At 64.8% G+C, this 99,867-nt stretch carries 94 protein-coding genes and 1 CRISPR repeat array; of the genes, 42 read left to right on the top strand and 52 right to left on the bottom strand.

The window, feature by feature from the left end; all coding sequences use genetic code 11:
- Positions 1–168: 168 nt before the first annotated feature.
- The 4 genes from A39O_RS0105725 to A39O_RS0105710 form a co-directional block, all read right to left on the bottom strand.
- Positions 169–498 carry a lysozyme inhibitor LprI family protein gene (locus A39O_RS0105725; RefSeq protein ID WP_020503742.1) on the bottom strand — a complete coding sequence of 110 codons (330 nt, stop codon included), beginning with the start codon at positions 496–498 and terminating at the stop codon, positions 169–171.
- Positions 499–582: 84 nt separating this feature from the next.
- Positions 583–1,314, bottom strand: a complete 732-nt coding sequence (locus A39O_RS0105720; protein WP_020503741.1) for an LrgB family protein — start codon at positions 1,312–1,314, stop codon at positions 583–585.
- A complete protein-coding gene (locus A39O_RS0105715) occupies positions 1,307–1,678 on the bottom strand; it encodes a CidA/LrgA family protein (protein WP_020503740.1) in 372 nt (123 codons plus the stop codon). Before A39O_RS0105715 ends, A39O_RS0105720 begins: the two co-directional genes overlap by 8 nt.
- 156 nt (positions 1,679–1,834) lie before the next feature.
- Positions 1,835–2,071, bottom strand: a complete 237-nt coding sequence (locus A39O_RS0105710; RefSeq protein ID WP_020503739.1) for a hypothetical protein — start codon at positions 2,069–2,071, stop codon at positions 1,835–1,837.
- Positions 2,072–2,431: 360 nt separating this feature from the next.
- Here A39O_RS0105710 and A39O_RS0105705 point away from each other — a divergent pair, with 360 nt between their 5' ends.
- Entirely contained in the window at positions 2,432–2,659 is a 228-nt protein-coding gene (locus A39O_RS0105705; protein WP_020503738.1) for a hypothetical protein, read from the top strand.
- Between the two features lie 87 nt (positions 2,660–2,746).
- Here the strand turns inward: A39O_RS0105705 and A39O_RS36255 are convergent, their stop codons facing one another.
- The 6 genes from A39O_RS36255 to dapC form a co-directional block, all read right to left on the bottom strand.
- The gene (locus A39O_RS36255; RefSeq protein ID WP_051088767.1) at positions 2,747–3,712 is read right to left on the bottom strand and encodes a glucosamine inositolphosphorylceramide transferase family protein; all 966 of its coding nucleotides are present in this window, start codon (positions 3,710–3,712) and stop codon (positions 2,747–2,749) included.
- A 380-nt stretch (positions 3,713–4,092) separates the two neighbouring features.
- Entirely contained in the window at positions 4,093–5,169 is a 1,077-nt protein-coding gene (locus A39O_RS0105695) for a hypothetical protein (protein WP_020503736.1), read from the bottom strand.
- 135 nt (positions 5,170–5,304) lie between these two features.
- The gene (gene dapE / locus A39O_RS0105690; protein WP_020503735.1) at positions 5,305–6,438 is read right to left on the bottom strand and encodes a succinyl-diaminopimelate desuccinylase; all 1,134 of its coding nucleotides are present in this window, start codon (positions 6,436–6,438) and stop codon (positions 5,305–5,307) included.
- Positions 6,438–6,782 (bottom strand): ArsC family reductase, encoded by a 345-nt coding sequence (locus A39O_RS0105685; RefSeq protein WP_020503734.1) that lies wholly within the window; start codon positions 6,780–6,782, stop codon positions 6,438–6,440. The genes dapE and A39O_RS0105685 overlap by 1 nt, the downstream gene beginning before the upstream one ends.
- Before the next feature lie 18 nt (positions 6,783–6,800).
- Positions 6,801–7,622 (bottom strand): 2,3,4,5-tetrahydropyridine-2,6-dicarboxylate N-succinyltransferase, encoded by an 822-nt coding sequence (dapD, locus tag A39O_RS0105680; protein ID WP_020503733.1) that lies wholly within the window; start codon positions 7,620–7,622, stop codon positions 6,801–6,803.
- A gap of 264 nt (positions 7,623–7,886) precedes the next feature.
- A complete protein-coding gene (dapC, locus tag A39O_RS0105675; protein ID WP_020503732.1) occupies positions 7,887–9,083 on the bottom strand; it encodes a succinyldiaminopimelate transaminase in 1,197 nt (398 codons plus the stop codon).
- A 209-nt stretch (positions 9,084–9,292) separates the two neighbouring features.
- On the opposite strand from dapC, the gene A39O_RS0105670 reads away from it, so the two are divergent.
- A complete protein-coding gene (locus A39O_RS0105670; protein ID WP_020503731.1) occupies positions 9,293–9,706 on the top strand; it encodes a VOC family protein in 414 nt (137 codons plus the stop codon).
- Here A39O_RS0105670 and A39O_RS40430 read toward each other — a convergent pair.
- The 4 genes from A39O_RS40430 to map form a co-directional block, all read right to left on the bottom strand.
- The gene (locus A39O_RS40430) at positions 9,703–9,849 is read right to left on the bottom strand and encodes a hypothetical protein (protein WP_020503730.1); all 147 of its coding nucleotides are present in this window, start codon (positions 9,847–9,849) and stop codon (positions 9,703–9,705) included. The genes A39O_RS0105670 and A39O_RS40430 overlap by 4 nt on opposite strands.
- 489 nt (positions 9,850–10,338) lie before the next feature.
- A complete protein-coding gene (locus A39O_RS0105660; RefSeq protein WP_020503729.1) occupies positions 10,339–11,013 on the bottom strand; it encodes a hypothetical protein in 675 nt (224 codons plus the stop codon).
- Positions 11,000–13,669: a [protein-PII] uridylyltransferase gene (gene glnD, locus A39O_RS0105655; RefSeq protein ID WP_020503728.1), complete on the bottom strand. Its 2,670-nt coding sequence runs from the start codon at positions 13,667–13,669 to the stop codon at positions 11,000–11,002. Before glnD ends, A39O_RS0105660 begins: the two co-directional genes overlap by 14 nt.
- Entirely contained in the window at positions 13,666–14,448 is a 783-nt protein-coding gene (gene map, locus A39O_RS0105650; RefSeq protein ID WP_020503727.1) for a type I methionyl aminopeptidase, read from the bottom strand. Before map ends, glnD begins: the two co-directional genes overlap by 4 nt.
- Before the next feature lie 405 nt (positions 14,449–14,853).
- On the opposite strand from map, the gene rpsB reads away from it, so the two are divergent.
- From rpsB to A39O_RS0105560, 18 genes are all read left to right on the top strand, one after another.
- Entirely contained in the window at positions 14,854–15,579 is a 726-nt protein-coding gene (rpsB, locus tag A39O_RS0105645) for a 30S ribosomal protein S2 (RefSeq protein WP_020503726.1), read from the top strand.
- A gap of 177 nt (positions 15,580–15,756) precedes the next feature.
- Positions 15,757–16,641 carry a translation elongation factor Ts gene (gene tsf, locus A39O_RS0105640; protein WP_026199195.1) on the top strand — a complete coding sequence of 295 codons (885 nt, stop codon included), beginning with the start codon at positions 15,757–15,759 and terminating at the stop codon, positions 16,639–16,641.
- A gap of 42 nt (positions 16,642–16,683) precedes the next feature.
- Positions 16,684–17,418, top strand: a complete 735-nt coding sequence (pyrH, locus tag A39O_RS0105635) for a UMP kinase (protein WP_026199194.1) — start codon at positions 16,684–16,686, stop codon at positions 17,416–17,418.
- 2 nt (positions 17,419–17,420) lie between these two features.
- Positions 17,421–17,978 carry a ribosome recycling factor gene (gene frr / locus A39O_RS0105630; RefSeq protein WP_020503723.1) on the top strand — a complete coding sequence of 186 codons (558 nt, stop codon included), beginning with the start codon at positions 17,421–17,423 and terminating at the stop codon, positions 17,976–17,978.
- Positions 17,979–18,010: 32 nt separating this feature from the next.
- Complete coding sequence (gene uppS / locus A39O_RS0105625) at positions 18,011–18,799, top strand: polyprenyl diphosphate synthase (RefSeq protein ID WP_040527206.1); 789 nt, start codon at positions 18,011–18,013, stop codon at positions 18,797–18,799.
- Positions 18,786–19,637, top strand: coding sequence for a phosphatidate cytidylyltransferase (locus A39O_RS0105620; protein ID WP_020503721.1), 852 nt, complete (start codon positions 18,786–18,788; stop codon positions 19,635–19,637). The genes uppS and A39O_RS0105620 overlap by 14 nt, the downstream gene beginning before the upstream one ends.
- On the top strand, positions 19,634–20,821 hold the full coding sequence (ispC, locus tag A39O_RS0105615) for a 1-deoxy-D-xylulose-5-phosphate reductoisomerase (RefSeq protein ID WP_020503720.1): 1,188 nt from the start codon (positions 19,634–19,636) through the stop codon (positions 20,819–20,821). Before A39O_RS0105620 ends, ispC begins: the two co-directional genes overlap by 4 nt.
- A gap of 16 nt (positions 20,822–20,837) precedes the next feature.
- Positions 20,838–22,178: an RIP metalloprotease RseP gene (gene rseP, locus A39O_RS0105610; protein ID WP_026199193.1), complete on the top strand. Its 1,341-nt coding sequence runs from the start codon at positions 20,838–20,840 to the stop codon at positions 22,176–22,178.
- Between the two features lie 140 nt (positions 22,179–22,318).
- Entirely contained in the window at positions 22,319–24,598 is a 2,280-nt protein-coding gene (bamA, locus tag A39O_RS0105605) for an outer membrane protein assembly factor BamA (RefSeq protein ID WP_051088766.1), read from the top strand.
- Positions 24,599–24,638: 40 nt separating this feature from the next.
- Positions 24,639–25,127 carry an OmpH family outer membrane protein gene (locus tag A39O_RS0105600; RefSeq protein WP_020503717.1) on the top strand — a complete coding sequence of 163 codons (489 nt, stop codon included), beginning with the start codon at positions 24,639–24,641 and terminating at the stop codon, positions 25,125–25,127.
- A gap of 37 nt (positions 25,128–25,164) precedes the next feature.
- A complete protein-coding gene (gene lpxD / locus A39O_RS0105595) occupies positions 25,165–26,220 on the top strand; it encodes a UDP-3-O-(3-hydroxymyristoyl)glucosamine N-acyltransferase (RefSeq protein ID WP_026199191.1) in 1,056 nt (351 codons plus the stop codon).
- The gene (gene fabZ, locus A39O_RS0105590) at positions 26,220–26,747 is read left to right on the top strand and encodes a 3-hydroxyacyl-ACP dehydratase FabZ (RefSeq protein ID WP_020503715.1); all 528 of its coding nucleotides are present in this window, start codon (positions 26,220–26,222) and stop codon (positions 26,745–26,747) included. Before lpxD ends, fabZ begins: the two co-directional genes overlap by 1 nt.
- Positions 26,744–27,514, top strand: a complete 771-nt coding sequence (gene lpxA / locus A39O_RS0105585; RefSeq protein ID WP_026199190.1) for an acyl-ACP--UDP-N-acetylglucosamine O-acyltransferase — start codon at positions 26,744–26,746, stop codon at positions 27,512–27,514. Before fabZ ends, lpxA begins: the two co-directional genes overlap by 4 nt.
- The gene (gene lpxB, locus A39O_RS0105580; protein WP_020503713.1) at positions 27,514–28,680 is read left to right on the top strand and encodes a lipid-A-disaccharide synthase; all 1,167 of its coding nucleotides are present in this window, start codon (positions 27,514–27,516) and stop codon (positions 28,678–28,680) included. The genes lpxA and lpxB overlap by 1 nt, the downstream gene beginning before the upstream one ends.
- A gap of 202 nt (positions 28,681–28,882) precedes the next feature.
- Positions 28,883–29,701: an exodeoxyribonuclease III gene (xthA, locus tag A39O_RS0105575; protein WP_020503712.1), complete on the top strand. Its 819-nt coding sequence runs from the start codon at positions 28,883–28,885 to the stop codon at positions 29,699–29,701.
- A gap of 41 nt (positions 29,702–29,742) precedes the next feature.
- Positions 29,743–31,962, top strand: a complete 2,220-nt coding sequence (locus tag A39O_RS0105570; protein ID WP_020503711.1) for a nitric oxide reductase activation protein NorD — start codon at positions 29,743–29,745, stop codon at positions 31,960–31,962.
- A gap of 2 nt (positions 31,963–31,964) precedes the next feature.
- Complete coding sequence (gene murI, locus A39O_RS0105565) at positions 31,965–32,774, top strand: glutamate racemase (RefSeq protein ID WP_020503710.1); 810 nt, start codon at positions 31,965–31,967, stop codon at positions 32,772–32,774.
- A 195-nt stretch (positions 32,775–32,969) separates the two neighbouring features.
- The gene (locus A39O_RS0105560; RefSeq protein ID WP_020503709.1) at positions 32,970–33,665 is read left to right on the top strand and encodes a hypothetical protein; all 696 of its coding nucleotides are present in this window, start codon (positions 32,970–32,972) and stop codon (positions 33,663–33,665) included.
- A gap of 304 nt (positions 33,666–33,969) precedes the next feature.
- Here the strand turns inward: A39O_RS0105560 and A39O_RS40425 are convergent, their stop codons facing one another.
- Positions 33,970–34,263, bottom strand: a complete 294-nt coding sequence (locus tag A39O_RS40425) for a hypothetical protein (RefSeq protein WP_157639683.1) — start codon at positions 34,261–34,263, stop codon at positions 33,970–33,972.
- A complete protein-coding gene (locus A39O_RS40420) occupies positions 34,260–34,823 on the bottom strand; it encodes a hypothetical protein (protein WP_157639681.1) in 564 nt (187 codons plus the stop codon). Before A39O_RS40420 ends, A39O_RS40425 begins: the two co-directional genes overlap by 4 nt.
- 87 nt (positions 34,824–34,910) lie before the next feature.
- On the opposite strand from A39O_RS40420, the gene A39O_RS0105550 reads away from it, so the two are divergent.
- Entirely contained in the window at positions 34,911–35,909 is a 999-nt protein-coding gene (locus A39O_RS0105550; protein ID WP_020503707.1) for an SRPBCC family protein, read from the top strand.
- 161 nt (positions 35,910–36,070) lie between these two features.
- On the opposite strand, the gene A39O_RS42560 is transcribed toward A39O_RS0105550, so the two are convergent.
- The 8 genes from A39O_RS42560 to A39O_RS0105515 all read right to left on the bottom strand — a co-directional run bounded on the left by A39O_RS42560 (position 36,071) and on the right by A39O_RS0105515 (position 43,182).
- A complete protein-coding gene (locus tag A39O_RS42560; protein ID WP_020503706.1) occupies positions 36,071–36,352 on the bottom strand; it encodes a hypothetical protein in 282 nt (93 codons plus the stop codon).
- On the bottom strand, positions 36,349–36,582 hold the full coding sequence (locus A39O_RS42555; RefSeq protein WP_020503705.1) for a hypothetical protein: 234 nt from the start codon (positions 36,580–36,582) through the stop codon (positions 36,349–36,351). The genes A39O_RS42560 and A39O_RS42555 overlap by 4 nt, the downstream gene beginning before the upstream one ends.
- Positions 36,583–36,773: 191 nt before the next feature.
- On the bottom strand, positions 36,774–38,495 hold the full coding sequence (gene cydC, locus A39O_RS0105540) for a thiol reductant ABC exporter subunit CydC (RefSeq protein ID WP_020503704.1): 1,722 nt from the start codon (positions 38,493–38,495) through the stop codon (positions 36,774–36,776).
- The gene (gene cydD / locus A39O_RS0105535) at positions 38,492–40,297 is read right to left on the bottom strand and encodes a thiol reductant ABC exporter subunit CydD (protein ID WP_020503703.1); all 1,806 of its coding nucleotides are present in this window, start codon (positions 40,295–40,297) and stop codon (positions 38,492–38,494) included. Before cydD ends, cydC begins: the two co-directional genes overlap by 4 nt.
- 683 nt (positions 40,298–40,980) lie before the next feature.
- Complete coding sequence (locus A39O_RS0105530) at positions 40,981–41,508, bottom strand: lipocalin family protein (protein WP_020503702.1); 528 nt, start codon at positions 41,506–41,508, stop codon at positions 40,981–40,983.
- Positions 41,509–41,529: 21 nt separating this feature from the next.
- Complete coding sequence (locus tag A39O_RS0105525; RefSeq protein WP_020503701.1) at positions 41,530–42,207, bottom strand: DUF6134 family protein; 678 nt, start codon at positions 42,205–42,207, stop codon at positions 41,530–41,532.
- Complete coding sequence (locus A39O_RS32130; RefSeq protein WP_020503700.1) at positions 42,204–43,010, bottom strand: DUF1295 domain-containing protein; 807 nt, start codon at positions 43,008–43,010, stop codon at positions 42,204–42,206. Before A39O_RS32130 ends, A39O_RS0105525 begins: the two co-directional genes overlap by 4 nt.
- Complete coding sequence (locus tag A39O_RS0105515) at positions 43,003–43,182, bottom strand: hypothetical protein (protein WP_020503699.1); 180 nt, start codon at positions 43,180–43,182, stop codon at positions 43,003–43,005. Before A39O_RS0105515 ends, A39O_RS32130 begins: the two co-directional genes overlap by 8 nt.
- Before the next feature lie 459 nt (positions 43,183–43,641).
- Here A39O_RS0105515 and A39O_RS0105510 point away from each other — a divergent pair, with 459 nt between their 5' ends.
- The gene (locus A39O_RS0105510; RefSeq protein WP_020503698.1) at positions 43,642–44,319 is read left to right on the top strand and encodes an OmpA family protein; all 678 of its coding nucleotides are present in this window, start codon (positions 43,642–43,644) and stop codon (positions 44,317–44,319) included.
- Between the two features lie 101 nt (positions 44,320–44,420).
- On the opposite strand, the gene A39O_RS0105505 is transcribed toward A39O_RS0105510, so the two are convergent.
- The 10 genes from A39O_RS0105505 to A39O_RS0105460 all read right to left on the bottom strand — a co-directional run bounded on the left by A39O_RS0105505 (position 44,421) and on the right by A39O_RS0105460 (position 57,279).
- Positions 44,421–45,155 carry an FKBP-type peptidyl-prolyl cis-trans isomerase gene (locus A39O_RS0105505; protein ID WP_020503697.1) on the bottom strand — a complete coding sequence of 245 codons (735 nt, stop codon included), beginning with the start codon at positions 45,153–45,155 and terminating at the stop codon, positions 44,421–44,423.
- 142 nt (positions 45,156–45,297) lie between these two features.
- Entirely contained in the window at positions 45,298–47,019 is a 1,722-nt protein-coding gene (locus tag A39O_RS0105500; RefSeq protein ID WP_020503696.1) for an LruC domain-containing protein, read from the bottom strand.
- A gap of 9 nt (positions 47,020–47,028) precedes the next feature.
- On the bottom strand, positions 47,029–48,750 hold the full coding sequence (locus A39O_RS0105495) for an LruC domain-containing protein (RefSeq protein ID WP_020503695.1): 1,722 nt from the start codon (positions 48,748–48,750) through the stop codon (positions 47,029–47,031).
- Positions 48,751–48,844: 94 nt separating this feature from the next.
- Positions 48,845–49,246 carry a hypothetical protein gene (locus A39O_RS0105490; RefSeq protein WP_020503694.1) on the bottom strand — a complete coding sequence of 134 codons (402 nt, stop codon included), beginning with the start codon at positions 49,244–49,246 and terminating at the stop codon, positions 48,845–48,847.
- A 290-nt stretch (positions 49,247–49,536) separates the two neighbouring features.
- Positions 49,537–50,805 carry a hypothetical protein gene (locus tag A39O_RS0105485; protein ID WP_020503693.1) on the bottom strand — a complete coding sequence of 423 codons (1,269 nt, stop codon included), beginning with the start codon at positions 50,803–50,805 and terminating at the stop codon, positions 49,537–49,539.
- On the bottom strand, positions 50,802–52,100 hold the full coding sequence (locus A39O_RS0105480; RefSeq protein ID WP_157639679.1) for a hypothetical protein: 1,299 nt from the start codon (positions 52,098–52,100) through the stop codon (positions 50,802–50,804). Before A39O_RS0105480 ends, A39O_RS0105485 begins: the two co-directional genes overlap by 4 nt.
- Positions 52,097–55,459, bottom strand: a complete 3,363-nt coding sequence (locus A39O_RS0105475; RefSeq protein ID WP_020503691.1) for a TolB-like translocation protein — start codon at positions 55,457–55,459, stop codon at positions 52,097–52,099. Before A39O_RS0105475 ends, A39O_RS0105480 begins: the two co-directional genes overlap by 4 nt.
- A 297-nt stretch (positions 55,460–55,756) precedes the next feature.
- Positions 55,757–56,176: a SufE family protein gene (locus A39O_RS0105470; protein ID WP_020503690.1), complete on the bottom strand. Its 420-nt coding sequence runs from the start codon at positions 56,174–56,176 to the stop codon at positions 55,757–55,759.
- A 41-nt stretch (positions 56,177–56,217) separates the two neighbouring features.
- Positions 56,218–56,544, bottom strand: coding sequence for a HesB/IscA family protein (locus A39O_RS0105465; RefSeq protein ID WP_026199187.1), 327 nt, complete (start codon positions 56,542–56,544; stop codon positions 56,218–56,220).
- A 72-nt stretch (positions 56,545–56,616) separates the two neighbouring features.
- Positions 56,617–57,279 carry an LON peptidase substrate-binding domain-containing protein gene (locus tag A39O_RS0105460; protein ID WP_020503688.1) on the bottom strand — a complete coding sequence of 221 codons (663 nt, stop codon included), beginning with the start codon at positions 57,277–57,279 and terminating at the stop codon, positions 56,617–56,619.
- Between the two features lie 287 nt (positions 57,280–57,566).
- Between A39O_RS0105460 and A39O_RS0105455 the strand changes: the two genes are divergently transcribed.
- From A39O_RS0105455 to ppc, 5 genes are all read left to right on the top strand, one after another.
- Positions 57,567–59,576, top strand: a complete 2,010-nt coding sequence (locus A39O_RS0105455; protein ID WP_020503687.1) for a coiled-coil domain-containing protein — start codon at positions 57,567–57,569, stop codon at positions 59,574–59,576.
- A 20-nt stretch (positions 59,577–59,596) separates the two neighbouring features.
- Entirely contained in the window at positions 59,597–60,016 is a 420-nt protein-coding gene (locus A39O_RS0105450; RefSeq protein WP_020503686.1) for a phosphate-starvation-inducible PsiE family protein, read from the top strand.
- Complete coding sequence (locus tag A39O_RS41600) at positions 60,013–60,168, top strand: DUF5993 family protein (RefSeq protein ID WP_169338407.1); 156 nt, start codon at positions 60,013–60,015, stop codon at positions 60,166–60,168. Before A39O_RS0105450 ends, A39O_RS41600 begins: the two co-directional genes overlap by 4 nt.
- A gap of 30 nt (positions 60,169–60,198) precedes the next feature.
- Positions 60,199–60,756, top strand: a complete 558-nt coding sequence (locus tag A39O_RS0105440) for a disulfide bond formation protein B (protein ID WP_211211540.1) — start codon at positions 60,199–60,201, stop codon at positions 60,754–60,756.
- 103 nt (positions 60,757–60,859) lie between these two features.
- Complete coding sequence (gene ppc / locus A39O_RS0105435) at positions 60,860–63,652, top strand: phosphoenolpyruvate carboxylase (RefSeq protein WP_020503683.1); 2,793 nt, start codon at positions 60,860–60,862, stop codon at positions 63,650–63,652.
- A gap of 499 nt (positions 63,653–64,151) precedes the next feature.
- On the opposite strand, the gene A39O_RS40415 is transcribed toward ppc, so the two are convergent.
- Together A39O_RS40415 and A39O_RS40410 are read right to left on the bottom strand one after the other, a co-directional pair.
- Positions 64,152–64,310, bottom strand: coding sequence for a hypothetical protein (locus A39O_RS40415; RefSeq protein ID WP_020503682.1), 159 nt, complete (start codon positions 64,308–64,310; stop codon positions 64,152–64,154).
- 181 nt (positions 64,311–64,491) lie between these two features.
- On the bottom strand, positions 64,492–64,659 hold the full coding sequence (locus tag A39O_RS40410; protein WP_020503681.1) for a hypothetical protein: 168 nt from the start codon (positions 64,657–64,659) through the stop codon (positions 64,492–64,494).
- A 201-nt stretch (positions 64,660–64,860) separates the two neighbouring features.
- Here A39O_RS40410 and A39O_RS0105420 point away from each other — a divergent pair, with 201 nt between their 5' ends.
- From A39O_RS0105420 to A39O_RS0105410, 3 genes are read left to right on the top strand one after another with little or no spacing between them, the layout of a single operon-like run.
- Positions 64,861–65,925, top strand: a complete 1,065-nt coding sequence (locus tag A39O_RS0105420; protein WP_020503680.1) for a glycosyltransferase family 4 protein — start codon at positions 64,861–64,863, stop codon at positions 65,923–65,925.
- Positions 65,922–66,680, top strand: coding sequence for a polysaccharide deacetylase family protein (locus A39O_RS0105415; protein ID WP_020503679.1), 759 nt, complete (start codon positions 65,922–65,924; stop codon positions 66,678–66,680). The genes A39O_RS0105420 and A39O_RS0105415 overlap by 4 nt, the downstream gene beginning before the upstream one ends.
- Positions 66,681–66,697: 17 nt before the next feature.
- Positions 66,698–68,500 carry an AAA family ATPase gene (locus A39O_RS0105410; RefSeq protein ID WP_020503678.1) on the top strand — a complete coding sequence of 601 codons (1,803 nt, stop codon included), beginning with the start codon at positions 66,698–66,700 and terminating at the stop codon, positions 68,498–68,500.
- Between the two features lie 102 nt (positions 68,501–68,602).
- Here the strand turns inward: A39O_RS0105410 and A39O_RS0105405 are convergent, their stop codons facing one another.
- The 9 genes from A39O_RS0105405 to A39O_RS0105360 form a co-directional block, all read right to left on the bottom strand.
- The gene (locus tag A39O_RS0105405) at positions 68,603–69,718 is read right to left on the bottom strand and encodes a glycosyltransferase family 4 protein (RefSeq protein WP_020503677.1); all 1,116 of its coding nucleotides are present in this window, start codon (positions 69,716–69,718) and stop codon (positions 68,603–68,605) included.
- On the bottom strand, positions 69,715–70,818 hold the full coding sequence (locus tag A39O_RS0105400; protein WP_020503676.1) for a glycosyltransferase family 9 protein: 1,104 nt from the start codon (positions 70,816–70,818) through the stop codon (positions 69,715–69,717). The genes A39O_RS0105405 and A39O_RS0105400 overlap by 4 nt, the downstream gene beginning before the upstream one ends.
- The gene (locus tag A39O_RS32125) at positions 70,815–71,078 is read right to left on the bottom strand and encodes a DUF433 domain-containing protein (protein ID WP_051088768.1); all 264 of its coding nucleotides are present in this window, start codon (positions 71,076–71,078) and stop codon (positions 70,815–70,817) included. The genes A39O_RS0105400 and A39O_RS32125 overlap by 4 nt, the downstream gene beginning before the upstream one ends.
- A gap of 202 nt (positions 71,079–71,280) precedes the next feature.
- On the bottom strand, positions 71,281–71,853 hold the full coding sequence (locus A39O_RS0105390; protein WP_245561781.1) for an HdeD family acid-resistance protein: 573 nt from the start codon (positions 71,851–71,853) through the stop codon (positions 71,281–71,283).
- A gap of 196 nt (positions 71,854–72,049) precedes the next feature.
- Entirely contained in the window at positions 72,050–73,438 is a 1,389-nt protein-coding gene (locus tag A39O_RS0105385) for a bifunctional enoyl-CoA hydratase/phosphate acetyltransferase (RefSeq protein WP_020503673.1), read from the bottom strand.
- Positions 73,439–73,571: 133 nt separating this feature from the next.
- Positions 73,572–75,416 carry a H(+)/Cl(-) exchange transporter ClcA gene (gene clcA / locus A39O_RS32120; protein ID WP_020503672.1) on the bottom strand — a complete coding sequence of 615 codons (1,845 nt, stop codon included), beginning with the start codon at positions 75,414–75,416 and terminating at the stop codon, positions 73,572–73,574.
- 13 nt (positions 75,417–75,429) lie between these two features.
- On the bottom strand, positions 75,430–76,317 hold the full coding sequence (locus A39O_RS0105375) for an Rpn family recombination-promoting nuclease/putative transposase (RefSeq protein WP_020503671.1): 888 nt from the start codon (positions 76,315–76,317) through the stop codon (positions 75,430–75,432).
- A gap of 804 nt (positions 76,318–77,121) precedes the next feature.
- On the bottom strand, positions 77,122–78,177 hold the full coding sequence (locus A39O_RS0105365; protein WP_020503669.1) for a DUF2333 family protein: 1,056 nt from the start codon (positions 78,175–78,177) through the stop codon (positions 77,122–77,124).
- Between the two features lie 200 nt (positions 78,178–78,377).
- Positions 78,378–81,527, bottom strand: a complete 3,150-nt coding sequence (locus A39O_RS0105360) for a mechanosensitive ion channel domain-containing protein (protein ID WP_020503668.1) — start codon at positions 81,525–81,527, stop codon at positions 78,378–78,380.
- 139 nt (positions 81,528–81,666) lie between these two features.
- On the opposite strand from A39O_RS0105360, the gene A39O_RS0105355 reads away from it, so the two are divergent.
- Positions 81,667–83,565: a sensor domain-containing protein gene (locus A39O_RS0105355; protein ID WP_020503667.1), complete on the top strand. Its 1,899-nt coding sequence runs from the start codon at positions 81,667–81,669 to the stop codon at positions 83,563–83,565.
- A gap of 74 nt (positions 83,566–83,639) precedes the next feature.
- Here the strand turns inward: A39O_RS0105355 and A39O_RS0105350 are convergent, their stop codons facing one another.
- A complete protein-coding gene (locus A39O_RS0105350; RefSeq protein ID WP_020503666.1) occupies positions 83,640–85,076 on the bottom strand; it encodes a Mur ligase family protein in 1,437 nt (478 codons plus the stop codon).
- Between the two features lie 60 nt (positions 85,077–85,136).
- Between A39O_RS0105350 and A39O_RS43465 the strand changes: the two genes are divergently transcribed.
- The 3 genes from A39O_RS43465 to A39O_RS40400 are packed head-to-tail and all read left to right on the top strand — an operon-like array spanning position 85,137 to position 85,842.
- Positions 85,137–85,346: a type I-E CRISPR-associated protein Cas6/Cse3/CasE gene (locus A39O_RS43465; RefSeq protein ID WP_407635626.1), complete on the top strand. Its 210-nt coding sequence runs from the start codon at positions 85,137–85,139 to the stop codon at positions 85,344–85,346.
- A gap of 39 nt (positions 85,347–85,385) precedes the next feature.
- Positions 85,386–85,709, top strand: coding sequence for a type II toxin-antitoxin system prevent-host-death family antitoxin (locus A39O_RS0105345; RefSeq protein WP_020503665.1), 324 nt, complete (start codon positions 85,386–85,388; stop codon positions 85,707–85,709).
- The gene (locus A39O_RS40400) at positions 85,702–85,842 is read left to right on the top strand and encodes a hypothetical protein (RefSeq protein ID WP_020503664.1); all 141 of its coding nucleotides are present in this window, start codon (positions 85,702–85,704) and stop codon (positions 85,840–85,842) included. The genes A39O_RS0105345 and A39O_RS40400 overlap by 8 nt, the downstream gene beginning before the upstream one ends.
- Before the next feature lie 171 nt (positions 85,843–86,013).
- Here A39O_RS40400 and A39O_RS36240 read toward each other — a convergent pair whose 3' ends face one another.
- The 6 genes from A39O_RS36240 to A39O_RS0105315 form a co-directional block, all read right to left on the bottom strand.
- Positions 86,014–86,403, bottom strand: coding sequence for an HNH endonuclease (locus tag A39O_RS36240; RefSeq protein WP_020503663.1), 390 nt, complete (start codon positions 86,401–86,403; stop codon positions 86,014–86,016).
- Between the two features lie 15 nt (positions 86,404–86,418).
- Positions 86,419–86,865 carry a hypothetical protein gene (locus A39O_RS36235; protein ID WP_020503662.1) on the bottom strand — a complete coding sequence of 149 codons (447 nt, stop codon included), beginning with the start codon at positions 86,863–86,865 and terminating at the stop codon, positions 86,419–86,421.
- The gene (locus A39O_RS41595; protein WP_020503661.1) at positions 86,862–87,137 is read right to left on the bottom strand and encodes a hypothetical protein; all 276 of its coding nucleotides are present in this window, start codon (positions 87,135–87,137) and stop codon (positions 86,862–86,864) included. The genes A39O_RS36235 and A39O_RS41595 overlap by 4 nt, the downstream gene beginning before the upstream one ends.
- A gap of 51 nt (positions 87,138–87,188) precedes the next feature.
- A complete protein-coding gene (locus A39O_RS0105325) occupies positions 87,189–87,371 on the bottom strand; it encodes a hypothetical protein (protein ID WP_211211539.1) in 183 nt (60 codons plus the stop codon).
- Between the two features lie 110 nt (positions 87,372–87,481).
- Positions 87,482–88,162 (bottom strand): hypothetical protein, encoded by a 681-nt coding sequence (locus A39O_RS0105320; protein WP_040527215.1) that lies wholly within the window; start codon positions 88,160–88,162, stop codon positions 87,482–87,484.
- A gap of 22 nt (positions 88,163–88,184) precedes the next feature.
- A complete protein-coding gene (locus A39O_RS0105315) occupies positions 88,185–89,771 on the bottom strand; it encodes a hypothetical protein (RefSeq protein ID WP_020503658.1) in 1,587 nt (528 codons plus the stop codon).
- 581 nt (positions 89,772–90,352) lie between these two features.
- Between A39O_RS0105315 and cas3 the strand changes: the two genes are divergently transcribed.
- From cas3 to cas2e, 8 genes are all read left to right on the top strand, one after another.
- Positions 90,353–92,968 carry a CRISPR-associated helicase/endonuclease Cas3 gene (cas3, locus tag A39O_RS0105310; protein ID WP_020503657.1) on the top strand — a complete coding sequence of 872 codons (2,616 nt, stop codon included), beginning with the start codon at positions 90,353–90,355 and terminating at the stop codon, positions 92,966–92,968.
- A gap of 507 nt (positions 92,969–93,475) precedes the next feature.
- Entirely contained in the window at positions 93,476–94,993 is a 1,518-nt protein-coding gene (casA, locus tag A39O_RS0105305) for a type I-E CRISPR-associated protein Cse1/CasA (RefSeq protein WP_020503656.1), read from the top strand.
- Positions 94,990–95,436 carry a hypothetical protein gene (locus A39O_RS0105300; RefSeq protein WP_020503655.1) on the top strand — a complete coding sequence of 149 codons (447 nt, stop codon included), beginning with the start codon at positions 94,990–94,992 and terminating at the stop codon, positions 95,434–95,436. Before casA ends, A39O_RS0105300 begins: the two co-directional genes overlap by 4 nt.
- The gene (cas7e, locus tag A39O_RS0105295; RefSeq protein WP_020503654.1) at positions 95,433–96,695 is read left to right on the top strand and encodes a type I-E CRISPR-associated protein Cas7/Cse4/CasC; all 1,263 of its coding nucleotides are present in this window, start codon (positions 95,433–95,435) and stop codon (positions 96,693–96,695) included. Before A39O_RS0105300 ends, cas7e begins: the two co-directional genes overlap by 4 nt.
- Before the next feature lie 10 nt (positions 96,696–96,705).
- Positions 96,706–97,398 carry a type I-E CRISPR-associated protein Cas5/CasD gene (gene cas5e, locus A39O_RS0105290; protein ID WP_020503653.1) on the top strand — a complete coding sequence of 231 codons (693 nt, stop codon included), beginning with the start codon at positions 96,706–96,708 and terminating at the stop codon, positions 97,396–97,398.
- The gene (gene cas6e / locus A39O_RS0105285; protein WP_020503652.1) at positions 97,395–98,021 is read left to right on the top strand and encodes a type I-E CRISPR-associated protein Cas6/Cse3/CasE; all 627 of its coding nucleotides are present in this window, start codon (positions 97,395–97,397) and stop codon (positions 98,019–98,021) included. The genes cas5e and cas6e overlap by 4 nt, the downstream gene beginning before the upstream one ends.
- A 40-nt stretch (positions 98,022–98,061) precedes the next feature.
- Positions 98,062–98,973 (top strand): type I-E CRISPR-associated endonuclease Cas1e, encoded by a 912-nt coding sequence (gene cas1e, locus A39O_RS0105280; protein WP_020503651.1) that lies wholly within the window; start codon positions 98,062–98,064, stop codon positions 98,971–98,973.
- The gene (cas2e, locus tag A39O_RS0105275; RefSeq protein ID WP_020503650.1) at positions 98,954–99,259 is read left to right on the top strand and encodes a type I-E CRISPR-associated endoribonuclease Cas2e; all 306 of its coding nucleotides are present in this window, start codon (positions 98,954–98,956) and stop codon (positions 99,257–99,259) included. The genes cas1e and cas2e overlap by 20 nt, the downstream gene beginning before the upstream one ends.
- An 85-nt stretch (positions 99,260–99,344) precedes the next feature.
- Positions 99,345–99,862: direct repeats of the CRISPR family, unit length 29 nt; unit sequence GTGTTCCCCGCGCCCGCGGGGATGAACCG.
- Positions 99,863–99,867: the final 5 nt, after the last annotated feature.

Here is a 99,867-nt window from a genome sequence, read left to right as displayed (position 1 = left end):
CCGCTGTAGGGTGGATAAGGCGCGCCGCTCGGTGTCAGGGGCCCGGCACGGCGGTCGCGCGCGCCGCATCCACCAGGGATCGCGCGATGCCGCCCAAATTTGGAATTACTGCCCCTACCCCGAGGCCATGTCTGGATATCAGGTGCGAAGGCGATAGTGAACGGTTCCTCAGCGGTCCTTCAGTTCGCGGATGCGTTCCTCATAGGATGCCTTGACGCACCCCCGCTGGTCACTCGACTTCCAGCAATCGTTGCGGCCCTTGATCCAGCCGCGCTGCTCGGCCTTGAGCAATTTCTGCTCGTTGGCCGGGGTGTGTTTCAGGACGACGCTGTAGAGGTTGGCCAGGCTGTGGTCCAGGGCGGCCAGTTCGGCGTCTTTGCAGATCAGCCCCTCGACTTCGTGGGATGCCTTGCTGCATGGGAAGCTCGGATTGGCGGCCCAGGCGGGCAGGGCGAGCAATCCGGTAAGGGCGGGCACTGCGAACAGGGACAGGCGCATGGTGCGATTCTCCTTGGATCTGGATGGTCCCACTGGACCGGTTCTGCTGAGTGTTCGATCTTAGGCGATTTCTGTCAAATCACTTTAATCCACGACCCCGATCCACCGCAGCAACGGCGGCAGCAACAGCGCGGTGACAAAGGCCGACAGTGCCATCGCCAGACCGGCGAAGGCGCCCATGACCGGGCTGACCTGAAAGGCGCGGGCGGTGCCGATGCCGTGGGACGTCAGACCCAGGGCGAAGCCCTTGACCGCGTCATCGCGCAGCCGCAGCAGCCGCAAGAGCCCGGTGCCGAGTACGGCGCCGACGATGCCGGTGCTGATGACCAGCACGGCCGTGAGTGACGGCAGTCCGCCGAGCTTTTCGCTGATGCCCATCGCCACCGGCGCCGTGACTGACTTGGGGGCCAGTGAGATCAGCGTCTTGGTATCCGCGCCGAAGAGCCTGCCGAGTGCGACCGCGCTCAATCCGGCGGTGGTCACCCCGGCCAGCAGGGCCGCCAGGATGGGCAGGGCCAGGGTCTTGAGCCGCTCGCGCTGGCGATAGAGCGGGATGGCGAGTGCCACGGTCGCCGGTCCGAGCAGAAAGTGCACGAACTGGGCACCGTCGAAATAGGTCTGGTAAGGCGTCCCGGTGAGTTGGAGTAGCGCTATCAGCAGGCCGATGGCGATGGCCACCGGGTTGAGCAGGGCATTGTCCCGGCCCAGCCGGTAGATCTTGAGTGCGATCAGGTAGCAGACCAGGGTGGCGGTCAGCCACAGCAGCGGCGAGGCGGCCAGGTAGACCCAGATCTGGGTCAAGGGGGCGTCATTCATGGCGGCCGCCGCGGCGCCAGGCCAGCAGACGCTGCACGCCCGCCATGGTGAGCGCGGTCACCGCGAGCGTGATGAGTGTGCCGAGGACCAGGGCGGCGGCGATGGCCGGCCATTGGTCGCGCACCCGTTCCCAGTGAACCAGGACCCCGACCCCGGCCGGAACGAACAACAGCGAGAGGTGGCCGAGCAGGGTGTCCGCGGTCTGTGCGACGCGCTCGGAAACACCGCCGCGCAGCCCCAGCCAGGCGAGCAGCAGCAACATGCCCAGCACGGGTCCCGGGACGGGCAGTCCGGAGACCAATACCAGCACTTCTCCGGCGAGTTGGCAGGACAGAATCAGGGTCAGGGCCTCAAGCAACTGCATGTCTCCAAGCGGGTAGGTGGTGGTTGCCCGTGGGCGCGGCCTCCGGTCGTGACGCGGTCTGGCGGTAAAGCCAACACCCAATTGTACCGCGGAACCGCGTCGCGGCCGCACGATGGCAGGGCGGGGCGGTTGTGGATGGGATACATCGGCATTGGCTCAAACGAGGCCCCAACCCTGCGCGTCGAGGATGTCCAGGATGTCTTGGCCGGTCGCGCTGCACCGCCACTGCGCCAGGGCGCCAAGGTCCTCCTCCTCCAAGCGGTCTCGGCAGCGATCAAAGAGCGCGGTGTAGACGCCCCCCGCACGCTCCGGCAATTGGTGCAAGGCCAATTGCCCACGCAGGCGCAGCCGGGTCTCCCAGGACGCCAGCGGGTCGGTGCGCAACGCCCGCATCAGTCACACGGTCGCGGATTCGACTTGGAGCGGAAAACAGCGATAGACTAGAGACGTCATCTCTAAAGTCATGACTTCATTCGGAACAAGTGAAGCACTCGCCGCGAGTCTGAAGCTAATCGATGACGCCAGGCCCAAGCCCGGTCTTTCGGCGCCCGCGGACTCCTGGGTTTTTTCCCTCGTACCCAAGCTCGGCTTAGGCGCGCGGTCGCGAAAGCGCTGCTTTCGGAACCAATGACACAAAGCGGAGCTTTGCGTACCGCCTTCCCATGCGGAGCTTAGGAACGAGTGAAGATGTCTATCGGTGGATAAGCGCGGCGCATCGACGAAACCACTCTCTTTGATTTAACGAGGTGCCACATGCAGATTGAGGTCAAAGTCTCGCTCGACGGCGTAGTGACTGCAAAATTGCCGGACCGCTACCGCGACAGGCAGGTGCGCGTGATCGTCGAGGACGAGGATGAGCGCCTGTCCCCCCAGTGGGCGCGACTCGCTGAGATCCTCGACCGGGCCGAGACCCTGACGATCACGCGCCGCAGTCATCGGGAGATACTGGAGGAGGTGCGGGGATTCCGGGAGTCCGTATGAAGCGCCGGCCGCGCGGGCGCGAACGGATACTTTGCCCCAAGCCCGCCGATGCCGGAACCACTAGGGCTCTGCGATGAAGGCTCCGCATCAGGAAGGCCGGGGCGCACGCTCAGTGTCCTCGGCCTGCTTCGTCGGCGTCCCCGGCGCCGGCCGCGGGATCAGGCGTTGCGCGTCCATGACCATCAGCCCCTGATGCCAGTCAAGGTGATGCAGGGCGCGCCAGCCGCCGGCCGCCGCACCCGTGGCGTGCCAGACCGGCCGCTCGCGGAAGCGCTCGGGCGTCAGTTCCAACACCTCGTTGAGGCCGAGTCCGTAACCATAGCGCGGAACCGAGTGCTGCACCGGGCGCAGCAGACGGCCCTGGTCATCGACGAAGACCCGTCCACCGGGCCGTGCGCCCGCGTAGTCGAGCACCAGCGGGTTGCCTGGATGGGCTGTCCAGCGGTCGCTGATGGGTGAATCGGCATGAAAGGCAAAGAGCGCGTTGTTGAGCCGCGCCTTACCCTGGCGGGCCGAGCAGAAGAGCCACCACCGGCCCTGATGTTCGAACAGGGTGGCATCGGCCGCCTGAATGTCCGCGAGCAGGGTGCCCACCCTGGTCCAGCCGAACGGGAAGCGGTCGCAGCGGTAGAGATCGACGCGGCGCGAGGCGGCGCTCTCGGGGACCAGATAGAGATTACCCGCGAAGCGGAACAGGAAGGGATAGGAGAGATGGCGTTCCTCATCGATCACCGGGACGGCCGGACCCAGGGGTTCGAGGTCCGCGCCGATCTCCAGGGCGCTGATGCGTCCTCTAGCCGTGTGCAGTGGGTACTCTTCCAGGTAGATGAAGCGCCGTCCGCCCTCGGACCAGGCGAACGGGTCGGCCCAGAAGCGATCGGCTGGCGGATAGAGCGGCTTGAGCCCCGCCGGGTCCGGGGCGCTCCAGTGCGACCGCTCGCGTTCCCCGAGCAGCAGGAACCACTGGGGCCAATGGGTGCGCTCGACGCGGGCGTCACGGCGCTTCTGTAGGCCGCGCGCGAGGGTCTGATAGATGCTCTTGAACGGGGTCAACGTGTCACCTATATCCAGAAATTGCTCGTGCCAAGGTGGCAAGGAACCGTTCATACTGGAGGTCGAAGCTTTACCGTGAAAGTCGCGCAACGACCCTGTGGGAGCGGCGTCCCGCCGCGACGGGGCCGGGCGCGTAACCCTACCGTTCGAGGTCACCGCGGCACCGTATCGCGGCGGGACGCCGCTCCCACGGGGGACATCCATCTTCCGGGGTGGCTGATCTTCTTTCCATGGCCGTTAGCCGGACGAGGGCCGCCCAGACGCGGAGTCGACCGGCTAAAGCCTCGACCTCCGGTTTTCTTGCGGCCGGAATGATGATGAAGGCCCGCGCGAAGATCATCAACCGAACTCGATTACGAATACGACAACGCGTTTCAGGCTCATCCACCATCCCCATCCCCCTGGGTGACATAGATCCCCGCGGCAGCGGCCGGCAGCGCCCGGACCATGAGCGGTTGCGGCCGGTCGGATTTGGTGAGCCGCGGAACAAACCCCATGGATTGAAAGAGCGCCGCGGTCCCGTCGCCGCAGGCAAAGACCTCGACCCGTTCCGCCCGCCAGGTGCGCAGCGCGCACAGCGCGCCGGCCGTCAATGCGTCGATCGCCTCGCGATCTCCCGGTGCGGTCAGCAAGTCGACGATCTTGGCCCAGCGCCGCTGCCCCTTGGTGTAGGTGAGCAGTACGGCATAGCCGCGCAGTCGGGCGCCATCGCCGGTGGTCAGGACTTGGTAATGGTCGCTCTCGGGATGCCGACGGTAACGCCAGTTGAGGGTTTGGGCGTCGCGCCGACAGATGGCCGGGTAGAGCGGGTGCACGGTATCCCAGAGGTGATCGAAACGCGCGTCGAAGGCGCCCGTCAGCACCTCGACCGGGAGTCGGGGTTTGGCACCGCGCGGCAGGGCCAGGTCAGCCAGGCTGCCGATCAGGCCGCCCAGGCGCTGTCCGAGTGCCCGCCCCAGGGTGTGTTTGAGCGACACCCGACGGTGCAAGGACCCGCTCGCGCCCATGGCCGTGAATCCAATCCGCTCCAGGATGACCATCATGGGGTCTGAGATATGCTTGGCGAGTTGGATCTGACCCGCTGCGGCCTGGTCCAGGAGTGCTGCCGCGATGCCGCCTGAGAGGTCGGGGGCGTCGGCCGGGGCGCTGCGTCGGTGCTCCTTGAGTGCCTGGCGCATCAAGCCCCAGTGGACCAGGACGTCGAAGCACCAGTGCGCGCTCACCGGTGCGCCGCCGAGATGGAGTCCGGCGGGGGTGGTACTCAGATTGCCGATGATCCGACCCCGCCAGTCGGCGACCATCCCCCGGTAACCCGGTGTCGGCAGCCGCGGGTCCTGATGCCATTGCCAGTCCCACAGGCGCTCGGCACGCTGCGCCTGCGCGTGGCCGAAGACCTCGGCGATCCGCTCGACGATCTGCGGGCGGTCGGCGTCGGTACCCGGCCGGATGGCGATCATTGGGGAAGGTTCTTCATGGTTCACCGGGCCTTGGTCATGGCTCCGGCCGGCTGGAGTCCCAGGCTTCAGCCTGGGATCGGCAGGCCAAGGCTGACGCCTTGGACTGCAACGGCGCATTGCCGGCCGAAACGATGATCACGGCCGCCCGAGCAGTCGTTCGAGAATGCGCTGGTAAATGACTGACAGTTGGTCCAGGTCGGCGACGCTGACGCATTCGTCCACCTGGTGGATGGTGGCATTGCGCGGGCCGAACTCCACGACCTGGGCGCCGGTGGGGGCGATGAAACGCCCGTCGGAGGTGCCGCCGGTGGTGGATGGCTGCGTCGCGATCCCGGTCACCGCGGTGATTGCCGCGGCGGTGGCGGCGACCAGTTCTCCGGCCGGGGTGAGGAAGGGGTTGCCCGAGAGGCGCCAGGTCAGATCATAGTGGAAGCCGCCGGCGTCGAGCAGGCGGCGCACCCGGGTTTCGATCCGCTCGGCCGTCAATTCGGTGGAGAAGCGCAGGTTGAACTGGGCGGTGAGTCGGCCGGGGATCACGTTGTCGGCCCCGGTGCCCATGTTCAGATTGGCGATCTGGAAGCTGGTCGGCGGAAAGTGCGCGTTGCCCTGGTCCCAGACCTCGGCGCACAGGGCGGCGAGGGCGCCGACACAGGCGTGGAAGGGGTTGTTGGCGCGCTGCGGATAGGCCACATGGCCCTGCTTGCCGTGCACCGTCAAGAGCCCGGTCAGGCTGCCGCGACGCCCGACCTTGAGACAGTCGCCGAGTTGCTCCAGGCTGGAGGGCTCGCCCACCAGACAATAGTCGATCTGCTCGCCGCGTGCCGCGAGGGTTTCCACGACCTTGACGGTCCCCTCGGTGGCGATGCCCTCCTCGTCGCTGGTGATCAGGAAGGCGATGGAGCCAAGATGGTGCGGGTGGGCGGCGACGAAATGCTCGGCGGCGGTGACCATGGCGGCCAGTGAGCCCTTCATGTCGGCGGCCCCCCGGCCGTAGAGCATCCCCTCGCGGATCTGCGGATCGAAGGGGTCGCTGGCCCAGTCGGCCAGCGGTCCGGGCGGGACCACGTCGGTGTGGCCGGCGAAGCAGAACAGCGGACCGGACTGGCCGCGGCGCGCCCACAGATTGGTCACCTCGCCGAACGGCATGGGCTCGATCCGGAAACCGACCGCGGCCAGGCGTTCGGCCATCAGATCCTGGCAACCCGCGTCGACGGGGGTTACCGATGGCCGGCGGATCAGTGCGCGGGCCAGGTCGAGGGTGTCGGACATCAGCCCAGCAGCTCCGTATAGGTGGACTCGGAAAACCCCAGCGCGCGGGTCTCCCCGGTATCGAGCAGGGGTCGGCGAATGCTGGACGGGTGCTCCAGCATGATGTGGATCGCGGATTCCTGGTCGATCCCCTCTCGCGCCGCGTCCGGCAGCGTGCGCCAGGTCGTGCCGCGGCGATTGAGCAGGGCGTCCCAGCCCAATTCATCCACCCAGGCACGCAATTGCGTCTCGGTCAGTCCATCCTTGCGATAGTCATGAAAGCGGTAGTCGACGCCGTGCAGCGCCAGCCAGCGGCGCGCCCGCTTGATGGTATCGCAGTTGGTGATGCCGTAGAGGGTGATCATTGACTGACCGCTGGCCGCTCAGATGTCCCGCAACAACTCATTGATCCCCACTTTGCTCCGCGTCTGCTCATCCACCTGCTTGATGATCACGGCGCAGTAGAGGCTGTGCGTGCCGTCCTTGGCCGGCAGGTTGCCGGGGACGACCACGGATCCCGGGGGGATGCGTCCGTAGAGGATTTCACCGGTCTCGCGGTTGTAGATCTTGGTGCTCTGGCCGATATAGACCCCCATCGAGATCACCGCGCCGGTGCCGACGATGACGCCCTCGACGATCTCCGAGCGGGCACCGATAAAGCAGTTGTCCTCGATGATGGTCGGTGCCGCCTGGACCGGCTCCAGCACGCCGCCGATCCCCACGCCGCCCGAAAGATGTACGTTCTTGCCGATCTGGGCGCAGGAGCCGACCGTGGCCCAGGTGTCCACCATGGTGCCGCTGTCCACATAGGCGCCGATGTTGACATAGGAAGGCATGAGCACACAGGAGGGGGCGATGTAGGCGCCGCGGCGGGCGGTGGCCGGCGGCACCACGCGTACGCCGGTCTCGCGGAACTCGCGTGAGTTCATGTCGGCATACTTGGACGCCACCTTGTCGTAATAGTTGGTGAAGCCGCCCTTGATGAACCAGTTGTCCTCGATGCGAAAGGACAGGAGCACGGCCTTCTTGATCCACTCGTTGACCACCCAGCCCCCGTCGCGCGGTTCGGCGACCCGCAGTTCGCCGCGGTCCAGGTGCCCGATGACCTCCAGCACGGCGTCGCGGACATGGGTCTCGACGTTGCGGGGGGTAATCTCGGCGCGGCGCTCAAAGGCCTCGACGATGATGGATTGGGTGTCGCTCATAGTGGCTCCGGCAGATCCAATGTAGTTAGGAAAAAGGTTAGGGCGTCATCTTACAGGATCATTTCAGCTTCCAGCGGTCAGCTGCCGGCTTTGACCAGCAATTCCAAATTTTGGCGGCATCGCGCGGGATCTAGGTGGATGCGGCGCGCTCGACCGCGGTGCCGGGTCCCTGACACCAGGCGGCGCGCCTTATCCACCCTACGGCGCAGCCGCTTTTGTAGGGTGGATAAGCGCAGCGCATCCACCATCAGCCTCGCAGCCGGCTCACAGCCCCTCGACGAAGCGGCGGATCCGCCAGGCGGCCTCCACGCACTCATCCAGGGGCGGAACCAGGGCGATGCGTACCCGGTTGGCTCCCGGGTCCTGCCCATTATGTGGGCGGGACAGGAAACTCCCCGGCAGCAGGGTGACGTTTTGCTCCGCGAACAACCGGCGCACGAAGTCGGTGTCCGGGATCGGCGTCCGCGGCCACAGATAAAAGCCGGCGGCCGGGGCCTCGACCGGCAGGACCGGCGCCAGCAGCTCGACGACCGCGGCGAACTTCTCGCGATACAGCGCGCGGTTGGCGCGCACATGGGCCTCGTCCGACCAGGCGGCGAGACTCGCATGTTGGGTCGGCAGCGGCATGGCGCAGCCGTGGTAGGTCCGGTAGGCGTAGAACTGCTCGATCAGTCGCGCATCCCCGGCGACGAATCCGGAGCGCAGCCCCGGCGCGTTGGAGCGCTTCGACAGACTGTGAAAGCAGATGCAGCCGGTGAATTGCGTATTGCCCAGCGCCGCCGCGGCCTGCAACAGGCCCGGTGGGGGGGTCGACTCGTCCAGATAGAGTTCCGCATAACACTCGTCCGAGGCGATCACGAAATCATGGGCCTGGGCCAGTTCGATCAGGCGGCTTAAGCTGTCCAGATCGAGCACGGCACCGCTCGGGTTGGCCGGGGAGCACAGATAGAGCAACCGGCAGCGGTCCCAGGTGGCGGCATCGACCGACGCGAAGTCCGGGAAGAACCCGTTCTCGGGCAGACAGGGCAGGAAGTGCGGTTGCGCCCCCGCGAGCAGGGCCGCGCCCTCGTAGATCTGATAGAAGGGGTTGGGCATCAGCACCAAGGGCGCGCGGCTGGGGTCGACCACGGCCTGGGCGATGGCGAACAGGGCCTCGCGGGTGCCGTTGACCGGCAGAATCTGGCGCTCCGGGTCCAGCGACCCCGCGGGGAGCGCGAAGCGTCCGGTGAGCCAGTCGGCGATGGCTTGACGCAGGGCCGGCAGGCCGCGCGTGCTCGGGTAGACGGCCAGGCCGTGCAGATGGGCGATCAGCGCTTCGGTGATCAGCGAGGGGGTCGGGTGACGCGGCTCGCCGATGTAGAGCGCGATCGGCTCCAACGTGCGCGGCGGTTCGCAGCCGGCCTTGAGCGCGGCCAGTTTCTCGAACGGGTAAGGCTGGAGCTGGGCGATGCCGGGGTTCATTGGGCCGGCACCGGCAGCGTGTCGCCAGGGATGGCGCATGGCCGCGTCTGGGGGTCGCGCCAAACCGTGATAACGCCGAAAGCAGCAGGATTTTTCAACTTGGGTACCGGTCCGCATGACGCAGCGGCGCGGAACGCGGCAACTGCGGTGCAACGAAAAGGCGCTAGTATAGGCCAAGCCTGATACCGGCTCTATGCCGCGGAGGACCGATGCCGCTGATCTTCGATCTGCACCATGCCAGTCTGCTGGTGGCCGACACCGCCCGCTCGTTGGCCTTCTACCGTGACCTGCTGGGTCTCAGCGTCGACCCGACGCGGCCGGATTTGGGCTTCCCTGGGGTCTGGCTCCAGGTCGGCAGGTGCCAGATCCATCTGCTCGAATTGCCCAATCCCGATCCGGTCGCGGGGCGGCCCGCCCATGGCGGGCGCGATCGTCATGTCGCTCTGATGGTTGCGGACCTGGAGCCCTTGCTGGCCCGGCTCGCGGCCGCCGGGGTCCCATCGACCATGAGCCGCTCCGGTCGGCGGGCGCTGTTTTGCCGCGATCCGGACGGCAATGCGTTGGAGTTCATGGAAGTGCGCGACGGCCCGGAGTGCCGCTCCGCGGGGGCCGACAGGGGCTAGAAGCCGACCTTCGGGAGCTGTTCCCCGGTGGCCGCGTCCCGGATATAGACGTTGCGTTTGTTGTCAACAGCACGTTCGCCGAGCACGGCGATCTCGGCGGCCCCGTTGCCGTTGAGGTCCGGCAACACATCGGCGCCTTTCATCTCAACGGAAGAAAGAGAAGAAATCCTCTCACAAAGACACAAAGATATAGGAGCCTTTCATGGCTTCTTATCGCTCTTTTCTTCTTCGTGTCTTTGTGTCTTTGTGTCTTTGTGAGAGCATCTTCTTTTTCGGTGAGAGCGCGTAGGTTGCCGTGAAAGTCCGGCGGGCGGTGGCATAACCACACCCCTCGCCGTCTCAAAGAGACACGATACGGATACGAAGCCTGCTGAGCATCCGGCGGTCGGCCAAGCACCACCCCCGTGGGTGCCTATAGCGTCGTGCCTTCGGCTCGGCACCGCTAAGGATAGCCGAACTTTCATGGGCAGGGGTGAGCGAGCCGATCATGACCGTTGGGGTGAGCGAGCGCGCACCCCAATGCTCCCCCTGGTGGAGAAATGCCGGCAGAACCCCGTAACCCCTTGAAAGCATGTTCATGAAAGGAACCGTTCGCCAATAAGTGAAACAAGTCCATTGTCACTAGGCGAGGTTTAGTAGCCGCGGAAATACCAGAGGTTGTTCCAGTCTTGGGGCGTGTAGCTCCGGGTGTGGGGGGGCGGCGGTGCCTCCAGGTCCGCGGCACCGGGGACCAAGGCCGGTGCCCCGCGGTTGAGGTCGGCCGCCCGGAACGGGTCGCCGAGGGGCGCCGTGTCCGCGGCAGCGGATCCGCGTGGCGCGGTATTGGGTGTCACTTCACTCCAAGGCTCCACCCAAGGGTCGGCAAGGGTTGGGCCCATCCCTCGAAAGTAGCCCCGGTCCTGCTCGAGGCGCTGTTTGCGCGCCTCGCGGCGCCGTTGGACGTTGTCTTCCCAGGCCTCGTGTTGGGCCGCGCCCCAGGGATCATTCGCCCGACGCCGGGCCTCGAAGGACTCGCGGTTGGCTTGGCGCCGCGCCTCGGCGGCTTGACGTTGCGTGCGCACCTCGTCGAGCCAGGGGGTCGGCGGTTCGCCGACGGCTGCTTGTGCGATGGTGATCGGCAAGGCGGGGGCCGGCAGCCGTGCATGCGCGCTTGGGTCGGCGGTGGGGATGGTGCCGGCCTGGGTGAGCGGCATTGCCAGCAGCATCAGGATGGTCAGCGCGGTTCGGCAGTGCGCCTGCCGATCCTCGCCGCGGTGGGCGCGTCGTACGGAGCGGGGCGGCAGTTGGCGGGGTTCAAGGTTTGGCATGACCTTCGAGCCGATTGTGGATTTCACGACGCAGGCAGGCGAGTGCCGTGGTGCAGGTAATGGGGGCGTCGTCCGCGGTGGTAATGAAGAACACGTCGTCCACCTCGGCGCCGACGGTGGCGATCTTGGCGTTGTGCAACCGCACACCGCAGCTCTGGAATACCTCACCCACCTCGGCCAGGAGACCCGGTCGATCCAGTGTGGCGAGACGCATCACGGTGCGGTGATTGGCCTCATCCGCGGAGAAGGTGACCCGCGTCTCGATCGGGAAATGGCGATGGCGGCGCGGCAGGCTGCGCGCCACCTGGATGCCGCCGCGGGCGTGGGCGCGCAGGTCCGTGTCCAGCGCGGCACGGATCTCCTCCATCCGTAGCGAGTCATTGACCGGATGGCCGTCCAGATCCAGCACCTGATAGGTGTTGACCGCCATCTGGTCATCGGTGGTCATGACGCGCGCGTCCATGATGCTCAGGCCCATCTGATCGAGCAGCGCGGTGGTGCGGGCGAACAGGTTGGCGCGATCCGGGGTGTAGATGAAGATTTCGGTGCCGCCGCGGGCGGTGACCGGGCGGATGACGACCAGCGGCAGTTCGCTTGGGTCGGTGTCCAGGATCTGGCGGGTCTGCCAGGCGATCTCATCCGGTGAGTTGTGCAGGAAGAAGTCCAGGCTGAACTTGATCCAGAGCGCGGTACAGGCGTTCGGGTTGCCGCCGTAGCGTTGGACCAACCGCTTGGCCTCGTTCTGTTTTTGCTCGATCAGTTGGTCTTGGGCTTGCGGGTGCTCCAGACCGCGCAGCAGGGCGCGCCGGGTGGCGTGATAGAGTTCTCGCAACAGGGCGTCCATCCAGCCGTTCCAACGTGCCGGGTCGGTGGCGCGGGCGTCCGCGACCGTCAGCAGGTAGAGGTAATCCAGACGGGTGGTTTCCCCGACCAGTTCGGCGAAGGTCTGCACCACGTCGGGGTCGCTGATATCTTTGCGCTGCGCGGTCATGGACATCAGCAGGTGTTTCTCGACCAGCCAGGCCACCAGCCGGCTGTCGAATTCGGACAATCCGTGCAACCGGCAGAAATCCTTGGCGTCGCGGGCGCCCAACAGGGAGTGATCGCCGCCGCGGCCTTTCGCGATGTCGTGAAAGAGGCCGGCGAGGTACAGGATTTCCATCTTGGGGATGCGCAGCGTCACCGCGCTGCACAGAGGGAATTCCTCGTCGTGCTTGGCGATGGTGAAGCGGCGCAGGTTACGCAGGACAGTGAGCGTATGCTCATCGACCGTGTACACATGAAAGAGGTCGTACTGCATGCGCCCGACGATGTTGGCGAAGGCCGGAATGTAGGCGGCCAGGACGCCGTAGCGGTTCATCCGCCGCAGGGCGTGGGTGAGGCCGCGGGGCTCGCGCAGGATCTCCATGAACAGGCTGCGCGCCCGCAAATCCGCGCGGAAGCTGTCATCGATGCGGTGACGGTTCTCGCGGATGGCGCGGATGGTGCTGGCACGCACGCCTTGAAGCTCCGGGCGGGTCTGGAGGATGTGAAACACCTCCAGGAGCGCGACCGGGTAGCGTTGAAAGACGGTGGGTGAACTGACTTCCAGAAAGCCGCTGCGGGACTGAAACCGCTTGTTGATCGGCACCGGGGGGCCGATGTCGTCGTGCAGCAGAATGGCCTCACGGAACAGTTGCAGGAGCATCTCGTTCAGGCGGTTGAGATCCTGCACCGTCCGGTAGTATTGCTGCATGAACTGCTCGACGCCGAGGTTGTGCGCGCCGTCGGAGAAGCCGAATTGTTGCGCCAGGGTCCGCTGGTAGTCGAACAGGAGTCGGTCCTCGCGGCGTCCGGTGAGCCGGTGCAGTGCGAAACGGATACGCCACAGGTGATTCTGCCCTTCGATCAGGGCCAGATACTCGGGCTCGGTGAGGAAGCCTTGGGTGACCAGTTCGTGCAGGGTGGAGGCGGCGAAGTGCCGCTTGGCGACCCAGCCGATCATCTGGATGTCGCGCAGCCCGCCGGGATTCTCCTTGATATTGGGTTCGAGGTTGTAGGCGGTATCGCCGTACTTGTGCCAGCGCGCCTGCTGCTCGGCGGTCTTGGCGGTGAAGAACGCCTGGCTGGTCCACAGCCGGTCCGGGCCGGTGGCCGCGCGCATCCGCTGGAACAGGCCCTCGTCACCGACCAGCAGACGGGCCTCCAGCAGGTTGGTGATCACGGTGACATCGCTTTGGGCTTCGCTCTCGCATTCGGCCACGCTGCGTACGCTGTGGCCGACCTCGAGGCCGATGTCCCACAAGAAGGTCACCAACTGCTCCAAGGCGTCGAACAGCGCGGCCTCGGTCTGCGGTTCCACCAGGATGAGGATGTCGAGGTCCGAGGCCGGGTGCAGTTCTTGCCGCCCGTAGCCGCCGACCGCGGCCAAGGCGACCCCGGCGCTGTCGCCGACGTGATGATGCCAGACCTCGCGCAGCACCCCGTCGGTGAGTTGGCTCAGGGCCAGGACCAGGTTGGTGACCGGGACGCCCCGATCAAATTGTTGAAACAGGATGTCCCGACCGGCGCGCAACCGTTGACGATAGACGGGGATCAGATCCCGCGTCGTGGCGGGGGCCGCGCACGCGTCGGCGGGCGACACCGCAAGCGCCTGGGCTCGCTCGGCCGCGCTCATGGAAGGGCGACCGCGTCGCGTTCTTCCGCCCGCAGGGTCAGCACCTCGCATCCCTCCTCGGTGACCAGCAGCGTGTGTTCCCATTGTGCCGACAGGCTGCGGTCCTTGGTCACCACGGTCCAGCCGTCCGGGAGCAACTTGATGAAGCGTTTGCCGGCGTTCACCATGGGTTCGATGGTGAAGCACATCCCGGGGCGCAGCACCAGTCCTTCGCCGGGTTTCCCGTAGTGCAGGACCTGGGGATCCTCGTGGAACTCGCGTCCGATCCCGTGTCCGCAATATTCGCGGACCACCGCGTAGCCCTGGGACTCGACGAACTGCTGGACGGCGTAGCCGATATCGCCGAGCGTGGCGCCGGGTCGCACCGCGCTGATCCCGCGGAAGAGCGCCTGCCGGGTCACGGTGACCAGGCGCCTGGCCAACACCGAGGGCTCGCCGACGAAGAACATCATGCTGGTATCCCCGTGATACCCGTCCTTGATCACGGTGATGTCAATGTTGACGATGTCGCCTTTCTTCAGGCGCTTGTTGCTCGGGATGCCGTGGCAGACCTGGTGATTGACCGAGGTGCAGATCGACTTGGGGAATCCCCGATAGTTGAGGGGTGCGGGGATGGTGCCCTGAACCCGAACCATGTAGTCGTGGCAGGTCCGATCCAACTCCTCCGTGGTGATGCCGGGTTGCACTATATCAGCTATCATATCAAGGACATCGGCAGCGAGTCGCCCGGCGACACGCATGCGCTCGATAGCCTCGGGAGTCTTGATCTGCACACTCATTGGGCGGTTGGATGCGTCCACACGAAACCTGAATTCTTTTGAAAAAACCGAAGGTCAGCCGTTGCTGAGATTGCCGAGGCTTAACCCCTATGGTATAAAACGCGGCGCGCTGCCGCAAACGACCGTGCACCTGTTCTGAAAATTGAGGACAGACCTGCCCTTACCAAGCGAAAAATTCTGATTTTTCGCTTTATTTTTAGGGCAGATGGTTTTTCATGAGAGACCCGTGTTCCGGGCCTGATCATTAACAGTTCGGCCGATTTCGGTCAGCCGGATCTTTGTCCGCACACGCGTCGTCACATGCTGCCGGGTGCCCCGTCCAGGCGTTGACTGGGGGGTTGCCGCATGGGACGCGTGGAGGCTCAACCCACTACACCTGAGGAATCGACCGTGAGCGACGTATCCATGCGCCAGATGTTGGAGGCCGGTGTCCATTTCGGCCACCAGACCCGCTACTGGAACCCCAAGATGGGCGCCTTCATCTTTGGTCACCGTAATAAGATTCATATCATCAACCTGGAAAAGACGGTGCCGCTCTTCCAGGATGCGATGAACTTCGTCGGGACACTTGCGTCCAACGGCGGCAAGATTTTGTTTGTCGGGACCAAGCGGGCCGCGCGGGACGCCATCCGTGAGGAGGCTCTGCGTTGTAACATGCCGTTTGTCAACCATCGCTGGCTTGGCGGAATGCTCACCAACTTCAAGACCATCCGCCAGTCGATCAAGCGGCTGAAGGATCTGGAGGTGATGTTCGAGACCGGTGGCAGCGAGCGATTCAACAAGAAAGAGGCGCTGGACCTGGCCCGTGAACGCGACAAGCTCGAGCAGAGCCTGGGCGGGATCAAGGACATGGATGGATTGCCCGATGCGATGTTCGTGATCGATGTGGGCCACGAGAAAAATGCCGTGACCGAGGCCAACAAGCTCGGTATTCCGGTGATCGGCGTGGTCGACACCAACAACGACCCCAGCCGGGTGGACTACGTGATCCCCGGCAACGATGACGCCATTCGGGCCGTGCGGTTGTATATCGCCGGCGCCGCCGATGCGGTCCTCGACGGGCGCGACACCGCGGCCGGCATGGTCTCGGGCCGCGAGTCCGAGTTTGTCGACACCGCGCCTCGGGATTAGGGCTGTCCGGTAAGTCATCGAGTGGGGCGCCGGATTCTGCCGCGCCCCGCTAAATCACGCGCGGCCCGCGGCGGCTCCCCCTGGAGGGCTTCCCCGCAAGGGCATTCATTTCCGTGTGCTGCCCGCAATCGAACGCATCGATGGCCGGGTGCTACAGTCGTATCGAGGGTATTTGGCATGGCGATCTCAGCGGCAACTGTGAAAGAACTCCGTGAGCGCACCGGCGCGGGGATGATGGAATGTAAGAATGCCTTGGTGGAGGCCGGTGGGGATATCGAGGCCGCCATTGAGGCCATGCGTAAGTCCGGCCAGGCCAAGGCCGCCAAGAAATCCGGGCGCATCGCCGCCGAAGGCGCGGTGGTGATCGAGATCGCCGCGGACGGTCGGCAGGGCGTCCTCGTCGAGATCAACTGCGAGACCGATTTCGTGGCCAAGGACGCCAGTTTTGGCCATTTTGCCGCGGCGGTCGCCACGACTGCCCTGAACAGCGCCGCCCCGGATGCCGCGGCCCTGGCGGAGTTGCCGCTGGCGGGTGAGCCCGGGATGACGGTCAACGGCGCCCGTGAGGCGTTGATCACCAAGATCGGCGAAAATGTTCAGGTGCGTCGTCTGGTGCGGTTCGATGGGGCCGAAGGCAGGCTCTACAGTTATCGCCACGGGTTGCGCATCGGTGTGCTGGTCGAACTGGTTGGTGGTGACGAGACCCTCGGGCACGACATCGCGATGCATGTGGCGGCCAGTAACCCGCTCTGTCTGAGTGCTGACGAGGTGGCACCTGAGACACTGGAGAAAGAACGCGAAATTTTCCGTGCCCAGGCGCTGGAGAGTGGTAAACCAGCCAACATCGTCGATAAGATGATCGAGGGTCGCGTGCGCAAGTTCATGGAGGAGGTCACGTTGCTCGGCCAGCCGTTCGTCAAGGACCCGGATCTGAGTGTGGAGAAGCTCGTGAAGCAGGCCGGCGCCCGGATTCGGCGTTTCGCCCGCGTTGAGGTCGGCGAGGGCATCGAGAAGCGAACCGAGAACTTTGCCGAAGAGGTCATGGCACTTCAGAAGGACTGAGGCGATTGCTTGCTACTCGTACCGTGAAAGAGGAGAAACCTGATGACCGCTCCGCCCCATCGGCGCATCCTATTGAAGCTCAGCGGCGAGGCGCTGATGGGAAGCGGCCGTGGAAGCGGCAATGACAGCATCGACCCGGCCATTCTGGAGCGGTTCGCGTCCGACGTGAAGGACCTGGCGGCGGCCGGGGTTCAACTGGCCCTGGTGCTCGGCGGCGGGAATATTTTCCGTGGCGCCGGGCTGGCCGCCACGGGACTGAACCGTGTGACCGGGGATCAAATGGGAATGCTGGCGACCGTGATGAATGCACTGGCCATGCAGGATCAGCTCGAACGCCTCGGGGTGCGGACTCAGGTCTTGTCGGCACTCCGGATCGACCAGGTTTGCGAAGGGTATTCCCGGCAGCGCGCGATGACTGCGCTCGAACAGGGGCAGGTCGTGCTCTTCGCCGCGGGGACCGGGAATCCGTTGTTCACCACGGATTCCGCGGCCAGTTTGCGGGCTATCGAAATCGGTGCCGATCTGCTGATCAAGGCCACCAAGGTCGCCGGGGTCTATTCCGCCGACCCGGTGCTCGACCCGGATGCGACCTTTTACCCCCGGATCAGTTACGATCGTGCCCTGCGCGAGGGGTTACAGGTCATGGACACCACGGCCATCGTGTTGTGCCGGGACCATGGCATGCCGCTGCGTGTGATGAATATCAACGAACCAGGTGCCCTGCTGCGCTTGCTGCGCGGCGAAGATGTGGGCACCCTGGTGGCAAGTGGTGAATGACTATGATCAATGACATCAAGAAAGATGTGGCGCTGCGGATGAGTAAGAGCGTCGAGGCGCTTGGCCACGAGTTGGCGAAGATCCGCACCGGGCGTGCCCATCCATCGCTGCTCGATCACGTGATGGTGTCCTACTATGGCTCCGAGATGCCGATCCGGCAGGTGGCCAATGTCATCGCCGAGGATGCCCGCACCCTGGCCGTGACACCCTGGGAAAAAGGGATGGTGCAGGCGGTCGAGAAGGCCATCATGCAGTCCGATCTGGGTCTCAATCCAAATACCGCGGGGACCGTGATCCGGGTGCCGATGCCGGCCCTGACCGAGGAGCGTCGCCGCGATCTGATCAAGGTGGCGCGGCATGAGGCGGAGCAGGCGCGGGTCGCGATGCGTAACATCCGCCGTGATGCCAATGCCGAACTCAAGGACATGGTGAAAGAGAAGATGATTTCCGAGGACGACGAGCGGCGCGGCGCCGAGGTCGTCCAGAAATTGACTGATCAGTACGTTAAAGACGTGGACTTGGCCCTGGCGGCCAAGGAAGAAGACCTGATGTCGATCTGAGGACCGCTACGCGCAGCCGAAGCAAAGAAGACGTGGATACGGAATCCCCTGCAAACGGGGTACAAGCGGATCAGCGGCGCGTTCCCAAACACGTCGCCATCATCATGGACGGTAACGGACGTTGGGCCAATCAACGCAACCGTGCCCGCACCTGGGGCCACCGGGAGGGTGTGAAGAGCGTGCGCGCGGTGGTGGAAGAGAGCGTGCAGCGGGGCGTCGGGACCCTGACCCTGTTCGCCTTCAGCAGCGAAAACTGGCGCCGACCGCCCACCGAGGTCAGTCTCCTGATGGACTTGTTCCTGAGTACCCTGCGCGGCGAGGTGCGACGCCTGAACGAGAATGGCGTGCGGCTGCGTGTCATCGGGGAGCGGCGGGCCTTCAGTGAGAAACTCCAGCGGCGGATTGCCGACGTGGAAGACCTCACCGCGAACAATACCAAATTGAACCTCCTGGTGGCGGCCAACTATGGTGGTCGCTGGGATGTCACGCAGGCGGCCCGGCGCGTCGTCGCCGATGTGTTGGCGGAGCGTCTCGATCCCGCCGCGATCGATGAGCGGGCCGTCGCTGCGCGCTTGTCGTTCGCGGACCTGCCCGACCCTGATCTCTTCATTCGCACCGGTGGCGAGAAGCGGCTGAGCAATTTCATCCTGTGGCAGTCGGCCTACGCCGAGTTGTATTTCACCGACATCCTGTGGCCGGAATTCGGTGCAGCGGCCTATGGCCAGGCCCTGGACGATTTCGCGCATCGCCAGCGTCGTTTTGGTTTGACCGGAGAGCAGGTCGCGTCGCAAACCGGGGTAGCCGGCGATGCTTGGCGCTAGCCTGTTGCGCGGCGGCAGTGCGCTGCGTCAGCGAACCTGGACGGCCCTGATCCTGGGACCCGCGGTCGTGGCGGCCGTGGTGTGGCTGCCGGCGCCCGGATTCGCGGTCTTTCTTGCCCTGGTCATCCTGGTCGGCGCCTGGGAATGGAGTGGGCTCGTCGGTCTCGAAGCACCGGCGGTGCGCGGCGGGTACCTCGTCCTGGTGGGCGTCACCCTGGGTGTTCTCTGGCTCGTGCCCGACTGGCGTTCGTGGATCATCGGTCTCGGTGTCGGCTGGTGGGTGATCCAGGTCGTGGTCTTGGCGCGGGTGCGCCGGATTGATTCGCGACCGGGTCCGGATGTTGCTGCCGCGTTGGCCGGGCTGCTGGTTCTGAGTGCGCCCTGGGGGGCGCTGGTCGAATTGCGGGCCAGCGCCGCGACGGGGCCGTTACTCGTGCTGTTTCTGTTTCTGCTGGTCTGGATTGCCGACTCGGCCGCCTATTTCGTGGGCCGGCGCTGGGGGCACGCGAAGCTCGCCCCGGTGTTGAGTCCGGGCAAGACCCTGGCGGGTGTTTACGGCGCCTTGGCGAGCGCCGGCCTGGGTGGTGTCCTCTTGAGTTTCCTGTTCTCCGCCGGCATTCCAGAAACCCTGTTTTGTGTTTTTTTGTGTACGGTAACGGTCGCGATTTCCATCGTGGGTGATCTTTACGAGAGCCTGCTCAAACGCCGTCGCGGCGTGAAAGACTCAGGTCAGTTGCTCCCGGGGCACGGGGGTATGCTCGACCGCATCGATAGCTTGACCGCGGCAGCGCCCGTGTTCACGCTTGGCATCTTATACTTAGGCTGGGTGCACCCATGATTGGCGTCGCTGTTCTCGGTTCCACTGGTTCTATCGGTCTGAGTACGCTCGACGTGTTGGCGCGCCACCCGGAGCGTTTCCGGGTGGTCGCGCTGACCGCGCACCGCAATGTGGAGCGGCTGGCCGAACAATGCCGCCGCTATCGGCCGCAGGTGGCCGCCATGGCTGACCCTGACGCGGCTGCGCGTCTCGCGTCACTGCTCGGCGGTATGCCCGGTGCTCCCGAGATTCTGTCCGGAGTCGAGGGTCTGGAACAGGTTGCGGTCCTGCCGGAGGCCGGTTATGTGATGGCGGCCATCGTCGGTGCCGCCGGCCTGCGGCCGAGTCTGGCGGCGGCCCGCGCGGGTAAGCGTGTGCTGCTGGCGAACAAAGAATCCCTGGTCATGGCCGGTGCCCTGTTCATGGACGCGGTGGCCGACAGCGGGGCTGAATTGTTGCCCATCGACAGCGAACACAATGCGATCTTTCAGTGCCTGCCCGGCGGGTTTCGTGCCGGCCTGGCCAAGGTGGGCGTGGAGCAGATCCTGCTGACCGCATCGGGCGGTCCATTCCGCGATTGGCCAACGGACCGGCTGGCCACGGTGACGCCGGCGCAAGCCTGCGCTCATCCGGTCTGGAGTATGGGGCAGAAGATCTCGGTGGACTCGGCGACCTTGATGAACAAGGGGCTGGAGGTCATCGAGGCGTGCTGGCTGTTCGGGACGGGTCCGGAGCGGATCACCGTGGTCGTGCATCCGCAGAGTACGATCCACTCGCTGGTCCAGTACAAGGACGGGTCCGTTCTGGCCGAACTGGGCAACCCGGATATGCGCACGCCGATTGCCCATGCCCTGGCTTGGCCGGAGCGGTTCGACTCCGGGGTTGCTCCCCTGGATCTCGTCGCCGTCGGCCGTCTCGACTTCCAGGCTCCGGATCCGGCACGCTTCCCGTGCCTGCAGCTCGCATTCGAAGCCGCGCGGGCCGGCGGTTCCGCCCCGCTGGTGCTCAATGCGGCCAATGAGGTGGCAGTGGCGGCCTTTCTCGAAGGTCGGGTCGATTTTCCAGGGATTGCACGCGTGGTTGCGGAGACACTGCAATCGACCGCCATACAATCCGTCGAGGGGCAGGGACTCGAGGCCCTGATCGCGCTCGATCAGCAGGCACGCGCCACGGCGGAACAAATCATCGTCGACGTGCCCGGTTGAAGTGCACACTATGTCCATGCCGCTGCCACTCGACATCTTCTACTTCCTGATCGCGCTGGCGATCCTGATCAGTGTTCACGAATTTGGTCACTTCTGGGTCGCGCGCCTGGTCGGGGTCAAGGTCCTGCGCTTCTCCATCGGCTTTGGGCGCGCACTGCTGCGCTATCAGCGCAACCCGGACACGACCGAGTACGTGCTCGCCGCCATTCCACTCGGCGGCTACGTGAAGATGCTCGATGAGCGTGAGGAAGAGGTTCCGGCGCACCAGGTGGATCAGGCGTTTAATCGTCAGGTCTTGTGGAAGCGTTTCGCCGTCGTCGCGGCGGGGCCGCTGTTCAACTTTTTGTTCGCGATCCTCGCCTACTGGGCGGTGTTCATGGCTGGTGAGTCCGGCTTGCGCGCCGTCGTGGGGTCGGTCGAGCCGGATTCGATCGCGGCTCAGGCCGGTTTTCAGGAGGGTGACTCACTGGTGCGGGTGGGCGACCGTGACGCGCCGATTTGGGAGCGCGTCGTGTTCGCCCTGATGCTGGAGCAGCGCAGCGGTCAGGACCTGCGTGTGACGGTACGCGACGCCTCCGGACGGGAACAGGAGCGCTGGATCGACGCGGAGCCTTTGTCGACCCTGCCGGAGGACGCCAGCGTCCTTGAAGGGCTCGGACTGCATCCGCAGAAGCCCCGGTTCGCCGCGGTCATCGGCAAGCTGATCCGGGGTGAGCCGGCGGCGCAGGCGGGTCTGGCGGTCGGTGACCGCATCTTGAGTGCGGACGGCGAACCGATCCGGGATTGGGATCACTGGGTCGAGACGGTGCAGTCCAGTCCGGGACAGGCGTTGCGGGTTGCGGTCGAACGCGACGGCGAACCCCTCACGATCGCACTGACCCCCCGCGCGGCCGAGAAAGATGGTGTGACGGTTGGACGCATCGGTGCCGAGGTCCTGGTGGAGCGGGTTCAGGTCCGCTATGGTCCGGTCGAGGCGCTGGTTGCGGCCCTGGTCAAGACCGGCGACCTGAGCTACCTGACCGTGCGCGTGATTGGACGCATGCTGGTGGGGCAGGCTTCGCTGGAGAATCTCAGCGGGCCCATCACCATCGCCAAAGCCGCGGGTCAGACCGCGACCATCGGATTCGACTCGTTCCTGAAGTTTCTGGCAATCGTCAGCATCAGTCTTGGAGTCTTGAATTTGCTGCCGATTCCGATCCTCGACGGCGGCCATCTACTGTACTTCGCCATCGAGTGGATCAAGGGCAGCCCCCTCTCCGATGCCGCTCAGTTGCAGGGCCAGAAGCTTGGCATTGTCATGCTGGCCGCCCTGATGGGGCTGGCGTTTTATCTGGATCTCTCCCGGATCTTTGGTTAGCCGCTGATGATCCCTTATACTACGTGCCTTTAGCCGCCGCTTCGCGCGACGGTGTTCGGCTTGATCGAGGGGAAGTGCCTGTGCGCGTTCTAATTGCTGGCATCGGCGGCGGTAGGCGTCGTCCTCTCGTCGCCCTGCTGATGACATGTGCAATCCTGTTTGGCGGCCGCGTGTCCGCGGATCAGTTCCAGATTGCCGATATCCGGATCGAGGGTCTGCAGCGCATCGCCCCAGGGACGGTGTTCAACTATCTTCCGGTCCAGGTCGGTGATACCGTTGGCGACGACGTGACCGCCAATATCATCCGCGCCCTTTACCAGACCGGGTTCTTTGACGATGTGCGCGTGGAACGTGACGGCAGCGTGTTGGTGCTGACCGTTCAGGAGCGTCCGGCGATCGCTCAGATCGAGTTTGTCGGAAACAAGGATATCGATGAACCGACCCTGCGTAAGGCCATCGAGGAGATCGGCTTGAAAGAGGGTCGGGTCTTCAACCGTTCGGTGCTCGATCGCATCGAACAGGAACTGGAGCGCCAGTATTTTTCACGCGGCAAGTACGGTGTCCTGATCGTCTCCACCGTTTCCCCGCTCGAACGAAATCGCGTTGCCATCCGCATCGACGTGACCGAAGGTCTCACGGCGCGTATCAAGCAGATCAATATCATCGGGAACCAGGCGTTCGATACCAAGGAACTGCTCAAACAGTTCGATCTCGGTGCCACCGGTTGGCATTCATTCTATTCCAAGAACGATCAGTACTCGAAGCAAAAGCTCGCGGGTGATCTGGAGCGGTTGCGTTCCTATTACCTCGACCGCGGCTATATCAAGTTCGATATCAAGTCGACGCAGGTCTCGATCAGTGCCGATAAGAAAGAAATTTATGTCACGGTTGTGGTCGACGAGGGTAGCCCCTACACGGTGAGCGACATCAAGCTGGCCGGTGAGCCCGCGGTCCCCGTGGAGAAGGTGTTTCCGATGATCCAGTTGCGGCGGGGCGAGAGCTTTTCGCGCAAACTGACCACCGAGAGCGCCGAGCGCATCTCCGCTTTGTTCGGCGACGAGGGCTATGCCTTCGCCAACGTCAATCCGGTACCTGAGGTCAACGACGCCACCAAGCAGGTGGTGTTGACCTTCTTCGTGGATCCGGGTAAACGCGTCTATGTTCGCCGGGTCAATATGAAGGGCAATACCCGTACCCGTGACGAGGTGTTGCGGCGCGAACTGCGTCAACTGGAGAGTGCCTGGTTTTCCGCGGCCTTGGTCAAGGAGTCACGCGAACGCCTCAATCGGCTCGGCTATTTCGAAGATGTGACGACCGAGACGCCGCCGGTGCCCGGCACCGCGGATCAGGTCGACGTCAACTTCACGGTCCGCGAGAAGCCCGCGGGCAATCTCATGGCGGGCATCGGCTACTCGCAGTCGCAGGGCGTGCTGTTCAACGCGAGCATCAATCAGAACAACTTCCTGGGAACCGGGAAACGGGTGTCGCTGGCATTCAACACCAGTGACGCCAACACCCTGTATCAGTTCAGCTACCAGAATCCGTACTACACGATCGACGGCATCAGCCGCGGTTTCGAGTTTTCTTACCGCGAGACGAACTTCAGCAATCTGATCGGTGCTGATTACGCGACCAATGTCGGTATCGTCGGGATGAACTTCGGTTTGCCGATCTCGGCGACCAGTCGGGCCGGTATGGCGCTGCGCTACCAGTACACCGAGTTCATGGCCGGCTATTCCGTGCTGGCGCAGGATTTCGTTCTGCAGAACGGCTCTGAATTCAATGATTTCATTGTCAGCGCGAGCTATGTCAACGACACCCGCGATAAGGCCGTCTTCCCCCGAAAAGGGAGTATCCAGACCATACGCGGCGAGGTCGCGGTCCCGGGCAGCGATCTGACCTACTACCGCATCGGCTATCAAGGCAACACTTACATCCCCTTGACCTCCCGCTTCGTTCTTTCCCTGAGTGCCGATCTTGGCTACGGCGACGGCTATGGCGACCTGAATTACTTGCCGTTCTGGGAAAATTACTACGCCGGTGGTCCGCGGTCGGTGCGTGGCTATGTCGCCAACTCACTGGGGCCGCGCGAGACGCTCCTGACGGATGATCCGGTTGGTGGTAACGTCAAAATGGTTGGAAGTATCGAACTGATGGCGGCTCCGCCATTGGGCGGAGAGATCGAGAAGACGGTACGCGTGGGACTGTTTTTTGACGTGGGTAACGTCTGGGTGACTCAGGACACGCCCTTGGTCACGCCGACCGGATTCAATTTCGGTGAAGTGCGGTACTCGACCGGTATCGCTGCCAGTTGGTTGTCACCGGTCGGGGCCTTGACCCTCAGTATGGGTTGGCCGCTGAACTCGAAGCCGGAGGATGAGACACAGATCTTCCAGTTCGGCATCGGTCAGACCTTCTGAGTCGAGAGTGTCGAACGTGAAGCTCTCGCAAGTCGGAGTCATGGTCCTGACCTTGATGTCGGTGCCGTGCGTCGGTGCGGATCAATACAAGATCGGCGTGGTCGACCCGAACCGGGTGGTGGAACTCTCACCGCAATACGAGGCGGCCGGCAAGGCATTGCAGGTGGAGGTCGAAGAGCGTGAGCGCAATCTGCGTCAGCAGCAGGAGCAGATCACGATCCTGCAACGCAAGCTCGAACGCGATTCCGCGCTGATGAGCGAAAGCGAGATGCAGCGGCTGCAAAACGACATTCGCAGCCGCACGCGCAAGCTCAAGTATGCTCAGGACGAGTTTCAGGAAGACGTCGCCTTGCGTCAAAATGAGTTGCGCACCAAACTGGCGAAGCAAGTGCGTGAGGTGGTGGTAGAACTTGCCAAAGAACAAGGGATCGACCTGGTGATTACCGAGGGCCTCGTGTACTACAGCCCGCGCATGGATATCTCGGACCTGGTCATCGAGCGATTGAAACGGGATTCGAGCAACAAGTGAGCCGGAGCGAGTGGATGTCGTGACAGGAGATGTTGGCGTGACGGCAGATGGAATTCTTCTTGAAGAACTCGCGGGCCGGCTGGGTGAACCTTATCGAGGCGATCCGCGCAGGCGCGTGTCGCGTGTCGCAGATTTGGTGAACGCGGGGCCTGACTGCCTGAGTTTCCTGGGCGATCGGAAGTATCGCCGGCATCTTGCGGACACCCGCGCCGGGGTCGTGATCCTGACTGAAGCGGATGCCGATGCGGCTGCGGTGCCCGTCGTGATCAGCCGCAATCCCTATTTGAGTTTTGCGCGGGCCGCGCAGTTCCTTTTCCCGGAGCCGCAGGTCAGGGGCGGTGTTCATCCGTCCGCCGTCGTCGATGCGGCCGCCCGGATCGATGCCAGTGCCTGGATCGGGCCCACCTCGGTGATCGAAGCGGGGGCCTGGATCGGGCCGCGGGTGTTCATCGGCCCCGGCTGTATCATCGGCGAGGGTGTAGAGATCGACGCGGATAGCCGTTTGGTGGCGCGTGTGACCCTGTGTCACGGCACACGGGTCGGCAAGCGGGCCTTGTTGCATCCGGGAGCCGTGATCGGCCGGGCCGGCTTTGGCTTTGCGAAGGATGGGGAGCGGTGGGTGCGCATCCCGCAGATTGGGCGGGCGGTGCTCGGTGACGATGTCGAGATCGGCGCCAATACCACGGTGGACCGCGGCGCCATCGGTGACACCCGCATCGGTGACGGGGTCAAGTTGGATAATCATATTCAGATCGGTCATAACGTGCAGGTTGGTGAGCATACCGCCATGGCGGCGATGACCGGGATCTCAGGGTCGACCCTGATCGGACGCAACTGCACGATCGCGGGCGCCGTCGGTATGGCCGGGCATCTCGTGATCGGCGATCAGGTTCACTTTAGCGGTCAGGCGATGGTCACCCGCTCGTTTCCGGACGCGGGGTCTTACAGTAGTGGAATACCAGCCATGCCCAGCGCGGAATGGCGGCGTAACGTGGCGCGGTTTAGACACCTTGATGAGTTGTCGCGCCGACTTAAGCAACTCGAAGCGCGCGTGGCACTATTGAGTGCCGCGCTCGGGCAGGAGGAAGACTGATGCAGGCATCTGAGCCGAATCTCACGGACGCGGGGCCAGTGGTCGGGCGCGCGGAACCCGATGCGATCACCCCTGATCGGATCACGATGGATATCCATAAGGTGCTGAGCGTGTTGCCGCATCGGTATCCATTTCTGCTGGTCGATCGGGTGGTGGATTTCAAGCGTGACGACTATCTGGTCGCGCTCAAGAATGTGTCCTACAACGAACCCTATTTCGTCGGGCACTTCCCGGTGCGTCCGGTGATGCCGGGGGTGTTGATCATCGAGGCCCTGGCCCAGGCAACGGGTTTGCTGGCCATGGCCTCACGCCCGGAAGAGGTGGGCGAGAAAGCGCTGTATTATTTCGTCGGGATCGATAAGGCACGTTTCAAGCGCCCGGTCGAACCGGGTGATCAGTTGTTCCTGACCGTCAAGTTATTGGCGGTGCGTCGCGGCATCTGGAAGTTCGACGGCGAGGCGCGTGTGGATGACCGGATCGTGGCCTCGGCCGAGATCATGTGTACGGCGCGGGACTTCACCGCTTGATTCACCCGAGTGCCATCGTTGATCCCGGCGCCGTGCTGGAGCCTGGGGTGGAGGTTGGTCCGTTCACGGTGATCGGACCAGGGGTGGAGATTGGCGCCGGCACACGCATTGGACCCCATGTGGTTATTCACGGTCCTACGCGGATCGGGCGTGACAATCGGATCTTCCAGTTCGCGTCCGTCGGGGAAGACCCGCAGGACATGAAATACGGCGGAGAGGTGACCCGGCTCGAGATCGGTGATCGCAACCAGATTCGCGAGTGTGCCACCCTGCACCGCGGCACCGTTCAGGATCAGGGGGTCACCCGCATTGGGAATGACAATCTATTCATGGCCTATACCCATGTGGCCCATGATTGTCGGATCGGCGACCATGTGATCATGGCGAACGCCGCCTCCCTGGGCGGGCATGTCGAAATCCAGGATTGGGCCATTCTCGGCGGCTTTACCATCGTCCACCAGTTTTGCCGCCTTGGCGCCCATTGTTTCTGCGCCATGGGATCGGCCTTGAGCAAGGATGTGCCCCCTTATGTCACTGTCGCCGGTCAGCCCGCGGTCCCCCACGGGATCAATGCCGAGGGTTTGCGTCGCCGCGGCTTTACGCCCGAGGCGATCACCGTGATCAAACGCGCCTATCGGGCACTCTACATGGGCGGCCTCAAGCTGGATGAGGCCCTGGAGCGTCTGCGGGTCCTGGCGCAGACCAGCCCCGAGATCGCGCCCCTGGCCACCTTCGTGGCGGATAGCAGCCGCAGCATCGTGCGCTGATGACCGCCCCCGCGCTGCGCGTCGGCATCGTCGCCAACGAGGTTTCGGGGGACATCCTGGGTGCCGCCGTGATTGCCGAGCTTGCGCGGTTGGTGCCGGGGATTCGCTGTGTCGGCGTGGCCGGTCCGCGAATGCTCGACGCCGGCTGCGCGACCCTGTTCCCGATGGAGCGGTTGTCGGTCATGGGCTTGACCGAAGTGATCGGCCATTTGCGCGAACTGCTCGGACTGCGGCGTGAACTGCTGCGGTTCTTCCTCAAAGACCAGCCGGATGTCTTTATCGGCGTCGATGCGCCTGATTTCAATCTGGGTCTCGAGCGGCGTCTGCGGGCGGCCGGAATTCGCACCGTCCATGTCGTGAGTCCAACGGTTTGGGCCTGGCGTCCGGGTCGGGTGAAAGGCATTCGGCGCGCGGTGGATCTGATGCTCTGCGTCTTTCCGTTCGAGGAGTCCTTTCTGCGTGAGCATGGGGTGCCGGCCCGCTATGTCGGCCACCCGCTGGCCGATCAAATTCCCCTGGAGGTCGATCAGCGGGCCGCGCGCCGGGAGCTGGACCTGCCCGCGACCGGGCCGCTGATCGCCGTGCTGCCGGGCAGCCGGCTCGGTGAGATGGAGCGTCTGGCGGTGCCCTTTGTCGAGACCGCGCTGCGTTGTCTCGACGCCCGGCCGGATCTGCGTTTCGTGGTGCCCTTGGTCAATGCACGGCTGCGCGCGCATTTCAGCGCGGTCCTCGAACGCCTGGCCCCCGACCTGCCCGTCACTCTGGTGGATGGCCGCTCGCGCGCCGTCATTGCCGCGGCCGACTGTGTGCTCACGGCCTCCGGCACCGCGACCCTGGAGACACTGCTGCTCAAGCGCCCGATGGTGGTCGGTTATCGGGTCCATCCCTTCACCTATCATCTGGTGACGCAGTTGCGTCTGGTAAAAGTCCCCTACGCGGCCATGGCCAACCTGCTCGCGGGGCGCGAACTGGCACCCGAGTTTCTTCAGGATCGGTGCCGGGCGGACCTGATGGCGCCGGCGCTGCTGGACTTTCTGGATGACCCGGCGCGGGTCTCCGTGATCACCGCCGAGTATGCCCGCATCCACGCGGGACTGCGTCACGACGCGGCGCGCAAGGCGGCCCTGGCGGTACTCGAATTGATCGGGCGGAGCGCGGCCGGCTGAAGGTCGAAGCTTACCGTGAAAGTCGCGCAGCGACCCTGTGGGAGCGGCGTCCCGCCGCGACGGGCCGGGCGCGTCGTTGCAGGCTTAGCGGTCACCGCCGCACCGCATCGCGGCGGGACGCCGCTCCCACGGGGGACGTTTCTCTTCCGCGGTGCCTGATCCTTTCATTGCACGATTCCTTTCGCCGTCCGGAGATCCTGAAATGTTCAAGCTCTGCTCATTCAACATCAATGGGATTCGTGCCCGGCCGCATCAGTTGGAGGCGCTCAAGATGCGCCTCGACCCGGATGTGCTGGGCCTTCAGGAGTGCAAGGTGGCGGATACCGAGTTTCCACTGGAGATGGTGGAAGGGATGGGATATCGCACCCGGTTTCATGGGCAGAAGGGGCATTATGGCGTCGCTCTGCTGAGCCGGGACGAGCCGCTGGCGATCGTCAAGGGATTTCCGGGCGATGACGAGGACGCCCAACGGCGTGCGATCACCGGCCGTTACGCGTTGGCGGATGGCGGCGAAGTCGCTGTCATCAATGGGTACTTCCCGCAGGGCGAGAGTCGCGATCACCCGGTCAAATTTCCCGGCAAGGCGCGCTTCTATCACGCGTTAGCCGCGTATTTGCGCGACTGTTTTACACCGGATCAGCAGGTCGTGGTGATGGGTGATATGAATGTGGCGCCTTTGGATCTCGATATCGGCATCGGCGCGGACAATGCCAAACGCTGGCTCAGGGACGGCAAGTGCAGCTTTCTGCCCGAGGAGCGGGAATGGCTCAAGGTCCTCACCGACTGGGGTCTGCATGACGCGTTTCGGGTCATGTACCCGGCGGTCGATGATCGTTTCAGTTGGTTCGATTATCGCTCCAAAGGCTTTGAGCGGGACCCCCGGCGCGGCCTGCGCATCGACCTCATCCTGGTCACCGCCCCGCTGAAGGAGCGTCTGCTCGAGGTCGGCATCGACTATGAACTCCGGGCCATGGACCGACCCTCGGATCATTGTCCGGTGTGGGCGAGTTTCGACATCTAGACGAGCGATCAGCGCGTGGCGTGCTCTGGAGCCAGTCGAGGATGAGTGATGACAAGACCATCGGCGAAGAACTGAGTCAGGAAGAATTCCTGGCACGCGTGCGCACCGCCCGGATGAGTGACGAGGAATTGGCGCGGCGTTACGGGGTGGACGGGCGCCCGGCCGCGGATGCCCTGGCGGTGGAGGTGATCCACCAGCGCCTGGAGTCATTGGTCTATCCGGTGCTCTCCATGCGTCGCAGCGTGCTGCCGCCCGCCGAGGCCCTGGCCTGGTTCCCCGCGGCGCGGGTGGAGTTGCTGTTCGGCCAGGTGGAGCGGGTCGGTCGCACCAGCCTGGATCTGGCCTATTACCTCTGCGTCCACTCCCCCGACGTCTTGCGCGCACTGCCCGATGCGGAAATTCCCGATTGGGTGATCGAGCTGTTGGCCATTTATGATCACCAGGGCAGCCAGGGTGGTATCCGCGCCCTGCAGCGTGTGGCGGAGGATGCACTGACTCGGCGGGCCGGTCGCGACGGCCAGCGGTTCGCGGATCTGGCCCAGGTGCTGGACGCCTTCACCACCGGCTTGGCCGGCCGCCGATTGCGGCTGGCGGTCGGCGACGCGGCCTACACCGACACCGAGACGCTGTTCGTCCCGGCTGCCGTCACCCGCTTTGCGAGCCGCGCCGAGAACTTCCGGCTCTACAAGTGCCTGATCGCCTCGCTCTGGGCCCAGAACTGGTTCGGCACCTGGCGCGAACCCGCGTTGGAGCAGTTGGCGCCCTATGCCGACCGGCGGCGCGCGCTGGCCTTGTTCGCCGCGCTGGAGGGGTTGCGGCTCGACGCGCGGATCAGCGCTGAACTGCCCGGTCTGGCGCGCGACATGGACCGATTGGGCGACCGCCCGCCGCTCCCGCCCGACTGGCAGGATGCCGCCGCGCGCGTGTATGCGGCGGGGGCGGACGCGGCCCTCTCCTGGACACTGGCGGCCGAACTGTATCGGGCCGGCACGGCGCCGCTCGAACCCTTGTGCTACCAGGGCGAGCTACAGCCGGAGCGCGTCGCCGAGGTGATGGCCGCGCGCCGCGCCCGTGAACGGGAACAGTTCGCCGCCGCCCTGGCGGTCATCGCCGCTGAACCGGCGAACCGGCCGGGCGTCGCCGCGGGCGAACCGCCGCGGTTCCATCTGGAGCGGGAGCCGGCGGACGACTGGCCCGACGGGGTGGCCTTCGCGCTGGTTCTGGGGGATCAGCCGGTGCAGCCCGTCCCGGGGATGGTGCAACTGATGCAATCCGTCGTCCAGGATTTCGGGCACATCCCGGATGCCTATCTGGAGGCTGCCGGCCACGGCGTCTACCAGCGTCGGCCCGGTACCGCCCGCGACGACGGCGCACCAGCCCCCGCGGAGCGCGATACCTTCATCTATGACGAGTGGGACCACGGCCGTCAGGGCTATCGCAAGAACTGGTGTCGGTTGCGGGAGCGCGAGGTTCAGCCGCAGGCTGACGGTTTCGCGGCGGCGACCCGGCACAAGTACCGGGGCCTGCTCAAGCATCTGTATCGCACCTTCGAAGCCCTGCGCGGGGAGGAGCGGCTGCTCAAACGCGAGCCGTTCGGCGAGGATCCGGACATCGACGCACTGGTCGAGTCCTATGCGGATCAGGCCCGCGGGCTGGAGCAAACCGACCGCCTGTTTCAGCGTCGCCGCAAGCTGGACCGCAACGTGGCCGTCCTCTTCATGGTGGACATGAGCGGCTCCACCAAGGGCTGGATCAACGAGGTCTGCCGCGAGTCGCTGGTGTTGCTCTGTGAAGCCTTGGAACTGCTGGGTGACCGCTATGCCATCTACGGCTTTTCCGGTTATACCCACATGCGCTGTGAAGCGTTTCGGGTGAAAACCTTTGCCGAGCCGTACGACACCCAGGTGCAGGACCGGATCAGCGGCATCCGACCCCAGGACTACACGCGCATGGGCGTGACCATTCGTCACCTGACGCGCAAGCTGCTGGCGGTCGATGCGCGCACCCGTGTCCTGCTGACGATCTCCGACGGGCGCCCGGATGATGAGGACGGTTACCGTGGCGATTACGGGATCGCGGATACCCGTCAGGCTATCCTGGAGGCACGCAGCCAGGGTGTGCATCCGTTCTGCATCACGGTCGATGATCAGGCCCAGGACTATCTGCCCCACATGTTCGGGCCGGCCGGCTATACCCTGGTCGAACAGGTCGCCAAGCTGCCCTACCGGGTCGCCGACATCTATCGGCGGATGACCGGCTGACCATGACCTCGGATCAACCCATCGGGGTGTTCGATTCCGGCGTCGGCGGACTCACCGTCCTCAAGGAGATTCGCCGCGAACTACCCGCCGAAGATCTGCTGTATATCGCCGACTCGGGGTACGCGCCCTATGGCGACAAGCCCTTGGAGGCGATCGAGGCGCGCGCCCTGGTGCTCACCGAGTTCCTGATCGCGCGGGGTGCAAAGGCCGTCGTGGTGGCCTGCAACACCGCCACCGGCGCGGCGGCGCGGCTGCTGCGCGCCCGCTATCCGGTGCCCATCATCGCGATGGAACCGGCGGTCAAGCCGGCCTTGGGGTTGACCCGTAGTGGGGTCATCGGGGTGCTGGCGACCCGCGCGACCCTGGCGAGCCCGAGCTTCAGCCTGCTCCTGGAGCGGCTTGGCGCCGGGGCGCGGTTCCTGCTGCAACCCTGCCCCGGTCTGGTGGAGCGGGTCGAGGCGGGTGACCTGGACGGTGAGTCCACCCGCGCCCTGGTGGCGGATTACCTCAACCCGCTCCTCGCGCGGGGAGCGGACACCGTCGTCCTGGGCTGTACCCATTACCCCTATCTCACACCCGTCATCCTGGATCTTGCCGGTCCCGCGGTGGCCGTGCTGGATTCCGGCGCCGCGGTCGCCCGCCAGGTCAGGCACCGACTGGCGTCGGTCGGTTTACTGGCCGACCCGGGCCGAACCGGAACGGAGCGCTTCTGGACCAGCGGCTGTCCGGTGGCCGGCCATGGGCTGGTGACGCGACTCTGGGGCGGGCCGGTGGCCTTGGAATCGCTACCGGATGGATCATCCGTCGGGTGACCATGCGGCTCTGCACAAGCGCTCCCAAGGCATTGTTCTCGCGAAATCCGGCCGTGGCGGCGAACCGCCCAGCAATTCCAAATTTGGGCGGCCTCGCGCAGCCTCTGGTGGATGCGGCGCGCGCGACCGACGTGCCGAGTCCCTGACACCGAGCGGCGCGCCTTATCCACCCTACAACGGAGCCGGTCTCGTAGGGTGGATAAGCGCAGCGCATCCACCATCGGCCTCGCGGCCGACACGCTGTTGGCGGCGGCCACCCAAATTTGGAACTGCTGCGAACCGCCGACGACGCTTTCCAGGCTGATCGGTTATCCTGTCATCATCGCAACCAGAGAGATGGGGACCATGGGCAGACGCTTGGGCCTGACGACTGTCGCGATCCTGTTGGGTCTGGCGCTGAGCGGCCTCAGCGCCGCCGCGGACCCCTGCCTGAAGCTGGTCTTCGGGCGCTATTGTCTTGGCGGCGACGTCAATCCGCTCTTACAGACTGCACCGGCGCCCTTGACCCAGGAGGTCGCGGGCAAGAGCCTGGCGCTGGTGTTCGCCGAGGATGTCGACCAAGTCTTTGTGCTGGCCTATGGCGGGCGCATTTATAAGGTCTTGCGCTCCTATCGGGTCGCCACGCAATTGCGGTTCGAAGAAATCCAGGGCCTGTTGGTGGAGAAATACGGCCAGGCCGAGGATCAAAGCCGCTTCCCCGACTACGCCTCCACCCCCGGTCGCCGCCTGATCGCAATCCGCCGCGGCGAGGGCGGCGCGCGGCAAGTCTGGCGGCCGGCGGCGACCTGGCGCATCGAATTGACCTGGACCCGTGAACTGGGTCTGTCGCTCGCCTACATCGCCGACGCGCTCGAGGCCGAGCGCGCGGCGCAGTTGGGGCGGGGGCTTTAGGCCCAATTCGCAAGCTGGAGTGATGATCCAGGCCCTGCGCTTTGATCATCGTTCTCACCAGCGATGCGCGTTTGGAGTCCAAGGCTTCAGCCTTGGTCTGCCGATCCAAGGCTGAAGCCTTGGACTCCAGTCGGTCGGCGCCTCGGCTGGCCGGAACCATGACCAATGCGAGGGGTCAAATCCGGATCGGCGGCGGAGGCAGGACCTTATCGCACAGAAACAAATAACGTGAATGGCTGATCCGTCATGGACCGCATGAGTTGGCTGACCGAGCGTTTGATCGGAAGCAATCGCGCTTAGCCCGTTATTCCTCTTTTTCCTTTTTATTTTTCTTGGTGTCTTTTCTGCCAGTTCCGGCTGTCGCATCGGACGACTCTTCGGCGCAATATTTCTCAACGCAGGCACTGTAGGCGGGATCGGAATTCCCCTTAGAGTTAGCCAGGCACATCCAGACACACCGCTGTAATGCCATCTCATCATCGGCAACAGCAGGGGCTGCAGCAAGGGCTGAAAAGTTCACTAACCCTATTAGTATCAATGCTCTTCTCATCATTGCTCCCCAAGCAAATTGCAGTACATGCTTCTCGTCAGGCGTCATCGCGCGGATGGCTGAAGCCCTGCCGCGAGCGCTGCCTGCATGTCTTGTGGCAGGGACGCCACGCCTTTGAGCACACCGGGTCCGCCATTTCGCCACGCAACAGTGAATTTTCTTGGCGCTGCCTTGGCGGCTTCGTACTCCGAAATATCGAGAACCACTTCGGTTCCGCCTTCGACCAGTGCCGGTGAGCCTCCAATCCTGACTGTCGGGCCAAGCTCTCGTATCGCGATCAGCACGACTTTCGCCTGGTCCGTCGTCGCCTCAGCGGCCGCTGTGTGAATGGTCTCCATCGAATCTTGGTGAAGGCGCTGTATTGAAACGGACTTGAAGCATCCCGATTTCTTGAAGAACAGGTTGATTCCATCGGCTGCCGCGGCCTCTCTCGCCGGAACATCTTTCTGATCCGCTCGCCACCGTGTCGTCCAAAAGACAACAGCTTTCGCCGATTTTCCACAGACTGGCGCTTGGGGCGCAGGATTGAGCTGTACCGTGGTGGTTGAGGCACATCCGCCGAGAGCGAGAAGCATCGCGGCGCACGCGCTTTGTAGTAATCGCAGCATCGTAGTGAGTTCCTTGTCGGTCCCTATGTTGGTCGCATTCTCGTCCTGGTTCGGTCCCAGAACACCCAGCCCCTACGGAGAACGTTCATGCCAGCCTTTCTGCTCATCCTCGCCATTGTACTCGCCGCTGCGCTCCTGTACCTCAGCCGACTGCCGAGGGACTACGAGGTCCGGCGCAGCCTGTTCATGCGCACCGACCGCCGGACCGTCTTCGACCGGGTGCGAGAGTTCCCCAGTTGGAGCGACTGGAGCCCCTGGCTGCTCCACGAGCCGGAGGCCAAGCGTCACTTCAGTGCCGCGGCAGATCAGCCGGACGGCTACTACACCTGGGATGGCCGCACGATCGGCGCCGGCCGGCTGACCCATGTCCGCTTCGATGAGCCGGGACGCATCGAGCAGCGGCTGGAGATCCAGCGGCCCTTCAAGTCAGGCTCGGAGGTCTGGTGGGAATTCACCGAGGCGGACGGCGGGACCGAGGTCGCTTGGTGCCTGCGCGGCCGCATGCCCTTCCTGCTGCGCCCCATGATCCCCATGGTCCGCGAGATGATCGGGAAGGACTACGAACTTGGTCTGGCGCGGCTGCGCGGTTGCATCGATCCGGACGCTGGCGGACCCGAGTTGTGCTTCGAAGGCGAGACGACCCTGGAGCCGCACAGCGCGCTGGTCATCCCTTTCAGCGGCGGCATGGACGCGATGATACGGGCCATGGAAGACGGCTTTCCCAGGCTCGCCGCCCATCTCGCGTCGCTCGGCGTCGCGCCCAGTGGTCCGCCCTTCAGCGCCTACCACAAGGTCGACATCAAGAAAAAAACCTTCCGCTGCGACATCGTGTTACCGGCACCTGCCGGAATCGACCCCGGCCCCTTCGACCGCAAGGACTTCAGCGGCGGCCGGCACTACCGGGTGACCCTCACCGGCAGCTATGACTTCCTGGAACTCGCCTGGTATGCCGCCATCGCCCATGCCCGCATGCTCAAACTCAAACTCGACAAACACCGCCCCATGCTGGAAGTCTACGAGAACGATCCGGCCGATGTCGCCAGCCCCAGGGAGTTGCGCACGGCCCTCTATCTTCCATTGCGCTGAGGGCCTTGATCATCGTTATCTACACCCATGTGCTCAATCGGCCGGGGGTGGTGCCGGTGAAGAGTCCGGTCGACACCTGGTAGGTCGGGCGTTGTGCGTCACGCGGCCTTGGTCATCAACCCGGCGTTATCGCACAGTCGGCGATAGGCCGTGCGGCGCGTTTATCCCGCGTCGTCGGCGCCCGGCACGCCCTTCAACAGACGCCTGAGCCGTTCGATTTCGCTCCGGGCGTCTGCTTCGCGTTGCAGCGCGGCGTTTTCTCCCGCCCGCGCCTGTTCTTCCGCGGCGCGCGCCTGCTCCTTCTCCGCTTGCGCCCGGATGGCCGCCGCCTCCAGTTCATCAAGGCGGCGCTGGATGCTGGATTGTTGGCGCAGGTCATTCTGGCGCGCCTGATACGCGTGGTACTCGCGCTCTTTTTCGGAGAAGCCCTTCAGGGTACTCATGGCTTGTCGCATCTCTTTTGCATCCACTCGGGCAGGGCGTCCTCGACGAGTCGCTCGCCTTCGGTGAAGAATTTCAGCCATCGCGTCAACTCGGTGTCGACCCGCTCGGTCTGCCCCGGCCCGGCGGCGAACTTGCCAAGTTCCAGCAGCCGGATGCCGCCGTGGTCGAGCAGGGTACGCCCCTGGTCATCGCGTATCCGGAACCGGTGGGCGTAGGTGATTTCCGACAATTTGGATACCGGTCAGTGTCGGTGCGACTGAAGTCGCACCTACATCGCGATCTGCGCGGTCGCCGGTCCGCGCAGCGGACCCTTCGGCAGAACCGTGATCCGTGCGGACCAACCGCCGCATCGATCTCCGGCCGTCCGGGTTGACGACCAAGGTCCGAACTCCGAACTCCGAACTCCCAACTCCGAACTCTTCAATCCCCCCCACCCAACAACTCCGCCCCCGTCGCCCCCGCAATCACCGACGCATCCCCCCGCGCCAACACCCGCCCCTGATCCATCACCAGCACCTGATCCGCCCAGTCCAGACCCACGGGCCGGTGGGTGATGAGGATGACGGTGCGCCCGACCATCAGGCGGTCCAGTGATTCCATCAACGCTTGTTCGGTTTCGCCGTCCAGACCCTCGGTGGGTTCGTCGAGCAGGAGGACGGGGGCGTCGCGCAGCAGGGCGCGGGCGATGGCGATGCGCCTGGCCTGGCCGCCGGAGAGCCGGACGCCGGTTTCGCCCGCCCAGGTGTCGTAGCCCTCGGGCAGGGTGGTGATGAAGTCGTGGATTTGGGCGACCCGGCAGGCTTGTTCCAGGCGGGCGGGTGAGGCGTCCGGGGCGGCGATCAGCAGGTTGTCGCGGATGCTGAGATCAAACAGATGCGTGTGCTGACTGACCAGGGTGACGTAACGGCGCAGATCGTCGCCGCGGTACTGTGCCAGGTCGTGGCCGCCCAGATGGATGGTCCCGCGGTCCGGGGTCCAGAAGCGCAGCAGCAGGTTGAACAGCGTGGTCTTGCCCGAGCCACTGGCGCCGACGATGGCCACCCGTCCGCCTTGGGGGACGTCCAGGCTCAGGCCATCCAGGGCGGGGGCGGCGGCGCCGGGGTAACTGAAGCCCAGGTCTGCGATGCGGATATCGAAGCGGTCCGGGCGGGGCGAGGGTCCCGCCGGTTCTTCGACCGCCGGCCGCGCGTCGACGATGGCGAACAGACGCCGAGCGGCGGCCAGGGTGCGTCCGAGCTGCTGGAAGGCCAGCGGCAGGGGCGCGACCGCCTCGAAACTGGCCAGGGTGAAGAGCGCGAGCATGGCGAGCTGGGGCGGGGCCAGGCGGCCGTCAGCCACCAGCGGGATGGCGAGCCAGAGCAGGGTCCAGAGGCTCAAGTTGGCGCAGAGTCCGACCGCGCCCTGGTTGATGCCGGAATAGCCCGCCAGCCGGACTTGTTCAGTCGCCAGGGTCCGGCTCAGGGCGTCGATGTGCCGCGCCTGGGCCGCCGCGGCCCCGTAGACCTGGAGTTCGCCCAGGCCCTGGAGTCCGTCGATGCAGGCGGTGCGCAGTTCGGCCTCGGTTCGGGCGATGCGCTCGCCGGGGGCCTGACCCAGGGCGCGGCTCCACAGCGGCACGGCGACCCCGGCGAGCAGCAGGAAGCCCAGGCTGACGACGGCGATGCGCCAGTCATAGAGCAGCAGGAACCCGAGCAGCAGACAGGCGCCCACGGTCGCGACCAGGACCGGCACCAGCACCCGGACATAGAGTGTGTCGAGTGCGTCCACGTCGGCGCGGATGCGGCTTTGCAGGTCGCCGCTGTGGTAGCGCTGGAGCACGGCCGGCGCCAGGGGTTCGAGGTGGCTGTAGAACCAGACCCTGAGTTGGGCGAGCAGCCGCAGGGTCGCCTCATGGGTGATCAGACGCTCCGCGTAGCGCCCGACGGTGCGCAGGATGGACCCGCCGCGGATCAGGGCGGCGGGCGTGAAATAGTTCATCGCGACCCCGGCCGATCCCGCCACGGCCATGGCGGTGATGAACCACCCGGACACCGCCAGCAGCACGACGTTGGCGATCAGTGTCACCAGGGCCGCCAACGCGCCCAGCAGCATCCAGTGGCGATAGGGTTTGAACAGCCGCAGCAGACGGATCACGTCCTTCATGCGGCACCCCCGAGCCGACCCTGGCCGGCATAGGCGTGCAGCAGGCGCCGATAGGCGCCGTCCTGCGCCAGCAGGGTTGTGTGGTCTCCGGACTCCACCATCCGACCCTGATCCAGGACCAGGATGCGGTCGGCCTTGCGCACCGTATCCAGCCGATGGGCGATGGCAATCAGGGTGCGTCCGCGCGCCAGTTCATCGATGCCTTCCTGGACCAGCCGTTCGCTCTCGGGGTCCAGGTTGGCGGTGGCCTCGTCCAGGATCACCAGGGGGGCATCGCGCAGGAAGGCGCGGGCCAGCGCGATGCGCTGGATTTGGCCGCCGGAGAGTCCGGCGCCGCGTTCGCCGACCGGCGTCTCATAGCCGGCCGGCAGGGACTCGATGAAACCCGCGGCGCGGGCGAGCAGGGCGGCGGTGCGCACGGCGTCCGGGTGGGTGCGGGAATCATCCGGTGGGATGCCGAGCCGGATATTGGCGCCGATGGTTCCCTGGAAGAGCCGGGGCTGCTGCGGCACCCAGGCGAGGTGCCGGTGCCAGTCGTCCAGGTCCAGGGTGCGCAGGTCGCGGCCGTTGACGGTCAGGGTGCCGGCGGTCGGAGTCAGGAAGCCCAGCAGCAACTGCACCAGGGTGGTCTTGCCGGCACCGCTGGTGCCGACCAGGGCCAGGCGCTCGCCGGGTTGGATCTCAAGGCTCAGACCGCACAGTGCCTCACGCCCTTCGCTGTAGCTGAAATGGACGTCCGTGAAGCGGAGGGTGACCGGGCCGGGCGCGGTCCGGGGGCCGGCGGGCGCGGCCGTCGCGTCGGTCGACGCTGTTTGAGGCTCCGGGCCCAGGACCTCGATCAGCCGCTCGGCGGCGGCCGTCGCCTCCATCCGCCCGTGGTAGTGGGTGCCCAGGCTGCGCAGCGGCAGGAAGAACTCGGGTGCCAGGAGCAGGACGAAGAAGCCGGTCTGGAAATCGATTCGCGGCAGGCTGATCCAGGCCGGCAGCGGCACCTCGAAGCCGTAGAGCCGAAAACCGATCAGCACGGCGACCACCGCGATGCTGATGGTGGCGAAGAACTCCAGCACCGCCGAGGACAGGAAGGCCACGCGCAGCACCCGCATGGTGCCCACCCGATAGGCCTCGGAGACGGCCGCGAGTTCAGTGCCCTGGCGCCGGCTCGCGCCGAACAGCTTGAGTGTCGTGAGCCCCTGGATGCTGTCCAGGAAGCGCGCGCCCATGCGCGCCAGTTCCTTCCATTGACGCTGGTTCAGTCGTTCGGCATTGCGTCCGATCAGAGTCATGAAGAGCGGGATCAGGGGCGCCGTGACCAGCAACACCAGGCCGGATACCCAGTCGAGCGGCCAGACCAGCAGCAGGATGGCGAAGGGCAGGGTCATGGCCAGGGCGCGGGCCGGCAGGAAGCGCGCGTAATAGGCGTCCAGATCGTCGACCCCTTTGGTCAGGGTCTCGACCAAGGCGCCGCTGCGTTCTCCGGCCAGATAGGCGGGCCCGCGGGCTTGCAGACGGCGATAGACCCGGTCGCGCAGCGCGACCTTGATGCGGGCGCTGCCGCGGACGGCGAAACGTTCCGCTCCCCAGGCGGTGAGGGCGCGGGCGGCGAACAAGGCCAGCAGTTGCCACAGCCAGGGGCGCACCTCGGCGAGCCCGGCGTGAGCGAAGGTCACGGCGTTCAGGATCAGGGCCAACAGCCAGGCCTGGGCGATAAGGAGTGCGCCATTGAGGCCCTGGAGCACGATGGCGACGGGGAGTGCGCGTCCAGCCAGCGGAGTCTGGGCCTTGAGCCAGGCGGTAGGGGTCATGGGGTCGGTAAACTGAAAACTCGGGGTAGCGGCAGGATACCGAGCCAGGTGCGCACACCGCAATGCGATGGGTCATGTGCAAGGGCGCTTTGTTCGGGACAGCAATTCCAAATTTGGGCGACCTCGCGCGACCCCTGGTGGATGCGGCGCGCACGACCGACGTGCCGAGTCCCGAACAGCGTGCGGCGCGCCTTATCCACCCTACAAAATTGCAGGTTTTGTAGGGTGGATAAGCGCAGCGCATCCACCATCAGCCTCGCGGCCTGCACGATGTTGGGGGTGGCCACCCAAATTTGGAACTGCTGTGTTCGGGAGGCGGGTCTTGATCGTCGTTCCGGCCGCAAGACGACACCATCGTCTCGGATGTCGGTGCGACTTCAGTCGCACCTGCACTTACCGGTGTCCAAACTATCGAAAATCGCTTAGGCGATTTCCGACTCCGGTAACCGGGGCCACGCGACTGGAGGTCGACGCTTTAGCGGGTGGCGGCGCGTTCGGCTGAACGCTCGACCTCCTGTCTGTTGTGCGGATGCGGCAAGATCCCCAGGAAGGGGCGACTAAAGTCGCCCCTACATGTCGGTAGATCATTTCCCGGCAAACACCTGAAGCCTCGACCTCCAGTGTCGGAGGCCAAGGATGACCAAGGCTCAGGTGCCCGGTCGGGCTTGAAGTCCGACCCAGGGTTACCAGCGCTGCGGCACCCGCTGAACCAGCGCGGTGTCGTAGCCGACCCCTTTGAGGAACGCCATGATCTCGGTGAGCTTGGCTTCCGGGATTTCCGGCTGGCGGGCCATGACCCAGACATAGTCACGCGCGGTGCGGCCGATGACGGTGATGCTGTACTCGGGGTCCAGCCGGATCACCATGTACTCGGCCTTGAAGGGCCAGATGAACTGCATTCCCCACAGGGCGTTGCCGGTGTTCGGCACCACGAAACCGGTCGGGTGGTAGACCTTCTCCGGCCCGTCGAAGGCGCCCTTGTGGAAGCGGAAGGTGGTGGCGATGGTGCCGTCCGGGTTGAGCGCGTAGGACTCAACCGCGTTATGGGCACCTTTCTCGATGAAGGTCGGAATGTTGGCAATCACATACCAATCGCCCATGAAGCGGGGCAGATCGACTTGGGGGACAGTCTCCATCGGTTTTTCCTCGGCGCCGACGCCGGCGGTCAGTAACAGCAGGGTCAGGGCGATCAGGCGGGTGGTCAGTTTCATAAGTGTCGGTGGCTCCTTGTGCTAGATACGTTCATACCGGATGGTGCGGCCCTTGCCGGTGTCACTCTCGAGTGCGATCCAGCGACCGTCCGGGGTGTACCACAGGCTGATGTCGAGCTTTTCGGCACGCAGTCGGTAGCGCTCGGCCGCGACCTTACGGCCTTGCATCATCCGCTCTTCAGTGCCAAGCGATTCGACCCGGACGTTCACCAGTTCGCCGGTCTGCGGGTTCAGCAGCCGTGGCTGCTTGAGGAAATCGCGGTTCCAGTAGGCGAAGGTGGAGACGCATTGCGGCAGGCGCTTGCTGTCGCCGTTGACGCGCAGCGCCAGGCCGTTCGTCTCCTGTTCACCCTCGACTTTGAACGCCTTGCCGTTGTCGTCCGTGGTGGAGCGAATCTGCTCCAGGCAGCCGTCCCGCCAGGCCTCGCGGCTTTCGTGACGATAGCGGTAGGCGTTGAACACCAGCACTTTCACGTCGAAATTGGCGCGGCTCACCACCTGCTTGCCGTCCGTGTCGGGGGAGACCTGGAAGCTGTGCTCGCCGATCGGCTCCTTGTCCAGGTAGACGCGAAAGCGCATGGAATCGGTGACGGCGGCAGCCGGACCGGTCAGGGCGGCGGTTAGGGTCAGGCCCAGCAGGGCCGCGACGCGGCCCGCACGACCTGGGCGTACTGTTTGCTGATCAAGGTGTTGAGTCATTTGAGGTCTCCGGTCTGGTTGTGCAGTGTCGGCCGTCGCGGCGGGCCGGGAATGAATGCGTTGGTCTTGGCGATGTAGTCCCGGTACGCGGGTCGACGTTCGCCGATATCCTGTTCGAGCAGGGTGACGCCTGAGACGCGTAACAGCAGCCAGGTCATGAGCACGGGTGCAATGACCGACCACCAGCCACCCGCGGCCAGGGCAAACAGGTAGAAGGCCCACCAGATACACGCCTCGCCGAAATAATTCGGGTGCCGGGTGTAGCGCCACAGCCCCTGATCCATGACCTTGCCGGCGTTCTCCGGTCGGGCTTTGAAGCGGGCCAACTGTTGGTCGCCGACACTCTCGAAGAAGAAGCCGCAGAGCCACAGGAGCAGCGCCAGAGCGTCCAGGACGCCGAGCGGTGTCTGACCCAGGGCGGCGGCCAACAGCGGCAGCGAGATCACCCAGGCCAGCAGGCCTTGGAGTCCAAACACGATATAGAGGCTCTTCCACCAGAAGCCGGGATCATTGCCCGCACGCATCGCGCGATAACGGCGGTCTTCCGGTTCGCCCCAGTTGCGCCGGGTGATGAAGGCGCCGAGTCGCAGCCCCCACAGGGCGACCAGCACGAACACCAGCCAGGCGCGGTCGCCGGCGGCGGGCGCGCCCAGCACGTAGGTCAGCCCCAGCAGGATGAAAAATGCCGGCCACAGGCTGTCGGCGATGCTCGCGTTCTTCAGCGGAATACTCGCCAGCCAGCCGGCCAGGGCCAGGGCAAGCGCAACGGCCAGCCCCGTCCCGTAGATGCCCAGATCAAACATCGTCGGGCTCCTGCCGCAGGGGTGAGCTGCTCGACGCGCCGCCGCGACCGCGGTTCGCCGCGGGCCGGCGCGGGATCAGCAGCCATGGCGCCGGTTCTTTGCCGCGTGCCGGGTCGCGCCGGGTGCTACCGCTGGCGGGTTGGGGGTCCCGACTCGATCGGTGGTTGAACATGGTGACTCCTGAATCGATGATTCGTTCTGCTGAATGTCCAACTAATGTCCAATCTTTGAGAAACAAGACCCAGTGTTATTCTTGGGTAATTTTCGATCACACCCGCGGACGCCAGCAATTCCAAATTTGGGCGGCACCACGCGACCTCTGGTGGATGCGGCGCGCGCGACCGCCGTGCCGGGTCCCCGACACCGAGCGGCGCGCCTTATCCACCCTACAACGGAGCCGGTTTCGTAGGGTGGATAAGCGCAGCGCATCCACCATCGGCCTCGCTGCCGACACGCTGTTGGCGGCGGCCACCCAAATTTGGAATTGCTGCGCGGACGCCGGCCGGCCCGACGCCGGGGGCGCGCTCTGCTATCATCGCGCCCACAGCGCGCGCTGGGCGGTCCGCCGACGCGGCCGATGGTCGGCGCGCCAGTCCGGTCAACCGTCCTCAGGGTCTTGGAGTCGTACGCGATGAAACAGCGTTTTGCCAAAGGAGTCGCCACCGCGGCGACCGTCAGTGTGCTCATCACCGGTTGTGCCGCGGACGGCTCCGGGATGACTGAAACCGGAACCGGGGCGGCCATTGGCACCGCCACCGGTGCCGCGCTGGGCGCCATCATCGGTTCGCAGGGTGCCAATGCCGGTCGCGGCGCCCTGATCGGGGCGGTCGGTGGGGCTTTGCTCGGCGGTATGGCTGGGGCTTATATGGAGCAGCAGCGCAAGGACTTCCAGAAAGCGCTGGCTGCCGAGATCGCCTCCGGCGCCATCCGCGTCGAAAAACTGCCCAACGATGAGTTGTTGGTGGGGATGACCGGCGAGACCGCCTTCGAGGTGGATTCCGATCAGATTCAGCCCGCCTTCTACAGCACCATGGACCGGATCGCGGCGATCGTGAACAAGTACGGCAAGACGGAACTGGTGGTCGCGGGCCACACGGACAATACGGGGTCTATCGAGCACAACCAGTTGTTATCCGAGCGCCGTGCCGGGTCGGTGGATCGCTATCTGGAAGGCCAGGGCGTGGTCCCGGCGCGCATCTCCTCATCGGGCTACGGCAAGCTCCGGCCGATCGCCGGCAACGAGACGGAAGCCGGCCGCCGCCTGAATCGTCGGGTCGATATCACCATCGTGCCCATCACCGAGGGCTAGACCGCGTCGCCACTGAAGTTGGTGAAATCGCTAAGGCCGAACACGGTAGGGGCGGGTTTGAAACCCGCCCCTCCATCCGGTTAGCGTGTTGGACGCCGAAGTTACTTGCCTTCTTCGGGCGCTGCCGCTGCGGGTGCTTCCTCGGGCGCCGGCGCCGCCCCGACCGACAGCAATTCCACGTCGAAGATCAGGGTCTGATTCGCCATGGGGCCGCGTTCGCCGTAGGCCAGCGTCGGCGGGACGAAGAGCTTGATCTTGCCGCCCTCTTTGATGAGTTGCAGCCCCTCGGTCCAGCCCTCGACGACCTCGTTCAACTGGAAGGAGGTTGGCTCTCCGCGCGAATAAGAGCTGTCGAACTCCTTGCCGTCGACCAGGGTTCCGCGGTAGTTCACGCTCACCTGATCGGTTGGGCTCGGGGTCTTGCCCTTGCCTGCTTCAACGATCTGATACTGGAGCCCGCTGGCGGTCGTGACCACGCCGGGCTGCTTGGCGTTCTCCTCCATGAATTTCTTGCCCGCTTCGATCATCTTCTGTTCCTGTTCAGCGGCCTTTGCCTGCTGTTCAGCGACGATCTTGCGTTTGAGCTCCATCAGTGTCGTGCGCATGTCCTGGGCCGGCATCAAGGGTTCGGCGCCGGAGTTGGCGTCCTCGATGCCCTTGACGATCGCCTGCGTGCTCATCTCGACGCCCTGGCGCTTGAAGTCGCTGCCGATCTGATAGCCCAGGCTGTAATTGATGCGTGCGGTCTCATCCGAGAGGTTCAGGGCGTCGGCGGCCGACAGGATGCCAAAAGGGACGGCCAGGAGTGCAACGCCGATCAGGGGGCGGATTCTCATCTCTACAGTGCTCCAGTGATGTTGGATTCGATGACGGGCGGGGAATACTACCAAGATCGATCAGTGAAAAAAAACAGGGCCAGCTTGCGCCGGCCCTAAAGCTCTTTTCGAGCGTTCAGAGTTCAGATGGATCGCGGGGCGGTCATTTGGTCGGGAAGACGCAGTCCGCCACCGGGGTCTTGTACCAGTCGAGCGCCTTGGCGCCACTGGTGTTGACCCAATCCACAAAGCCAGGATAGCAGAAATGGACCTGCTGCTTTTCCAAAGGTTGTTGCCATTCATCCGGCAGATTGACCGCCCAGGGCAGGCCGCGGTCCTTGGTCTTGTAGTAACGCCCGGCCTTGGGGTCGCTGCCCTCGTTGCTCCAGCCAAAGAGCCAGCTCTTGTGTTTCGCCGTCGGCGGATGGTTAGGCAGATGCGTCTCACGCAGCCGGTCGCCGACGATGTAGATGAAGGGGTTGTAGGGTGCTGAGCCGAGTTCCTGACGGGTCAGTGCCTGCTTGAAGCGCGCCTTGAAGTGGATCGTCGGCCCCAGGTCGGCCGCACAGTTGCGATCGGCGTTGAACTTGGTCGTGTAGCAGGTGCGGGTGGTCGCATTCTTGCCGGCGATCTTTTTCGTGTCTTCGGTCAGGATCAGGGTCAAAGTCGTCTGACCGGGCTCGCTGACCAGCGGCACACCGGGTTGGTTATCGACCCAAACGCTGGCCGATTCGAGCGTGTCCGGCTTCAGTTGGGGGAAGTTGATCCCGAACCCCTGTGAATAGGCCGAGCCGCGCGCCTTGATCTGGAAGTGCCCCTCGATCTCCCGGATCTCGCCCGCCGCGTTTCGCCCCTCATCCAGGGTGTAGGCCAGCACCAGATCGTTCAAGTCGTAGTCACCCTCCAGCGGCCACAGGTCCTCGAACGCCAACTGGGCGCGGCCTTTGTCGTTGGGGTAGGTCACGCGGGTGGTCAGCAGTGGGTCTTCCGGATAGTCGTCCAGGGTGTCCGGAATGCCGTCTTTGTCCAGATCGCTGCCCTGGACATAATTCAACTCGATGATTTCTTCAGTCTTGATCGCGTCGATCGGGTTGGACTCGACCGCGAACATGACATCGTTGAAGTCATGGTCTCCGCCGCTGCGCCGCAGGTCTTCCATGCCCAACACCAGCCGTTGTCCCCAGGAGTCCTTGAGCAGCACCATATGCTTGCGAAGCTCCGCGGTGTCCTCCGGGTTCAGCGTGCTCAGGCTGTAGAACACGGGATAGCGTTGGGTATCCGAATTGACTCCCAAGGTGCTGTGCCAACCATTGGCGACGACGAAGAATCCGATGCGGGTGGCGGCCGGGAACTGTCCCAGATAGATGCGGTGGCCGGTTTTCATGCCCAGCTTGCTGCCGCCGGCGGTTGAGTACGAGGCGTTGGGCAGGATGATGATGTGATCGATCGCGGCCGCGCTCTGGGGTGGCTGTCCCTCCGGGTAGGTGAAATAGCCGAACACGTTCTTTGCGGCGGCACCCTCGTGCAGGAAGGTCAGCCAGACGTCCGCCGGCTTGATCAACTGCACGACTGCCGAGTCGTCATCGGCGATCAGGTTCTGCGATTGGGTGCGGATATCCTTCTGCTCCGGCAGGGTGTCGGCAATGCGCTTCATGAGCGCGGCATCGACACTGACCAGGTTTTGGTCGAGGTCGAGCGGGATCCCGGCGCTGTCATGGTTCAGCAGATAGGTCTGGCCGACGGTCTGGCCTGGTTTGACGCTGAACAGGAATTCGTACTGGTTCCCGACCATGCCATGCGCCGGCAGCGACAGTGCCGCGCAACAGAGCGCGGTGGCTGCACAGAATGGGCGGTGCCAGGGGGTGTTGGAGAGTCGTTTGATCATGAAGTTTGGTCACTTAGCCGGGAAGACACAGCCCGCCACCGGGGTTTTGTACCAGTCGTGTGCCTGGGTACCGCCGCTGTTGACCCAGTCCACAAAGCTAGGATAACAGGTGTGCACCTGCTGCTTCTCATAAGGTTGCCGCCATTCATCGGGCAGATTGACCGCCCAGGGCAAGCCACGGTCCTTGGTCTTGTAGTAACGGCCGATGGCGGGGCTGCTGCCCTCGTTGCTCCAGCCGAACAGCCAGTGCTTGTTCTTCGCGGTCGGCGGATGATTCGGCAGATGAGTCTCACGCAGGCGGTCGCCGACGATATAGATGAACGGGTTGTAAGGCGCCGATCCGAGCGCGGCGCGGGTCACGGGCGCACTGAAGCGCGCCTTGAAGTGGATGGTCGGCCCCTGGTCCTCGGTGCAGTTGCGGTCGGCATTGAACTTGGCCGTGTAGCAGGTGCGGGTGCCGGCGTTCTTGCCGGCGATCTGCTTGGTGTCGGCGGCCAGGATCAGGGTCAGGCTGGTCTGACCGGGCTCGCTGCCGAGCGGCACGCCGGGTTGGTCATCCACCCAGACGCTGGCCGATGCGAGCGCGTCCGCCGGCAATCCGGGGAAATTGATTCCGAACCCGTGTGCGTAGGCCGAGCCGCGCGCCTTGATCCGAAAGTGGCCCTCGATCTCGCCGATCGCGCCGGCCGCATTCCGCCCTTCATCCAGGGTGTAGGCCAGGACCAGGTCGTTCAGGTCGTAGTCACCTTCCACCGGCCACAGGTCCTCGAAGGACAACTGGGCACGGCCCTGATCGTTGGGATAGGTCACGCGGGTGGACAGTTGGGGGTCTTCCGGGTAATCGTCCAGGTTGTCCGCGATGCCGTCCTGGTCCAGGTCGTTGCCCTGGGCCGGGTTGAGTTCGACCACCGCGTCGGAGTCGATCGCCGCGACCTGATGGGACTCCACGGCGAACAGCAGATCGTTGAAGTCATGATCGCTGTTCCCGCCTTTGTCGCGGTTGGTGTCTTCCATCCCCAGCACCAGACGCTGATCCCAGCCGTCTTTGAACAGGACCATGTGGGGGCGCAGGTTGCCGGTCGACTCCGGGTTCAGGGTGCTGAGACTGTAGAAATGGGCATTCTCGGTCTTCACGCCGACGCTGTCGTCATAGCCGTTGGAGATGATGAAAAACCCGATGCGGGTCCCGGCCGGGAACTCGCCCAACGCAACGCGGTGCCCCGTGCGCATACCCGCGGCGCTCCCGCCGCTGTCGGCATAGGACGCGTTGGGCAGGATGACGACGTGCTCGACCTCCGACTGGTCCTTGGGCGGGCTGCCCTCCGGGTAAGCGAAATAACCAAAGCTGTTGCGGCGGTCTGTCCCCTCGTGGAGGAAGGTCACCGTCACGGTTGCCGGTTTGGTCAGGTGTACCACCGCGGAGTTTTCCTGGCTGACCAGGTTTCTGGGCTCGTTGCGGAGATCCCGCCGCTCGGGCAGCGCCTCGGCGATGCGAGCCATGAGGGCGGCGTCGACGTTCTGCTGATGCTGGTCGAGCGCGAGCGGGATGCCGGCCGCGTCGTGGTTGAGTCGGTAGGTCTCGGCGAGACTCTTGCCCGGTTTCGCGCTGAACAGGAACGCGTACTGGTCTTGAACAGCACCCTGGGCGGTCATCGAGAGCGCAGCGCCGCAGAGCGCGATGGATGAGCCGAGTAGGGTGCGCCGTGGGCGCTTGGTGAATCGCTTGATCATGGGAGGCTCCAGATGGGGTGCGGGCCGGGATGCCGGGCTCCTGAATGCGAACGCCGGGTGAGGGTTCGCTTGTCCCTCAGTCAGTGCCTCGGATTTACTCGAAGGTGTGCACGAAGGCGCCGCTGTCGTCCAGATTCAGTGTCACGGAGTTGGGTATCCCAAAGACGCCGACGCGCACTGTCAGTTGCCTGGTGCCGGCAGGCACCCGGACCTTACGCTCGAAGCTGCCGGTCGCGTCGGTCAACCCCTTGTCGAGCACGCGGGTCTGCTGACCCTCGGCGTCCAGTGCCTCCAGGATTTCAACCGAGCGCTGGTCGGCCGGGGCGCCTTCCACATCATAAGCCGCGATCTGCACCCACAGATCCTGCTCGGTGCTGTACTGGAAATCCGCATCGGGTGAGACGACATCCTTCAACTGTGCGGCGGCGAATGTACTGGAGCAGGCGGCAACCAGCAGGAGGGCGGTAGCGAAGCGGGTCAGCGTGTTGGTTGTCATGTCGGGCCTGCTTTCCAAGTCGGTTTGGTTTGGAGTCTGTTGTTGGACTTAAAGCAAATCCGATGCCAGCGTAATTTTAATGAAAAAACAAAATGGTAAAGCTAATTCTCCGGAGCGAATCGCTTTCTCTGATGGGTGGGGACGCGCGACTGCGTTGCAGATTGCCAAGCGCGCTAGTGGGGAAAGGCGGCGCGGGGTGAGTGATTCGCGTTTTGCGATAGAGGCGGCAGGCGCGGATGGGTGCGAACGCGAATCGCTCACGGGGAGCGGACACTCCCGTCAGCGACCGCTTACGGCAGGGTCCCTGCCGGTGAGCGGATCGGTGCCGTCGGCGGCAGCATGGGCAGGGTCGCGAGGATATCGAGGATCTCCCTGCGCCCGGCGGCATTCGCAAAGGCGAGCAACTCGGGATAGGGGATTTCCACGTCCTGATCGCAGGCTTGCACCGCATGCGGCAACTCGGTCGCGAAGACCATGCCGTGCAGGCCGAGGTAGGGGGATTGCCAGGGGACCCAGTCCTCTTGCAGGGTCGCGGCGCAGCCCTCGTCGTCTCCATTCGGGTCCTTGCGGGCCGCTTCCGCTAAGAGATCAGGGGAACTCAGTGCCCGCGCCAGGACCAGGCGCAGCAGCCGCGGCCGGTCGGCGATCCAGTCCCAGAAGTCCACATCCTCGCCGGTCGCAAGGTCCCAGGTGTGGTGCGTCCGCCCCTCGTTTGGATGGGAACCACCGCAATCGACCGAACTCGCCTCCGCGGTGCCGAGCCAGCGTTCGCTCCAGAACTCGATCTCGCCCCGCACGTGCATGTCGGCCCAGAGGCGTTGCCGGCAATCGAAGAGTTCGAGGGCGGATTCGGCATCGCTCTCGGGCAGCCCCCGCAGCTTGCGGCTGATCGACGCGGCGTGCGGCCCCGGCTCCAGCAACTCGATGCCGGAGATCTCCAAGCCGTCGCCGATCGTTAGGGTGCGGGTGCGGTAGCGGTGGCCGGCAAAGGTCCGTGGCTCGCCGGTCAACACCCGAATCGACTTGGAAAAGGGCGCGGTGAATGCGAGGTTGTCGCAGGGCGGCCCGGTGGGGGCGTTCTCCGCGCCCGGGTCGCCGATCAGGTACCCGCGGGTCAGGCGGATCGGCAGTGCCTGCCCGGTCTCCGCGGCCGTCCAGTGGCCGGTGAGCTGCTCAGCCTCGGGTGTCAGCGCGGGGGCCTCCAGGTGCCAGGTACCGGTGTCCGGGTCCTCTGGGACGCCCTCGCAGGGTCCCTCGCAGTCTTCCTCCTCGACCGCCGGGTCATGAGGCTCCGCGTCACCGCCCACCGCCTGCCAGGTTCCATCCGGTTGCGGGTGCAGCGCGATCCGCCGCGGGTGACGCAGGTCGTAGAAGGCGCCGTCGCGGTCCGGACCGTCGAAACAGACGACAACCTCGCGCTCCCCCAGGGCGCCGCGCCAAATGCCGGTGAGGACACCCCCGTCGGCCGCGCGCAGTGCGCTACCCACCACCGGCCCTAAGGCCAACATGACCAAGGCCAGGAGTGCGGCGTGCAGCGGCTTGGTGCCGGGACCAGTCATCGGCAACCTCCCGCGGTCGTGTCGGGGACCCGCCCAAGCTCGGTACACAGCGCCTCCCGCGCGTCTTCGGACACCAGGTGGGCCAGGTCTAGGTAGGGAATGACGATCTCGGCTCCGCAGTCGTCCGTGGGTTCGGTAAAGGCAGTCGCGAACACCAGCCCGTCGGGCGCGAGCCCGGTCTGCCAGTAGTCGTTCGCCTCCAGGCGCCGCAGGCAGTCGTCGCGCGCGCCCGCCGCGGCGGCGCGATGGAGGGCGCGCACGCGCATGCTGTGCAGCAGCGCTGCCATCTGCTCGGGGTCCTCGACCCAGTCGCGCAGGTCAAGTAAGGCCCCGCCCGCGAGCGCCCAGGTCCGGTACGCCACGCGCCGCGCCAGGGTCTCCCCCCCGCGGCGGACCTCGCTGTGCTCGACGATGCTGAGCCAGTGGCGATTCCACAGTCGGATCTCGGCCCATTCCTCCAGCGCGCTGCCCTCGCCCCAGTCGTCGAGCAGGCGCAGGCGTGCCGTCCAGAGGTCATCGCGCAGCGCCGCGACGGTGGTCGGCAGGGCCGCGAGCAGGACCGCGTTCAGGCGCGCGGTGGCCGCCGCGTCGTCGCAGCACGGCGACGGGCGCGGCGTGGTCCTGTTGCGGTGCGTTGCGGTCGCTACGTCGTCCAGCAGTTCCGGGCGGCTGATGCGCAGCGGATGGGTCCCGTAGGCGCTGATCACGCGGCGCACCCGATAGCGGTGGTCGTTGAACCGGAAGGCTTCGCTGACCGACTCCCGCGGCGGCTGGTAGAGTCCGGCGGTGAACAGGTCCGTGTCGCAGAAACCGAGGTCGGTCCAACGGCGGCCAGTCTGGGGTGTCGATGGTGAGGACAGACGCCGCAGGTGGATGTCCCCCGTTGGCGCGTTGTCCGGTCCGCGCCTCTCGCCGGTCAGGATGTCGCCGCCAGGATCGCCCAGCACCCAAGGATCCGTGACCGATGTCCATGGCTCGCCGGTACCGGTGTCGTCCGCGAGTTTGTAGTAGCCGTCGCCGGTGCCGGATGGCGACAGATCGATGGAGAGCCGGTCACGGTGGGTGTAGTAGCGGCCGTGGCCTTGGGCCTCGATGCAGACGGTGATCGGAACGTCGCCGAGTGCGCCTGCCCAGACCCCCATCCGGGGGTCGGGGGGAGTGTCCTTGGCCGCGCTGGCGGCCCCCAGGGTGAGAAGCAGGCCGAGCGCCAAGGCGGGCCAGGATGGCGGGTGCGGTGCCGACAGGTCGGCGGACCTCCGCGGCGAACCCTGGTGCGATTGCCCCGGATGGGTCATGTCCCATCCCCCCAGTTTAGGGGTGTCTTGACGGGTTTACCGTCCTGAAGCGTGAACACCTGCATCTCCCAGCCCTCGTAGCCGATGGCGTAGACGACGATCTCGATGGTCCCGTCACCATCGAGGTCCAGGAAGTGCGACAGCGTGCAGTCATCGGCGAAATCGGGCGGCCCCTGCCAGTCGCAGAGCACGGTGGGCGCCGGGTCGCGGTCCGAGTGAGCCAGCAGCAGCATCGAGTATTGAGTGCCACCGGTGGGTGATTCGGTCCCGCCGGTTGACCGGATCAGGTACTCGTCGCGGCGGTCGCCGTCGAGGTCGATGGCGTCCACCCGGACGTCACCCACCGGCAACACCGGGGTCTCGTGTCCCTCGAGCACCCGCCGCACCATCGGCTCGAACCGGGTGCTGTCCGTGACCCTTCGCGGGCGCCGCGGCATAGCGTTCCACTCGCCCGCGACGGCCACGGTGGACTCCTTCAGGTCGCAGTCCGGCAGGGTCAGGCTCAGCCAGTTCGGGCCGGCGGCCTGGGCCGGACAGTTGGAGACCTGGCCACCGGTGCAGGTACTGAGCGGACCCTTGGTGCCGTAGAGACGCCAGCGCAGGGTCGGGTCGATCCAGTCCGGGCCGAGCGGTGCGCAGCGCGACTCGGCCGTGGGCACACGGGTCTCATCGAGCCAGGCCTCGGGTCCATACCAGCGGCCGCGGGCGGAGCCGCCGAGGATGCCCACGCTTAAGACATCGTCCACGACGACCTGGCCGATCGCCACCGCATGCTGAAGGAGCCGGGGCGCCCTGGCGACCAGGGGTGCGGTCGCGGGCGGCCCGGCGGTGGTCGCTGAGCCCGCCAGCGGCGCCACGATCGGAAACCACACCGCCCCCAGGCGGGCGCGGTACGCGAGTCGGTCGCCGGTCGGGCTGAATACCGGATCGGCCACCGCGTCAAAGGGACCATCGTCGGTCGCGCCGATCTGCATCCGCGCCCGACCGTCCCGGTTCGCCGCGAAGGCGAGCGTGTTGCCGTCCGGGCTCCAGACCGGCGCGTCGCCTGGCGGGTCGCCATCCGTCTCGCTAAGGATGCGCCAACCCGGGGGCACTCCTTCGGTATCGGCACCCTGACTGTCCCACCAGGCGGGGGCGCCGGTGACGCGGTTGAGGACCGCCCCTGAGCCGACCTCCAGGTCGGCCAGAGGCCGATCGCCGGACCAGAGCCGCGTCGGTGCAGCGTTGATTCCGTCGGGTGTCTGCGGTGTCGCGCGCACGAGGTAGACCGGGGTCTCGCCGGCATCCGCAAACACCGGCGCTCCGACGCTTCCCGGTGTGGCGACCTTGGGTCCCTGGCGTCCGCCCCAGACGACGAATTCGGCCCCGGCATCGGCGGCCCAGTAGGCGAGTTGGCGCCCGTTCGCGCTGAACACCGGGGTGCCGACCTGGTCGTACTCGGGTTCCGGTCGTCCATCGAGCACGATGAAGTCCCGCTCGTTGCGCCGGGCGCGAAAGGCGAGCCGGGTGCCGTCGGGGCTGAAAACCGGCAGCCCTACCTGGTCGTAGGCGGGATCGTGACGGTGGTCGCGGACCATGAACCAGTCGTTGCCGGTCCGCGCCGCGTAGGCGAGTTCGCCCTTGGCGCTGAAGACCAAGTCGGCGATGGTGGTGGTGCGTCCGGTAGCATCGGCGTTGAACCAGCCGATGTCGTCGTACAGCGAACCGGGGGTGTCGGCGACGACTGCCCGCCAGCCCTTGGCGTCCTGCGCCCGGTAGGCGGGCGGCCCGCCGGCCGGACTGAATACCGGTGCCCCGGCGCCGGTCCAGGTTCGGCCCGGGGTGCCGTCGAACACGATGAACTCGCGGCCCCGGTCGCGTGCCCAATAGGCGCTGTGGCGCCCGTCTGTGCTGAAGACCGGCGCGCCGACACGCTGGAACACCGTCCCCTCGCGGTCGTCGACAACCACGAAGCGCGCGTCCCCGCGCCGGGCCCGATAGCCCAGGTGACGCCCGTCGGGGCTGAAGACGGGGTCGCCGAGTCCGTCGTAGGGCGCGCGGCCCAGTTGGCCGTCGACCGCCAGGTTGGCGCTCCAGCACTGCCGCGTGGTGACGTCGTAGAGGGCGAGCAGTTGGCGCGGCGGTGTGGCAGGCGTCACAGGCGTTACAGGCTCGGTTGCGGGCTGGGGTACCGCGGGCGTCCCGAAGACCAGGATGCGCCGTCCGTCCGGGCTGGACTCGACGGTGCAGCAGTCCGCCGGGGCCGCGTGGTCGGCGCGCACCTGTTCCGCCGACGCCGGCGGGTAGGGGTGTCCGGCATCGGCGGCCAGGCGCGTGCGGTGATTGTAAAGCCAGCAGGAAGCCAGTGCCGGAATGGGACCCGGTGCGGCGGGGTCGAGACCGCCGGCCGGACTCAAGTCGGGGACTTGCAGCGGCACCAGGAGCCAGCCGGCCGCGCCGTCGTCCAGGATCAGGAGCGCCCGTCCGCCCGGACGGTTGTTGCCGGGCCGCGCGAGCGGCTCATAGAGCTTGGCCCAAGCCGTGCTTTCCGGGGTCTCCAGGCCCGTGGGGACCTCGGTGCGCTGGACCTGGCTTTGCAGGGACGTCACCCGATTGACGGTGAGTCGGTGCTCCAGCTCGCAGTCCCGGCGGCAGGCCGGCGCGCCGAGCGCGCGGTCCTGTGGATCGCCATGCGCGGCGCAGTCCTCGGCGCACCGATAGGGCGCGAGCCCCGGTACCTCCCAGGCGGTTCGATCGGCGCGGCGGCGGGTCACCCACAGAGTCGGTGGACGATAGTCGAGTCGCAGCGATTCGGCCTGGTCCGCGTGCAGGTCGACATGGCTGAAACGGTCGCTCGCCAGGGTCCAAGCGTCGACCAGCACCGGCGCCGCCGCGTCCGCGCGCCACACCAGGTCATGCCAGTGTCCGGCCCCACCGGTACCGTCCTCTCCCTCATCCCGATCCAGGTAGCGCAGCCAGTACAGCGGCGGCGGGCCGGCCAGCCGGCGCAGCGACAGCGACCAGGGCTCCGGTTTGACGTGGCCGTTCGGTCGGGTGTCGGCGGCGGCACCGGTCAGCGGCAGCGCTGCGCGCCCTGGAATGGACAGCTCCAGTCGCGTCAGACCTCCCGCGTCCTGGACACAGCGCAGGCGAGCGAGCGGTGCAGAGGGTTCATCGGCGATCGGGATGGGCTTATCACAGATGGACGGCAGGGCGGTGGCGGCGCCGGGTGACACGGCGTCGGCTTGCGGTGGCTGAGTGACCAGCTCGGCCGACTGCCCGGCGGATATCGAGACGAGGAGCAGAAATAACGACAGGACCCTTAACCCGTTCGCGGTTGCGCGCGCAGTCGGCGGGGCAATGCGCTTCAGGTCGTCCACGGTCAGGTACTTACGCTCACCGCGAAGCGGCCAGTGCGCGTAGAAGCGCCATCCCGGCGCTTCGCAGTGACTGGCAGCCGCATCTGCGATCGGACCGATGATCCTAGAAAAAGCAGTTCTCACACAAAGACACTAAGATCACAAAGGGAGTCAACGCGATAGGTTCGATCAGCAGATCAACCGTACGGTGATCGGCCCGACGATTTCAGCGATTTGTTTTTCTTTGTGTTCTTTGTGCCTTTGTGTGAGCAATTGCCGAATTTAGGATGATCCAGGACCAACTGCGCTGTCCGCTGTTCACGCAAAAGGCCGCGCCTGACGCCGCATCTTCTCGACGATGGCATAGACGCCAACGTGTCGGTTGGGGCTCAGATGTTCCTCCAAGTGCAGCCCTTCAAAGAGCGCATCCACGTCGGTTTCCTCGATTTCCGCGGCGGTCTTGCCTGAAAACAAGGTCACCAGGATCGCCACCACGCCCTTGATGATCGCCGTGTCGCAGTCTCCGGTGTAGTGGAGCTTGGGCGGCGCGCTCGTGTCGGGATGGACCGCCAGGTGGACCGTGCTCATGCACTCCCTGACCCAGTTCTCTTCGGTCTTGTCGGCGGCCGGCATGGCCGGCAGACGCTCCCCGATCTCCACCAGGTACTGGTAGCGCTGGTCCCAGTCACCGAGCAGGTCGAAGTCTTCGATGACGGCCTTGATCTCGTCACTGATCATGCGGAAATCCTGTCGGTTGATGCGGGAGCGGAAGTACGCGGTCAGACGCTGAACGATTCGCCGCAGCCGCAGGTGTTCTTGACCTGTGGGTTGCGGAACTCGAAGCCTTGATTGAGCAGGCTGGACCGTACAAAGTCGATCTCCATGCCATCGATCCGTGTCAGGCTGGCCGCGTCGACCACTACCTTGACCCCATGGCTTTCGAAGATTTGGTCCTGATCATCCACGGCGTCGGCGTAATCGACATCGTAGGCGTAGCCCGTGCATCCGCTTTTCCTGGTGCCGACACGCAGGCCGAGACCATGCCCGCGTTTATCGAGCATACCGGCCACATGACGGGCGGCCGCTTCGGTGAGTGTGACTGCCATCTGGTAAACCTCTGTCAAAACCGACTCATGGGTCCCCAGATAGCCCTGAGGGTGCGCCATTTCAAGATCGCCTCAGTGCCGATGCTCCGCCACGTCCATGCTGGCGACCGAGGCCATGTCCATCAGGCCGCGCATCAGTCGGGCGCGTTCGTCGGTCGGGATGGTTTCGATCAGCGCCTGTTTGTCTTCCGGGCTCAGCGGCAGGTGGGCGCAGAGCAGGTTGACCAGATCGGCGTCGGCCATTTTCTGCACATCATCCCAGGGCACCTCGACCCCGCGCAGGGTGCAGTAGGCTTTGAGTGACCCAAGAAATCCGTTGCGGTCGGTGAGCGTCACGGTTTCCTCGTGATAATCCGCGGCGAAACGCTCCCAATCCGCGGAAACCCGCCGATAGCCGTGGCGTCCCTCCACCTCGGACCGTACCTGGAAGCGGCACATGCCGGTCAGGACCAGCACGATGCGCCCGTCCGGCGTCTCGCTGTAAGAGGTGATGCGGCCGGCACAGCCGATGTGGTGAATCTCCGGGACCTCGTCCAGCAAGGTCTCGCTGGTCGGCTGGACCATGCCGATCACGTGCGCCTCAGCGAGCGCGTCGGTCACCATATTCAGGTAGCGCGGTTCGAAGAGATTCAGCGGGAGTTGAACGCCCGGCATCACCACCGCGCCGGGTAGGGGGAAAATCGGAATCTCGACGGGCAGATCGGCAAATTTCGGGAAAAACGGGCTGCGGCTCATGGCGGGCTCCGGGGGCGGTCGGCCATCGGGATCGGGCGGTCATTGCGCGGAATGTCGCAGAATTGGGGACGACTTTCAGGGTTCCTAGCACCGGACTGATTGAACCATGCGAGGCTGCCGCGGGTCTTGCTGAGTGCGGCTTGTCGGGTGTCCTTGCGAAGGATTCCGTGTGGACTCCCGTGCGCCCCGGTCCGATTGCCTTTAGACTGGCGGCTGGTCATGACGCAGCCCCGCCAGATCTCGGGGTGCGCCGCGCAAACATCTGTTTACCATGGGGGAGTTCCAGCATGTCGACGATCGCAGACTTTGAGGCCCGCACGGCATCCTGTAAGACTGTCGCCGACTTCGCGGCCCTGGCGCGGGAGGCCGCCGTGGTCGACGCGGGCTATGCCAAGGCCCTGATCGAGAAGGCGCAGGCCCAGGCTAAGGGGCTCGCCGACTTTCTGGATCTGGCGGCGACCCTCAAGGCCCAGGGCGAGGCCGCCGCGGCTCTGGATCTCTACAAGAAGGCCGCCCGCCATCTGGACGGCATGGCGGACACCGTGGCCTATGCCACAGGCTTTATCGATGTTTTCGCCGATCCGGCCGCCGCTCGCAAGGTGTTGGAGGACGCGGAGACCGACTGCCAGTTCCCTAAGGACTTCGCTGACCTGGCCGGCGGTTTCAAGGAGATCTGCGGCGATCAGGCCAAGGTTGCCGAACTGATGGAGCAGGCTGCCGAGTTCGCGATGAGTGGTGAAGAGCACCTGGATCTGGCCCGCGGCTACTGGGATCTGTTGGGTGATCGGGCGCAGGCGGCCGCGGCCTTTGCCAAGGCACTGCCCGAGGTCAACGATAAGAACCAACTGCTGGAACTGGGTGGATTCATCGCTTCCCAGGTGGGTGACCCCGAGCTGGGTAAACGTTTTTACGCCAAGGCCGAGGAAAAGCTCGCCTCCGCTGCCGAGCGCATCAAGCTCGCCGAGGCGGTGCTCAAGGACACCGGCGACAAGGGGTATGCCGCCGCCGTCTACGGTCGCGCCGCCGAGCGGCTGACCCAGCCCAATGACCTGATGGCAGTGGCCGCCAATCTGGTCGACCAACTCGGTGATCAGGCCGCGGCTGCCGCCATTTACCGCAAGGCGATGGCCGCCATGAGCGATCTGGGTCAGTACACCAAGCTGCTGGAGGCGGTCGACACGCGGATCGGCGACCAGGGGTTCGGTCGGGAAATCGTGGAGCGCGCCGCGGCCGTTGCCGCCGGGACGCCGGATTACCTGGATCTTGCCCGCCGCGCGGTCGTCACCATCGGGGATCAGGATCTGGCCAGGGGACTGCTCGGCAAGGCCGAGGAACAGGTGTCCTCCGTCGGGGAGATGAAGAACGTGGTGGCGGCGGTCAAGGAACATTTTTCCGGGATGCCTGACTGGGTCGCCCAGGTGGAGGAAAAGCTCGCCCGGCGTGAAGCCAACCAGGAGAAGTACGCGCTCTTCCAGGAGCGGGAGAAGAGTGCCGATTCGGCGGTCAAGACGCTGAAGCTGGCGGACGCCGTAATGGCCGAGTTGGAAGACCGCTTCTACGCGCAAAAGCTGTTGGCGGATGCGCAGCAGCGCCTCGAGGAGGAGGGCTGGGACTTCTCCAAGGCCCGTAAATTGGTGGAGGGCGTGAGCCGCCATCTCGGCGACAGCGCCTGGGCCGAGCGCCTGCTGAAAGATGCGGGTGAACGGATTCAAGGGTTCGCGGGGGTGAGCGCGGTGGCCGAGTCCGCGGTTGAACTCCTGCCGGACCGCGAGCGGTCGCGCGCTCTGGTCGCCGACCTGCTGGACGGTTTCGCACGGCAGTTGGGCGCCGCGGCCGGCGTCTATGACCTGACGAAACTTGCCGCCGTGCGCGGGCGCTTGCTGGGTGACACCGCGGGCGCCGCGGCGGTGCTGGAACAAGCCGCGGGGCAGGCCGCCGGTCACTTCCAATTCGCCGAACTGGCACGCGTCGCCCGCGATCTGGGGTTGGAGGCGTCGGCGCGCGACCTGGTCGCGAAGGCGGCAGCGTGCTGCGTCTCTGCCGCTGCGGCCCGTCAACTCGCTGGCCGGCTCCGTGCGGACGGGGTCGATCAGGAGCAGAACCGCGCGGTCTATGCCGGACTCAAGGCGCGTCTGAGTCAGTCTGCCGACCGGGTGGAGTGGGCGGAGTCGATCGTCGATCTGTTCGGCGACCGCGCCTGGGCCAAACAGGAACTGGATGCGCTGGCGCAGTCGGCCCCGGCGGCCGAGGCCGCGGTGATCGTCAGGCGCGCCCGGCGGCGTGCCGCCCACGCCTAAGGTCAGCGCGGAGATAGGCCATGTTGGATGACCTTTTCCACGCGTTCGAGAAATTCCTTGCGGCAGTCTTGCTGATCCTGATTGCGGCTGTGGCCATGATTGCCGTGGGGGAGCTCGGCTTTCTCCTCTATATCGATATGACCAGTCCGCATGGCCTGTTGATGGGTTTGAACGAGTTGTTCGAGATCTTCGGCATGTTCCTCATGGTGCTGATCGCGATCGAACTCATGTCCAGTATCTACATGTACATGAAGGATAAATCGGTGCACGTGGAGATGATGTTGCTGATTGCCATCACGGCGCTGACCCGTAAAGTCGTGATCCTGGACAAGGAAACGACCGGCGCCCTGGAAATGCTGGGGATCGCGGCCCTGCTCGGCACACTGATCGGCGGCTATTACCTGGTCAAGCGGCAGGATATGACGGAGACGCACCGATGATGGCGCTGCCGTTCGTGCTGGCCGCGCTTGGGCTGGGCGCGTTGTTCCTGCACCAACGCGGTGTGGCGTTGGGCGCCTGGGTCCTGGCGCTGGCGGCTGTGCTGTGGCTGTTCCACCTGCACGTCACCGATCCGCTGCCGCTCGCCTTTTAGGGGCCATCGATCATGTTACGGACCCTGTCTTTGCGTCTGAATGCCCTCGGTCTGCTCGCCATCGTCGGCGTGCTGGCGTTTGCCTTTGTGGATCAGGTCATCCACGGCGACCTGCCCTGTCCGCTGTGTTTGTTGCAACGGGCGGGCTTTGTGCTGGCCGGCTTTGGCTTGGCCCTGAATCTGGCCTGCGGGCCGCGAGCCAGCCATTACGGCGTGGTGATCCTCGGCGCCGCGGCCGGCGGTGCGGTGGCCCTGCGTCAGGTCTTGCTGCATATCGTGCCGGGCACGGGGACTTACGGGGAGCCGTTTCTGGGGCTGCACTTCTATAGCTGGGCGGCGCTGCTGTTCGGGTTGATCATTGTCGGCACGGCCGTCCTGCTGCTGTTCGACGGCGGTTTCAGCCGCTCGGACGACCGCCCCGGTGGTCAGTCGCCAGGCCCGGGGCGCCTGGGCTTGCTGGCCTTGGTGCTCTTCACCCTGATGGTGTTGGCCAATATCCTGTCGACCGCCCTCGAGTGCGGGATTGGTCTCTGCCCGGACAATCCCACGAACTACGAATGGCTGGCTCCGTCGACGCGCACGCCCTAGGCCGATCGTGACCCCCACAGCGGATTCATCCGACGATGATCCGCTGAGGGGTTAGAATGCCCGCAAAGGCAATAACCCTAACGGCCGCAGGCAGACCCCCTCGATGAATCAGTTCACCAAAGACGAGGCGCTGGAGCGCGACGTCAAGCTTTTCACGGCCCTGCTGGGCGAGGTCCTGCGCGAGCACAGCCGCAAGCGCGTCCTGGTGATCGTGGAGCGCTTGCGCGACGGCTTCATGCAGTTGCGCGAACAGGAAGATGCGGCGGTGCGCGACCGGCTGATGAAGCGTATCGACGGGCTGGACGCCCAAACCCTGTCTGAGGTGATCCGCGCCTTCACCATCTATTTCGGGCTGGTGAATACGGCGGAGGAACTCAACGCCTATCTCTACCGCATGGATCGGATCAGCTCCGGCGAACGGCTGTGGATCGGCTCACTCGATGACACCGTGCGTCAACTGCACGCCGACGGGGTGAGCGCGGAGAACTTCCAGAGTCTGCTCGACCATCTGGTCTATCTGCCGGTGTTCACGGCGCACCCGACCGAGTCCAAGCGCCGCACGGTCATGGATACCTTCCGGCGCATCTTCCTGATCGCCCAGGGGCTGCATCGCGAGCGGCTCAACGAGGAGGAACTGGAGGAGCAACTCCAGGCGATCCTGACCGAGATCCAGATTCTGTGGAAGACCGATGAGGTGCGGGTCCACAAACCCCAGGTCACCGATGAGGTCAGCCAGGGTCTGCATTATTTCCGCGAATCCCTGTTCAAGGCGGTGCCGGAGCTCTACCGGTATCTGGAGAAGGCGATCCGCCGCACCTATGGGCCGGCCAGCGGGATCCGGGCACCGAGCTTCATCCGCTTCGGATCCTGGATCGGCGGCGACCGCGACGGCAATCCGTTCGTCAAGCCCGAGACCACGGAACTGGCGGTGCGCCTGCACCATGAACTGGTGCTTGAGGAATACCAGCGGCGGGTGGAGGGGTTGCGGCGGATGCTCAGCCACTCGGTGCCTATGTGTCAGCCCTCGCCGGCCTTTCTGGACAGCCTGGACGCCGATGAGGACTACTGGCTCAACACCATGGGCGAGAGTCTGCGCCGCCATGTCAACGAGCCCTATCGGCGCAAACTCGCCATCATGGCGCATCGGCTCGCCGCCAATCTGGCGCGCGTGCGTGCGCGGATTCGCGGTGCGCACCACGAAGTCCTGCCGGCGGGCTACAACAGCGATCGGGAGTTCCTCACCGACCTCTATCTCATCCGCGACTCACTGATTCACCACGGTGACGCGAACGCCGCGGCCGGTCCCTTGCAGGACCTGATCCGGCTTGCCGAGGGTTTCGGTTTCCACCTGGTTCACATGGACTGCCGCCAGGAGTCCACCCGTCACACCCAGGCGGTGACTGAACTCTTCGCCCGCCAGTCGGGTGCACCCTATTACCAGGCCTTCGACGAGGAGCAGCGCCTGATGGCCCTGGCCGAGGCGATTGCCCACCCGCACCCCTTCATCGTCGACAAGGCGACACTGACCCCGGAGACGCGCGAGACGCTGGAGACCTTCGAGGTGATGGCGCGCATGCGCGCCGAGATCGGCGCCGGCTGCTTCGGCCAGTACGTCATCTCCATGACGCACGCCGCCAGCCATGTGATGGAGGTCATGCTGCTGGCGCGTCTCGCCGGACTGGCCGGGCGCGACCGCGACGGCTGGTTCTGTCACATCCAGATTTCACCGCTGTTCGAGACCATCGAGGATCTGGGTCATATCCAGGGGGTCATGTCCACCCTGTTCGACAATCCGACCTATAGCGCCTTGCTCAAGGCGTCCGGTAATCGCCAGGAAGTGATGCTCGGCTATTCGGATTCGTGTAAGGATGGCGGCATCCTGTCCTCCAGTTGGAGTCTCTACGATGCCCAGCGCAAGGTGATCGCGCTGGCCGATGACCGGCAGGTGTCCTGCCGTATCTTTCACGGTCGCGGCGGCACCGTTGGCCGCGGCGGCGGCCCGACCCACGAGGCGATCCTGGCCCAGCCGGTCGATACGGTGCATGGTCAGATCAAATTCACCGAGCAGGGCGAGGTGCTGTCCTACCGCTACGCCAATCCGGAGACCGCCCGCTATGAGCTGATCATGGGGATCAGCGGGCTCATCAAGGCGAGTCGGTGTCTGATCGAACCGCTCAGGGAGGATCGTAACGACTATTTGGGAATCATGGACGAGCTCGCGCGTTACGGCGAGGAAGCCTATCGCAAGATGGTGCACGACACGCCGGGGTTCATGGATTATTTCTATGAATGCACCCCGCTCGATGCGATTGCCCTGTTGAACATCGGCTCACGGCCATCCCACCGTAAGCCGGGCAACCGGACACTGTCATCCATCCGCGCCATTCCCTGGGTCTTCGGCTGGGGTCAGTCCCGCCTGACCCTGCCGGCCTGGTTCAGCGTGGGTCAGGCCTTGGAGCGTTGGCGCGGCAGCGATGTGCAGCGACTCGCCAAGCTGCAGCGCATGTATCACGAGTGGCCCTATTTCCGGGCCTTGTTATCCAATACCCAGATGGCCCTGTTCAAGGCTGAGATGCACATTGCACGGGAGTACCTGCGCCTGGCCCAGGATCGCCCACGCGCCGAGGTCATCTACGGGTTGATCGAGGCGGAATACGAGCGCACCCGCACCCAGGTGCTGAATGTCGCCGGGCTGCGCGGGCTCATGGAGGAAACGCCGGAACTGGCGCAGTCGCTGTCGCGTCGCAACCTCTACCTGGATCCCCTGAACCACATTCAGGTCGCCGCCCTGGCCCGCTATCGCGGCGAGACCGACGAGACCAAGCGCGAGGAGTGGCTCGACCCGCTGCTGCGCTCCATCAATGCCATTGCGGCGGGGATGCGCAATACCGGATGATCGTTGCTGGCGAGTCAGGAATCAGGAATAAGCTGAACAACGAATACAATCGTTGTCGTTGTCGTAATCGTCATCGGAGAAGCGATGCAGTTTTGTCATGAGCAGCCCTGACGATCGGAATTCGATTCGCTCCGTCGCCGGGGTGTGCAAAGCCAGCAATTCCAAATTTGGGCGGCACCGCGCGACCTCTGGTGGATGCGGCGCGCGCGACCGCCGTGCCGAGTCCCTGCCACCGAGCGGCGCGCCTTATCCACCCTACAACGGAGCCGGTTTCGTAGGGTGGATAAGCGCAGCGCATCCACCATCGGCCTCGCTGCCGACACGCTGTTGGCGGCGGCCACCTAAATTTGGAACTGCTGGTGCAAAGCCGCCAAGCGTGTCAAAGGCTTCGATCGCGGGTATCATCACCTCGATTACGACAACGACAACGACAACGACGGAAACGCAAAGACGTTCCCTACTGGACTTGCTCAGGTTGTCAGTGAACGGCTACTGACCGTCATTTCATCATCAGGCCGAGTTCATACTCCAGGTTGTAGTGGCCGAACACCAGATTCGCCTCGCGGCTGAGGTCTTCGAAGAGGTCCAGCGGGTCTTCCCCGGCCGCGATGCGCTCACGCACCATCGCCTCCAGGATGTCTTTGAAACTTTGTTTCATCGCGAATCTCCGGAAGGAATAAGGGCTCGCGGGCCACGCGGGCATCGTGATCACGGCGCCTGGTCCCGCGCACCACGAAGGTGGGTCTGGTCCACGCCTTCGCTCACTCAAGAGTGTAGCACCCGATCGGCCGATGTGTGCCGGGGGTACGCGATCATCTGGCCGGCGCGGGGCGCACGGCTCAGGGTCGCTGCCGCGGTTCGTCGTCGGCGGCGTCCGTCGCGGGCTGTTCCTGGGTCGAAGTCGGCTCTTCGCGTTTGGATCTTGAGGTCCTGGGTCCGATGAAGATGAGCCAGGCGGCGACCCCGATGAAGGCGAAGAACTCGATAGCGGGCCCATTTATCTGCATGATCAATCTCGGGGGTCAGTAGGGTTAGGACAGCCGTGCGGATCCTTGGGAGCGGCGGCCATGACCTCAACGGGGATGCCGGTAAGGCTTTTCCTGGCCGCTGATGTCGGTCCTCCGCCGGCTTGGCGTTGTGTTCGCGGTCGGCGCGCACTACCCTCGCGCCTGCACCACTCACACGATCAGTCAGGTCCTGCATTTGGAATGAAGCCCCTCTTCGTATTGCACAGCCATGGCCGCGGCGGGGCCGAGACCCATCTGTTCGACTTGGCGCAGATCTTGAATCGCCGGGGGTACGCGCCGGCCTATGCTGGACCGGCGGAGTCCTGGCTGATGGAGCGCTTTCGCGCGGCCGGCTTTCCCGGCGACGACTTGCCGATGCACGGTTTCTATGACCCTGTCTCGATGCTGCGGCTCGCCTGGATCGCGCGGCGCCGCGGTGCCGATCTGATCCACGGGCACCTGACCCGCGGCGCCAGGTATGCCGGCATCGGCGGGCGTCTGGCCGGGTTGCCGGTGGTGGCGACCGCCCACTCCACCAACGCGGGCAAGCATTTCGGCCGCGCCGATCGACTGATCGCGGTGAGTGGCGCCGTCCAGCGCTTTCTGGTTCAAGAGGGCTATGACGCGGAGCGGATCAGCGTGGTCTATAACGGTGCGGCGGACCCGCTGACACGCCCATTGCAGTCGACGCTCCGGCCAAGGTTGAATCTGCCTGCCGACGCGATCCTGTTCGGCGTGCTGGCGCGTTTTCTGCGCGACAAGGGCCAGGACGTGGCGATCTCGGCACTGGCGCACTGTGCTCCACGGGTCCATTTAGCTCTGATCGGGGACCCGGCAACCCCCTGGGGCTTGGCGATGCGTGAGCAGGCGCGAACCGAGGGCGTCGCCGGACGTGTGCACTTCTTGGGATTCAGCGACACGGCGCCCCAGTTGATCCGCGAACTCGATGGATTGCTCGTCCCCTCCCGCCGCGAAGCCTTGTCACTCGCACTCATCGAAGCCGCGGCGGCTGGATTGCCGGTGATCGCCTCGCGGGTCGGGGGTATCCCGGAGGTGGTGGTGGATGAGGAGACCGGTCTGCTGGTCCCGAGTGAGGACACGGCGGCGCTGGCCGCGGCCATGGGCCGGCTGGCCGCGGACCCGGCGCTGCGCGACCGTCTCGGGTCCAATGGACGCATCCGGTTCCTGCGGCATTTCTCACTGGAGACCATGGCGGACGCTGTCGAGGCCGTGTACTTGCGGGCGCTGACTGGGGCACGGCGATGAGCGGCATCTCGATCCTGATGTATCACCAGGTCGGCGACTTTCGACGCATCCAGACCCATCGTGCGGTCTATTGCCAGCAGCGCCGCTTCGCCGCCCAGATGGCGCTGCTCAAGCGGTTGCGGTGCAGCGTGCTGACCATGGATCAGGTCCAGGCGTGCCTGGCCGGTGCCCGTCCGGTGCCGCCGCGGGCGGTGGCCATCACCTTCGACGACGGCTATGAGAATTTCTACGCGTTCGCCTTGCCCTGGCTGCAGCGCTTCGGGTTCACGGCGACGGTCTATGTGGTGGCCGGTCTGGTTGGCCGTTCGGCGCACTGGCTCCAGACCGACGGGTTGCCCGACGCGCTGCTGATGGACGCCCCGCGGCTGCGCGAGATCCGCCGCGCCGGCATCCAGGTGGGTTCTCATGCCTTGAATCATGTGCCGTTGGCCGGGCTCTCCGGTCCGGCGCTGGACTGCGAATTGTCGGGTAGTCGGCGGCTGTTGGAGGACCTGCTCGGCGAGCCGGTTACCCACCTCTGCTACCCTTATGGCAGTCACGATCCGGTCGTGGTCGCGGCGGCGGCCGGTGCGGGCTATGCCACGGGCGTGACCTGCCTGCGGGCGCGGGCGACCAGCGCCTTCGATCCACTCGCCCTGCCGCGCAAGGCCATTTCGTTCGGCGATGATCGGCTGGGCTTCCTCTGGAAGCTTCTGGTCAAGCACCGGCCCAAGGGGTCGGCGGTGGTCCGTGCGCCGGACCGTGGAAAGTCTTGAATCCATTGATGTCCAATATGAAATTTCCCTACGGCTTGAGCGATTTCGCCACCCTGATCCAGGACGGCTATTGGTATCAGGATCGCACCGAGCGGATTGCGCTGTTGGAAGCGGCAGGGCGGCAACTGATCTTTATCCGGCCCCGCCGCTTCGGCAAGAGTTTGCTGCTGTCGATGCTGGAGCACTATTACGATCTCAATCGGGCCCAGGATTTCGATGCCCTGTTCGGCCGGTTGGCGATCGGCCAAAGTCCCACGCCGCTGCACAACCAGTATTTCGTGATGAAGTGGGATTTCTCGCTGGTTCAGGCGCAAGGGGACCTGCGCGAGATCGAGGCGGCGCTGCATCGGCATCTGAACGATTGTATCCAGGCGTTCGTGCTGCGTTATCGGGAGCAACTGACCGAGTTGGTCACGATACACCCGGAGAACGCCCTGTCGTCCTGGCAGTCGGTGCTGATGGCGGTCTCCCAAACGCCTCACAAGCTCTATCTGTTGATCGATGAATACGATAACTTCGCTAATGAGGTCTTGATGGCGGGGGCGCACTCCAGTCAGGCCCAGGACCGCTATCAGGCGCTGCTTTATGGCGAAGGGCTCCTAAAGACCGTGTTCAAGGCGGTCAAGGCGGGAGCCGGCGGCCTGGGATTGGACCGGGTCTTCATCACCGGTGTATCCCCGGTGGTACTGAGCGATATGACCAGCGGTTACAACGTCGGCGAGAGCATCTATCTGGAGCCCGACTTCAATGACCTGTGCGGCTTCACCGAGGCCGAAGTGGCGACCGTGCTGGATCACCTGGCGCAGGAGCGTGGGGAGGACGGTGCGCCGGCTGTCTGGTCACCCGCCGCGGCGCTTGAGACCATGCGCACCTTCTACAACGGCTATCGCTTCAGCGAGGACGCCACGGCGAGTCTCTACAATCCAACCCTGACGCTCTATTTTCTGAAGGCCCTGCAACGGCATGGCGAGCCGCCGCGGCGGCTGTTGGATGAAAACCTGGCGATGGACCGCGGCAAGTTGATCTACATTGCCGACCTGCCGCACGGCGAGGCGCTGCTGGTGCAAGCGTTGAGCGGTGACGCGACCGTGACGATTCCGGAGTTGGCGCGGCGCTTCGGGGTGGCCGAGGTCTTGGCGGCGACCAAAGACCAGCCATTCATGGCCTCGCTGCTCTACTATTTCGGCATCCTCACCATGGCGGGCGAGGGGGAACTGGGCAAGCTGATCCTGAAGATCCCTAACCTGGTCGCGCGCGCGCTCTATGTGGAACGGCTGCGTGAACGCTGGTTGCCGGATGCGGCCGAACGGGATTGGACGCGATCCCAAGCCGAGCAGGTCTATTTGCTGGGTGACCTGGAGCCGCTATGCGACTTCATCGAACAGCGTTATTTTGCGGTGCTGTCCAATCGCGATTACCGCTGGGTCAATGAGCTGCTGGTCAAGTTTGCGTTTCTGACCTTATTGTTCGACGACCGGCTCTATATGGCCATGTCGGAGTTGGAAGCCCGTCGGGGCTATGTGGATCTGGCACTGATCGTGCGGCCCGACCGGCGGCGCATTCAGGCGCTGGACCTGCTGCTCGAATTCAAGTACCTCGGCTTGAAAGAACTCGGCTTGAGCGGTGCGCAGGTCCGCGCGTTATCGCGCGCGGACCTGGCGGCCGTGCCGGCGGTGGCAGCGAAGTTGGACGAGGCGCAAGCGCAGGCACTGACCTATGGTGCGACCCTGGGTGAGCAGCATGGGCTGACCGATTTGCGTGCGTTCGCGGTGGTCGCGCTCGGCGTCGAGCGGCTGGTGTGGCGGGTCATCCAGGCTTGAGTGCAGCCGCGGACGGTCCGCACAGCGGACCCTAGGGTACACCGTAACCGGTAGGGTCCGCTGTGCGGACCGACGACCGTGCAGATCGCGCGGCGGCCGGGTTTATGACCAAGGCCAGCCCGCCGCCCGAGGCTCCGATTCGTCAAGTAATTCCCGATAGACCGCGAGATTGCCCTCCACCATCGCGTCGATGGAGAACTCCCGCGCCATCAGCGCCTGGCCCGCGGCTCCCAGGGCGCGGCGGCGTTCGGGGTTCGCGAGCAGCGCGGCAACCGCGGCGCCCAGGGCGGCCGGGTCCCCCGGGGGGACCAGCACACCGTTTTCCCCGTCGCGCACCGCCTCCGGAATGCCCCCGGCACGGCTGGCGACGATCGGCACCCCGGCGCTGGCCGCCTGGAGCAGCGCGACGCCCAGGCCCTCCATCAGGGCCGGGTGCACCAGCAGATCGACACAGGGCAGCAATTGCTCCAGGTCAGCGCGAAAACCCGCCAGGGTCACCTGCCCGGCGACTCCCAGGGTCTGTGCCTCCTGCGCGAGGTCCGCGGCCAGCGGACCCTGACCGAAGAAGATGACCCGCAGGTTCGGGTACGCCGCGCCCAGCGTGGGTAACGCCCGCAGCAGGAAGCGGTGTCCCTTGCGCTCGATCAATTGGGCGACGACGGCGATCCAGGGTCCGTCTGCCGGGATCCCGAGCCGCTGCGCCGCCGCCGCGCGGTCGCCGGGCCGGGCGTAGCGCTGCCAGTCGACCGCGCTGCGCACCACCCGCAGCTTGTCGGCCGGCAACCCGCCCGCGGTCAGTACCCGCCCGATTTCCTGCGAGATGGCGATCACCCGATCATGCAGCCGGTACTTGAGACGCACGAGCCAGGCTGCTTCCGGGTTATCCACCCGCCTGGTGTGGACCACCGGCACCCCGGCCAGGCGCCCCGCGATCCCGCCCATCACGTCCGCGCCGATGCGGCTGTGCAGGTGGATCAAATCCGGCGTGCCCGCGCGGATCAGCCGCCGCAGGCGCGGCACCAGCAGCAGGTCCGCATCGCCGTGCATGGGCAGGCCATGAACCTCGGCGCAAGGTGCCGCGGCGGCGCCCAGGTCGCAGTCGCGCGGACAGGCGAGCAGGTTCTCGTGACCGCGGGCATGCAGACCCCGGATCAGGTGCAGGACCTGGAAGGCCCCGCCGTAGAGGTGCCGGCCGCCCTCGACGTGCAGGACCCTCACGGCGTCGCTCCGATGACCTGGCGGGCGGCGGTCAGTACCTCGCGCGCGCGGATTTCACGCATGCAGGTGAAGGCTCCGTCGCAGGTGGGCCGGCGCTTGCAAGGGGAGCAGGGCAGCCGGTGATAGAGCACCCGGGCGTTGGCCCGCGTGGTGTCGGTGTAGGGGCAGGTGGAGCCGAATAACAGTACGGACGGGGTGCCGTGGGCGATGCCCATGTGGCTCAGGCCGGTATCCACCCCCACCAGCAGGGCGGCGCGGTCGATCAGCGCGGCGGCCTCGCTCAGGCTGGTCTGGCCCGCGAGGTTGACCACGGGGTTCTCTGCTTCATCGGCGGTCCCGCCGGCCGCCCCGGCCGCATCGCTGATCCGATCCGCGGCCTCCCGGTCGCCCGGGCCGCCCAGCAGCACCGGGATCAGCCCCAGGTCCGTGCGCAGGCGCCAGGCCAGGTCGGCCCAGCGCTCCTCGAACCAGTGCTTTTGCGGTCGGGTGGTGAAGGGGCAGAGGGCCGCGAAGCCGCTGGTCAGTCCCTCCCGCACCAGCGTCTCGTCGGCCGCGGTCGCGGCGGCCGCGTCATAGTGAACGGCCATCGCGAAGTCGGCGGTGGGCAATCCCAGCATCCGCGCCAGATGCAGGTACTCGGAGCCGATGCGCCGCGGGTCCCCGCCGCGGTCAACCGTGCGGGTCATGAGCCAGGCGCTGCCCTCCCGCGAGCCCAGGCCGACTCGCTCCCGCGCGCCGGATAGTCGGGTCAGAAGCCCGCTCTTGGCGAGTCCCTGCAAGTCCAGGGCAAGATCGAAGCGCCGCTCATGCAGCGTTTCACGCATGGCCATTATCCCCCTGCTCAATTGGCCGAACCGACGTTCACGCCACAGCCGCCGCCAGTGGCCCATGGGGCAGACGATCACCTCGTCCAGGTCCGGATGGCGGTCGAGCAGCGCCCGGCACTCCGGCTGGACCAGCCAGGCGATGTGCGCTTGCGGGCTGGCGCGGCGCAGGGCCGCGATCAGTGGCGAGGCGAACACAATATCGCCGATGGCGGAGAGGCGCACCAGCAGGATGCGGGCGTGCGGGGCGATGGTGAGGGGGTGGTCCGGCGTCATGGGTCAGTCATCTGGGGCGGCGCGTACCGAGCGCGCTTCGGCAGATCGATGACCTGTTCGCGAGCCAACTCGGCCGCATACCGGATCGCCGCGTGAACATCGTCCGCGGTCAGTGATGGATAGCTGTCGATGATCTGTTGCGGGGCCAGTCCTGCGGCGAGGTTGTCGAGCACGACGGATACCGGTACGCGCGTTCCGTTGATACAGGCTTGCCCATGGCAGATCAGGGGGTCAATGTGGATTCTCTGTTCCCAAGTCATGGTTGTCTCCGGTTCCAGCCGCGCACGGTCCGCACAGCGGACGGTCCGCACAGCGGACGGTCCGCACAGCGGACCCTACGGTAACACCGTGACCCGTAGGGTCCGCTATGCGGACCGACGACCCAGCGGATCGCGCGGTGGCCGGGCTTATGACCAAGGCCGGCAGCGCGGATGCGGCCTGACCGCTCTCGGCCAACCGGGATCAGCGCGCGGCTTTGCGCGCATCCAGCGCGATGAAGAGATAGGACCAGCCATTGAAGATCAGTTCGATGGCAACGAACAGGCCGATCACCCACATGCCGGATTCCGGCCATTGGCCCAGGATCATGCCGCCCAGTACGATGGACACCAGGCCGGAGAGCGCCACCCAGAACCAGCCCGCCGCCGCCGGCCGCAGTTGGAAGGCCATGATGATGCGCACCAGACCGACCGCGATCAGGATGCCGGCCAGCACCAGGGTGAGGACGACCGAGGCACGGGCCGGGTCCATGATGATGTCGACCCCGGCCGCGATGTACAGCAGGGCGATCAGCACATGCCACAGCACCGACTTCCAACCTTTGCAGGTGAAGGCATGGACCAGTTGAAAGAGTCCGGCGGCGAGGATCAGGACCCCGAAGAACAGGACGCTCGCCAGGGTGAGCGCGAAGGTCATGTAGAACCCGAGGGTCCCAAGCACGATGGAGATGATACCCAGGGCCAGCAGCCAGCCCCAATGCTTCTGTACCTCGGCGGAAAAGGCACCCTGGACGGTCGCCGTGTTGCTTGCAGACATCATGTGTTCCTCTGTTGGTTGACGCGTGGTTGACGGATTCAATGGGTGCGTTCACCTCAAACCCACCTGTGGGAGCGGCCTCCGGCCGCGATGAGTGCGCGATGAACTCGGACGCCGCGCTCGTCCGCGAGGCCCTGTCGCGTCCGGAGTCCGCTCCCACGGGGTCGCGGTGACTTTCACGGCAAAGCCGCGGTTCCTAGTGCCCGGCTGCCGGCGGCGGCCGCCGCCCCGCCTGGGCGACCAGCACCATCACCGCCGTCGATGCCAGCCGGGTGCGCACGGTGTCGGCGCGGCTGGTCAGCACGATGGGCACGCGCGCGCCCAGCACGATGCCCGCGCTGTCCGCCCCGGCCAGATACTGGAGCTGCTTGGCCACCATGTTGCCGGCCTGGAGATCGGGCAGCAGCAGGATGTCGGCCCGGCCCGCCACCGGGGAGACGATCTTCTTGGTGCGGGCCGCGTCTTCGCTGACCGCGTTGTCGAAGGCCAGGGGGCCGTCGAGGATACCGCCGGTGAGTTGGCCGCGGTCGGCCATCTTGCACAGCATGGCCGCGTCGACGGTCGCCTGCATCACCGGGTTGACGGTCTCGACCGCGGCCAGGATCGCCACCAGCGGCGTCGCGATGCCGAGTACCTGGGCGAGGTCGATGGCGTTCTGGCAGATGTCCACCTTGTCCCGCACCGTCGGTGCGATGTTGATGGCGGCATCGGTCAGCAGGAGCAGCCGCGGATAGGTCGGAACGTCCATCACGAAGACATGGCTGACCCGGCGCTCGGTGCGCAGACCGGTCGCCCCGTCGACCACCGCGGCCATGAGTTCGTCCGTATGCAGCGAGCCCTTCATCAGGGCCTCCAGCTCCCCGGCGCGGACCATGGCCACCGCCTGTCGCGCCGCCGCATGGCTATGCTCGACGTCGACGATGCGATAAGGCGTCAGGTCCACGCCCTCGGCGGCCGCGATGGCGCGGATTTTGGCCGCGGGTCCGACCAGCACCGGCGTGATGAGACCGCGTTTGGCCGCCTCGATCGGCCCCAGCAGCGCGTCACGGTCGCAGGGATGAACGATCCCGCACGGCACCGGCGCCAGCCCTCGGCAACGGGCGAAGAGCGGTGCGAAGCCGTCGTTACGCCGTAAGATCACCTCGGGTGTGGCGATGTTCGAATAGCGCAGCCGCGCTGTCGGTGCGGCCACGGTGATGGTGCCCGTGACCAGCGTCTCGTCGCCCCGCCGCACCTGGCAGTCGAAAACGATCTGGTGACCGTCCGGACGTTTCTCAATGGCCGTCACGGTGCCCGCCAGTTCGTCGCCCACGGTCAGATCGCCGGAAAAGCTTAGATCCTGCGCCAGAATGCGCGTGCCCGGCCCCGGCAGCCGCCGGTTGAGCATGCCGGATACCAGGGCCTCGGCACCCACCGCCTCCACGATCAGTTCGGCCGCGGGGTCAGCGGCCTCGAGATGGAAGGGATCGAGGTCACCGGAGACCAGCGTCAGCGCTTCGACATCGGCGCGGCTCAGCCGGCGGGAGACGGTCAGCGTGGTCCCGACCGGGATTTCATCATAGGTCTGATTGATGTACGAATCCATGTTTGGCCTTCAGGTAATCACGCGGATGATGCCGCTTCAGGAGCGGGCCAGGATGCGCGGTAAGCGTCCGGCAGTCCGGAGCGCCCGGCGCAGTCCGGGTATGAGGGCGGACATACGTAAAATCATACACCGGTTATCTGTCCGGTTCGGGCCGGACTGACGTTCGACTCCCATCGCCGGGCTCAGGGGGCGCTTGGACCGGCAGCAGCCGCGTGCCTGCCGACAGGGGCCGTACCAGTGGTTTCAGGCGGCGCAGTCCGGCGGGGAGGGCGGCCAGGGCGGCTTCGGCCTCGGCTTGAGTGGCATAGTCGCCCAGAAGCAGAGCATACCAGTCCTTGTTCCGATGGCGGCCTTTCAGCGTACGCACCTGTCCGAACAGTCCGTGCCGTTGTGCGAAAGCGGCGAGGCCCGCGTCGCTGTTCACGGTCAGGAGCTGGATGGTGAAGCGCGGTTGGTCCTGGACCAGCGGGACTGACGCTGGGGCGGGGGCGGGAGTCGCGGCGCCGGATGGCGTGGTCCGGCTGGACTGCGCGGTCGGCGCCCCGCTGTCCTCGCGCGTCATCCCGGCCAGCGGTGTCGTCGGGGCGTCTTCCGGCGCGGAGACCGTCAGTCGTTCCAGCCCAAGCAGCGCGATCAGGATGAGCCCGGCGGCCAGGACCCGACGCTCCGGCCGGTGCGGCGACGGCGCAGGATGGTCCCCCTGAGCGAGCAGCAGGCTATAGATTGGCCGGCCGCCCAACCCCTCGGCGGTGAAGGTGGCACTGAGACAGGTGAGGATGATCGGCAGGACCAGCGCGTTGGCGCCGGTCAGCTCGATGACCAGGATGATCCCGGTCAAGGGGGCGCGCACCGTGGCGGCAAACAAGGCCCCCATGGCCGCCACCGCGAAAATTTCAGGACTCAGGCCGAGCCCGGGGGTCAGCCAGGTGACGAAGTGGTGAAAGGCCGCCCCGCCGATGGTGCCCAGGGCGAGCAGGGGGGCGAAGATACCGCCCGGCAGCCCGGCCCCATAACTGCCCACCGTGGTCAGCACGCGCACCGCCAGCAGCATCAGCAGGAACAGCGCGCCCTGATGTCCCTGGAGCAGCGACTCCACCAGCCCCTCGCCGCCGCCCATCGCATCAGGTGCGAACCAGACCAAAGCACCGAGGGCCATCCCCAGGGCGCTGGTCGTGAGGAAGGCGTGCCCCTCGCGCAGGGCGCGAAACCGGCGCACCGAGCCCAGCAACAGCGCGTTGAAAAGCACACCCAAGGCACCGATGAGCACCCCCAGCACCAGGAACAGGGGCAGCGCGGATAAGGGCGCCATTTGCACTGGCGCCATCGGCAGGGACGGTCCCTGCCCAAGGAACCAGCCGCTGACCACCACCGCCAAACAGCAGGCCAGGATGACCGACTGCAGTGCGGCGAAGCTGAACTCGAAGTGCTCCCGCAATTCCTCGGTGACGAAGACGATGGCCGCCAGCGGGGCATTGAAGGCGGCGGCGAGTCCCGCCGCCGCGCCGGCCGCGATCAGCGAACGGCCCTGTCGGCAATCCAGGCGCAGCCGCTCGGTTGCCAGTTGGCCCAGCGCGGCACCCATGTGGACTGTTGGCCCCTCGCGCCCCAGCACCAGACCGGAGCCGACCGCCAGCACCCCGGCGACGAACTTGACCGGCAGCACCCGCTGCCAGCGCAGGGTGCGCGCACCGGCGAGGATGGCCTCCACCTCCTGGATACCACTGCCGGCGGTCTCCGGAGCGAATCGGCGGACCAGCCACAGGGCGGCGCTCAGCACCAGGGTACCCAGGCCCATCAGGACCAGCCAACCCGGCACCGGCGCCGACTCCAGCAGGGTGCGCAACAGGTCCCGGCCCTGATCGGCCTGGTCGAGGAGGGCATGGAAGGCGGCGCCGACCAGCCCGGCGAAGGCACCGACCAGGGCCGCGGCCGGATAGATCCGCCAGTCGACTGGAGCCGTGGTCTGCTGGTCGCTCATCGTGCGGTCTTCGTCAGGTCCGCTGCGCGCGCAAGCCCCGGATTTGGGCCGCGCTCAGTCCGGTCTTTTCCGCCAGCAACTGGTCGTCGGAAATCACGTCCAGCAGACCTTGGGCAATGCGCAGGCGCTCTTGTTCTTGACCTTCCTTCCGGCCTTGCTGCATGCCCCAACCATAGGACGATTGCACCATGCTCGCCTGCTGGTGCAAATCATCCTGATAGCGCTCGTAGGCACGGCGCTCCGCCTCCGGCAGCCGCAGAATATCCAGTTGTTCCTTAGCCTCTTGCAATCCCCGGGCGCGAAAGCCCTCGGGCACCTCCTCGTGCTTGAGAAAATATATCCATTCGTCGAGCGAGTCACGGGCCACGTCGTCAAACTGGTTGACCTTGATCAGGTAGTATTCCGGAAACAACGCGTGCGGTTCCCGGCGTCGGTAGAGATCCTGCTGCGCCTCGCTCAGTTGCAGTTCGTCCTGGCGATGCAGCCCGATGAATCGGGTGGCGCCGTGATAGACATAATCCTGGCCCTGACCCAGGTCGAAATACAGGATACTGACCGAAATGACCTTGACCACCTCACCGTAAGGATGGCCTTCCTGAAGGTTCTCCACCAGCGTACGCGCGGTGCTGTGCAGAATACGCTGCAAATAATCGAACTGCCGCTGGTACTGGACCTCGATCAGGATGATCTCACCGCCGGCATTGCGTGTCTTCAAATCCACCCGGTTCTGCTTGTCGGTCGCCGTGTCCCGGTTGCTCTCGCTCTCGATGATCTCCAGGATTTGAATCTCTTCGTGCAGCAACTCACTCAAAAATCCTTCGAGAATTCCGAAATGGGCTTTGCTGCGCAACAGACGCTTCATCGCCCAGTCGAAACTGATCAAGCGGCGGTGACGGATCATGACGGTGCTCCCGTACGGCGACCTGCCCGGCCGCGATGACACTGACGCTGCCGGGTCTGATCAGACTGGTTGTTCATGTGAGCCGATAGGCCCGCGAAAATCCCTGAAGCGAGCGTCGCGATCGATTTCAAGCGGCCCCGCCAAGGCCTGATGTTAGCCAGGTCAAGGGTGCCGGGCAAGGTGGATCACCGCGCCTGTTGCATGGGCCGGTGGTGGCCTGATCCGTGCTTATTCTTCTCGTTCCCACGCTCCAGCGTGGGAATGCCGTCCGGCCGCTCCACCGGCCGGTAGCGCCATGCGACGCTGGAGCCTGGGAGAAAGATCAGCGGAAGTCTTGCACTGTGGATGTTCCTTATCGGGTACAGCCTGACTGATGGACCTCAGGTGTCTGGGCCTCGATCATCATTCCGGCTGGTCGTGCCGGCGCCGGGGCAGTCCCGTGAATCCCGCGCCGCTGCTGGTGGACTGCGCTACGCTTGTCCACCCGACGCCGCGTGGCCGGAAACCTGATCAAGGCCGATGTCCATCAGCCCCAATCCCAACCCGGTAGAAGCGCGGCCTAGCAGCCTGTCGGACTTAGCCCCTAGGATTAGGGTGTGAGTCAACATAAAGGCTTTTTGTTGCTCCACAATCTAACGTAAGGTGATTTCCGCGAAAAATCCAACCCGTAGGAGCCCGCTTGCGGGCGACGGGTGGGGCACAATGACGCGATTCCGGCAGGTCACGTCGCCCGCAAGCGGGCTCCTACGGAGCTTGATTCTTGATAGCGTCTTATTCGGAAATCGCCTAAAGTCCGACAGGCTGCTAGCCGTCCTGTAGCAGGGTTTTCAGGTCGAGCACCGACGCATTGACACGGGAGATATAAGACGCGATGGTCAGCGAGTGATTGGCGAAGACCCCGTAGCCGTCGCCGTTCAGCACGATCGGACTCGACATTGTCTGGATCGCGCCCTGCAGATCGCGAATGATCTGCTGAACCAGTGACTGGGCACTCTTGGCTTCCAGGATGTCCCGGAAGTCTACGGCAATCGCCTGCATGACATGCAACAACGCCCAACTGTAGCCGCGTGTGCAATAGAACACGTTGTCGACCTGATCCCAGGGCGTCTGGGTCGGTGTGTCCGGCGCGGCAGCGGTGGTCAGTGTGCCGTCCAGGTTGGGGATGAGCGCTGCCGTCAGTGCCCGATTGGCGATGCTTGAACTCAGGCGGCTTGCTTGATTGCCAAGACGTTTCTCGATCACGTTGAGATAGTCCGCGAGGTTATCGGCGCGCGCAAAAAAATGCCCGCCCCCCGGTTTGCCGGTCATCGTATCGCGATAATGTCTGAGCGCGTCAAGACCTTGACGATATTCATCCTCGGCGGTCGGGAACATCCAGGATTTCGGATCGATCGCGAATTGCAGGTCGGCCCGCCTGACGTCATCGTTTTCCAATGACTGACTCTGCGAGCGACTGAAATCATTGCGTAACGAGCGTAGCGTATCGCGCAGCGCCATCAAGACTCCGCATTCCCAGCTCGGACAGTTGTCGATCAATACGCCCGGCGGTGCGATATCGTTATAAAGGAATCCGCCCGGCTTATCGAGCAGGATTTCACCAATCCTGATCGTGGTCGAGACGAGTGCAGTGCCGGGTATGGGTTTGCCGTCCGCGGCGAACGCACTGTCGGGAATGGTCGCGGCGACCTCGAAAGTCGGTGGCTGTTGACACCAGTAGAATGTCAGGCCAAGCACAGTGACCAGGTAGATGACGGCGGCGGCCAGCGTCCCCCCGAGAATCCGCATCGGCCAGGTGGATCGGGTACGCGGTGTGCGCGTCTGTTCGGACTGCGGTTCGTTGTCAATGGAGTCTGCATTCATCGGTAGTCACGCCTTTGCTCACGTGTCGAACGGGCGGTTGGTATGGTCCCGCGCCCGTGATCAGCATGAGTCGTCTGAGAAAGAATGCATTAGAACATAAGCGTTTTATGATATATCTGACATTGAGAATTCGCACCGTCTCTGTCAATTAACAGCGTTCACGGTGGCCGCTCAAGACAAGTCGCTGATCGGTAAGAGCATCAGGGTGCCATCGTCCCCGGCGCGGCACTCTCGGGGGCGGGCAAAACCGCGTCACCCTGGTCCAGGCACAGGTGCAGGTCGCGCTGCGGGTAGGGGATGCTGATGCCGGCGGTCCGGAATCCGTACCAGATGCGGCGATTGACTTCGGAGCGCACCGCGCTGCGCCCGATCTGTCCCAGGTAATGGATACAGTACTCCAGGCGTAGGGTGACCGCGGAGTCTCCGAACTCCCAGAGGGTGACCAGCGGCGCCGGGCTGCGCAGGATCGGGGGATAACCGACCAGGATCTCGCGGACCAGGGCGATCGCCTGGTCGGGGTCGTTCTGATAGCTGATGCCCACGGTCAGCACGGTGCGCAGGATGTCGTCGCTCCGGGTCCAGTTGATGAATTCGCCGGTGATCACTGATCCATTGGGGACGAAGACCTCCTGTTTGTCGAAGGTGCGGATGGTGAGCGAGCGGAAACCGATCCGGGTGACTTCGCCCTCATGGCCGCTCACGGTCACGATGTCGCCCACCCGCAGCGGACGTTCCACCAGGAGCATGATGCCCGAGATGAAGTTGTTGACGATATTCTGTAACCCGAAGCCGATGCCCACGCCCAGGCTCGCGGCAAAGACCAGCAGCGTGGTCAGGTCGACACCGATGCTCTGGAGCGCGACCAGGAAGCCGGTGCAGATGATCAGGTACTGGGTGAAGGTCGCCAGTGTCTGGCGCAGCCCGTGATCGCGGATGCGGGCGTAGGCGAGATGAAAGCTGACCCGTTTGACCCAGGCGCCGATCCAGATGCTGGCGAGCACCAGCAATGCGGCGATGGCCAGATCACGCGGGGTCAGCTGCAATTTGCCGACATGGAGCAATGCCCGATGCGTCCAGTCCAGCAATGTGCTCAGCGGCGGTGTCTGCGCGCTCCAGCCCCACAGCCGCACCAGGCCCCAGCCCGCGGCCAGCCAGGCGAGCAGGACCGCAAGGGCGTGGGTCGGACCCAGAAACTCGCGGCGCCATAGATCGCCGCGGGTATCCATTTTTTTGTCCGACCAGCGTTCGAAACGGCGCAAGGCGGTGGTGTGCAGGTCGTCGAGCGCGCCCAGTGCGAGATAAAGCAATGCGGCGATCAGCGCCAGCCAACCCAGATACGCGGCAATGGCCCAGGCCAGGTTGAGGTATCCCAGCAGCCCGAGCAGGCCCGCTGCCGCGAGCGCTACGGCGGCCGCGCGGGACAGCCAGGCGAGCAAGCGCACGCCGTGACGGTGCGGTGTCGCGGCCTCCGGTCTGGCAGGCGGAGGCGGCGCGGACGACTGGCCGCCGCTTCGGTTCGGTGCCGCGTCGGGCGATGGGTCCGCGGTTTCACCCGCTACCTGCGCGAGTTGCAGGATCAGCCCCCTGAGCCCGAAGGCCGGCACCGCGAGCAGCAGCAAACCAAACAGGGCCAGGCGGTCGAGCAGGTCGGCGGCGAGGGGCGAAACCGGGAGTGCGTGGGTCAGGGAATACAAGACGCTGATCACCACGGTCAGTCCCAGCGCCCATCGCAGCCGCCGGAAAAACACCGTGCGTTCAGCCAATTGACTCGCCGACTGTTCGGGGACAAACAGCTCGAGCCGCGCCAGCCGCAACAGAAAAGCGCTCGCCGGCCAGACGCCGAGCACCAGCAGGCGCGGCCGCCACGCGTTCGCGGGCAGGTCGAGGCTGAACGCCACCCAAGCCCAGATCAGGGCGGGAATGGCCCAGGGAAGCGCCGGAACCAGGGCCTGGGCCGGAATGGCCAGCCGCCGCCCGGATTCCAGGTGGTGCCGCCACAGCCAGTGACGCAGACCGAGCGTCAGGGCAATCACTGCCAGGGTCCCGCCGAGCAGGTTGAGCCACTCGCCGGGGGTCAGGAGGTCGATGCGTCCCTGCAGGTTGGTTGCCAGCGTCCGGTGCTCATGCATCGCCAGTGTCGGCAGCGCGGCGAACCCCGCGGCGATCCGTTGCCACTCCCCGGTCGCACCGGGCAACGGCAGTCGTTCGGTCAGTGAATCGGTATAGACCGCCGCCATCTGTTGGGCGAAGTGAATACGCTCGGATTCAACCCGTTGCAATTCGGCCTTGATGTCCTGTTGCTGCAGGTCGATCAGGTCCTCCAGGTCTTGGGTCAGGTCCCAGGTCGGTCCCGCGGTGACGCCGCGTTCGCGCAGCAGGGTGCGCCGCGCCTCGATGACCTGGCGCTCGCCGACCAGTTCGCCGATCAGAGTCCGCAGTTCATCCCGCGCCGCGGTGAGTTCGTCCGCCGCCGCCGCCAGCAACGGCAGAGGTGCGGACCGGTCGCCGCGCAAGGCGATCAGGCCTGCCAGTTGTCCACGCAGACCGAGCAGATCCAGATCGTTCTGACGCAGATAGGCGCGGGAGGCCGCATCATGCAAACGGGTTTCCAGGAGGTCGCGTTGCGGTCGCGTCGCCGGGTCGTTCTCGTCGATGGTTATGAGCGCGGCGGCCAAGTGCGCGGTTTCGCCAAGAAATTGCGAGACCGCCGACTCCAGCAGGGGGACACGCGGGTCATGTTCGGGGGCAGTGGCGTAGTCGATGGCGTCCAGGCGAATGCGCCGCTGGAGCAGACGCAGGCGCTGCTCGCTGAGGATCTCGAAACGCTGGTCGGCGGTGACCAGCTCCGCGAAGCTGTCCAGCAGCGCCCGCAGGGCCGCGATCTGGTCACTGAGCAGCCGCAGTGTCGTGTGTTGGGACAGGTCGTCCAAGTCGCGGACCGGGGTGTCGGTCAGGGTCCGTTCGAGTGCGGCGACACGCTGTTGCAGCCGCGCCAACGCCGCCTGTCGGTGCGCGATCTGACCCTCCAGGGTGCGAATGCGGGAGCGGACCGCATCGCGCTCCTGGCGCGCCGCTTGCAACATCCCCGGCTGGATGTCGGCGCTGCGCAGGCGCCGCTCCTCCTCCGCGATCTGGGCCGCCAGGCGCTCGGACTCACGAATGCGATGCCGCGTTGCCTCAGCGATTTCGGTCCGTCCCAGCAACAAGCGGTCGGTCGCGTCCTGAATCTCGCGCAGGGGCGTGAGGGTGTTGGCCACGGGGAGGGGTTGGCCCACGGCTGCGACCGGGGTCAGCATCAGGCAGAGGGCCATAACGGTCAGCGGGTGGACCAGCGTGCGCCAGAGGGGCATGGTGTACTCATCAGGTCCGGTCGGGGTGGAGACACAGGGCGTATCTTACGCCATCGGAGTAAACTGATCATGAGCGGGCGCCTTGCCGGTCATTGGCCGCTCGGCGGCGCCAGTGTTCAGGATGCAGAACGGAGGAAAGATGAACCCGGTGCCCCTGTCAGAAACCCGCCGCCACTGGGCTGCTGTCCTGATCGTTTTCATGTTGACCGCCGCGCTGGCCATCGCCGCGATTTGGCACAGTGAACAGACCCAGTTGCTCCTGAAAGCGGCCCTTGGCCTCTCATTCAGTTTGTTGCTCGCCGCGCTGACGCGTCTGCTGCTCAAGACCCGTGCCCAGGCGCGTGCACTCACCGCGCTGATCGAGGAGCGCACCGTCCAGAGTGAAGAGCGGTTTCGCCGACTGCTCGATGAGGTCCCCGCGGTCGCCGTGCAGGGGTATCTGATGGACGGGACAACCTGCTACTGGAATCGGGCCTCTGAACGGATCTATGGCTATGCGGCGCAGGAGGCGATTGGACGCAGCCTGTTGGATTTGATCATCCCCCTCGACATGCGGGACACCGTTCGCGGTGCCATCGCAATGATGGCCGAGACCGGACAGCCCATCCCGCCCGCGGAGTTGTCGCTCCAGCGCAAGGATGGCACGCGGGTCGCGGTCTACTCCAGCCATGCCGTGGTGCGGATTTCGGGTCGCGCACCCGAATTCTTCTGTGTCGATATCGACCTGACCGAGCCCCGACGCGTGCAGGACGCGCTCGCCGAGACCATGGTCAAGTACCGTACCCTGTTCGATGACTTTCCGCTGGGCATTACCATCACCGACGCCGCCGGCCGGATCGTCGAGGCCAATGCCGCCTCCGAGCGGTTGCTTGGCGTCTCCCGAGCGGAGCATGGGACGCGCAGCATCGATGCACCGCAGTGGCGGATTCTGCGCCCGGACGGGCAGCCGATGCCGGCCGAGGAATTCGCCAGCGTGCGGGCGCTCAAGGAGCAGCGTCTGGTTGAGGGTGTGGAGTCGGGGATCGTCAAGGCGGCGGATGAGATCACCTGGCTGACGGTCACCGCGGCACCCCTGCCGCTGCCGGGCTATGGCGTCGTCGTTGCCTATGGCGATATCACCGCACAAAAAACGGCCGAACGTGCTTTGCGCGAGAGCGAGGAGCGTTACCGGCAGATCGTCGAGGCCGCCAACGAGGGTATCTGGATCATCGATCGCCAGGGAATCACCACCTTCGCCAACCGCCAGATGGAGACCCTGCTTGGCTGTCCCCCGGGCGGTCTGTCGGGACGGTCGTTCTTCGACTTCATGGACGCCGCGGGGCGCGGTGAAGCGGAGCAGCGACTCGCGCAACGCAATGAGGGGGTCGCCGCGCAGCACGAGTTCCGCTTCATCCGCGCGGACGGTACCGCGATCTGGACCCTGATCACCACGACCCCCCTGCGTGCCCCGGACGGCCAAGTGGTTCAGGCGCTGGCGATGGTCACCGATATCACCGAGCGCAAGCGCAGCGAAGAGGCGATCCGCCGGCTGGCTTTGTTCGATGCGTTGACCGGTCTGCCCAACCGGCGCCTGTTGCTCGACCGCCTGGGGCAGGCGCTGGCCGCTGTTGCCCGCACCCGGCGGCTGGGTGCGCTGATGTTCATCGACCTGGACAACTTCAAGGCGCTCAACGATCGCTGCGGCCATGACCTGGGTGATCGGCTGCTGCAGCAAGCCGCCGCGCGGTTGACCGCAACCGTGCGCCGCCGCGACAGTGTGGCCCGTCTGGGGGGCGACGAGTTCGTGGTGCTGCTGGAGGACCTGAGTGCGGATCCCGAGCTGGCCGCCGCTCAGGTGCGCGAAGTCGGGGGGAAGCTCCTCGCCGCCTTCGTCCCGCCCTTCGATCTGGAGGGGGAGCTGCACCGCGGTACCTGCAGCATCGGCATCAGCCTGTTCACGGGGTCGGAGGAGGAGAGCGCCGAGCGGCTGCTCAAGCGCGCGGATCAGGCGATGTACCGGGCCAAGGCGGCCGGCCGCAACACCCTGTGCCTCGCCTGACGCACGACGGCCGGGGCACGCACGACGCTGTCTGGTGACGCCGGGCGTTGTCCGTGGATGATGGCGAGCGCGATCTACCAGCCGAGCCGCCGCAGGTTGCGTTCAACCTCGTCCTGGTCGCTGTAATCGATCTTCTCGCCGTTGCGGTCGATGTAGCGCTCGTGACCCTTGCCGGCGATCAGAGCGACCCAGGGCTCTTCCGGCGGGCGGGCGGCCAGCAGGTCGAACAGATGCGCGACCGCCGCCGGTCGCTCCACGACCACGTCCAGGCTCGCGCCGGACATGCCGGTGAGGATGTCCGCGATGATCTGCTCGGGGTCTTCGGTTCTGGGGTTGTCGGAGGTGACGATCGCGTGGTCGCAGTGACGCGCCACCGCGGCGCCCATCAGCGGCCGTTTGCCGCGGTCCCGCGCGCCGCCGCAGCCGAACAGCGTCAGCACCCGGTGGCCGGGGAAGCCGGCGCGGATGGCGGTCAGGATGGTGTCGAGCGCATCCGGAGTGTGCGCGAAGTCGACGACGAAGGTCCGGTTGCCGGCCACCCGACACTCGAAGCGGCCATCCACGGCTTGCAGATGCTGCCAGTCGGTGCGCGCGCCGGTTCCCAGCACACCGTCGGCCAGCGCGACCGCCAGTGCATAGTTGCGGCGGTTGTGCGCCAGCGCGAGGAAGGGCTTGGCCGCCAATGCCCGCGGTTCCAGGGTGGGTTCGTCCAGGAGTCGGATCGCCGCCTGCGCGACCCCCGCTGCCGACAGCCGACCGGCCACCTCGGGGCTGCTGCAATAGAGCCGGCCGCCGTCGACAAGCTGGTCGAGGATGCGCACCTTGGCGGCGAAATAAGCGGCCTCGGTCCGGTGGTAGTCCAGGTGGTCCTGAGTGAAGTTGGTCCACCCGGCATCCTGCAGCGGCAACCCGTAGACGCGGCCCTGATCCAGCGCGTGACTGCTCACCTCCATCACCACCCAGTCGCAGCGGTCCTGGTAGGCGTGCAGCAGTCGACGCAATTCGAGTTGGGGCGGCGAGGTGAACCCGGTCGCGGCCAGCGGTGCCCCATCGAGCGACAGCCCCAGGGTGCCGACCGCTAGCACCCGGTGTCCGTTCGCGGCCAGAATCGACTCCAGGTACTTGATGGTCGTGGTCTTGCCGTTGGTGCCGGTGACGCCGATGAAGCGTAGGTCCGGGCGCAAGGGATAGACCCGGTCGCAGAAACGCCCGATCACCTGGGGCCAGTCCGCGGGACGGGTCACATAGACGCCCTTACCGGGCAGGCCGTCGAAGCAGTCGAGCATCCGGTTGGTGACCAGCACGGCGCAGGCGCTGTCCGCCAGGTAGCGCCGATAGATCTCCGCGTCGTCGCGGCCGTCATCGAAGCGCTGGAAGAACAGGATCGAGCCGGGGTCGCAAGCATCGGCGCGCCATTGCAGGTTGGTCAGTGCGGCCGGAGCGGCCGGCTCGCGCCGCCAGGCGAAGTCGGTGGACGCGAGGAGTTGGGAGAGTGGGTTGGTGAGCATCATGGCGGGCGAGCTTAACCGAGGCGCGGGTGCCTTGAAAGCGCGTCGTATTGCCTGCTGCGCATGCCGTCCTCGTGGGAGCGGCCTCCGGCCGCGATGCGGTCTCGCGGGATCTCGCGGCGTTGGCGTTCATGGCGGCCCCGATTGCGGCCGCATGTCACTCCCACAACATTGAGAGCCGCCGTGCGACTTTCGTGGGAAGGCGATTTCGATGGCATCGGCCCGGCCAAGGCGTTCGGCTGCGGTCTGTTACTGGTCCGCCGCTTGAGCTAAATTGTGCCCATCAATGTAGGCACAAATCGGGAGACCGCCGTGCAGACCTTTACCATCCGCGACCTCCGGGACAACACCGGCGGGATCGTTCGCGAGGCCGAGTTGGGCCGCCTGTCCGTCGTGACCAAGCATGGGCAGCCGATTTTTGTGGCCGTGCCGTTCGACGAGGCGCTGCTGCGGGAGGGGGTGGCAATGACGCTCGCCACCCGACTGTTTGATGAGGAGACCATCTCGCTGGGCAAGGCGGCGCGGCTGGCGGGGATGGGGGTTGCTGAATTCATGGATCACCTGAGCCGGCTGCGGATCCCCATTGCACGTCCGCGTCCCGGAGAGTTGGAGCAGGAGCTTGAAGCCTTTGGTTGATGTCGTCGTCGCCGATGCGGGACCGCTGATCGGCCTGAGCCGGGTCGTGAGCCTGTCGGTGCTGCCCGCGGTGTTCGCGCGTACGCTGATCACCCGGACCGTTCTGGAGATGTCGTCGTCAACCAAGCGCTGAAGACCGCCACCCTCAGTCGCTACGGGCTGACTCTACTGTGGACGCTTGTGCGCTAAGCCCGCTGGGCTCAACCGCCGGGTGCGGAAAACCGCACGTTCGGTGGTGTGGGAGGGGTGACGGGCGCAATCCCGTCACCCGACCCGATCAACGTTGATTGCAGCGGCGCGACTTTCATGGGAAGGCAATCTCCGAAACACTTGGTACCACGCTGGCCCGACCCCCAGTGACCAGGGCGACTCGATCGGAGGCCGATGCTGATGACCTGATAAAGACGTGCTCGCGGTGCCACGCCAGAAACACGCGATGCGGATCGATGAGCCGAGTGACCGAAAGCGGCCGGTCGAGCCCCAGCACCTGCCGCGAGGCGGGATCAAGCCGGTCCGAAACGATGACCCGGCCGGCGTCGTCGATGGTCATGAATCCGCGGTCGAAGGCGGCGTCGAGTTGGGGGGCAAGGAGCAGGCCATTGAACACGTCCAGCCGTTCGGCGTCGGTGTCGCAGTGCGCCCAGGGCTTGATGTGACTCGCGCGCAGTAATTCGGGGACGGCGAGTCCGGACACCGGGCACGTGCCCTCCTAGTAGTCGAGCAGACCGTTGCGGAACAGGTCCTGACCCACCCGTTGCACGACCAGTCGCTCCGCCTCCGTCGCCCGCGGGAGTGCGGCGGTCCGCTGGAGGAAGACCTGCAGCGGCGCATCCGGGAGCGCCCGCGAAAGCTGAAACGCGCGCCGGATCAAGCGGTGGAGCGACGCCGCGTCGGCCAGGCCCCGCGCCGCGCAAGCACCCGGCGGCAGTGGGTTGGTCCAGGGCGCTCCAAGGTCGGGCAGGGCCGCGCAGACCTCGCGGCGAGAGAAGGCAACGATATAGAGCGACCCTTCCAGGACGCGGAGCCAGATGCGCAGGCTGGTCTGACTGCTCGCGAAGGGAAGCCAGGCCCCATCATTCCTTGCCCCGGCCAGGTCGAAGCCGTTGTCCGTGGCCACCTTCTCCAGCAGGGTGAGCGAAATCGGGCCAGGGGTCATGCACGCCTCCCAACGGGGCGATATCCGCCAAGGCGAGTCGTGTCGCAGATCCAGTGGCCGATAGCAACCACTTGCGAAAAAAGCAAAAATCGAATCCGGGCGGACTTTCTATCGGCCACCGGCGCCTTCTTGGCCGATAGACGGCGCCACCCCGTAGCGGGTCCAATTTGTTCCGTGCACGCGAACAGCACCGTCAGGTCGGATTCGAGAGTCAGGTCGAACGCCCCCAAGCAGCGATACTGCTCCAAGTGGATGTGGGTGAAGCGGAACATGGTCGCCTAGCCGGCATGCAGCCGCTCGTGAATCCATCTGGACACTTGCTCCTAGCGCGCCCTGGCGCGAAGTGCGGCCAGGTCCGCGGCGGGGAGAATGACCGACAAGGGTTCCGCGCGTTGCAACACCGGCTCGGTCACCTCCACGAGTGCGTCCTCGAAATCGGTGACGTCATGCATCTGCCAGAATTCCGCCAATGCCTTGATGGAGTCCGTCTCGGGTAGCTTGTTCATCGTCTTTGTCATATGAATTCCCTCTCGCTAGAACGTCGTGCTCGAATCGAGGCGCGAACCGATATCCTAATTGCTGAGGAAATGGCGCTGAGGGACTTGACATCTAATGCTTAAAGAGCAGCCAATCTCTTGACTAGATCAGGTAAATATCCCGTTCTTGCAGGTTGATCGTCCATCCCGAGGAGTTGGTAGACCTGACCACCAATACCGGGGACGACGTTGCCACTCGCAGTTCGGTCTTCGTCAACCGCAAAGAAAACAAAACGAAACTTATTCGCGATGTGCGGAGGAAACTCTGAGCATAACGACTCTTGCGCATTAAAATACATCACAGGAGCAACAACATAGATTCGACTTACATTAATAGATTCTATGAGAAAGAGAATATTCGTCCTGACAACACAACTCGTCGATATGATGGACTTAATGATTATGACCTCATCGGCGGACTCAAAGCCAGGCTGGATATACTGATGGACGATCGGGGCAACGCTTGAATTATTGACAGAGTAGTGATTGTTCCAAAATACCGCAGCTAGCGTTTCATGCTCATGTTGTACAGATTCCATAACCCCATTTGCGAGGTAATCTGCATCCTCAGCGGTGGACACAACCAAACACTTACGATCACTTGGAATCTCCGCGCCAACGATGTTGCCAAGCTGCTTGCCAAGTTCTCTCATAGCAGCTTGATACTCAGTCGGAGACCCTACACTCGCAATCAATTTTTCCAACGTCGCTATAGCCGCTGCGTTGGCGAAATCGCTATATTTCCTGCTACTCTTTTTCATCATCGTGGCTTGCCACAAGCAGTTAGTTGATGAGATCAGGTATGGACAGTGACATTAAGAACCTGAAAAACTCTTCTAAAGTACTGATCTTATCCAACACATCTTGGTGGGGAACAGCATTGGGCGGCAAACTGACGCCATAACCATTTCGGCTTACCATGTAGCGACCGCCACGCAACTGAATGTCAATCCCATCAAATTCAGCGCATTTCTTGACCAGCCACTCAGGAACAGCGAACTCTTGCCTAGTCAACCCCAAGAATAGATCAGGCTTGGAGTTCTTCCGGGCTTGTGCGAAGACCTCTTGAATCGTCCTTGGGTGTTGATCAGCGCGCCAGATACCCAAGACTATCTTGAAAGCCGAATCGACCGCATCAAGCTGCCTTGACAGACACACCGACTCCAAATCTTGACGCAGATCACGATGCTCAAGAATAAGACTAATGCTCGATTCTTTATAAGGAAAAAACTCGGAGCGACAGTGCTCTCTTAAACATGCCGGTATCTTACGTTGATTGGTTTGCGCCGTAGCCTCACATGACACCAATAAGATTTGACAACTGCGCGACGACTTGAAGTATTCCTCATCGATTCGAGACTGGAGTCTGAATCTTTCTTCTATTTCATCTGTCCAATCCGCCGCTGAACCAAAAGAGTTCTTGGCCTGATAGTTCGTCTTTAATTTTTGGGAGTTATCTCGAATGCAGAGATCATCGACAAACGCCAGCTCTTGTGAAGAAATCTCAAACTGATCCAACTGCTCTTCATGCGCTGCAATCGCACAGATCCGGGCTACCGCAAAAAAATCCTCGTAAAGCCCGCCTTTCTGATTGTTGTCGCCACCAGTTCTTATGCGCTTAAGTTTTTTAGCAACTTCTGGGCCATAACTGGCATCGACGAACTCAACAAGATCCATAACACCCCATCTCCGAATAGTAGACGATTGCCATCGGAAATCGTTCGCATCGTTAAGGTAAGCTGTGTTGACTATAGTAACTGTAAACCAATGTGGACACACCGGCACGAGCGTAAATTGCCTAAGGGCGAGACGTAGGGCTGGCCGGTGGCGGAGGCATGGGCCAGGGCGTCGTAGCACTCCAGCACCAGGCGGCGGGTGCGGAACTCGCCGTGGGTGCGGGTCTCCGTGCGTTCCAGCACCGCGAAGGTGCCGAGGATCTAGTTCCCAGCGACCGTCGAGGCGGTCATCCACCTCCGCCCGCTCGACCCAGTACCGCGGCAGCGGTCGATAGTTCGGGTCCGCGAGGCGTTCGACTGGAATGTCCGGGAGCTGAGTGTCGAGTGAACCCGCTGGCCTATCGGCATAGTCGCCGAACCTGTGGTCGAAGTGATGGACCATTTTGGCCTCAAAGAGCGGCAGCATGACCTGTCCGTCTTTCAAGAAGCGGTTGCCCTCCAGCTTCCAGCCCGCCGACGCGAGCTCGTTGCGGGTACGGAACAGGCCGGAGTCGTTAGCCATGTGCAGCATGGCCATGAAGCGCAGCCCCCACGGGTTATCATCCGGATCGCCCTCCCGCCACAACACTCCGGCACGCCGCCAGGCGAAGTCGGTGGACGCGAGCAGATCAGAGAGTGGGTTGGTGAGCATCATGGCGGGCGAGCTTAACCGAGCCACGGGCGCCTTGAAAGCGCCTCGCTTTGCCGATTGGGCACGCCTTCCCCGTGGGAGCGGCCTGCGGCCGCGATGCGGTCTCGCGGGATCTCGCGGTGTCGGCGTTCACGGCGGCCCCGATCACGGCCGCAGGCCGTTCCCTCAGGGTTGGGAAAAGCCGTGTGACTTTCATCGGAAAGCGATTTCGCAAGCGCTTCTTACCGCATCGGCCCGACCCCTGGTGATCGGGGCGACTCGACCGGAGGCCGACGCTTTAGCGGGCGGCGCCGCATCCGGTTGAAGCTGGCCCCCCGGAGACGCTTCGCGCACTGTGACCTTGGAGTCAAGGGCGAGTCCGACCTGGACTGCATCCGCTGCAATTGCTGTCTGAGTGGGGTGGATACCCATGTGGGTCCGGTGTTGGAGCGTCTTCAAATCGTGTTGCGACGGAAGGCTAGCGGTTAGTTCAGGCTGCCGGTTGTCGGAGAAAATGCTCCGTTCATCCTTCAGATCATTCGGTGCGTGATCGTCTGAACCCTTCCCAGGTTATGCTCTGTGGATACTGAAGGGAGGATGGGGCGATGGGAGAAAGGGCGTCACACTGGCGTTACTGGGGCAAGGCGGATACGCAAATTGAACGGGGGCCGACGTGGCACCCCTTCGCTTACCATTCGCTGGATGTCGCGGCAGTTGCCGCGGCGTTATGGGACGAGTCCCCGTCGATCCGGCGGGCCTTCGCGAGCGCTTTCGGAGTCAACGCGGATGCGCTTGACCAACTGCGCGCCTGGGTGCTGTTCTTCGTGGCACTCCACGACATTGGCAAGGTCCACGCCGTCTTTCAACTCTTCTCGCGCGAAGCAGCAGCGCTGGCTTGGCCAGGTTTGGATGCGGACGCCCTCCAGTTCGGCTCCGGCCGTGCTTACACTCACGGCCACGAGGGGTTCCGCCTCGCGAAAAAGGAATTTGCGGCTTGGACGAACATCGCCCCAGACGATGCACTCGATGCCTGGGATCAGTGGTGCCCCTGGGTCGCTGCGGTCGCTGGTCATCATGGCGACATCCCGCGGGAACTGGACGGTGACCAACCCTTGCGAGGCTACGCACGGCCACCAATCCCAGACCAAGACGCGGATGCCCGGCATTCCTGGGTCGAGCGGGCCGCCGCACTCTTTCTGGCCCCTGCCGGTCTCGCACTGACGGACCCGCCTCCCGGATGTGAGGTTCCAGCCCGCAATCTGCTGGCCGGCTTCTGTAGTCTGTGCGACTGGATCGGCTCCAATACCGACTACTTCGATTACAGGGCGCCGGACGATCCGGAGGAAATCTATTTCACCAAACGCTGCCGCCGGATTGCCGACGATGCCATCCTGCAGCGCCTGGGGCTGCTGGCTCCGCGCCACCCCTACGATGGTCTGCCGAGCCTGCTTCAAGCCGGCGAGCAGCCCCGCGGTGTTCAGGTCCTGGTCGATTCGCTGCCGCTCACCGCTGGTCTGACCATCTGTGAGGCCCCCACCGGCAGCGGCAAGACTGAGGCTGCCCTAGCCTACGCCTGGCGTTTGCTCGGAGCCGGGGTTGCCGACTCCATCGTCTTCGCCCTGCCGACCCAGGCGACGGCGAACGCCATGTTGATCCGGGCCGAGCGATTTGCCGAGCGCGCCTTTGGCGATGCCAATGTGGTTTTGGCCCACGGGAACAGCCGACTGAATCACGAGTACCAGCGCCTGGTCGAGATCGGCCGCCGTGAGACCGCCCAGGGTGGAGAAGAGGCCAGTGTTCAATGCGCGGCCTGGCTCGCCAGCAGCCGTAAACGGGTTTTTCTGGGCCAGGTCGGCGTCTGCACCGTGGATCAAACCCTGCTCTCAGTGCTCCCGGTGCGGCACAGTTTTGTGCGCGGGTTCGGGCTCAATCGGTCGGTCCTCATCATCGACGAGGTCCACGCCTATGATGCCTACATGAATGGCCTGCTGGGTGAGGTCCTGAAACGCCAGAAGGCCACCGGCGGCAGTGCCATTCTCCTATCCGCCACGCTGAACTCGGCCGAGCGCGATCGGTTACTTGCCGCCTGGGGGAGCGCAGGTACCGAACAAGCGCCCTATCCCGCCCTCTGGACCACGCACGGCGGGCCGGCAAAGGTTCTGACGGTCCCCGCCGATCAGCGCCCGCCCGAGCGGCCCATCGCGGCCCGCCTCGCCAAACTGCCCAAAGCCTTTCCTGATGCTGGTCTCATCAAACAGATTGTTGATGCCGCTGCTGCCGGCGCCCTGGTCGGCATCGTCATGAACACGGTGGACGATGCCCAGCGCCTGACCCGGCTCCTGCGCGAGGCATCCGATCGGCCGGTGGACCTGTTCCACGCCCGTTTCCGGCTCCGGGACCGCCAGCGGATCGAGACCGACGTCATCGATCGTTATGGGCGCAAGGCGGACCGCCGCTGCGGGCGCATCCTGGTCGCCACCCAGGTCATCGAACAAAGTCTTGATCTCGACTTCGACTGGATGATCAGCCAACTCTGCCCGGCGGATCTGCTGTTCCAGCGTCTCGGGCGTCTACACCGCCACGCCGGTCGCGAGCGTCCTGACGGTTTCAACGACCCAGCCTGTGTCGTCCTGTGTCCTGAGGAGGACGATTACGGCGTCCATGCGCTGATCTATGGCGACGCCCAGCGGCTCTGGCGGACCGAGCGACTCCTTGCCGTGCGGGAACGGATCGAGTTCCCGGCCGCCTACCGCGACTGGATCGAGAAGGTCTACGCCCGGTCCCTCTGGGACGATGACGACGAGCCTGAATGGATTACCGGACAGACCATCGCCTGGCGCAGTCAGCAAGAGGAGTCCAGGCGACGCGCGGTTGAACTCACGACCATCACCGTCAAACAGTTTCGCGATGACGATCAGTGCGTGACTGGCCTGACCCGCGACGGCGAGATGAGCTTGACCGTCCTGCCCCTGCTGGCGGACGGTGTCCTGCTGGACGGACAGCGCCTGAGCGCCTTGGACGATCACGCCCGCGCGGAGACTCTGCTGCTGAACACCGTACCCGCTCCGCACAGTTGGGCGAAACGTTTCAGCGCCTGCGGCAAGGATGACGACGGCATCCAACTGATGCTGGGGCCGATCGAACCGGGAGTCTGGGTAGCGGCCGATGGCCGGTTCGGCTACTCGGTCGAGTTTGGACTAGAGAAATTGGTGGCAGCGTAAGTCTAAGCGGGGTTTCGTACTGCTGTGAAAGCCCGCTGAGAGCGGCGGCGAGTGAAGGTTGGCAGGCGTAAGGCCGATGTGGCACGAATGGAGGTCGAACACCTGGGCGACCATGATCCGCAGGACCAAAGTGCCTGGTCTTAGTGGATCGGTCAGGTGAACCAGGAGGTCCGCCTGACCGTAATCCCCGCTGCCGCGGGGAACATCAACAGATTCGCAGCGGAACCCGACCTACCTCGGTCCATCCCCACAAGGGTAGGGGAACAAGGACAGCCGAATATTAGCATCCAGAATGTCGAAAGCGTCTCCGACTTACCTCTTGCTTTTATAAAATTCTCAGCTATGCTTGTGCGTAATTGTTGTCGCCTGAGAAACCAGTGCACATGTCGAATCGCTTGCTGCCCTGAGAGATCTCTCTGATGCGTTTAGCAAATTTTGACCATTGAGCGTTGCGATTCTCTCGCTCTTGGTCGCCCTGTCGGTGATTTGGCTGCACGGAGGGCCTCGTTGAACCTACTCGACCCAGAATCTCGGTGGATACCCGTCCGCGCCAACGACGGCAGCGGCCCCTTTCGCTTGGTCACCTACCGGGAGTTGCTGTGTGAGCCCGACGTGACCTGGCGCGTCAGCCTGCCGCGCGACGACCTGGAACTCGCCTGCATCCAACTCCTGGTCTGCATGACCCAGGTCATGTTCCTGCCGGAGGACAACAAGACCCTGAGAGCACGACTGAAGACACCGCTGACGGCGGCGGACTTCGAGGCCGGCATCGCCCCCTGCCGGGACTGGTTCGACCTGAACCATCCGACTCAACCCTTCATGCAGACTCGCGGGGTCGCGTGCAAGGAAGCCACGCCGATCCAAAAGCTCTTGATCGGTCTGCCCGAAGGTAACAATCACTGCTTCTTCAACCAGACCGGGGAGGTCGCCGTACTGTCGGCCCCGCTTGCGGCTATCGCACTCTTCCATCAGGCGAGCAACTGCCCGAGCTTTGGCGGCGGCTTCAAGGGTGGTCTGCGGGGTATCGCGCCTATCACCACCCTGGTGGACGGGGCGAACCTGCGCGAACAGGTGTGGCGCAATTGCCTGACCGCGAAATGCATCAGCGACTTTCTGCCCGGGTGGACCCATGACCACGCGCAGGACCGTCCGACCTGGGTCGATCCCATCAAAGCCGGTCAGACCATCTACCCGCTCACCCAGATCGGGCTCACCCGCGGGCTCTTCTGGCAACCCGCCCATGTAGAGCTGGTCCAGGCGCCGAAATCTGGCCCTTGTGATTTACTGGGGATCGACGCCGGCGCGCGTTACACCGGCTTTCGCAAGGAGAAGTTTAATTTCACCTTGGAGGGGACTTGGCCCCACCCCCACGGCGCCCTGAGCATCCTTATCAAGAAGGGGCAACGCGAGAGCAAGTTCGCCTCTTTCACCACCGAGGCACCAGCTTGGACCCGGCTCACCGAACTGGTGGTGCAGAAACCTCCGGTGGGTGGCGAAGGTCGCCGGCCTGCGCCCGTCATTGTGCAAGCTAGGGCGGCCCTGAGCATTCAGCCCCTACACCTGTTGGTTGGCGGTTACCGCAACAAACAGGCCTCCGTGCTGGAGCGCCGCCATGAGTTGATCGTGTTGGGCCAGGGTTGGGATGATCAGGAGGGGTGCCTTGAGTGTTTGGTTGATATCGGTCTCAAAGCGAAGAAAGCCCTGCGCGGCAAGCTCTATTTCGCCGCCCAAGGTCACAAGGAAAAGAAACTGCCGGGGATCGGTACCCCCATCCATGAGACCGGCGAGCGCATGTATTACGCCCGCACCGAACGACTCATTATCGATACCTTCTCGGCCGATGCCACCTTCGACCAATGGAAATTGCGCCTTGCCGAGTACTCCGCCGACTTGGCCGCTACCTGCCTGAAGATTTTCAATGATCTTACCGAGCCTTATGCGACAAAACCGGAGTTGATCCCGATCATCGCCTGGGCGCGGCGCAGCCTCGACGCCGACCTCAACCGACTCAAGGAGGGCAAATGACCACCGAGTCACCGTACTTCACCATGTATGAGCGGTTCAAGCGGATGCCGCCGGGAGTTCAGGCGCCGCTTCGGCGCGTCGCGGAACCCGAAGACCTTCGCGATACACCAGGACTCTACCGGCTCTTTCCCGGTGCCAGTCCGACCGAGCAGCAGGTCCGAGCGGCCTTTATCCTGCCTTGGTGCAGGGAACTCAGCGGCGGCAAGAAGCTTGGAGCCGTCTGCGCGAAAGGGATTGCCGAGGCGCGAATCATCCAGATAGCCCGTGCCTTGCCTCCCGCTGACCTGATCGCCCTGCGGCGTCTCGTGATTCAGCTTCAGCCCGCGCTTGGTTGGTTGGAGGTGGCCCCCTTCGCATGGGATTGGAGCCAGGATGTTAAGCGCAAACTCGTTGAAGTCTATTTCATCGCTCTTCACAAGCTCGATAAAGGAGCCACTGCATGAACACCAGGAACTTCGTGAACCTCCATGTCTTGATCTCCCATAGCCCTTCTTGCCTGAACCGGGACGACATGAACATGCAGAAGACCGCCGTCTTCGGCGGGCGGACCCGCGTACGCATCTCCAGTCAGTCGCTCAAGTACTGGATACGCAAAAGCGATTACTACAAGGCGCAGCTCGGAAAACCTTCTGTCCGGACCCGCAACCTGGAGGGACTTATTCCCCAATTTGTGAGTGAGTTGAAGGACGAGTTTGATCCTGACCTGATCGCACAGGTGATGGAGATGTTTGTCAGGAACACCGCGGCAGAGGACGAGTCGGATGACGCGGAATCCGATGGAGAAACAGGTGCGGAAGGCGGCACCAAGAAACTCGCTGTTGCCCCTTGGGCACTCGAAGAAATCCGCGTCCTGTGCGCCATTGTCCGGGACGTGGTTCTGACGGCAGACGAGACCGCCAAGGCGAAAGAGAAGGCCGGCAAACAGAAGGGGAAGAATAAGAAGGCCGAGGCTGAGGTCATTGAAGAGGCTCTTTGGAAGAAACGAGCCAAGGCGGTTCAGGAAAAAGTCTTTTTGGTTAGAACGGCGATCGGGTCGGCGCTGGATATTGCCCTTGCCGGGCGTATGGCCACATCGGGGCTGATGACCTCTGTCGACGGCGCCCTCGCCGTTGCCCACGCCATCACCACCCACACCGTGGAGCCCCAGGACGTGGACTGGTTCACCGCCGTGGATGATCTGACACAGGACGCGGGCGAGACCGGCGCCGGCCACCTCAACACCCAGCAATTCTCAGCGGGCGTCTTCTACCGCTATGCGAGCCTCAACCTGCGCCAACTCCAGTTGAACCTGGGCCTGATCCCGACGATCGACGCCCCGGAGACACCGGAGTCCCGCGCCCGCGCGCTCGACGTTGCTCGCCATACGCTGCACCTGTTCGCCACCGTGGTGCCAAACGCCAAGCAGCAGCCTTACGCCGCCCACAACCTGGCTGACTTTGTCATCGTCAGCCTGGCGGACCAACCCGTCTCACTCGCCAATGCGTTCGAACGGCCGATAAAGGATGACAAGAAGCTCGGCGGATTCCTCCAGCCCTCGATCGAGCGGTTAGCCGACTACTGGACGCGAGTCAACCGGGCCTATAGCCTGAACGAACAGGCTCGCGCTTTCGCACTGGAGGGCGGCATCCAACTGGGCGAGCGCCCCGCCTTGGAGTCGCTCGCGGACCTTGAGCAATGGATCGCCCGCGACGGGCAAGACTGAGGGGGCGACCATGGCCGCATTCCTGATCCTGCGGCTGGACGGACCCATGCAGGCGTGGGGCACCCACACCTTCGAGGACTATCGTCCGGTCAACCTGTTCCCCACCCGCAGCGGTCTGCTGGGTCTGCTCGGTGCCTGTCTGGGCCTGGACCGCCGCGATCATGCGAGCCTGACCGCTCTGGCCGAGAGCGTCACCTTCGCCGTAAGGGCGGATGCCGCGGCCCCGCGGCCGGACGGTGATCCGCCAGTAACCAAGCCGGCACTGAAGCTGGCGGATTTCCACACCGTCCTCGACGCCCGTAAGGTAGACGGTTCAGCGAATAAGAACCCGGTCGTCTCCAGCCGGGAGTACCTGTTCGACGCCGCCTTCACGGTCGCCGTTGGCACCCGAGCCGAGGCCAGCTTCGGATTGGAGCGGATCGCCGAGGCACTGCGCCGACCCCGCTTTACCCCGGTGCTCGGACGCCGCTCTTGCCCAATCGCCCGACCCTTGTTGGAGCATGCCGAGCCGATTGAGGCCACGGACGCGCTGGCTGCTCTCGCTCAGGTCCCACCGGTTGGTGGCGTGATCTACAGCGAGGGCAAGGTCGACGGCGATCATGATATGCCGATCCGGGACGTTCCGAGTTATGGGCGAATCCGTCAGTTCGGGACCCGCCGCGTCTACCGCATTGTCGACCAAGGAACAGGAGAGGGCACATGATCCTGAGCCGCGCCGAGATCCCCTGGCCCGCCGCCCGCGACCCTTATCAACACCATCGCCACATCTGGCAACTGTTTCCAGGCGAACCGCGGGAGTCCCGTCAGGAGGACGCACAACCTCGCCAGGGGTTTCTGTTTCGGGTGGAAGACAATCGCCCCGGCGCCCCGGCGCGGGTCTTAGTCCAGTCCCGGCAGCGCCCCAGTCTTACCGGCGGGATTCGGTTGCTCGGCAGCCGCGAGTTCACACCGCAACCGTCCGCCGGGCAGCATCTGGCCTTTCTGCTCACCGCCAACCCGGTCAAGAGCATCAAAGACGCGCAGGCGGAACAAAAGCCCGGTAAGAAGCGCGACACCTGCCGCGTCCCCCTGCTCCAGGAGGACGATCAACGCGCCTGGCTCGCCCGCAAGTTGGCGGATGCCGCCGTGATCGAAAGCGTTGCGCTCCTGCCGCACCAACCGCTGTTCTTTCGCCGCGGCAACCGCGCCGGCAAGCTCGTCACCATCAGCTTTGAAGGCGTCCTGCGCGTACAGGAACCGGCCCTGCTGGTCGCGCTGCTGGAGAATGGCGTCGGCCCGGCCAAGGCGTTCGGCTGTGGTCTGTTACTGGTCCGCCGCTTGGGCTGAAGATGCGTTGCGACTCATTGAAGAGTAACACGGACACCCCATGCTCCCCCCACTCAAACCCATCGCCATGAAGGAACGCATCTCACTGATCTTCATCCAGTATGGTGAGATCGACGTACTGGATGGTGCTTTTGTCGTCATCGATAAGGAGGGCGTGCGCACCCACATCCCCATCGGCAGCATCGCCTGCATCATGCTGGAGCCCGGAACCCGCGTCTCGCACCGCGCCGCCGCGTTGGCCGCCCGCGTCGGGACCCTGCTGGTATGGGTCGGCGAGGCCGGGGTGCGGCTCTACGCCTCCGGCCAGCCCGGCGGGGCGCGCTCTGATCGGCTGCTCTACCAGGCCAAGTTGGCCCTGGATGATCAGGCCCGGCTCAAGGTCGTTCGCAAAATGTATGAGTTACGCTTCGGTGAGGCTCCACCGGAGCGGCGCAGCGTCGAGCAATTGCGCGGCATTGAGGGCGCGCGGGTCAAAAAGACCTACGCCAACCTGGCCACGCGCTTTGGCGTCGACTGGAAGGGCCGTCACTATGACGCCACCGATTGGGACAGCAGCGATCTGCCCAATCTGTGCCTATCCGCTGCCACCGCCTGTCTTTACGGGATCAGCGAGGCCGCCATCCTGGCCGCCGGCTACGCCCCCGCGGTTGGTTTCATTCACACCGGCAAGCCCCAGTCATTCGTCTACGACATGGCGGATATCGTCAAATTCGACACCGTGGTCCCGGTCGCCTTTAAGATCGCGGCCAAGAAACCCGCCCAACCGGAGCGCGAGGTGCGCCTGGCCTGCCGCGATATTTTCCGTGAGACCAAACTGCTCGGTAAAATCATCCCCATGATCGAAGAGGTCCTGGCGGCCGGCGGTCTGCAGCCCCCGGAGCAACCCGAAGAATCCGTCGGACCGGCGATTCCTGAAGGCGAGCGATTGGGCGATGTTGGTCATCGTCACTGAGAACGTACCGCCGCGGCTGCGCGGACGCCTGGCGGTCTGGCTGCTGGAGATCCGCGCGGGTGTCTATGTCGGCACCCCGTCCAAGCGGTTGCGGGAGTTCATCTGGGACCAGGTTACGGAAGGGGTAGAGGAAGGCAATGCGGTGATGGCCTGGAACACCAACACGGAATCGGGTTACGATTTCCTTACCGTCGGCAAGAACCGGCGGATACCAGTTGATTTCGACGGCCTGCGTTTGGTGAGCTTTCTGCCCCCGGATGAACCCAAGAAGCTCTTTAACAACTGAAAACGAACCCCTTTGAAATGCGGACACATTCGGTAGATTTTTTCTTGGCGAAATTCTCTAGCGAAATCCGCGAAGTATGAGCAGTGTGTTCCCCGCGCCCGCGGGGATGAACCGCATAGTTGCCAACCGAGAGAACGCTGGGGTCGTGTGTTCCCCGCGCCCGCGGGGATGAACCGCTGCGGACACTTCAAGCCCGATGATATCGGCGGTGTTCCCCGCGCCCGCGGGGATGAACCGGAACAGTGCGCGGTCTTCCGCAGCGTGAATGTGTGTTCCCCGCGCCCGCGGGGATGAACCGGCTTCGATATGCCGAGCCTGTCGTGCTGCATCGTGTTCCCCGCGCCCGCGGGGATGAACCACGCGCCACACCGCGCAGTGATCCAAGAATATCGTGTTCCCCGCGCCCGCGGGGATGAACCGTTCGGCTCTACCGCGTGGTGTTCGAGGACAGCGTGTTCCCCGCGCCCGCGGGGATGAACCGCATCCGCCGAATGCTCCTCACCGACTACGACCGTGTTCCCCGCGCCCGCGGGGATGAACCGGCGTTGTGTTCTCTGATGTGTTAATTATAGCAGTGTTCCCCGCGCCCGCGGGGATGAACCGCCAAC

Source organism: Lamprocystis purpurea DSM 4197 (assembly GCF_000379525.1).
GTDB classification, from domain to species: domain Bacteria; phylum Pseudomonadota; class Gammaproteobacteria; order Chromatiales; family Chromatiaceae; genus Thiodictyon; species Thiodictyon purpureum.
Note: the sequence above shows the minus strand (reverse complement) of the source record. Positions and strands in the feature narration are given on the sequence as shown.

What these genes read in the sequence shown, in the direction of transcription:
- xthA (WP_020503712.1), top strand. Translation starts at nt 28,883, where the DNA reads ATGTTCAAGCTCTGCTCATTCAACATCAATGGGATTCGTGCCCGGCCG.
- cas1e (WP_020503651.1), top strand. Translation starts at nt 98,062, where the DNA reads ATGCTCCCCCCACTCAAACCCATCGCCATGAAGGAACGCATCTCACTG.
- cas2e (WP_020503650.1), top strand. Translation starts at nt 98,954, where the DNA reads ATGTTGGTCATCGTCACTGAGAACGTACCGCCGCGGCTGCGCGGACGC.
- A39O_RS0105660 (WP_020503729.1), bottom strand. Translation starts at nt 11,013, where the DNA reads ATGCCAAACCTTGAACCCCGCCAACTGCCGCCCCGCTCCGTACGACGC.
- A39O_RS41595 (WP_020503661.1), bottom strand. Translation starts at nt 87,137, where the DNA reads ATGTTCCGCTTCACCCACATCCACTTGGAGCAGTATCGCTGCTTGGGG.
- cas6e (WP_020503652.1), top strand. Translation starts at nt 97,395, where the DNA reads ATGATCCTGAGCCGCGCCGAGATCCCCTGGCCCGCCGCCCGCGACCCT.
- tsf (WP_026199195.1), top strand. Translation starts at nt 15,757, where the DNA reads ATGGCGATCTCAGCGGCAACTGTGAAAGAACTCCGTGAGCGCACCGGC.
- fabZ (WP_020503715.1), top strand. Translation starts at nt 26,220, where the DNA reads ATGCAGGCATCTGAGCCGAATCTCACGGACGCGGGGCCAGTGGTCGGG.
- A39O_RS42560 (WP_020503706.1), bottom strand. Translation starts at nt 36,352, where the DNA reads ATGAGTACCCTGAAGGGCTTCTCCGAAAAAGAGCGCGAGTACCACGCG.
- glnD (WP_020503728.1), bottom strand. Translation starts at nt 13,669, where the DNA reads ATGAGCGCGGCCGAGCGAGCCCAGGCGCTTGCGGTGTCGCCCGCCGAC.
- A39O_RS0105385 (WP_020503673.1), bottom strand. Translation starts at nt 73,438, where the DNA reads ATGGATTCGTACATCAATCAGACCTATGATGAAATCCCGGTCGGGACC.
- A39O_RS40425 (WP_157639683.1), bottom strand. Translation starts at nt 34,263, where the DNA reads ATGACGCCTGACGAGAAGCATGTACTGCAATTTGCTTGGGGAGCAATG.
- A39O_RS0105415 (WP_020503679.1), top strand. Translation starts at nt 65,922, where the DNA reads ATGAGCGGCATCTCGATCCTGATGTATCACCAGGTCGGCGACTTTCGA.
- A39O_RS0105600 (WP_020503717.1), top strand. Translation starts at nt 24,639, where the DNA reads ATGGTCCTGACCTTGATGTCGGTGCCGTGCGTCGGTGCGGATCAATAC.
- A39O_RS0105420 (WP_020503680.1), top strand. Translation starts at nt 64,861, where the DNA reads ATGAAGCCCCTCTTCGTATTGCACAGCCATGGCCGCGGCGGGGCCGAG.
- A39O_RS40415 (WP_020503682.1), bottom strand. Translation starts at nt 64,310, where the DNA reads ATGAAACAAAGTTTCAAAGACATCCTGGAGGCGATGGTGCGTGAGCGC.
- A39O_RS32125 (WP_051088768.1), bottom strand. Translation starts at nt 71,078, where the DNA reads ATGACTTGGGAACAGAGAATCCACATTGACCCCCTGATCTGCCATGGG.
- A39O_RS0105550 (WP_020503707.1), top strand. Translation starts at nt 34,911, where the DNA reads ATGCCAGCCTTTCTGCTCATCCTCGCCATTGTACTCGCCGCTGCGCTC.
- A39O_RS40420 (WP_157639681.1), bottom strand. Translation starts at nt 34,823, where the DNA reads ATGCTGCGATTACTACAAAGCGCGTGCGCCGCGATGCTTCTCGCTCTC.
- A39O_RS0105390 (WP_245561781.1), bottom strand. Translation starts at nt 71,853, where the DNA reads ATGTCTGCAAGCAACACGGCGACCGTCCAGGGTGCCTTTTCCGCCGAG.
- cas5e (WP_020503653.1), top strand. Translation starts at nt 96,706, where the DNA reads ATGGCCGCATTCCTGATCCTGCGGCTGGACGGACCCATGCAGGCGTGG.
- A39O_RS0105705 (WP_020503738.1), top strand. Translation starts at nt 2,432, where the DNA reads ATGCAGATTGAGGTCAAAGTCTCGCTCGACGGCGTAGTGACTGCAAAA.
- map (WP_020503727.1), bottom strand. Translation starts at nt 14,448, where the DNA reads ATGAGTGTGCAGATCAAGACTCCCGAGGCTATCGAGCGCATGCGTGTC.
- A39O_RS0105360 (WP_020503668.1), bottom strand. Translation starts at nt 81,527, where the DNA reads ATGCCCCTCTGGCGCACGCTGGTCCACCCGCTGACCGTTATGGCCCTC.
- A39O_RS0105400 (WP_020503676.1), bottom strand. Translation starts at nt 70,818, where the DNA reads ATGACGCCGGACCACCCCCTCACCATCGCCCCGCACGCCCGCATCCTG.
- rseP (WP_026199193.1), top strand. Translation starts at nt 20,838, where the DNA reads ATGCCGCTGCCACTCGACATCTTCTACTTCCTGATCGCGCTGGCGATC.
- A39O_RS0105320 (WP_040527215.1), bottom strand. Translation starts at nt 88,162, where the DNA reads ATGAAAAAGAGTAGCAGGAAATATAGCGATTTCGCCAACGCAGCGGCT.
- A39O_RS0105620 (WP_020503721.1), top strand. Translation starts at nt 18,786, where the DNA reads ATGCTTGGCGCTAGCCTGTTGCGCGGCGGCAGTGCGCTGCGTCAGCGA.
- A39O_RS0105530 (WP_020503702.1), bottom strand. Translation starts at nt 41,508, where the DNA reads ATGAAACTGACCACCCGCCTGATCGCCCTGACCCTGCTGTTACTGACC.
- A39O_RS32130 (WP_020503700.1), bottom strand. Translation starts at nt 43,010, where the DNA reads ATGTTTGATCTGGGCATCTACGGGACGGGGCTGGCCGTTGCGCTTGCC.
- cydD (WP_020503703.1), bottom strand. Translation starts at nt 40,297, where the DNA reads ATGACCCCTACCGCCTGGCTCAAGGCCCAGACTCCGCTGGCTGGACGC.
- A39O_RS0105685 (WP_020503734.1), bottom strand. Translation starts at nt 6,782, where the DNA reads ATGATCACCCTCTACGGCATCACCAACTGCGATACCATCAAGCGGGCG.
- A39O_RS43465 (WP_407635626.1), top strand. Translation starts at nt 85,137, where the DNA reads ATGCCGTCCTCGTGGGAGCGGCCTCCGGCCGCGATGCGGTCTCGCGGG.
- A39O_RS0105365 (WP_020503669.1), bottom strand. Translation starts at nt 78,177, where the DNA reads ATGAATGCAGACTCCATTGACAACGAACCGCAGTCCGAACAGACGCGC.
- A39O_RS0105500 (WP_020503696.1), bottom strand. Translation starts at nt 47,019, where the DNA reads ATGATCAAACGACTCTCCAACACCCCCTGGCACCGCCCATTCTGTGCA.
- A39O_RS0105525 (WP_020503701.1), bottom strand. Translation starts at nt 42,207, where the DNA reads ATGACTCAACACCTTGATCAGCAAACAGTACGCCCAGGTCGTGCGGGC.
- pyrH (WP_026199194.1), top strand. Translation starts at nt 16,684, where the DNA reads ATGACCGCTCCGCCCCATCGGCGCATCCTATTGAAGCTCAGCGGCGAG.
- lpxB (WP_020503713.1), top strand. Translation starts at nt 27,514, where the DNA reads ATGACCGCCCCCGCGCTGCGCGTCGGCATCGTCGCCAACGAGGTTTCG.
- A39O_RS0105505 (WP_020503697.1), bottom strand. Translation starts at nt 45,155, where the DNA reads ATGAGAATCCGCCCCCTGATCGGCGTTGCACTCCTGGCCGTCCCTTTT.
- dapD (WP_020503733.1), bottom strand. Translation starts at nt 7,622, where the DNA reads ATGAGCGACACCCAATCCATCATCGTCGAGGCCTTTGAGCGCCGCGCC.
- A39O_RS0105715 (WP_020503740.1), bottom strand. Translation starts at nt 1,678, where the DNA reads ATGCAGTTGCTTGAGGCCCTGACCCTGATTCTGTCCTGCCAACTCGCC.
- clcA (WP_020503672.1), bottom strand. Translation starts at nt 75,416, where the DNA reads ATGAGCGACCAGCAGACCACGGCTCCAGTCGACTGGCGGATCTATCCG.
- A39O_RS0105355 (WP_020503667.1), top strand. Translation starts at nt 81,667, where the DNA reads ATGAACCCGGTGCCCCTGTCAGAAACCCGCCGCCACTGGGCTGCTGTC.
- A39O_RS0105465 (WP_026199187.1), bottom strand. Translation starts at nt 56,544, where the DNA reads ATGGCAGTCACACTCACCGAAGCGGCCGCCCGTCATGTGGCCGGTATG.
- A39O_RS0105570 (WP_020503711.1), top strand. Translation starts at nt 29,743, where the DNA reads ATGAGTGATGACAAGACCATCGGCGAAGAACTGAGTCAGGAAGAATTC.
- bamA (WP_051088766.1), top strand. Translation starts at nt 22,319, where the DNA reads ATGACATGTGCAATCCTGTTTGGCGGCCGCGTGTCCGCGGATCAGTTC.
- A39O_RS0105460 (WP_020503688.1), bottom strand. Translation starts at nt 57,279, where the DNA reads ATGAGCCGCAGCCCGTTTTTCCCGAAATTTGCCGATCTGCCCGTCGAG.
- A39O_RS0105350 (WP_020503666.1), bottom strand. Translation starts at nt 85,076, where the DNA reads ATGATGCTCACCAACCCACTCTCCCAACTCCTCGCGTCCACCGACTTC.
- A39O_RS0105410 (WP_020503678.1), top strand. Translation starts at nt 66,698, where the DNA reads ATGAAATTTCCCTACGGCTTGAGCGATTTCGCCACCCTGATCCAGGAC.
- A39O_RS0105710 (WP_020503739.1), bottom strand. Translation starts at nt 2,071, where the DNA reads ATGCGGGCGTTGCGCACCGACCCGCTGGCGTCCTGGGAGACCCGGCTG.
- A39O_RS40430 (WP_020503730.1), bottom strand. Translation starts at nt 9,849, where the DNA reads ATGAAAGGCGCCGATGTGTTGCCGGACCTCAACGGCAACGGGGCCGCC.
- cydC (WP_020503704.1), bottom strand. Translation starts at nt 38,495, where the DNA reads ATGAAGGACGTGATCCGTCTGCTGCGGCTGTTCAAACCCTATCGCCAC.
- A39O_RS36235 (WP_020503662.1), bottom strand. Translation starts at nt 86,865, where the DNA reads ATGACCCCTGGCCCGATTTCGCTCACCCTGCTGGAGAAGGTGGCCACG.
- A39O_RS41600 (WP_169338407.1), top strand. Translation starts at nt 60,013, where the DNA reads ATGATGGCGCTGCCGTTCGTGCTGGCCGCGCTTGGGCTGGGCGCGTTG.
- A39O_RS0105315 (WP_020503658.1), bottom strand. Translation starts at nt 89,771, where the DNA reads ATGATGCTCACCAACCCACTCTCTGATCTGCTCGCGTCCACCGACTTC.
- ispC (WP_020503720.1), top strand. Translation starts at nt 19,634, where the DNA reads ATGATTGGCGTCGCTGTTCTCGGTTCCACTGGTTCTATCGGTCTGAGT.
- A39O_RS0105495 (WP_020503695.1), bottom strand. Translation starts at nt 48,750, where the DNA reads ATGATCAAGCGATTCACCAAGCGCCCACGGCGCACCCTACTCGGCTCA.
- A39O_RS0105325 (WP_211211539.1), bottom strand. Translation starts at nt 87,371, where the DNA reads ATGAACAAGCTACCCGAGACGGACTCCATCAAGGCATTGGCGGAATTC.
- A39O_RS0105375 (WP_020503671.1), bottom strand. Translation starts at nt 76,317, where the DNA reads ATGATCCGTCACCGCCGCTTGATCAGTTTCGACTGGGCGATGAAGCGT.
- cas3 (WP_020503657.1), top strand. Translation starts at nt 90,353, where the DNA reads ATGGGAGAAAGGGCGTCACACTGGCGTTACTGGGGCAAGGCGGATACG.
- dapC (WP_020503732.1), bottom strand. Translation starts at nt 9,083, where the DNA reads ATGAACCCCGGCATCGCCCAGCTCCAGCCTTACCCGTTCGAGAAACTG.
- A39O_RS0105490 (WP_020503694.1), bottom strand. Translation starts at nt 49,246, where the DNA reads ATGACAACCAACACGCTGACCCGCTTCGCTACCGCCCTCCTGCTGGTT.
- dapE (WP_020503735.1), bottom strand. Translation starts at nt 6,438, where the DNA reads ATGTCCGACACCCTCGACCTGGCCCGCGCACTGATCCGCCGGCCATCG.
- frr (WP_020503723.1), top strand. Translation starts at nt 17,421, where the DNA reads ATGATCAATGACATCAAGAAAGATGTGGCGCTGCGGATGAGTAAGAGC.
- A39O_RS40410 (WP_020503681.1), bottom strand. Translation starts at nt 64,659, where the DNA reads ATGCAGATAAATGGGCCCGCTATCGAGTTCTTCGCCTTCATCGGGGTC.
- A39O_RS0105300 (WP_020503655.1), top strand. Translation starts at nt 94,990, where the DNA reads ATGACCACCGAGTCACCGTACTTCACCATGTATGAGCGGTTCAAGCGG.
- A39O_RS0105720 (WP_020503741.1), bottom strand. Translation starts at nt 1,314, where the DNA reads ATGAATGACGCCCCCTTGACCCAGATCTGGGTCTACCTGGCCGCCTCG.
- A39O_RS0105670 (WP_020503731.1), top strand. Translation starts at nt 9,293, where the DNA reads ATGCCGCTGATCTTCGATCTGCACCATGCCAGTCTGCTGGTGGCCGAC.
- A39O_RS0105485 (WP_020503693.1), bottom strand. Translation starts at nt 50,805, where the DNA reads ATGACTGGTCCCGGCACCAAGCCGCTGCACGCCGCACTCCTGGCCTTG.
- cas7e (WP_020503654.1), top strand. Translation starts at nt 95,433, where the DNA reads ATGAACACCAGGAACTTCGTGAACCTCCATGTCTTGATCTCCCATAGC.
- A39O_RS0105695 (WP_020503736.1), bottom strand. Translation starts at nt 5,169, where the DNA reads ATGATCGCCATCCGGCCGGGTACCGACGCCGACCGCCCGCAGATCGTC.
- murI (WP_020503710.1), top strand. Translation starts at nt 31,965, where the DNA reads ATGACCTCGGATCAACCCATCGGGGTGTTCGATTCCGGCGTCGGCGGA.
- A39O_RS0105470 (WP_020503690.1), bottom strand. Translation starts at nt 56,176, where the DNA reads ATGATCAGTGACGAGATCAAGGCCGTCATCGAAGACTTCGACCTGCTC.
- A39O_RS0105515 (WP_020503699.1), bottom strand. Translation starts at nt 43,182, where the DNA reads ATGTTCAACCACCGATCGAGTCGGGACCCCCAACCCGCCAGCGGTAGC.
- A39O_RS0105455 (WP_020503687.1), top strand. Translation starts at nt 57,567, where the DNA reads ATGTCGACGATCGCAGACTTTGAGGCCCGCACGGCATCCTGTAAGACT.
- A39O_RS0105725 (WP_020503742.1), bottom strand. Translation starts at nt 498, where the DNA reads ATGCGCCTGTCCCTGTTCGCAGTGCCCGCCCTTACCGGATTGCTCGCC.
- A39O_RS0105510 (WP_020503698.1), top strand. Translation starts at nt 43,642, where the DNA reads ATGAAACAGCGTTTTGCCAAAGGAGTCGCCACCGCGGCGACCGTCAGT.
- ppc (WP_020503683.1), top strand. Translation starts at nt 60,860, where the DNA reads ATGAATCAGTTCACCAAAGACGAGGCGCTGGAGCGCGACGTCAAGCTT.
- A39O_RS0105480 (WP_157639679.1), bottom strand. Translation starts at nt 52,100, where the DNA reads ATGACCCATCCGGGGCAATCGCACCAGGGTTCGCCGCGGAGGTCCGCC.
- A39O_RS0105450 (WP_020503686.1), top strand. Translation starts at nt 59,597, where the DNA reads ATGTTGGATGACCTTTTCCACGCGTTCGAGAAATTCCTTGCGGCAGTC.
- rpsB (WP_020503726.1), top strand. Translation starts at nt 14,854, where the DNA reads ATGCGCCAGATGTTGGAGGCCGGTGTCCATTTCGGCCACCAGACCCGC.